At 48.0% G+C, this 115,343-nt stretch carries 96 protein-coding genes (2 of these 96 only partly in view); 43 read left to right on the plus strand and 53 right to left on the minus strand.

All coding sequences use genetic code 11. The features are described from left to right. From P2H89_RS21410 to P2H89_RS21450, 9 genes are all read left to right on the plus strand, one after another. Window positions 1–96, plus strand: partial view of a sterol desaturase family protein gene (locus tag P2H89_RS21410; protein WP_275830702.1) — the 3' end only. The gene continues 723 nt to the left of window position 1, outside the view; only the last 96 of its 819 coding nucleotides appear in the window; the start codon falls outside the window, past its left edge; the stop codon is at window positions 94–96. A gap of 40 nt (window positions 97–136) precedes the next feature. Then, complete coding sequence (locus P2H89_RS21415; RefSeq protein ID WP_275830704.1) at window positions 137–1,216, plus strand: serine hydrolase domain-containing protein; 1,080 nt, start codon at window positions 137–139, stop codon at window positions 1,214–1,216. Between the two features lie 100 nt (window positions 1,217–1,316). Continuing rightward, window positions 1,317–2,036, plus strand: coding sequence for a 3-deoxy-manno-octulosonate cytidylyltransferase (gene kdsB / locus P2H89_RS21420; RefSeq protein ID WP_275830707.1), 720 nt, complete (start codon window positions 1,317–1,319; stop codon window positions 2,034–2,036). A 50-nt stretch (window positions 2,037–2,086) separates the two neighbouring features. Next, entirely contained in the window at window positions 2,087–3,001 is a 915-nt protein-coding gene (locus tag P2H89_RS21425) for an ROK family protein (protein ID WP_275830709.1), read from the plus strand. Window positions 3,002–3,721: 720 nt separating this feature from the next. Continuing rightward, window positions 3,722–4,795 (plus strand): iron-containing alcohol dehydrogenase family protein, encoded by a 1,074-nt coding sequence (locus tag P2H89_RS21430; protein WP_275830711.1) that lies wholly within the window; start codon window positions 3,722–3,724, stop codon window positions 4,793–4,795. Window positions 4,796–4,929: 134 nt separating this feature from the next. Then, window positions 4,930–5,493: a hypothetical protein gene (locus P2H89_RS21435; protein ID WP_275830713.1), complete on the plus strand. Its 564-nt coding sequence runs from the start codon at window positions 4,930–4,932 to the stop codon at window positions 5,491–5,493. A gap of 99 nt (window positions 5,494–5,592) precedes the next feature. Further along, window positions 5,593–6,690: a magnesium/cobalt transporter CorA gene (gene corA, locus P2H89_RS21440; RefSeq protein WP_275830715.1), complete on the plus strand. Its 1,098-nt coding sequence runs from the start codon at window positions 5,593–5,595 to the stop codon at window positions 6,688–6,690. 72 nt (window positions 6,691–6,762) lie between these two features. Then, window positions 6,763–7,965, plus strand: coding sequence for a hypothetical protein (locus P2H89_RS21445; protein WP_275830717.1), 1,203 nt, complete (start codon window positions 6,763–6,765; stop codon window positions 7,963–7,965). An 88-nt stretch (window positions 7,966–8,053) separates the two neighbouring features. Further along, window positions 8,054–9,055, plus strand: coding sequence for a sugar phosphate isomerase/epimerase family protein (locus tag P2H89_RS21450; protein ID WP_275830719.1), 1,002 nt, complete (start codon window positions 8,054–8,056; stop codon window positions 9,053–9,055). 87 nt (window positions 9,056–9,142) lie between these two features. On the opposite strand, the gene cydB is transcribed toward P2H89_RS21450, so the two are convergent. The 4 genes from cydB to P2H89_RS21470 form a co-directional block, all read right to left on the minus strand. Then, entirely contained in the window at window positions 9,143–10,177 is a 1,035-nt protein-coding gene (gene cydB, locus P2H89_RS21455; RefSeq protein ID WP_275830721.1) for a cytochrome d ubiquinol oxidase subunit II, read from the minus strand. 11 nt (window positions 10,178–10,188) lie between these two features. After that, a complete protein-coding gene (locus P2H89_RS21460; protein WP_275830723.1) occupies window positions 10,189–11,568 on the minus strand; it encodes a cytochrome ubiquinol oxidase subunit I in 1,380 nt (459 codons plus the stop codon). Window positions 11,569–11,750: 182 nt separating this feature from the next. Further along, window positions 11,751–12,257 carry a DUF2480 family protein gene (locus P2H89_RS21465; RefSeq protein ID WP_275830725.1) on the minus strand — a complete coding sequence of 169 codons (507 nt, stop codon included), beginning with the start codon at window positions 12,255–12,257 and terminating at the stop codon, window positions 11,751–11,753. A 157-nt stretch (window positions 12,258–12,414) separates the two neighbouring features. After that, window positions 12,415–14,541: a peptidylprolyl isomerase gene (locus P2H89_RS21470; RefSeq protein ID WP_275830726.1), complete on the minus strand. Its 2,127-nt coding sequence runs from the start codon at window positions 14,539–14,541 to the stop codon at window positions 12,415–12,417. 877 nt (window positions 14,542–15,418) lie between these two features. Between P2H89_RS21470 and nadA the strand changes: the two genes are divergently transcribed. Further along, window positions 15,419–16,429 (plus strand): quinolinate synthase NadA, encoded by a 1,011-nt coding sequence (gene nadA, locus P2H89_RS21475; protein ID WP_275830728.1) that lies wholly within the window; start codon window positions 15,419–15,421, stop codon window positions 16,427–16,429. Between the two features lie 101 nt (window positions 16,430–16,530). After that, window positions 16,531–17,004 carry a GAF domain-containing protein gene (locus tag P2H89_RS21480; RefSeq protein WP_275830730.1) on the plus strand — a complete coding sequence of 158 codons (474 nt, stop codon included), beginning with the start codon at window positions 16,531–16,533 and terminating at the stop codon, window positions 17,002–17,004. Window positions 17,005–17,092: 88 nt separating this feature from the next. On the opposite strand, the gene mnmG is transcribed toward P2H89_RS21480, so the two are convergent. Beyond that, window positions 17,093–18,955, minus strand: a complete 1,863-nt coding sequence (mnmG, locus tag P2H89_RS21485; RefSeq protein WP_275830732.1) for a tRNA uridine-5-carboxymethylaminomethyl(34) synthesis enzyme MnmG — start codon at window positions 18,953–18,955, stop codon at window positions 17,093–17,095. A 2,036-nt stretch (window positions 18,956–20,991) separates the two neighbouring features. Further along, complete coding sequence (gene ybeY, locus P2H89_RS21490) at window positions 20,992–21,429, minus strand: rRNA maturation RNase YbeY (RefSeq protein WP_275830734.1); 438 nt, start codon at window positions 21,427–21,429, stop codon at window positions 20,992–20,994. A 143-nt stretch (window positions 21,430–21,572) separates the two neighbouring features. On the opposite strand from ybeY, the gene P2H89_RS21495 reads away from it, so the two are divergent. The 4 genes from P2H89_RS21495 to P2H89_RS21510 all read left to right on the plus strand — a co-directional run bounded on the left by P2H89_RS21495 (window position 21,573) and on the right by P2H89_RS21510 (window position 24,990). Next, complete coding sequence (locus P2H89_RS21495; protein WP_275830736.1) at window positions 21,573–21,800, plus strand: FeoA family protein; 228 nt, start codon at window positions 21,573–21,575, stop codon at window positions 21,798–21,800. Between the two features lie 107 nt (window positions 21,801–21,907). Next, window positions 21,908–22,483, plus strand: a complete 576-nt coding sequence (gene nadD / locus P2H89_RS21500; RefSeq protein WP_275830738.1) for a nicotinate (nicotinamide) nucleotide adenylyltransferase — start codon at window positions 21,908–21,910, stop codon at window positions 22,481–22,483. A gap of 277 nt (window positions 22,484–22,760) precedes the next feature. Then, a complete protein-coding gene (locus P2H89_RS21505) occupies window positions 22,761–23,666 on the plus strand; it encodes a serine hydrolase (RefSeq protein ID WP_275830740.1) in 906 nt (301 codons plus the stop codon). A gap of 52 nt (window positions 23,667–23,718) precedes the next feature. After that, complete coding sequence (locus tag P2H89_RS21510; RefSeq protein WP_275830742.1) at window positions 23,719–24,990, plus strand: chromate transporter; 1,272 nt, start codon at window positions 23,719–23,721, stop codon at window positions 24,988–24,990. Between the two features lie 84 nt (window positions 24,991–25,074). On the opposite strand, the gene P2H89_RS21515 is transcribed toward P2H89_RS21510, so the two are convergent. The 3 genes from P2H89_RS21515 to P2H89_RS21525 form a co-directional block, all read right to left on the minus strand. Next, window positions 25,075–25,329: a hypothetical protein gene (locus P2H89_RS21515; protein WP_275830744.1), complete on the minus strand. Its 255-nt coding sequence runs from the start codon at window positions 25,327–25,329 to the stop codon at window positions 25,075–25,077. A 239-nt stretch (window positions 25,330–25,568) separates the two neighbouring features. Further along, window positions 25,569–26,201 carry a response regulator transcription factor gene (locus tag P2H89_RS21520; RefSeq protein ID WP_275830746.1) on the minus strand — a complete coding sequence of 211 codons (633 nt, stop codon included), beginning with the start codon at window positions 26,199–26,201 and terminating at the stop codon, window positions 25,569–25,571. A 59-nt stretch (window positions 26,202–26,260) separates the two neighbouring features. After that, the gene (locus tag P2H89_RS21525; protein WP_275830748.1) at window positions 26,261–29,338 is read right to left on the minus strand and encodes a two-component regulator propeller domain-containing protein; all 3,078 of its coding nucleotides are present in this window, start codon (window positions 29,336–29,338) and stop codon (window positions 26,261–26,263) included. Window positions 29,339–30,064: 726 nt separating this feature from the next. Here P2H89_RS21525 and P2H89_RS21530 point away from each other — a divergent pair. Further along, the gene (locus tag P2H89_RS21530; RefSeq protein ID WP_275830750.1) at window positions 30,065–32,761 is read left to right on the plus strand and encodes a glucosidase; all 2,697 of its coding nucleotides are present in this window, start codon (window positions 30,065–30,067) and stop codon (window positions 32,759–32,761) included. On the opposite strand, the gene P2H89_RS21535 is transcribed toward P2H89_RS21530, so the two are convergent. Continuing rightward, window positions 32,758–33,213, minus strand: coding sequence for a cupin domain-containing protein (locus P2H89_RS21535; RefSeq protein ID WP_275830752.1), 456 nt, complete (start codon window positions 33,211–33,213; stop codon window positions 32,758–32,760). The genes P2H89_RS21530 and P2H89_RS21535 overlap by 4 nt on opposite strands. A 198-nt stretch (window positions 33,214–33,411) precedes the next feature. Here P2H89_RS21535 and P2H89_RS21540 point away from each other — a divergent pair, with 198 nt between their 5' ends. Further along, window positions 33,412–34,224: an amidohydrolase gene (locus P2H89_RS21540; protein WP_275830753.1), complete on the plus strand. Its 813-nt coding sequence runs from the start codon at window positions 33,412–33,414 to the stop codon at window positions 34,222–34,224. Between the two features lie 53 nt (window positions 34,225–34,277). Beyond that, window positions 34,278–35,375, plus strand: coding sequence for an N-acetylglucosamine-6-phosphate deacetylase (nagA, locus tag P2H89_RS21545; RefSeq protein ID WP_275830755.1), 1,098 nt, complete (start codon window positions 34,278–34,280; stop codon window positions 35,373–35,375). Between the two features lie 117 nt (window positions 35,376–35,492). Here the strand turns inward: nagA and P2H89_RS21550 are convergent, their stop codons facing one another. Genes P2H89_RS21550 through P2H89_RS21560 form a run of 3 tightly spaced genes read right to left on the minus strand, consistent with a single transcriptional unit; the run spans window position 35,493 to window position 38,872 of the window. Then, complete coding sequence (locus tag P2H89_RS21550) at window positions 35,493–37,001, minus strand: S41 family peptidase (RefSeq protein ID WP_275830757.1); 1,509 nt, start codon at window positions 36,999–37,001, stop codon at window positions 35,493–35,495. Window positions 37,002–37,018: 17 nt separating this feature from the next. Continuing rightward, window positions 37,019–38,053 carry a thiamine-phosphate kinase gene (thiL, locus tag P2H89_RS21555; protein WP_275830759.1) on the minus strand — a complete coding sequence of 345 codons (1,035 nt, stop codon included), beginning with the start codon at window positions 38,051–38,053 and terminating at the stop codon, window positions 37,019–37,021. A gap of 42 nt (window positions 38,054–38,095) precedes the next feature. Further along, entirely contained in the window at window positions 38,096–38,872 is a 777-nt protein-coding gene (locus tag P2H89_RS21560) for an inositol monophosphatase family protein (protein WP_275830761.1), read from the minus strand. A gap of 151 nt (window positions 38,873–39,023) precedes the next feature. Between P2H89_RS21560 and P2H89_RS21565 the strand changes: the two genes are divergently transcribed. From P2H89_RS21565 to P2H89_RS21585, 5 genes are all read left to right on the plus strand, one after another. Continuing rightward, window positions 39,024–40,331 (plus strand): hypothetical protein, encoded by a 1,308-nt coding sequence (locus P2H89_RS21565; protein WP_275830764.1) that lies wholly within the window; start codon window positions 39,024–39,026, stop codon window positions 40,329–40,331. 18 nt (window positions 40,332–40,349) lie between these two features. Next, window positions 40,350–41,453 (plus strand): trypsin-like peptidase domain-containing protein, encoded by a 1,104-nt coding sequence (locus P2H89_RS21570; protein ID WP_275830766.1) that lies wholly within the window; start codon window positions 40,350–40,352, stop codon window positions 41,451–41,453. 25 nt (window positions 41,454–41,478) lie between these two features. Further along, window positions 41,479–41,967 carry a regulatory protein RecX gene (locus P2H89_RS21575; RefSeq protein ID WP_275830768.1) on the plus strand — a complete coding sequence of 163 codons (489 nt, stop codon included), beginning with the start codon at window positions 41,479–41,481 and terminating at the stop codon, window positions 41,965–41,967. Window positions 41,968–42,091: 124 nt separating this feature from the next. Further along, the gene (locus P2H89_RS21580) at window positions 42,092–42,604 is read left to right on the plus strand and encodes a hypothetical protein (protein WP_275830770.1); all 513 of its coding nucleotides are present in this window, start codon (window positions 42,092–42,094) and stop codon (window positions 42,602–42,604) included. Window positions 42,605–42,671: 67 nt separating this feature from the next. Then, window positions 42,672–42,947, plus strand: a complete 276-nt coding sequence (locus tag P2H89_RS21585) for a hypothetical protein (RefSeq protein WP_275830772.1) — start codon at window positions 42,672–42,674, stop codon at window positions 42,945–42,947. Between the two features lie 81 nt (window positions 42,948–43,028). Here the strand turns inward: P2H89_RS21585 and P2H89_RS21590 are convergent, their stop codons facing one another. Then, window positions 43,029–44,675, minus strand: coding sequence for a M28 family peptidase (locus P2H89_RS21590; protein WP_275830774.1), 1,647 nt, complete (start codon window positions 44,673–44,675; stop codon window positions 43,029–43,031). Between the two features lie 305 nt (window positions 44,676–44,980). On the opposite strand from P2H89_RS21590, the gene P2H89_RS21595 reads away from it, so the two are divergent. Next, a complete protein-coding gene (locus P2H89_RS21595; protein WP_275830776.1) occupies window positions 44,981–45,235 on the plus strand; it encodes a hypothetical protein in 255 nt (84 codons plus the stop codon). Window positions 45,236–45,302: 67 nt separating this feature from the next. Here P2H89_RS21595 and P2H89_RS21600 read toward each other — a convergent pair whose 3' ends face one another. From P2H89_RS21600 to P2H89_RS21650, 11 genes are all read right to left on the minus strand, one after another. Further along, complete coding sequence (locus P2H89_RS21600) at window positions 45,303–45,845, minus strand: RNA 2'-phosphotransferase (protein WP_275830778.1); 543 nt, start codon at window positions 45,843–45,845, stop codon at window positions 45,303–45,305. A gap of 3 nt (window positions 45,846–45,848) precedes the next feature. Next, entirely contained in the window at window positions 45,849–46,844 is a 996-nt protein-coding gene (locus P2H89_RS21605; protein ID WP_275830780.1) for an AAA family ATPase, read from the minus strand. 9 nt (window positions 46,845–46,853) lie between these two features. Further along, window positions 46,854–48,848: a TonB-dependent receptor gene (locus tag P2H89_RS21610; RefSeq protein ID WP_275830782.1), complete on the minus strand. Its 1,995-nt coding sequence runs from the start codon at window positions 48,846–48,848 to the stop codon at window positions 46,854–46,856. Between the two features lie 18 nt (window positions 48,849–48,866). Continuing rightward, window positions 48,867–49,808, minus strand: coding sequence for an ADP-ribosylglycohydrolase family protein (locus tag P2H89_RS21615; RefSeq protein WP_275830784.1), 942 nt, complete (start codon window positions 49,806–49,808; stop codon window positions 48,867–48,869). Continuing rightward, window positions 49,805–50,632, minus strand: coding sequence for a TIGR02452 family protein (locus tag P2H89_RS21620; protein ID WP_275830786.1), 828 nt, complete (start codon window positions 50,630–50,632; stop codon window positions 49,805–49,807). The genes P2H89_RS21615 and P2H89_RS21620 overlap by 4 nt, the downstream gene beginning before the upstream one ends. Before the next feature lie 26 nt (window positions 50,633–50,658). Continuing rightward, window positions 50,659–51,207, minus strand: coding sequence for an NADAR family protein (locus P2H89_RS21625; RefSeq protein WP_275830788.1), 549 nt, complete (start codon window positions 51,205–51,207; stop codon window positions 50,659–50,661). Between the two features lie 70 nt (window positions 51,208–51,277). Continuing rightward, the gene (locus tag P2H89_RS21630; protein ID WP_275830790.1) at window positions 51,278–52,726 is read right to left on the minus strand and encodes a nicotinate phosphoribosyltransferase; all 1,449 of its coding nucleotides are present in this window, start codon (window positions 52,724–52,726) and stop codon (window positions 51,278–51,280) included. Window positions 52,727–52,763: 37 nt separating this feature from the next. Beyond that, window positions 52,764–53,681 carry an NUDIX domain-containing protein gene (locus P2H89_RS21635; RefSeq protein WP_275830792.1) on the minus strand — a complete coding sequence of 306 codons (918 nt, stop codon included), beginning with the start codon at window positions 53,679–53,681 and terminating at the stop codon, window positions 52,764–52,766. A 494-nt stretch (window positions 53,682–54,175) separates the two neighbouring features. Next, on the minus strand, window positions 54,176–54,868 hold the full coding sequence (locus P2H89_RS21640) for an NUDIX domain-containing protein (protein ID WP_275830795.1): 693 nt from the start codon (window positions 54,866–54,868) through the stop codon (window positions 54,176–54,178). A 40-nt stretch (window positions 54,869–54,908) separates the two neighbouring features. Then, complete coding sequence (locus tag P2H89_RS21645) at window positions 54,909–55,982, minus strand: winged helix DNA-binding domain-containing protein (protein ID WP_275830797.1); 1,074 nt, start codon at window positions 55,980–55,982, stop codon at window positions 54,909–54,911. A 43-nt stretch (window positions 55,983–56,025) separates the two neighbouring features. Continuing rightward, window positions 56,026–56,643: a DinB family protein gene (locus P2H89_RS21650; protein ID WP_275830798.1), complete on the minus strand. Its 618-nt coding sequence runs from the start codon at window positions 56,641–56,643 to the stop codon at window positions 56,026–56,028. 225 nt (window positions 56,644–56,868) lie between these two features. On the opposite strand from P2H89_RS21650, the gene P2H89_RS21655 reads away from it, so the two are divergent. From P2H89_RS21655 to P2H89_RS21675, 5 genes are all read left to right on the plus strand, one after another. Beyond that, on the plus strand, window positions 56,869–57,978 hold the full coding sequence (locus P2H89_RS21655) for a histidine kinase (protein WP_275830800.1): 1,110 nt from the start codon (window positions 56,869–56,871) through the stop codon (window positions 57,976–57,978). Window positions 57,979–58,050: 72 nt separating this feature from the next. Next, window positions 58,051–58,275 carry a CDGSH iron-sulfur domain-containing protein gene (locus tag P2H89_RS21660; RefSeq protein ID WP_275830802.1) on the plus strand — a complete coding sequence of 75 codons (225 nt, stop codon included), beginning with the start codon at window positions 58,051–58,053 and terminating at the stop codon, window positions 58,273–58,275. Between the two features lie 85 nt (window positions 58,276–58,360). Then, entirely contained in the window at window positions 58,361–58,600 is a 240-nt protein-coding gene (locus P2H89_RS21665; protein ID WP_275830805.1) for a hypothetical protein, read from the plus strand. Between the two features lie 15 nt (window positions 58,601–58,615). Continuing rightward, window positions 58,616–59,083 (plus strand): hypothetical protein, encoded by a 468-nt coding sequence (locus P2H89_RS21670; protein ID WP_275830807.1) that lies wholly within the window; start codon window positions 58,616–58,618, stop codon window positions 59,081–59,083. A 29-nt stretch (window positions 59,084–59,112) separates the two neighbouring features. Next, on the plus strand, window positions 59,113–59,382 hold the full coding sequence (locus P2H89_RS21675; RefSeq protein ID WP_275830809.1) for a hypothetical protein: 270 nt from the start codon (window positions 59,113–59,115) through the stop codon (window positions 59,380–59,382). A gap of 12 nt (window positions 59,383–59,394) precedes the next feature. Here the strand turns inward: P2H89_RS21675 and P2H89_RS21680 are convergent, their stop codons facing one another. Then, window positions 59,395–61,047 (minus strand): serine hydrolase domain-containing protein, encoded by a 1,653-nt coding sequence (locus P2H89_RS21680; RefSeq protein ID WP_275830811.1) that lies wholly within the window; start codon window positions 61,045–61,047, stop codon window positions 59,395–59,397. 91 nt (window positions 61,048–61,138) lie between these two features. On the opposite strand from P2H89_RS21680, the gene P2H89_RS21685 reads away from it, so the two are divergent. Further along, on the plus strand, window positions 61,139–62,896 hold the full coding sequence (locus P2H89_RS21685; protein WP_275830812.1) for an ABC transporter ATP-binding protein: 1,758 nt from the start codon (window positions 61,139–61,141) through the stop codon (window positions 62,894–62,896). Between the two features lie 224 nt (window positions 62,897–63,120). Here the strand turns inward: P2H89_RS21685 and P2H89_RS21690 are convergent, their stop codons facing one another. The 6 genes from P2H89_RS21690 to P2H89_RS21715 all read right to left on the minus strand — a co-directional run bounded on the left by P2H89_RS21690 (window position 63,121) and on the right by P2H89_RS21715 (window position 68,757). Then, entirely contained in the window at window positions 63,121–64,440 is a 1,320-nt protein-coding gene (locus P2H89_RS21690; RefSeq protein ID WP_275830814.1) for a DEAD/DEAH box helicase, read from the minus strand. Window positions 64,441–64,490: 50 nt separating this feature from the next. Next, on the minus strand, window positions 64,491–65,915 hold the full coding sequence (locus P2H89_RS21695; RefSeq protein WP_275830816.1) for a PKD domain-containing protein: 1,425 nt from the start codon (window positions 65,913–65,915) through the stop codon (window positions 64,491–64,493). Window positions 65,916–65,918: 3 nt separating this feature from the next. Then, the gene (locus P2H89_RS21700; RefSeq protein ID WP_275830818.1) at window positions 65,919–67,214 is read right to left on the minus strand and encodes a hypothetical protein; all 1,296 of its coding nucleotides are present in this window, start codon (window positions 67,212–67,214) and stop codon (window positions 65,919–65,921) included. A gap of 101 nt (window positions 67,215–67,315) precedes the next feature. Next, complete coding sequence (locus P2H89_RS21705; RefSeq protein WP_275830820.1) at window positions 67,316–67,744, minus strand: hypothetical protein; 429 nt, start codon at window positions 67,742–67,744, stop codon at window positions 67,316–67,318. 103 nt (window positions 67,745–67,847) lie between these two features. Further along, on the minus strand, window positions 67,848–68,126 hold the full coding sequence (locus P2H89_RS21710) for a hypothetical protein (RefSeq protein ID WP_275830822.1): 279 nt from the start codon (window positions 68,124–68,126) through the stop codon (window positions 67,848–67,850). 133 nt (window positions 68,127–68,259) lie between these two features. Beyond that, window positions 68,260–68,757 (minus strand): asparaginase domain-containing protein, encoded by a 498-nt coding sequence (locus P2H89_RS21715; RefSeq protein ID WP_275830824.1) that lies wholly within the window; start codon window positions 68,755–68,757, stop codon window positions 68,260–68,262. A gap of 238 nt (window positions 68,758–68,995) precedes the next feature. Between P2H89_RS21715 and P2H89_RS21720 the strand changes: the two genes are divergently transcribed. Continuing rightward, entirely contained in the window at window positions 68,996–71,431 is a 2,436-nt protein-coding gene (locus P2H89_RS21720; RefSeq protein WP_275830827.1) for a mechanosensitive ion channel domain-containing protein, read from the plus strand. A 354-nt stretch (window positions 71,432–71,785) separates the two neighbouring features. Continuing rightward, window positions 71,786–72,208 carry a hypothetical protein gene (locus P2H89_RS21725; protein ID WP_275830829.1) on the plus strand — a complete coding sequence of 141 codons (423 nt, stop codon included), beginning with the start codon at window positions 71,786–71,788 and terminating at the stop codon, window positions 72,206–72,208. 781 nt (window positions 72,209–72,989) lie between these two features. Here the strand turns inward: P2H89_RS21725 and polA are convergent. From polA to P2H89_RS21740, 3 genes are all read right to left on the minus strand, one after another. Next, window positions 72,990–75,845, minus strand: a complete 2,856-nt coding sequence (polA, locus tag P2H89_RS21730; RefSeq protein ID WP_275830831.1) for a DNA polymerase I — start codon at window positions 75,843–75,845, stop codon at window positions 72,990–72,992. A gap of 185 nt (window positions 75,846–76,030) precedes the next feature. Beyond that, a complete protein-coding gene (gene uvrB, locus P2H89_RS21735; RefSeq protein ID WP_275830833.1) occupies window positions 76,031–78,079 on the minus strand; it encodes an excinuclease ABC subunit UvrB in 2,049 nt (682 codons plus the stop codon). 382 nt (window positions 78,080–78,461) lie between these two features. Further along, entirely contained in the window at window positions 78,462–78,923 is a 462-nt protein-coding gene (locus P2H89_RS21740; protein ID WP_275830835.1) for a methylglyoxal synthase, read from the minus strand. A gap of 144 nt (window positions 78,924–79,067) precedes the next feature. On the opposite strand from P2H89_RS21740, the gene P2H89_RS21745 reads away from it, so the two are divergent. Continuing rightward, a complete protein-coding gene (locus P2H89_RS21745; protein ID WP_275830837.1) occupies window positions 79,068–79,700 on the plus strand; it encodes a T9SS type A sorting domain-containing protein in 633 nt (210 codons plus the stop codon). Between the two features lie 825 nt (window positions 79,701–80,525). Here the strand turns inward: P2H89_RS21745 and recA are convergent. Both recA and P2H89_RS21755 read right to left on the minus strand, forming a co-directional pair. After that, entirely contained in the window at window positions 80,526–81,539 is a 1,014-nt protein-coding gene (recA, locus tag P2H89_RS21750; RefSeq protein WP_275830839.1) for a recombinase RecA, read from the minus strand. A 322-nt stretch (window positions 81,540–81,861) separates the two neighbouring features. Beyond that, on the minus strand, window positions 81,862–83,448 hold the full coding sequence (locus tag P2H89_RS21755) for a M1 family metallopeptidase (protein WP_275830841.1): 1,587 nt from the start codon (window positions 83,446–83,448) through the stop codon (window positions 81,862–81,864). A gap of 344 nt (window positions 83,449–83,792) precedes the next feature. Between P2H89_RS21755 and P2H89_RS21760 the strand changes: the two genes are divergently transcribed. Beyond that, window positions 83,793–84,605, plus strand: coding sequence for an OmpA family protein (locus tag P2H89_RS21760; protein WP_275830843.1), 813 nt, complete (start codon window positions 83,793–83,795; stop codon window positions 84,603–84,605). 69 nt (window positions 84,606–84,674) lie between these two features. On the opposite strand, the gene P2H89_RS21765 is transcribed toward P2H89_RS21760, so the two are convergent. From P2H89_RS21765 to P2H89_RS21790, 6 genes are all read right to left on the minus strand, one after another. After that, entirely contained in the window at window positions 84,675–85,925 is a 1,251-nt protein-coding gene (locus tag P2H89_RS21765) for a DUF6620 family protein (protein WP_275830845.1), read from the minus strand. Between the two features lie 55 nt (window positions 85,926–85,980). After that, window positions 85,981–87,021 carry an SPFH domain-containing protein gene (locus P2H89_RS21770; RefSeq protein WP_275830847.1) on the minus strand — a complete coding sequence of 347 codons (1,041 nt, stop codon included), beginning with the start codon at window positions 87,019–87,021 and terminating at the stop codon, window positions 85,981–85,983. A gap of 119 nt (window positions 87,022–87,140) precedes the next feature. Beyond that, entirely contained in the window at window positions 87,141–87,983 is an 843-nt protein-coding gene (locus P2H89_RS21775) for a hypothetical protein (protein WP_275830849.1), read from the minus strand. A 35-nt stretch (window positions 87,984–88,018) separates the two neighbouring features. Further along, window positions 88,019–88,225: a hypothetical protein gene (locus tag P2H89_RS21780; protein WP_275830851.1), complete on the minus strand. Its 207-nt coding sequence runs from the start codon at window positions 88,223–88,225 to the stop codon at window positions 88,019–88,021. Window positions 88,226–88,524: 299 nt separating this feature from the next. Next, window positions 88,525–89,220 carry an alpha/beta hydrolase gene (locus P2H89_RS21785; RefSeq protein WP_275830852.1) on the minus strand — a complete coding sequence of 232 codons (696 nt, stop codon included), beginning with the start codon at window positions 89,218–89,220 and terminating at the stop codon, window positions 88,525–88,527. 72 nt (window positions 89,221–89,292) lie between these two features. After that, window positions 89,293–89,739 (minus strand): hypothetical protein, encoded by a 447-nt coding sequence (locus tag P2H89_RS21790; RefSeq protein WP_275830854.1) that lies wholly within the window; start codon window positions 89,737–89,739, stop codon window positions 89,293–89,295. Window positions 89,740–90,068: 329 nt separating this feature from the next. Between P2H89_RS21790 and P2H89_RS21795 the strand changes: the two genes are divergently transcribed. Continuing rightward, window positions 90,069–92,504 carry a TonB-dependent receptor gene (locus tag P2H89_RS21795; protein WP_275830856.1) on the plus strand — a complete coding sequence of 812 codons (2,436 nt, stop codon included), beginning with the start codon at window positions 90,069–90,071 and terminating at the stop codon, window positions 92,502–92,504. A 104-nt stretch (window positions 92,505–92,608) separates the two neighbouring features. Here P2H89_RS21795 and P2H89_RS21800 read toward each other — a convergent pair whose 3' ends face one another. The 3 genes from P2H89_RS21800 to P2H89_RS21810 form a co-directional block, all read right to left on the minus strand. Next, the gene (locus tag P2H89_RS21800) at window positions 92,609–92,758 is read right to left on the minus strand and encodes a hypothetical protein (protein ID WP_275830858.1); all 150 of its coding nucleotides are present in this window, start codon (window positions 92,756–92,758) and stop codon (window positions 92,609–92,611) included. Between the two features lie 27 nt (window positions 92,759–92,785). Continuing rightward, window positions 92,786–93,655 (minus strand): hypothetical protein, encoded by an 870-nt coding sequence (locus P2H89_RS21805; protein ID WP_275830860.1) that lies wholly within the window; start codon window positions 93,653–93,655, stop codon window positions 92,786–92,788. Between the two features lie 224 nt (window positions 93,656–93,879). Beyond that, window positions 93,880–95,472: a Na+/H+ antiporter gene (locus P2H89_RS21810; protein ID WP_275830862.1), complete on the minus strand. Its 1,593-nt coding sequence runs from the start codon at window positions 95,470–95,472 to the stop codon at window positions 93,880–93,882. A gap of 272 nt (window positions 95,473–95,744) precedes the next feature. Here P2H89_RS21810 and P2H89_RS21815 point away from each other — a divergent pair, with 272 nt between their 5' ends. The 3 genes from P2H89_RS21815 (at window position 95,745) to P2H89_RS21825 (ending at window position 96,687) form a co-directional block, all read left to right on the plus strand. Further along, window positions 95,745–95,906: a hypothetical protein gene (locus tag P2H89_RS21815; RefSeq protein ID WP_275830864.1), complete on the plus strand. Its 162-nt coding sequence runs from the start codon at window positions 95,745–95,747 to the stop codon at window positions 95,904–95,906. Window positions 95,907–95,922: 16 nt separating this feature from the next. Then, the gene (locus tag P2H89_RS21820; RefSeq protein WP_275830866.1) at window positions 95,923–96,120 is read left to right on the plus strand and encodes a hypothetical protein; all 198 of its coding nucleotides are present in this window, start codon (window positions 95,923–95,925) and stop codon (window positions 96,118–96,120) included. A 102-nt stretch (window positions 96,121–96,222) separates the two neighbouring features. Then, complete coding sequence (locus tag P2H89_RS21825) at window positions 96,223–96,687, plus strand: META domain-containing protein (protein WP_275830868.1); 465 nt, start codon at window positions 96,223–96,225, stop codon at window positions 96,685–96,687. Window positions 96,688–96,691: 4 nt separating this feature from the next. Here the strand turns inward: P2H89_RS21825 and P2H89_RS21830 are convergent, their stop codons facing one another. After that, on the minus strand, window positions 96,692–98,926 hold the full coding sequence (locus P2H89_RS21830; RefSeq protein ID WP_275830870.1) for a helix-turn-helix domain-containing protein: 2,235 nt from the start codon (window positions 98,924–98,926) through the stop codon (window positions 96,692–96,694). Window positions 98,927–99,124: 198 nt separating this feature from the next. Here P2H89_RS21830 and P2H89_RS21835 point away from each other — a divergent pair, with 198 nt between their 5' ends. Both P2H89_RS21835 and P2H89_RS21840 read left to right on the plus strand, forming a co-directional pair. After that, a complete protein-coding gene (locus P2H89_RS21835) occupies window positions 99,125–101,539 on the plus strand; it encodes a UvrD-helicase domain-containing protein (RefSeq protein WP_275830872.1) in 2,415 nt (804 codons plus the stop codon). A 235-nt stretch (window positions 101,540–101,774) separates the two neighbouring features. Further along, window positions 101,775–102,572: a hypothetical protein gene (locus P2H89_RS21840; RefSeq protein ID WP_275830874.1), complete on the plus strand. Its 798-nt coding sequence runs from the start codon at window positions 101,775–101,777 to the stop codon at window positions 102,570–102,572. Between the two features lie 54 nt (window positions 102,573–102,626). On the opposite strand, the gene P2H89_RS21845 is transcribed toward P2H89_RS21840, so the two are convergent. Together P2H89_RS21845 and P2H89_RS21850 are read right to left on the minus strand one after the other, a co-directional pair. Continuing rightward, a complete protein-coding gene (locus P2H89_RS21845; RefSeq protein WP_275830876.1) occupies window positions 102,627–103,355 on the minus strand; it encodes a LytTR family DNA-binding domain-containing protein in 729 nt (242 codons plus the stop codon). Beyond that, the gene (locus P2H89_RS21850; protein WP_275830878.1) at window positions 103,348–104,505 is read right to left on the minus strand and encodes a histidine kinase; all 1,158 of its coding nucleotides are present in this window, start codon (window positions 104,503–104,505) and stop codon (window positions 103,348–103,350) included. Before P2H89_RS21850 ends, P2H89_RS21845 begins: the two co-directional genes overlap by 8 nt. A 229-nt stretch (window positions 104,506–104,734) precedes the next feature. On the opposite strand from P2H89_RS21850, the gene P2H89_RS21855 reads away from it, so the two are divergent. Beyond that, window positions 104,735–105,763: an LLM class flavin-dependent oxidoreductase gene (locus P2H89_RS21855; protein ID WP_275830880.1), complete on the plus strand. Its 1,029-nt coding sequence runs from the start codon at window positions 104,735–104,737 to the stop codon at window positions 105,761–105,763. A 369-nt stretch (window positions 105,764–106,132) separates the two neighbouring features. Continuing rightward, window positions 106,133–106,372, plus strand: a complete 240-nt coding sequence (locus P2H89_RS21860; protein WP_275830882.1) for a DUF3820 family protein — start codon at window positions 106,133–106,135, stop codon at window positions 106,370–106,372. Between the two features lie 140 nt (window positions 106,373–106,512). On the opposite strand, the gene P2H89_RS21865 is transcribed toward P2H89_RS21860, so the two are convergent. Further along, a complete protein-coding gene (locus P2H89_RS21865; RefSeq protein ID WP_275830884.1) occupies window positions 106,513–106,728 on the minus strand; it encodes a general stress protein CsbD in 216 nt (71 codons plus the stop codon). A gap of 201 nt (window positions 106,729–106,929) precedes the next feature. Between P2H89_RS21865 and P2H89_RS21870 the strand changes: the two genes are divergently transcribed. Continuing rightward, window positions 106,930–109,839: a DEAD/DEAH box helicase gene (locus P2H89_RS21870; protein WP_275830886.1), complete on the plus strand. Its 2,910-nt coding sequence runs from the start codon at window positions 106,930–106,932 to the stop codon at window positions 109,837–109,839. Window positions 109,840–110,391: 552 nt separating this feature from the next. On the opposite strand, the gene P2H89_RS21875 is transcribed toward P2H89_RS21870, so the two are convergent. From P2H89_RS21875 to P2H89_RS21885, 3 genes are all read right to left on the minus strand, one after another. After that, complete coding sequence (locus tag P2H89_RS21875) at window positions 110,392–111,225, minus strand: endonuclease/exonuclease/phosphatase family protein (RefSeq protein ID WP_275830888.1); 834 nt, start codon at window positions 111,223–111,225, stop codon at window positions 110,392–110,394. Window positions 111,226–111,273: 48 nt separating this feature from the next. Further along, window positions 111,274–113,079 (minus strand): RagB/SusD family nutrient uptake outer membrane protein, encoded by a 1,806-nt coding sequence (locus tag P2H89_RS21880; RefSeq protein WP_275830890.1) that lies wholly within the window; start codon window positions 113,077–113,079, stop codon window positions 111,274–111,276. Between the two features lie 109 nt (window positions 113,080–113,188). Next, window positions 113,189–115,343, minus strand: the 3' portion of a protein-coding gene (locus tag P2H89_RS21885) for a TonB-dependent receptor (RefSeq protein WP_275830892.1). Its footprint extends 1,106 nt past the window's final position; only the last 2,155 of its 3,261 coding nucleotides appear in the window; its start codon lies off the right edge, out of view; the stop codon is at window positions 113,189–113,191.

Raw genomic sequence — 115,343 nt, forward strand, 5'->3', positions numbered from 1 at the left:
CAGTATGGGCTCGATGTACTGGACAGCAACACCGATGAGAACCTTAAATATCAACTCCGACTTCCTTTTGACAATACCATCAAGACCGACTACTGACCTAAGTTGAAAGACCCCAATTCTCATAGAAAAGGTAATCATGAAAAAGTTGTGCTGTATTGTACTTTGGATGGTATGCTGTGCCCCTGCTTTCTCCCAGGCTTTTTCGCTCATAGCAGATAGTATTCGCAAATACCGTGGCGTGCCTGGTTTAGTATATGCTGTTTTTGATGCTGATCAGGTGCTTGATATCGGCGCTTCTGGTGTCAGGGAGTTTCGCAAAAAAGACAGCATCCGCATTACCGACCGCTTTTATACAGGTTCAAACTCCACTGCCTTTACTGCCTATGTAGGTGCCAAGCTCATTGAAGCTGGTAAATTGTCGTGGAATACATCGATTGTGAAGGCGCTTCCCGAAGTGAATGGGAAGACCATGAAATTATACCATACAGTAACGCTGCGTCAGTTGCTGGCGCAAAGAGCCGGCATTCGACCTTACACCCAGCCCGATGATTTTAAAGAATTGCCCCGGATCGCCGGCTCCAAAACCGAGCAACGCAGAAGTTTCGCGACACTGGTACTGAAAAACCCGCCCTTATTGATCATCGATAGCAGTCAGCCCGTGTATTCAGCAGCCGGTACCGTGATAGCGGCTTCCATGATGGAAAAAACTTCCGGCAAATCGTGGGAAGAACTAATTGGGATATACATCAACAAGCCGCTCAATATCGCTGCCCGTTTTGGCCAGCCAAGGTTATCCGATTCTCTGCAGCCAGCGGGTCACGGCGAGTCGATGGGTATTTTGCAGGCCGGCCTGGCATCAACCACCATGACCTATATAGCTCCTGCTACCGATATCAACATATCGCTCAAGGACTACATCGTTTTCATGCAGGATATGCTGAAGGCGCTTGAGCACAAACGATCCAACATCAGCGCTGCATCCGCTGAGTTATTGCTGAACCCACAACCCGGCCTGTCTATGGGTTGGGAAACAGATAGCTGGAAAAAAATGCGCATCCACTATTACCTGGGCCGCAGCGACCTGTTCAGCAACTACACGACCATCATCCGGGAAAAGAAGATCGGCATTATTGTACTTTGCAATAGCGGCACGGTAAGCGGCAAATCGGCCGTGTTGAACTTTGGCCGCCTGCTGCGTGAATACTATTGCCGGTAGTTTATCGGCCGAACGCTGTTTGCCGGACCTGGTTAACCGCCACCCGGTGCATCCTTAAATTTGCGGGCAACCGTTATCTTTACAGCACGAAATACTACATATGGCAAAAGTGATTGCAATGATCCCTGCACGGTATGCCGCCACAAGGTTTCCGGCGAAACTGATGCAGCAGTTGAAAGGTAAAAGCGTTATCCGGCACACTTATGACAACACCCTCGCTACCGGTTTATTCGATGAAGTTTGGGTGGTAACCGATAGTGATGTAATATACCAGGAGATCGTATCCAATGGCGGAAATGCCAGGATGAGCGTACAGGAACATGAAAGCGGCAGCGACCGCATTGCCGAAGCCGTTGCCGATATGGATGTGGATATTGTACTGAATGTGCAGGGAGATACCCCTTTCATTAAAACAAAACCCCTGCAGCAATTGCTGCAATGTTTCCAGGACGAAACAGTACAGGTAGCCTCTATGATGCAGGTGCTGCATGAACAAGAGCAGATCAACGATCCCAATTTCGTGAAAGTGGCGGTTGACCGGAAGATGAATTCGCTGATGTTCAGCCGGAGCGTAATCCCTTATCCGCGCAGCACCACCGCACCCATCACCTATTATGAACATATTGGTGTATACGCTTTTCGCAAGCAGGCATTGCTAAACTTTACCAATTGGCCCATGACGCCATTGGAAGCTGCCGAGAAAGTGGAGTGCCTGCGATACCTGGAGTACGGAGTTCCCCTGCGCATGATCGTGGTTGATTATATGGGGGTGGAAATCGATACGCCTGAAGATCTGGAACGTGCAGAGAAATTGCTCTGATCATTATAATACGGAAGCTTACCCTTCCTTCATACTAAACTTGCTTTGCCATGAGTAATCCTTTATGGGGCATCGACCTGGGCGGCACCAAAATAGAAGGAGTGATACTGCCTTCGGCCAACGATGCAAATCCTTTGTTGCGTACCCGTATCGATACAGAAGCCTACAAGGGTTACGACCATATCGTTCAGCAGATCAAAAAGCTGGTCGGCATCATGCAAAGCGAGTCGGGATTAACACCAGGCCGCATCGGCTTCGGTACACCGGGAGAGCTCGACCCCCGCTTACAGACCATGAAAAACTGCAACAGCACGGAATTGAACGGGCAGCCGCTGCGCAAAGACCTGGAAGCGGCCTTGCAAGTGCCGGTGGTGCTGGCCAATGATGCAAACTGTTTTGCCCTGGCCGAAACCCACTGGGGAGTGGTTAAACAACAGGTGCCCGACGCGCGGGTGGTATTCGGGATTATCATGGGTACGGGTGTAGGCGGCGGCATTGTGATTAACGGACAGGTTTGGAACGGTCGCCATGGTATCGCCGGCGAATGGGGGCACAATTACCTCGACGAATCGGGTGGTCCTTGTTATTGCGGAAAGGTGGGATGCGTTGAAAAGGTACTGGCGGGGCCTGCTTTACAGCTTTACTATAAATCCCTCACCGGGCGGTCGCAAACGCTGAAAGAGATCGTGGCAGCCTTTTCCAGGGGAGACGACCCGGCAGCGCGAAAAACCATTGACCGGCTGGCATACTACTTTGGAAAGGCCGTTTCGGTAGTCACTAACCTGCTGGATCCGGATGTAATCGTTGTGGGTGGAGGCGTTGGCAATATTGACGTCATTTACAAGGCAGGGGTAGAATCGCTGAAAAATCACATATTTAATAATGGAGTCGAAGTGCCTGTGCTACGGCCGGCCCTGGGTGATAGCGCCGGCGTTTTCGGTGCGGCGGCACTGGTAGCCGGGTAGCTATAGTATTTATATAATATACAATGAATTAGTAATAGATTCAGGATGCGGCATTTTGCCGAATTGATAAGTTACGCAACGGTTTGCGTTGAAAATATTCCGGCAGTTTCTGGCTAAACTGGAAGAGATTATGCACATTTCTCAAAAAAAGACGGAGTTAGTTTGATCACATGCTTTAAAAATAATTAATTTTATTGCACTCCGTTCACCTGTGCTAAAACGTTTGTCTACCGGCCTGCTAAACGGCCTCTGTTTGAACCTTACCTGGCTTTTACAATCCAATACAGTATAGTAAATCCAAATTCAAGATACTTTTCCGGTTTTTGCGTAAGCACCGGAGTAAATGCGGTTATTTATTCACTCGAAACTCAGCATTTTGGTTTAGGCTCTCCAAAAACGCAGCAGTTGGCTGCGTTTTATTTTTCCCTGCTTCCCTGTCTTTTCCTGCTGGTATTATAAGAAATCCGCTCAATGGGTCGCTCTGTTATCTCTTTTTACACCTTGTCACGACAAATCCGGCCTTACTTCGCCCTGTAGCCCGTTTTTGTTACTTTATTTTCTACACTTACCTTCACCTGCCGATTTGATTGGGTTGGTGGATGATTTGCATCGATCAACAGAACATAAAAATGGTTATATGAACTGCCTTGGGCAATAAAGCCCTTGCGGTAATTGTTATCAAGGCGTTTCCTGTTGCACTCATTAAAAAATATCATAGGGATGAAATTCAGAAATTTTAAAATGGTGGACTACGTGGTGTATGGCCGCGGTAGTTTTGATCAGCTTGATGAAATATTAGCGCCGCGCCGCCTGGGCGAAGCACCCATGATCTTCTTTGTGGATCATTACTTTGAAGGTAAAGCCCTGGTAAACCGGATTCCGCTGCGTGGTAAGGATAAAGTGGTATTTGTAGACGTTACTTATGAACCTAAAACAACTTACGTAGATAAGCTGGCTGGCGAGCTCAAAGCCGAATTCGGTACCGTTAGCGGTATCATCGCCATTGGCGGCGGATCGGCCATGGACCTTGGTAAAGCTGTTTCCCTGATGATGAACAACCCCGGCTCTTCGGCCGATTATCAGGGTTGGGATCTGGTAAAGCAACCAGGCGTTTACAAAGCCGGTATACCCACGCTCAGTGGCACCGGTGCAGAAGTATCGCGCACTACTGTATTGACAGGGCCTACCCGCAAATTGGGCATGAATTCCGATTTCACCCCTTTCGACCAGATTGTGCTGGACCCGGCGTTAACGGCCAATGCCCCCGTGAATCAGCGTTTCTATACCGGCATGGATTGCTATATCCATTGTATAGAAAGTCTCGAGGGTACGTTCCTGAATGAATTCAGCAAATCCTACGGCGAAAAGGCCCTCGAATTGTGCCAATATGTGTTCCTGGAAAAGGACCAGTGGGATGAGGAGTGTGATGATAAACTGATGATGGCTTCTTATGCAGGCGGTATGAGTATCGCGTACTCGCAGGTGGGCGTGGCCCATGCGGTGAGCTATGGCCTCAGCTACCTGCTGGGCACCAAGCATGGTATCGGCAACTGTATCGTCATGAACCATCTTGAAGAGTACTACCCGGCCGGTGTGGAAGAATTCAAGCGAATGGTCGATAAAAACAAGATCGATATCCCTGTGGGTATCTGCAAAGGCCTGAGTGAGGAACAGTTCGATACCATGATCAATGTGTCGCTCGGCATGAAGCCTCTTTGGGAAAATGCATTGGGGAAAGATTGGGAAAAGATCATGACCCGCGACAAACTCCGCAATTTATACGGTAAGTTGTAAGGGTGGTGCTGCGTTTAGCAGCTCATCTTATCAAAAAGTTATCTAAGATCAAAAATCGCCTTTCCGGTACAACCCGGTTTGGCGATTTTTTTTGTTTGGGGTACATTCGCTTAAACACCAATTAAACACACACCATGAAAAAGCTCCTCCTGGTCCTTTCTTTCTTCAGCGCCGTTACCGTGCTCGCACAGGATAAATTGAACCCCGTCATCAAAAAGGGTTCCAAGTTCAGTTATACTTTGTTCACAGGTGGTCAGAACATTCCTTTTACCGCAGTGGTAGACTCCCTGGGCAGCGAATACGTAAGGATCGGCTGGACCATCGAGGGTATGGGATCCGGTGGCTGGGTGATGAAGAAAAAAGCCCTGGAATCTGCAAAGCACGGATACTGGAGCCAGCCTACAGCCGGTACCGATGAAGAACTATCCGATGAAACAACAGTACTGCTTTTATCCAAAGCACAGTGGAGCAGCCTGCAGCAGGACAAAAAATTCGTATACAACGATGCCACCTTTACCGTAAAACAAGGTGACCAGGCCGGCTTGAAAGTGGGTGGTAAAAGTTATGATGCTATTCAGGTAGAGGTAGCCGGGAGCAGTGCCCGCCTATGGATCCTGAACAACCCTGCCTTCCCCGCCCTGCTCAAGGTGGAGGGTAACCCACATGGCGTGGATCTCGAATTGGGCAACATAGAATAACCTCACTATAGTCTTTTCGACAATGATGCCTCATAGCAATATGGGGCATTATTTTTTAGGTATGGTTATTATGCTTAATTTTTCAGTGATAAATTAGTTATGAGTCCGCAGAAATATCTCCGTTATCTTGGTTTGCCATCGTTGTTCGGTACACACCGAACCAAAGAGATCTTCCATATCAATCCCACCGCAGTTCCCCAACGGGAAGAAGCGGCGGATATCTCTATTACCGTATACAATTATAACACCGAGAAGGTAGAAGAGCAGAAACTGAGTAAAGTAGAGGATTGTTTCGCTTTTCGCCACAACAGCCTGATCAGTTGGATCAATATTGATGGTATCCGCAAAGCAGATGTGGAATCCATCTGCAACCAGTTTGGCATTCACCCCCTGCTGATCGAAGATATTCTCAGCATGCACCAGCGTCCAAAAATGGATGAAGTAGAAGGGGTGCTGTACTGCCTGCTCAACATGTTGTACTTTAACGATTCTACCCGAACTGTAGAAACCGAACAGATCAGCATTGTATTAGGTAAAGATTTTGTGATCTCTTTCCAGGAAGATGCCGACCGGGATGTGTTTGACCCCATTCGCCTCAGATTGAAAATGGGCAACAGCAAGATCCGCCAGCGCACTGCAGATTATTTGCTGTACGCCATGCTCGATATCATTGTCGACAATTATTTCCTGGTTATGGAAAAACTGGGCGAACAGGTCGAGTTGGTAGAAGAAGAAGTAATACGCCGCAGCAATACACGGTCATTGGCGCGCATCAACCAGCTTCGGAAAGAACTGATCGTGTTAAAAAGAAATATTGCCCCTGTGCGCGACTTACTCAATGGCATTATCCGCAGCGAAAGTGACCTGCTCGACGATCGTACCACCAAATATTTTAAAGACGTTTACGACCATATCATACAGGCATATGATCTCAGCGAGAACTACCGCGATATGATGACCAGCATGCAGGACCTCTATATCAACAACGTAAACCTGAAGTTGAACGAGGTGATGAAAGTGATGGCCATTGTAACCTGTCTACTGGCACCCGCCACGGTAATTGGCGGCATTTTTGGCATGAACTTCGAATTCATTCCCTCTATTCACAACAAGTGGGGATTTTTTATTGCTGTAGGGCTCATGTTGCTGGTACCCATATGGATGTTGTGGATGTTCCGCAAAAAAGGCTGGTTTTAATAAGGGCAGTCCGTATGTACACCCCCTCAGGATTGCTCTCTAGGTTATCCAAAACAATACATTAGCCGCATTATGAAACTACTTCTCTGCATTATCGCTATTGGGGTGTCATCCGCTACACAGGCGCAGCTCGATAAAAACCCGTACCGGTTTAAGGAAGCAATCGACTCAAGTCTGCAACGGGATACAACGCCCTGGAAATACCAGTTTGCCGCAGACGACCTTTCGCGCATGGGCGCTTATTTCGAAATGCTGGCCCTGGCCGATTCTTCCAACGGCGGCCGTGGCCGCAATAGAAGGCTTTCTCCCGAAGACTCGATTTACCTTAGCCGGTTTAAGCCCCAAAGCGCCAGGGAGTACATTCTGGAAAGGGCTAAAAAAGAACAGGTCATCATCATCAACGAAGCGCATCATCAACCACTTCATCGCACATTTACTACTTCTTTACTGAAAGGGTTGTACAACGAAGGTTACCGCTATCTGGGTCTGGAAACCTTCGGTTATATCGACACAACGCTCCATCAACGAAAATATCCCACGTGGTCAACCGGATGGTATATGCGTGAGCCGCAGTTTGGCAACCTCGTGCGTGAAGCTTTACGTGTAGGTTTCACAGTTTTCCCCTATGAAACTGATGAAAAGCGAAACGGTGGATTTCACAATAACAAAGAACGCGAAATTGACCAGGCGAAGAATATTACAGACTTCATGAAAACCCATCCTGGCAAATACCTTCTTCATGTTGGTTATTCACATGTCGTTGAAGGACCCTACCCGGCGTGGGAAAAAGCAATGGCCGGCAGATTGAAAGAGTATACCGGTATCGACCCCTTTACCATTAACCAGGAAGCGCTAACCGAGCATTCGGCACCTAAGTTTGAACTCTCCGATTACCCATACATATCTGCAAGTGTTCCTTCTGTACTAGTGGATGGTGCGGGGTCTTACTATAATGGCCTTGCCCGCGATAGCTCCTATGATATCCGCCTTTACCATCCCCGCACGAGGCTTATTCACGGACGACCCCATTGGCTGTCGCTCGCTGGGCATCGAAAAGCTTACTTTATTCCGGAAAATAAGTTGACAGTAGAATTTCCACTCCTCGCGAAAGCCTATGTGGCGGGCGAAAATACAGGTGATGCGATTCCGTATGATGTAATTGAAATTGAGCAATCCGGACTAAAAAAAGCGTTGTTCCTTGAAAAAGGTAAGTATACATTGTTATTGCAGGACAGGCAGGGACACACGCAGCAAATGAACATCAGCATTCGTTAAGCGGGTACGCGAATTTTCGCTTTTAATGTCGTATTTTCAGTCTCCCTGAGATCATTTCCATTAATTGCTATTCGAAAAAACATTTGCTATGTCAACCAATCGTCGTCGTTTTCTTCAACAGCTGGGTGGCCTTGCCGCCGGCTTTGGTGTCGTATCTACAGGTTTAGCTGCCTGTGGAGGCAACGAACCTTCTTCAGATACTACCAAAGCAGACTCTGTAAGCACTCCTGCTGCCACTGCAGCAGGTAAGCTATTTTTTGAAATTTCGCTGGCTCAATGGTCCCTGCACAAACCACTGTGGGAAAAGAAACTGGATAATCTTGACTTTCCGCTCGTAGCCAAAAGAGATTATGGCATTAGCGTGGTGGAATATGTAAACCAATTTTTCAAAGACAAGGCCAAAGATGAAAAATACCTGGCCGAACTTTTAAAGCGGTGTAACGATAATGGTGTGAAGAACCATCTCATTATGTGCGATGGTGAAGGTTCGCTGGGGTCGCCCAACGATAAGGAAAGATTGCAGGCTGTGGAAAACCATTATAAATGGGTAGATGCTGCCAAATACCTCGGGTGTGTTACCATTCGTGTCAATGCCCACGGTGAAGGAAGCCGCGAAGATGTGCAGAAAGCAGCCATCGATGGTCTCGGCCGCCTGGGCGAATATGGTGCTAAAGCAGGCATCAATGTAATTGTGGAAAACCATGGGGGTTATACTTCCGATGGAGCCTGGCTGGCCGCTGTTATGAAAGGCGTCAACAAACCCAATGTGGGTACCCTGCCCGACTTTGGTAATTTCTGCATCAAGCGCGATGGTAAAGGCATGTTCGACGGCAAGTGTGTGGAAGAATACGATCGATATAAAGGCACGCAGGAACTGATGCCCTACGCCAAAGGAGTAAGTGCAAAAGCATATGATTTCGATGCACAGGGTAATTGCATTGAAACTGACTATAACAAAATGCTGAAGATCGTGAAGGATGCAGGCTTTACCGGCTACATCGGTATCGAGTTTGAAGGCGACAAGTTAAGTCCTGAAGAAGGCATTAAGAAAACCAAGGCCCTTCTTGAAAGAGTGGGTGCTATTGTGTAAATAAAAAACGGTCAGCTCCTGGAGCTGACCGTTTGCTTTATGAATACGCTGTAATATTTCTGATCCGGAATTGTGGCAATAACTGCACTAGTAACTCATTTCATCCAGCTTTACCTTTCCCTTAAAGGTCCAGAATACGAAAGATGTATAAATGGCCACCAGTGGCGTGCCGATCACCGCAATGGTTAATAGTATCTTCATCGTCTTGTATGATGAAGCCCCATTGTGCACAGTGATACTATTCGCAGGATTTACCGTTGAATACAATAAATAAGGGTACACTTCCAAAGCTACCATGATGAGCAGCAATGCAATGGTTATGGCCGAACTGATAAATGCATACCGGTATTTCCCTTTCTTTATCTGACGGGGTATATTGGCGATGCTCAGCACCATCAGACAAGGAATAATAAAAGCTGCCGGATTGGTGCGGAAAAAATCGCTGAGGTGCGGTACATATAGTAATGTGTATAAAGTTGTGATCACAAAACTGAGCACGAAGAAAATAATAAAGTTGCGCGACAGGATCCGCAGCCTTGCATACAATCGTTTCTCTGTCTTCATGGTTAGATAGATAGAACCATGTACCATGAAAAGCGCCAAGGTAGTGATCGACACCATGAAGGCAAATGGGTTGAAAAACGATAGCCAGTTACCTGCAAACTCCTTGTTCTCATCAAGCGGAATACCGAGCGCCACGTTGCCCAACATTAGGCCTAATGATAGGGCAATAATGATACAGGCGCCGCAATAAACGATATCCCAGGTTTTGCGCCACCATAACATTGGTTCCTTACTCCTGAATTCGATGGCGACTGCCCGAAAGATGATCCCAATGAGAAATACCATAAAGGGCATATAAAATGCCGAGAAGATGGCGGCATAGGCCACCGGAAAGCCGGCAAACAGTGCCCCGCCCCCAATCACCAGCCATACTTCATTACCATCCCAAACCGGGCCAATTGCATTGAGCGCGATCCGGCGGCTTTGCTCTTTTCTTAATAAAAGGTGGAGGGCACCCGCGCCAAGGTCAAAGCCATCGAGAATGGCATACCCGCTAATCACACCCCCGAATACGAGGAACCACCAAACATTATAATCCAGGCCAAGAAATGTTTCCATAATCATGCATGTTAGTGTACTAATAAAGGGTTGTCTCGTTTACTGCCTTCTTCAATATCTTCTTTCGTTCCATAGTCTACCGGACCATGAACGATCTTCTTATTAAGCAGGTATAGAAATAGGATGAAAAGCAACAGATAGACCACCATGAACATAATGAGTGAGAATAGTACTTGGTTGGCAGTAACGGCTTTTGAAAGCGCGTCGGAAGTTCTCAGCAGTCCGTACACCACCCAGGGCTGCCGGCCCATTTCGGCAGCAAACCAGCCAGCCTGGTTGGCAATTTGTGGCAAAAGCACTGCCCACACGAAGATCCAAAGCACCCAGCGTTTATCGAACAGTTTATTCCGAAAGTGAAGCCAGGTGCCGAAAAGAGTCAGCGCGATCATCGTCATGCCGATACCTACCATGATATGGTAAAACTGAAAAATGGCATTGACCTGCGTAGGGCGGTTTTCTTTGGGAAAGGCGTTCAATCCTTTTATAGGAGTTTTAAAATCTCCATGGAGTAAAAAGGAAAGGCCGCCGGGAATTCGAATACCGGTAGTTTGCTGGGTTTTGTTATTGACATATCCCAGGAGGTACATATCGCCGGTGGCCAGAGAGTCGTAATGACCTTCAAGGGCGGCAAGTTTGGCGGGTTGGTTTTTAGCTACACCATCAGCGCTCTTATGGCCTGCCGCCAGTTGAAGCAAGGAACAAATGGTGGCAGTGAATAAGGCTATTTTAAAAGAAGGTTTAGCGATGTCGAGGTGTTTGTTCTTTAAAATGTACCAGGCATTTACACTCAACACCAAAAAGGCACCCGCCAGGAAAGCGCCTATCCACACATGGGTGAGCCTTTCAACACTGGAGGGGTTGAATACCATGGCCCAGAAGTCGGTAATTTCCGCTCGTGCGTTCATGCCTTCGCCGACAATCCGAAAGCCGGCAGGCGTTTGTTGCCAGGAGTTGGCCACCACGATCCAAACTGCGGAGAACATGGAGCCCAGGAATACCATGATGGCAGAGAAAAAATGGACTTTAGGTCCTACCCTGTTCCAACCAAAAATGAGGATGCCGAGGAAGCCGGATTCAAGGGCAAATGCGAAGATGCCTTCTGCGGCCAGTGCGCTTCCAAAGATATCTCCAACGTATTTAGAATAAGTGGCCCAGTTGGTGCCAAACTCAAATTCCATGATAATACCCGTGGCTACACCGATACCAAAGATGAGTGCAAAGATCTTGATCCAGAAACGGGTGATCTGTTCGTACCGTTTGTCGCCTGTTTTCAGGTACATGCCCTCGAAGATCACGAGGAGCAGGCCCAGGCCAATACTGAGCGGTGGATAGATGTAATGAAATGCAATGGTAAATGCGAATTGTATACGCGATAATATTTCTACATCCATGAGAAGAAATGTTTGTTTTAGGACCTGTTAGCCGCAGTTCCCCCGATCTGACAATAGCCCGGTGTAGCACGCCTCAATCATGGCCGCACTATGAGGGGCACACAAAGCAATACGGCAAAAACTGGTTGGTGAACTTTGGTATAAAAAAACGTCCCACCGTATATGGCAGGACGTTCATACAATCATTTCTTTTTGAAGATGGGGACCGTGCTACACGGCTCGCCATACATGATGCTTTTGGCTACCGGCCTCAATTTCTTGGTGATCTCGAGGTAGGCAAATTCTCCGATCGGTACATCACCACACCCTTTCACTACCACACGTTGATCGATATATTGGTCGGCAGGGATAGCCTCTATATTTCGTACAAAAAGCTGCTGTCGGGCAGTTTGTTCATTTCCGAAGATGATGTCTTTTGCAACGGGCTGCAGGTAGGTAGCTACCAGCATATAGGCCCACATAGGTATAATGGCTTCGGCGGAACAGGTGACAGCCACAACTTTATCACCGTAAACAGTCCAGTCCAATTGCTGCATCGCCGTACGGAAATCCTTTTCTTTAAGGATCATACCCATGAAGAGATGAGGTTTCAGGTCAAATACCGCTATTTCATCTTTAGGATAGTATTCCTCCAGATCCAGTGTTATGAGCCCACTGGCAGCAACTTTATTGATAATCTCATCACTCATGCAAAACGCCGTTTCCGAATATTAACAAAGTTACATCGTAATTGGTTGATGTAAAAGGAAAAGCAACAGGATTTATCCTAAATGAAGATCCCGTTCTCGCGCCGTTTGGTACAACGGGTAAGAACGGGATCTCCATAATATTATATGTTATAGTCGCTTAGTAGAACTTATAGCGGTTATCGGTAATATCAGCAGCACGCTTCAATGTTTCGATTACCATATAGCTGGCCCTTTGGATCTGCTGGGCAGCCATTTGCTGTTGGGTTTTTATATCCAATCCTGCACTTGGCAGGGCACTAATATTGTTTACCTTGATATAGAACACACCCATTTCACCGAAAATAGGGTCAGATACTTTTGACTGGTAATTTTTGTTGAAAGAAGCACCGATTAGCTTGCTTTCATTTCCCAGGTTCTGTATATATCCGGCAGAGAACTGAATACTGTCGAGTTGCTGAACTGGTTGGTTCATTGCTTTTGTTACGGCGTCGAGAGAAGCAGCTGTTCCTACTTTCTGAGCAATTTGCTCGGCTTTCTTCTGGTTACGCACTCTGTATTCAACCAAAGGTCTTGCCCTTTCTACAGACATAGTACCTTTTTCGTAGCTGTTTACAAGAACAGGTACTATGTATTTGTCGCCGATGAAGAAAGGTTGTGCTGATACATCACCGACCTTGGCGTCGTTGTAGATCCAGCGAACCAGTTCACGGCTGGTACCCAGTCCTGGGATGTTGCTTTCCAGCGGAGAAATATCGTAGGCATTGAACTTGGTAAGGTTCTGCTTTTTGATATTGTCTTCAAACTGTTGCCTGCTGCGGCTTTCGGCTGCAAATGAAGAAGCTTGCTGGTGCGCTGTATTGGTAGTGAGATCACTGGGGTACACAGGTTGAGAGAAATAGGCGATATTATAAGCAGGTGAAGAGCCTTTCTGAGAAAGCACCTCTATATAGTGATAACCAAACTCAGTTTTCACTACTCCCTTTGAACCAGTGGGACGGTCGAAGATAAAATTGTTGAACTCTTCGGTCATGCGGCCTGTTACTAAATTATCATAAACACCGCCCTGGTCTTTATTACCGTCGTCGGAGTATTTGGCGCAGAGGGTATCGAAATTGGCACCATTCCTGATTGCCCCTTCAACACTATCTACAATACGCTTTGCAGTAGAGTCCAAACGAACAGGTACAAATTCACCCGAACGCTGATCGCGGGTATGGGTAGCTACCAGGATGTGGCGAACCTTTACAGTGTCGGGCCATTGCTTTACACTTACCATGCGAGCCAGGGCATAGGAATTTCCATCAAGGTAGGGTCCATAAACTCCACCTACAGGTGTTTTCGCGATCGAATCAATTTTCTCGATCTTAATTTCCTTACGGGTAATATTGCTTGCATAATAAGGAGCCTGACTGTTTTCGCGCAACAGGAAAGATTTGATGTCGCTGATAGTAGCGAAAGAATCTTTCAGTTTTTCCACGCGATCTCTTACTGCCGCAGAGTCGGCAGTGCTGGGTGCAGCATTGAATAACACATATTCTACACCGCGGCTCTTTTCTTGTTTGAATGCTTCCTTGTGTTCGTCAACGAATTTGCGGATATCGTCATCAGAAACTTTGACAGTAGAATCGGCAATGCTCGCGTAAGGAACATTTACATAAGAAATGCTCGCGATCTGGCTATTGTCATTGTTTCTTTTTTCGATAAGCCATTTGGGTACGTAGTAGCTTTTGCCGATCATACCGACAAACTTTTCACGGATACGTTGCTTTGCGAGGGCAGGTACAAACTCACCCCAGAAATTATTGAACTCAGGTGAGCCTTTCTTCAATCCACGAATTGCCTTATGCGCTTCGTTTGCATCATAAACACCGGTTTGCGGATTAGTGAATTGCTGACGCAGTTGTTGGGGAGGATTTACTCCATATAATATATCTCCTTTCTCCTTGTCACTGATCTCGAATCCGAGCTTGTCCATTTCCTTATCAAGTATAGCATTCTCCACATATTCGTTCCAAAGACTTTCACGGATCTGCTGACGGAAGTTTTCATCAACTGGCTGACCATTGGCGGCATAGTTAGCTTCCGCTACACTTAGCCTTTTCTCAAATTCCATATAGTCTACCTTTTTGCCGTTTATCTTCCCTAAGGTAGTTGACGGACCACTGAATAATCCACCACCTCTTCCACTAAAGGCATCCTGAACGATAAAGGCGATCAATGCTAAAGCAATCGCTGCAATAATGATCCACGCGGCTTTGTCGCGAATGGTCTGAATAATAGCCATATAATATTATGTTACTCCCGTTGTTTTAAGCGGATGGCAAAAATAGGGGAAAAAATATTATGAACAAATTGTGGAAAACCGGGTCAAATATGCACCAACACAGCGTTTTATGGTGTTGAGTATATGGCAATTATGATTGAAATGGATTATCTATTTTAGACGCCATTTTACTGGTCCGGAAGGAAGTGGCGCCGGCTCGGCGTCTGGGGCCAGTATTGAAACTGGTATTGGACCAGGAAGTACGGGAATGTATTACTTTCTGGATCATATTGAGAATGGGGGTACACAAGCTTCGTTTTTCGGGAGTTCTTTGGATAAGCTGGCTTTCTACCACCAACCTGGGTGTCGAAGTATTTGGAGTGATGGTGGAATACAGGGGAAGAGGCTGGATATCGATGTAATCCACAGGCAATTTGTGGAAAATGATGGCAGTTTTTCAGGAGTTCCTGGTCGATTTTGGCGTGAAACGTCCATGTGAAAACAGTTTCCCCGGCTTTTCGTGCATAACTGCGAAATGCGGTGGAAAACCCCGGATTTTGCCCTCCGGATTTCGTGGATAGTTGGATCAAAAGTCACGGACTAAGGGTTTTCACTTTGGGTGGTGTACAAAAAGCCTTAGTTATTCCACCTCCATTAACACCCATATTGTGCTGTGGATTGTGTTTATTTATACCGGTGGATTTTAATCCACAGACGTGGAAAAGCGCATTAGATGCACAACCAGCGGGATATTCTGATTGTTAATGGATTGTGGAAAACAGTGGATAAAGCTGTTGTTGTAACTTTACCAAAATTTGTGAGAGACCATTTATCCACGAATCCACAGCCGTAATAGTAATAGGTTATTTATAAAATAATAGAAGTAATAATAAATACTATGGGAGATATACACATAGGAGAAGCAAAAGAGAATATTGCAAGAACAGGTTTTCTTGACGTGGATGTTGACCCGTCGTTGGATTTGTTTGGAGAAATAGAGCGTTTGAAAAAAGAAAAAAATGCGATTGTGCTGGCGCACTATTACCAGGAGCCCGATATCCAGGATGTGGCGGATTATATCGGGGATAGTCTGGGATTGGCGCAAAAGGCGGAAAAGACCGATGCGGACATCATTGTTTTTGCCGGGGTGCATTTCATGGCCGAAACGGCGAAGATCCTTAATCCGAACAAGAAGGTGCTGCTGCCGGATCTTAAAGCAGGATGTTCACTGGCAGATAGTGCGCCGCCGGAGCTGTTCAGGCAGTTTAAGGCAAAGCACCCCGATCATCTGGTGATTTCGTATATCAACTGCACTGCAGATATAAAAGCCCTGAGCGATATAATCTGTACTTCGAGCAACGCGGAGAAGATTGTGGAGAGTATTCCCGTTGACCAACCGATCATCTTCGCACCCGATAAAAACCTGGGGTCTTACCTGATCAAAAAGACGGGACGGAATATGGTATTGTGGAATGGTGCGTGCATGGTGCATGAGATATTTAGTCTCGAGAAGCTCACCAGACTCAAAATAAGGCACCCTAAGGCGAAGATAATAGCGCACCCGGAGTGTGAGGAGCCAATCCTAAGGATCGCCGATTATATAGGCTCTACGACAGGATTATTGAAATACAGTCAGGAAGACGATGCAAAGGAGTATATCGTGGCAACAGAAACGGGCATTTTGCACCAGATGCAGAAGGCAAGACCGGATAAAACCTTTATTCCTGCTCCGCCCGACAATAGCTGCGCTTGCAATGATTGCCCTCACATGAAACTGAATACGCTGGAGAAGTTGTATCTGTGCATGGAATACGAGTTGCCGGAGATAACGATGGATGAGAAGTTGCGGTTAGCTGCGAGGAAGCCCATAGAAAGGATGCTTGAGATCAGTGCGAAATATGGATTATAGTGTTATCCACGGGTTTCAGTGTTATTTGTGATAAATTAGTAGCGGATTGTGGAGAAGTTGGGGTGTTTTATATATTTAATGTTTTTGTAATTTAATTTAGTATGGCAGAAGATTTGGTTGTGTCGAAGGGGTCGAAGGTGGAACAATACGATTCGCTGATTTCACAGATTAAAGGATTGCTGGATGGCGAGACAGATGTGGTAGCAAACCTGGCAAATGTAGTCGCGGCTTTGAAGGAACAGTTTGGGTGGTTTTGGGTAGGGTTTTATTTGGTAAAAAAGAATGAATTGGTTTTAGGGCCTTTTCAGGGACCAGTTGCGTGTACTCGTATTCGTTATGGACGTGGTGTCTGTGGGGCTAGTTGGGAACAAGAGAAAACTTTGATCGTTCCAGATGTTGAGAAGTTTCCGGGGCACATAGCATGTAGTAGTTTATCGAGATCCGAGATAGTGGTTCCGGTTGTGCGTGATGGAAAGGTGATTGGTGTTTTGGATGTTGATAGCAGCGAGTTGGATGAATTCGATACTGTCGATCAGAAATACCTGGAGCAGATCATTTCGTTGATCGTATTTTGAACAGTTGAATTTGAGGTAGAAGTTTTTAAATAGAAAGTCACCGGTTGTAGTGTTGAACTACTTGCCGGTGACTTTTTGTTTGTATTCATTAGCGGCCCATGTAAACCATAAGAATCTGAACGTCGCTTGGGTTTACACCACTGATACGGCTGGCTTGTCCAAGTGTACGTGGTCGAATACGTTTGAATTTCTGGAGTGCTTCGTTCGATAGAGCGGCAACCCTTCCGTAATCGAAGTTCTCCGGAATATTTAGATCCTCCAGTTGGCTCATCCGTTTTACAATCTCTTTTTCTTTCTCGATGTAGACATCGTACTTGACTTGGATTTCCGCTTGTTCTATAGTGTCGCGGTCAAAACCAATCAGTGCGTTTTGAATTGTAGGTAAATGTTGCTGCATTTCAGTGAGTGAAATGTTTGGACGCAGCAACACCTGCACACTCTTTTGTTTGTGAGGTAAGGGTGCTGAATTTCTGGATTGTAAGAAGGTATCTGCCTCGGTCGGGTCGAGGGAAAGTTCTTTTAAAATTGTCTTTATTTTTTCTGCGCCATTCCTCTTTTCAATGACCTTGTCCATTCTATCCTGGTCAGCGAGCCCGAGTTTGTAACTCATTTCGGTGAGCCTGAGATCCGCGTTGTCCTGCCGAAGTAATGTCCTGTATTCTGCCCGGGAGGTAAACATACGGTATGGTTCTTCAGTGCCTTTACTGATCAGGTCATCTATTAATACTCCGATATAGGCATCACTTCTTTTTAGGATTACTGGTTCTTGTTCCTTTACTTTTTGATGAGCGTTGATCCCGGCCATTAGTCCCTGACAAGCTGCTTCTTCATATCCGGTTGTTCCGTTGATTTGTCCGGCAAAGAATAGGTTGCTGATTAATTTAGTTTCAAGTGCGTGAGTTAGCTGAGTTGGTGGAAAGTAATCATATTCGATGGCATAGCCTGGGCGGAACATGCGTACGTTCTCAAAGCCTGGAACAGTTTGAAGGGCCTTGTATTGGACGTCCTCAGGAAGGGATGTTGAGAACCCATTGACGTAGATCTCTACCGTGTTCCATCCTTCAGGTTCTATGAAGAGTTGATGACGGTCGCGTTCTGCAAAGCGATTGATTTTGTCTTCAATGCTTGGGCAATACCTTGGTCCTACCCCTTCGATTCTTCCTGTATACATTGGGCTGCGATCGAACCCAGTTTTAAGGATGTCGTGAACAACCTGGTTTGTGTAGGTAACCCAGCAACTTCTTTGTTCTTTGGGTTTAGCTACATCCTTATAAGAAAAGCCGACAATATCGTCGTCGCCTTTTTGTTCTTCCATTTTAGTGTAGTCTAGGCTCCTTCCATCTACACGGGGAGGTGTACCGGTTTTGAGACGATCACTTTCGAAGCCGAGTTCAACGAGTTGTTCGGTAATGCCGGTAGCTGCCTTTTCTGCTACCCTACCCCCACCGAAGCGTTTCTCTCCGATATGGATTACACCGTTCAGAAAGGTTCCGCTGGTAACGACGACTGCCTTGGCTTTTACTTCATGGCCGAGACCCGTAACAACTCCACAGGCTCGATTATCTTTTATAATGATAGAGCGCACCATGTCCTGGTAGAAGTCTACATTAGGTGTTAGCTCCAGCATTTCTCTCCAGGTTGCTGCAAAGAGCATACGATCATTTTGTGAGCGTGGGCTCCACATGGCAGGACCTTTGGATTTATTAAGCATGCGAAACTGGATCATGCTCTTGTCGGAGACTATGCCGGAGTAACCTCCGATGGCATCGATCTCACGGACGATTTGACCTTTAGCTATTCCTCCCATAGCTGGGTTGCAGCTCATTTGGGCAATGGTCTGCATGTTCATGGTCACTAAGAGTACTTTTGACCCTAGGTTGGCTGCGGCTGCAGCGGCCTCACATCCTGCGTGACCGGCTCCTACTACTATAACATCGTATTCTGGAAACATAGGCTGCAAAATTACAGTAATGCTGGGTGTTTCCGAGTTTTAGTGTTTCACGTGGAACTTATTTAAGGCTTAAGCTTAACCTCCCTTATTGAAATTATTAACCTTTTTTATTAGTAGGATTAGGATTTGACTGATTTGGAGGGTAAGGGTTAAGAGGACTACTGAAGTCTGGTAGAATTATCTTCACTATGATGACGGATAGCTCTGCATTCTGGAGGATGATACTTTTTTTGGCCGGTACTTAGGGAGAGCTATGTCGGTGGAGTTGCTGGAAATACGCAGGATACCATTTTTGGATGTTGGGTGGAAGATGAATTGTTTTATGGAGGGTTAGGATTAATGGTAGGGTTTACGCGGTTCTGGGACTCAGGGGCATTGAGGATGGACGAGTGCTTAAGGGTACTGTAAGTGGGTGGGGAGTTTGTTGGAAGAGTTTACCAGGTTTGTGGGGTCTAAGGTCGTGTGCTAAGGAGTATTGTAGTCAGGAGTATGGTTGGTTCCACGTGGAACGTGTGAAAATGTAATTGTGTCCGATATAAAGCCCCGGTTTTGTGAAAGGTCTCTACAGCTAAAGACTTTAGACTTGAAAACTCTTTGACAGCCTAGAATCACTATTATTTTCCATGAAAAACACCCAATCTTGCCTTATCTCTTTTCTCTTCTTCACTATGTTATCCAGTTTTGACCTTATGAGGTGTAGTCATGTGAGCATTGTAAGCTTGTCTGAATATTCCTTCCGACGATATCCAGTCCAACAAAATGGCTATGATGTAAATAGCTAATAGTTGATTACAGTTATTAGAATGCTTCCGTCTAAAAGTAAATACCCTTTATCTCCTACCGGGTTCCCAGAATCGCTATGTCTTCCTAATCCACCTAGAGGATTTTCAGTATTAATTGGGTTACAAGCACCATGGCGGCTGAACCTGCCACCAGCAGCGGCAGATAAGTAGACCTCCAAACTCCTTTCGGTAAGTTGGTATCATGCAGATTTAGCGTATGCCGAATCTAACCCCATAAGTTGCTTCCGGATCTCGGATTATTCTGATCTCTACCCCCAACTGTCAAGGAGAAAATTGCTTAACAAGTCTCCTTTACCTCCCCTACCTGCACAGGATACCTTATTAGACCCGTCAATGAAGTTAATTGAAGCCGCGATCGGAGGTAAAGAGATTGACACCTTTCATGGAAATACTCAAATAGAATGGCGATATCTTCAACGGTAGGAGTACTCTAATTTCTGCAAGACCCAGTAACCGGACAAATGAGTGATGGTAAACATTAAAACTTGATAGTCAATGCGCTACTTTTTTAAATGCTTTACTGCCCCGCCAATGGGGAAACCATTTTCAAAAGTGCTTTAGGTTCATTTTCATGAAGTAAATGGTATCAACAAACACCCCATTTACATACTTGACCGAATAATCTAAAGGGCTTCTCCTATTCATTTTTTAATAATAGTCACGCCAAATTCAATGAATAGGATTAAGGGCCCAATTTCCCCATGCTTATAGTGGAATGACCATCTGTCCATTGAACGATACATGAACCAACTAACCTGAAGTTGCCAAACTTGACCGGAGCTCGTTTATATCATTGGACATACCCCGAAGCTCCACACCAGTTGATTAAGATGAATCGAGGCCGCTTTTAGGTATTGGACAATCTTTCAGAAGGGAGAACTATAACCTTCCCTGTAAGAAGTAATATTTCACAGTGATCCGAAGTAAGGAGTACACTTTCTAAACAGTAAAAATCAGGAAGCGAAATAGAATAGGCAGAAGCATTCAAAAGTCCCTCCGCATTGTACTTAGGAAAATGGGAAGAAATCAATGAGGTGGGAACAGCGGCTATGTTTTATTAGTTGCCTAATTATTCATTGGTGAGGCAGCTCCCTTTAAACAAAGAGAAACGGATGAAGTAGCTTAATAAAGCGGAGATTAAATAGAAACATGAAGGCGATCATCAAGGGTATTGATAAATCCCTGCGCAAAATGTGATCTCACTTATGCCGTCAAAGGCAGCGTCCTAATAATCTAAAGGGCTTTTTTATACCTATCCAGGTATTTAGTTTCCATACTACGCATCACTTCCTCCTCTTTTTTGGACTTGTCCTTATAGCCGCAGAGATGCAAAGCTCCATGGAGGATTACCCTGTGAAGTTCATCAGTTAATGAACTATCGAACTGAATTGCGTTATCCTTCACTCTGTCAATGCTGATGTAGATCTCTCCGTTAACTGGGCCCTTTTTGTCTGCCAGATTAAAGGTTATGATATCTGTGTAGTAATCGTGTTTGAGATATTGACGATTGATCTCAAGGAGATATTCATCCGAACAGAAGATGTACCGAAGGCCTTCAAGCTTTGTACCTTCTCTTCTAAAAAGGGCTCTCAAAAACTTCTTTAACGCGGTGCGGTTCCTGAGGGTTGCGGGTTCAAGAAAATGAAAATCGACAGATGCTAATGTTGCCATAAGTTTCGAAAATCGTAATCAATATTAGAAGATACAAAGCTACATTTGTTGTTGTGAACCTGTACAATATAGGGCCTGCGAATGATCCATTTCGTACCTCAGGTGTTATTATATCCGGGTTGAGCGATCATAAATACAGCAAAATGAAAAGATTATCTGAGTTAAGGTCCGGAGGAAAAGGAAAGATCATGTCATTCGAGGATAACGATCTCTTTTTAAAGCTCATGGAAATGGGTTGTGTGCCTGGCGAAACGGTTAAGGTTGAACAAATTGCACCACTAGGCGATCCCATTTCTATCAGTGTGGCTGGATACAATCTGAGCCTTCGACTCAATGAAGCAGATAATATTTTCATTGAGGAAATGGCATAACTCAAGAGACTAATCAGGTTTATATAAACTGTCTATTGCCGATAAGCCCTTTTCAATTCAGGGCCGCTTCGCATTTTGCAAAACCAAAAGCACTATTATCACCTGGTATGAAAGTCGGTCTGTATTTTGGTTCCTTCAACCCCATACACCATGGACATCTTATCATTGCACAGCACATGGTGCAAAATACCGACCTTGACCAGGTTTGGTTCGTCGTTTCGCCGCAAAATCCCCTCAAACCTTCTGCAGGATTACTCAATGAGTTTCACCGACTGTTTTTCATCCAGCTGTCAATAGAGCAATCCCACCAGCTTAAAGTAACAGATATAGAGTTTCGCCTTCCCAGACCGTCGTTTACTGTAGATACCCTCACCTACCTCGCTGAAAAATATCCGCAACATCGGTTCGCAGTAATCATGGGAAGTGACAGTTTTGAAAACCTACCCCGTTGGAAAAACTACCAACATATCCTCTCGAACTATCCCATATATGTCTATAGACGCCCTGGCCATGACGTGACAGATTCATATGACGGAAGCCAGGTAGAGGTACAACAGGCCCCCATGCTCGAAATATCTGCCACCCATATCCGCAACACGATCAAGGCTGGTAAATCGATAAGGTATCTTGTACCGGATAAGGTCGCAGAAGAGATCGAACGTAACGGATATTACAAGTCCTAGTACATTCCGCGTTTCGAAATACTTACTAGCTGTTCGGCATTTAAGCGCATAGAAATCCTACAAAGAGCTTCACTCAGATGAGAAGAAGAATAGGAATGCGACTACTAAGTCTTTTATGACTCTAACTGTAGTTTCACTGTATAACGGTTATATATACAGTAGAATTGGTTTAAGGATTATATGGCATTGCACGAAACCCTTACTGGTACTATATTTTGAGCAGAATTGAATATTAGCATTTATATTAGTGAACTCTATTCAAAACAAATAAACTACTATGCAATTCTGCAGGTCTTTATTGGTGTTACTATTTCTTATTGTGTCGTTATTTCAATTAAGTGCACAAACACGCACTGATAAAAAACTGCAGAAAAAAATAAATCAACTCGTCAGTGACCTCAGGTTGCGAGGGGTAGCAGGCATATATGTCAAGAATCTCCGGACAGGCAAGGTGGCCGCTTTTCAACCCGATACTGTGTTCCCCACAGCAAGCATTGTAAAAGTGCCGATCGTGGTAGGCATAATGGATAAGATTGAAAAGGGGGAGCTTTCTTACAACCAGGAATTGATTTACAAGGATTCACTGTTATATGCCGGTGTCGATATACTGGGTTCTTTTAAAAGTGGCGAGAAGATCGAATTGAGCAAGCTCATTATGTTGATGCTCACCATGAGCGATAACACGGCAAGTTTGTGGTTGCAAAGTCTGGCAGGAACAGGCAGTCGGATCAATGAAATTCTTGATAGTCTCGGATTGCAATATACCAGGGTAAATTCCCGAACACCGGGCCGTGATGCCGACAGGAGACTATTTGGCTGGGGACAAACAACACCTCGTGAAATGACCACTCTTCTGGAAAAGATCTACAAGGGTGAAGTAATTAGTAAAAAAGCGAGCGAGCGAATGCTTCGTGTTTTAGGCAGAAACTATCATGATGTAAATGGCATATCTCAAATTCCACCTAATGTGTTCGTAGCTTCAAAAACCGGAGAAGTAAACCAATCCCGGAATGAAACATTGTTGGTAATGGCTCCCAGTGGCCCCTATGTATATACGATTAACACCAAGAATCTGGAGGACCAAAGCTGGGCTTCCAGTAATGAAGGCTGGGTATTGTGCCGTAAGTTGTCAGCTTTGCTATGGGCATATTTTGAGCCTCACTCAAAGTGGAAAGCAGAATAATTCCTGGCTTTGATAAGTTTAGTACCTTTCAGGCATTGCGTGGAATGTATTCATGGTACTGTTACGACATATTTCATTCTTAAAAGCTGTTTTCTTTCATAGCATCTCGGCCTTTGGTGGCCCACAGGGTCATTTCGGCATGGTGATGAAAACCTTTGTGCATCAACGCCGGGATGTAACTGAAAAAGAGGTGCTGGATTACAATTCATTTTGCCAGCTTCTACCAGGCGCCTCTTCTACTCAGGTATTAACACTCATTGGGTATAAACGAGGAGGAGTTTCTCTGGCTGTGTTAACCTTGCTCATCTGGATCTTTCCGGCCTGTTTTCTAATGGGCGCATTTTCATTCCTTTTGCAATATTTTGACACAAGGGCCCAGGGAGCTAGCATGTTCAAGTTCATCCAACCCATGGCAGTAGGCTTTCTCGCTTTTGCCGCCACTAAATCTTTCCGGTTGGCTATTCACAATACCATTACAATAGTCATCCTGATAATAAGTGCTATAGTAACATTCTTTCTCTTTAAAAGCCCTTGGGTATTTCCCATTCTGATCGTTGCCGGCGGATTTGTGACTAATCTCAGTGATAAAAGGATCCCACAAAAAGGAGTGCCACCGAAACAGATCAAATGGGGCAACATCTGGATGTTCGCCATCCTATTCATTTCGGCCGGTGTAGTGAGTGAATTGGCACGTATCCAGGACTGGCCCAACCGTAGGCCCCTCAACCTGTTTGAGAATACTTATCGTTTTGGAAGTTTGGTTTTTGGAGGGGGCCAGGTATTGATTCCCATGATGTATGAGCAGTATGTCGAGAGGCCTAAATCCGAAATGGTTATTCGTAAAAATCAATTTAAGAAGGAAAATGTAATCAGTATCGAGCGAGACGATTTCTACACCGGTGCTGGCATAGTCAGAGCCATTCCAGGTCCGGTCTTTTCCATTGCCTCTTTTATGGGAGGCATGTCTATGAAAGATAAAGGAAGCGCCTGGCAAATACTGGGTTGCATAATAGGATCTGTAGCCATTTTCTTGCCGAGTGCATTATTGGTATTATTCTTTTTCCCCATATGGCACAATCTGCAGCGCTATGCGGTCGTATTCCGGGCATTGGAAGGAATTAATGCTGTGGTCGTGGGGATAATGATTGCTTCGACTTGTTATATGATGAAGGACATTTCACTTACAGAATTCAAAACACTCAGTTTATTGAATATAGGGGTGATCATTGGTACCTGGCTGCTTTTGTCTTTTACACGCATCCCCTCCCCTGTCATAGTGTTCATCTGTTTATTGTTGGGTTGGTTGTCCGGCCTATGGACATAAAAAATCCCGCCTTACGGGACGGGATAGTAAACCACCCTTGAGAAAAAACTGCCTGATAAAAAGTTGTTCTTTATACTAAGCTGCTTAGAGCATTTTGTGTAAAACTTCAACCGGGAAGATCATGTATTCCGGGCTTGACGGTAAGTATTGTGCCACCTCCTTCACTGGTTGCACCTGATCTTTATGGTCTGCTTCCTTCAGTTCAGGAACAACGCCCTTCTTCCATTCCTCATGACAGTCTTCCTGCCACCGCGCTTTTTTACTACCTGCTGCTATTACAAGAATAGCAAAACAACCAAGAAAGGCCACCATCGCCACCGCCTGCATCGACTGTTTCATGATTATTTGATTTGTGTTTGATGTAGCAAAACTACCGCGCACAATCCCGGCTGGCAATAGCATAAAGATGTGAAACGCGTACTGTCCTCAATGCACCAAACAATAGGGGCATCACATATTTGCTGGATGGCAAGTCCATTGGTTTGCCATCGAATCGGTCGTGTCTGGCAATAAAACGGCTCTGGTAGCACCTTTGCGGGCACTACCGATATTAACTACTAACACTAACGAACAACCTGTTAAACGATCTTGTCTTTAAACGCCTTGGCTACGGCTTCACTCTTGGAGTTGACGTGGAGTTTTTCGTATATCTTTTTGATATGTGACCGAACTGTATCAATTGAAATGAACATTTCGGAGGCGATCATTTTGTAGCTATAACCATTGACCAGCCACTGCAATACCTGTTTTTCCCTTTCTGAAAGGTGATAGTCGCTACTGGTCTGGTTGTGCGCCTGTGAAAACATCTTTAATACCTGTGTCGCGATGGATGAACTCATTGGAGCACCACCAGTGTGTGCTTCCTGAATATACTCAAGTAATTTGGCAGGGGGCGTTTTTTTAAGGAGATATCCGTTTGCTCCATTTTTAATAGCGTCAAATACGTTTTTGTTATCGTCAAAAACAGTAAGCATAAGTATCTTGACATCCTGGTTAGTCTGGCGAATCAACTTCAAACCCTCGATGCCATTGGTTCCCGGCATATCAATATCCATTAAAATAACATCGGGCTTTAACGCTTCCACCTCACTCACCACATTGTTGCAGTTCTTGAAAGTGCCGATGACTTCAAATCCCTCGGAACCATTCAACAGCATGGCCAACCCTTCTCTCAGTTGGGGATTGTCCTCATATAATATCACATTGATCATCCAGGGTGATTTTTAGATTACAAAGCTACTTATTTATTCTCCGGACGGCAACCACATAATTATGTCAAAGGCACATCCAGCAAGACTTTCGTTCCTTTTCCCGGACTCGATTCGATGGCAAGCGAGCCATTCAACGATTGAGCTCGTTTCCGCATGTTGTATAGACCGTTGCCGCTATCTGCCTGTTGCACGTCAAATCCGACGCCATCATCCATGATCTTCATAATTAGGCGTTCTTTAATAATCGAAATATCGATGGTGGCATGCTGGCATTGGCTGTACTTAGCGAGGTTGTTGACCGCTTCCTTGAAAAGGAGGAAAAAATCTCGCCTGGCCTCCATGTCAAGTTTTAGGTTTTGAACTTCCTCATCCACCCGGAAGGTGAAGTCGATATTCCTGGCTTCTAAAACGCCGGTCGCAAACTCCCGCATACGGGCAGCAATACGCTGCATATTGTCATTCATGGGGTTGATGCTCCAAACGATATCATCCATGGCTTCCATCATCCGGCTGCTGTTGTCACTGATCTTGGTGAGGTATTCGCTGGTTTTCTCGCTATCCTTATCCACCTTCATTTTGGCCATTTCACTTAAAATGTTGATCGTGCTCAAAGTAGAACCCATGTCGTCATGGAGATCCCTGGCAATCCTCGTCCTTACACGCTCCATACCCAACAACTGGTCAACCCGCAGCCTATGGATAAAATAGATCAACGCGGCAATGGCGATCACGATTAGCATTAGGAACCACCAGGTAAGCCAAAACGGCGGACGTATATAGATTTTTAAAGAAGTAATGTTCTTCGATTCCACCCCATCAGCATTTTCGCACATCACCCGGAAGGTGTAATTACCGGGAGGTAAGGCGGTATAACTGGCAAAAAGCCCCTTGTCAGGTCTAATCCATTCTTTATCAAACCCGTCCAGTTGATAGTAATAAACGATTTTGTCGCGTTGCAAAAAACTAAGGGCAGCAAACTCGATCGTAATGGAGTTTTGGGTATAGTTGAGCACTACCTTATCCAGCTTCATGATAGAATCTGGGGCCAGGTAGTTATTGAATAATTTGAAATCTGTAATGGTAACATCCAGTGGCGGCGCTGAGCTATAAGCCAGTTCAGGCTGGAAGTAGACGAAATTGTGCGAATTGCCGAAGATCAATTGACCGTTATGCAATCGGGTGCTCGCATTGTGTCGGAAATTACCATAAACGATGCCATCCTTTTGATTGAACAACGTGAAAATCTGGCGTTTATAATTATATCGGCAAATACCATCCGATAAACCCAGCCATAGGTTATTCTCCTTATCTTTTTCAATGCTGGTTACACTCATGCTGGGCAATCCGTTATCGGTGGTAATCAACTGGATATTTCCCGTTTTCTGATTGATCAAACTTAACGCACCACTGCTAACGAAGAACAAACTGTCATCATACTGAACAATATCTCCAGCTATATCAGCATATAGAGATTTACCTGGGCCGCCGTTCTTATCATAGTGGGCAATCACTTTACCCGACTCGGCATTGAGGGTAAATACACCTTTCATGTGGGTACACAACCAAATGGAGCCGCTCTTGTCACAGATCATTTTGTAAATGATCGTATTTACATTTTGCAACAGTTTGAACCCCTGTAAAAATCCCGCGCCATAACCTGCAGACGGATTCCATCGAATTATATGACCATACTGAGTTGCAAGTAAGATATTGCCAGCCTTATCTTCAGTGATCTGTCGAATAGTCCGGTCTTCGGCCAGCGGGACTTTGTAAAAGATAGACTTATTGGTTAGCGGATCATAAATAATAATCCGCCCGCCCTGGCATCCAATCCAAATGCGGCCACTCCTTTTCTCTTCATGCAAACTCCACTGTAAAAAATAGTCTCTTTCACCCGCGGGCATTCCCTTTAAAACTGCGTTCTGAATAGGAAGGAAATTACTGTCGCAGGAAAGGGTTCCTAGACCCCAGGAAGCAACCAGCAATTTATTTTCCCTCGTTTGAAGAAATGCATTCGGTTGCAGTGTAAGCCTGGAACTTCCGTTAGTGGGGCCATCCATAACGATACTATGAAACAACTGCCGGGCCGAGTTAATTACAAAAACCCCTTCGTCGGTACCGATCCAGCAGTTCTGCTCACGGTCTTCGTACATACAATAAATTATATCGAACCTGATATCATAGTCGTCGATGTAATCTTGCCGTATATATTGAAAGCGTTTGGTTAATGTATCGTATGCTTCCAGATATTTTGTTCCGTATGTCCATAGTCGACCATTCGACTCCTGCATAAAACCATGCATTTCTTTATAAACACCAGTGTTGGTTTTCAGCCCGGCAGTGTCATTACTAAGTTTATTGGAATCAAGATTGAAGCAATAAAACTTTTCATCCTGAGTAGGACTCCAGGTGGTAAGCCAAAAGCGGTCTTTTTTGTCGATAAACATCACTGTCACGGGATCCCTGAACAAAGGATTATCAAGGATTGGCAAGCCTTCTGTATTGTGACCAAAATAACTCAACGATTTAGACCGGATATTGTATTGGGCCAGTCCCGAATCGGTTGCCATCCAGTAATTACCACTATGTGGATCTTCCAGTATTTTTCGAACGCTCCAACCCTTCGGGGTTTGGATCCGGCTATTGTCCTTCTTGAATGTATTGGTTTTCCAGTCGTATGCCAGTACCCCCAATTGAGTAATGATCAGAAAGATATTACCCTTACTATCCAGCCAAAGAAAATACTCCGCTCTTGGTGCCACAGCACCACCAGGTTCAATGATCGCTTTTTTATACTTGAAGTTTACAGGATCGAAAATACCAACCTCCTGTTCGGTTCGTACCCAGAAATGATGATTGATATCTACTGCCACCTGCTTAATGGGCGCAGCGGGCAAATAACTCTTATCACCTACAGGAGGGCGAAACATAACGGCTTTGCGTCCATCGTATCGTTGCAAACCATTGGCAGTTCCTAGCCACATAAAACCCTTTTGATCCTGCAGGATGCTATAAACGTGGTTGGAAGCAAGGCCGTCTTTGGTTGAAATTCTGTTGAAGACGTATTTCCTGTGCTGCGCTTGCAGCAAGGAAGGCAGCCAGGCCAGCAAAAGGCTGTATACTGATATTTTGAACAAGGGAGTGGGTGTATGTATAATCAAAAATAAAAATCCCCGGATTCTTTTGGGATTTTGTTTCCGCAAACCACACAGATATGTGATACCACTTTGTAGTACCTGCCCGCTAATTAAACGGATAAGTGGGAAAAAGGGAATATGAAATGATGGTCGATCCGCATTCCTGCAAAAAGCGAACAGGTGTTTGTATTGATTCTCACATCTTCATGCTATTGTCGGGTGCCATTACAAATTGCATTTTTGCTGCGTCATAATGATTGAAACAAGCTGTACGGTTTACAGGACAGTACATTGAAAATCGGCCATGAAAACGAACGAAGCAATCACCAGCGATCAATGGGTGAAGGATAATAAGTTGGTGATTGCTTTTAGAGATTTAGCCATTGAACTTTTCTTATAAGAAGCTATAACACAGGCAAGCAAGGTGTGCGTTAGATTATGTGCGTCTGTTAAGGTGTCGGTAGAGGGTGGCCGGCACCTTATTTTTTTGATAACGCCCTCCAGTGCAGTGAAAAGAACAGAATAGCCTCGATCCAAGCATTTTTCGAAGTAGTACATGCAATAGTTACGAATGGGCCATTCCCGCCGGGGAGGGCCCTTTTTGTTTTTTATACCTCCCGAAAGCTGTAAATTCACCATCATAAAACCTTATTCTCCAACGATGTTTGCCAAAAAAGGCCATTTGTATTGCACAAAATTGTGGATTAGTAGACCGAAAACATCATCATGATTACTGCAGAACATCAGCGATTATCCGTCAATTCAACCAAAAAAATACCTCTTGAACAGTGGGGGCCTTACCTCAGCGAACGGCAGTGGGGAACCGTACGGGAAGATTATAGCATGAACAGCGATGCCTGGAACTATTTTCCCTTCGATCATGCCCATTGCCGCGCCTACCGCTGGGGCGAAGATGGACTAGCCGGGATTTCCGACTTTTTCCAGAATCTATGCTTCGGCATTTCCTTATGGAATGGAAAAGACCATATTCTGAAGGAAAGACTCTTTGGGCTCGGCAACTATGAAGGCAACCATGGTGAAGACGTAAAGGAACTTTACTATCACCTCGACAATTTGCCCACCCACTATTACATGCAGTACCTGTATAAATATCCTCAACAGGAATTTCCTTACAATAAGCTGCGGGAGGAAAGTCGAAATAGATCGCGCCAGGAGCCTGAATATGAAATTCTGAATACTGGTGTTTTTGATAACGATGAGTACTTTGATGTACTGGTTACCTATGCCAAGGAGAACTCAAAAGATATCTTCGTCAAAATCGATATTACGAACCGCAACACCAAGGCTGCAGACATAACCCTGGCTCCTACCTTGTGGTTCTACAACCGATGGGCCTACGACCAAAGTGAAAAGAAACCGCATATTACCCGGCGAGACAAAACATCGGTAAAAGCTACACATGGCAGGTTGGGAGCGTATTACCTGTACTATATGCCTCCCCATGATAGCTTAATGACAGAAAACGAGACCAACCTCGAAATTGTATCCGGACAACCCAATGCCACGCCCTTCACTAAAGATGCATTTCACAAAGCGATCATAAAAGGAGAGGAACTAACAGCCCTTCGCCAAAAGAAATCTGGTACCAAGTTCGCCCCGGTTTACAAATACCATATTGAACCCGGTGCTACCAAAACAACCTACCTGCGGTTAAGCAACAAAATATTCGACAATCCATTTGCAGCAGGCTTTACCAACATTTTCACTTCGCGTCGCGAAGAAAGCGATTCGTTCTACAACGCCGTTTTGCATGCAACGACCGATCCTGAATGGAAACGTATCCAACGGCAGGCACTGTCTGGTATATTGTGGAGCAAGCAGTATTACCATTACGATGTAGAACGGTGGCTTACCACCAGTGATGGCATTACAGATGTAAACCCCGGTAAACTCCACGGTAGAAATGCCGATTGGAAACACTTGAAGAATCAGGATATCATCTCCATGCCCGACAAATGGGAATATCCCTGGTATGCCGCCTGGGACCTCGCGTTTCAATGCATTCCCCTGGCCATGGTAGATCCCACATTTGCCAAGCACCAGCTGCTGCTCATCATGCGCGAATGGTATATGAAACCGGATGGTCAGCTGCCAGCCTACGAATGGAACTTCGGCGACGTTAATCCACCCGTGCAAGCCTGGGCTGCGTTGCAGGTGTACCGCATCGAGAAAAATCGCACGGGCAAAGGCGATATCGCATTCCTGAAACGGATATTTCAAAAGCTCATCATCAATTTCACCTGGTGGATCAACCGTAAGGACTCTAATGGCAACAATATGTTCGAAGGAGGCTTCCTTGGCCTCGATAACATAGGTGTATTCAATAGGAGCAGTGTATTACCCGGAACAATGCAGTTGGAGCAGGCTGATGGCACCAGCTGGATGGGGATGTACGCACTGAACATGATGGACATGGCCATGGAGATAGCTATGAAAGACGAAGCATTCGAAGACACGGCCACCAAATTCTTTGAGCACTTTGTACTTATTGCCGAAGCGCTCAACGAGCAGGGAATGTGGAACGCAGAAGACAAGTTCTTTTACGATACATTATCGATAGCCGGCTCTGCCCCATTACATTTGAGGGTATATTCCATAGTAGGTCTCACATCACTGTTCGCCGTTTCGATCATAGAAAAGAAGATCCTCGATAAACTGGGCGATTTTAAGAAGCGAATAACCTGGTTCGAAAACTATCGCCTTAAGAACGGGCGATTCTGGCCTAATGAAGAAAGGGCGGGAGGTGAAGAGATACTGCTTTCGCTCGTTCCCCGCGAAAAACTGATACAGCTTCTCGAGCGGCTGCTCGACGAAGCCCAGTTCCTATCGGATTATGGGATACGAGCCCTATCAAAATACCATGAACAAAACCCCTATGAGGTTACGATCAATGGGGTCGATTACAAAGTTCAATACGATCCGGGAGATTCTACATCAGATTTCTTCGGCGGTAATTCTAATTGGAGGGGCCCCGTTTGGATGCCGATAAATTATATTATTATATCATCTATTCGGCGCTTCGGCGAGTTCTATGGCGATGACCTGCTCGTTGAATGTCCCGTTGGGTCTGGAAATAAGCTTAACCTGATGCAGGTTGCAGATGAACTTACAGTAAGGCTCATAAAACTATTCGATAAAGACAAGGATAGTAAGCGCCCGACCAATGGTCAGGAAAGCTGGTTCTATGAACGGCCAGGTAATGAACACCTCATCCTGTTTTATGAATATTTCCATGGCGATACGGGAAGTGGCCTTGGGGCCAGCCACCAAACCGGTTGGACAGCTCTGGTAGCGAAGCTCGTTCATATCCTTTGCGATAAAGAAGGCGCGGCGGCCAGAAAAGCTGCGGAAGCTATGCAATCGCCACATACGGATGACGCTGTCGACCATCCGGCTCATTAATCAATGTATTTCCTGTAGATGGCTTTATGACCGGTGAGGATGGCGAAAGGTGTTAATAGGCTAAATAGAATACGTTGAACGATATAAGGCGGCTTTGCAAGCCGAAACACGCGCCTAAAGCGGTTTCCGATCAAAGCAATTTGTAACAGGCTGGGTTTGCCGCTGGAAGAGGTTCTGCCAGCAGCCGCAAGCCCGGCCGTTGTTTCTAATAAGTATTCCGTATCTAAAGCAGGTCTTACCTGCCAGTTCATAACAGTACGGCCGTTGGTGGCATTCCACATGCTATGCACTGTTCCTTTAGGTACGTGAAAACCTTCACCCGACCGGTAAACCCTGATAAATCCATTCATCATGACAGTTAATGCGCCTTCAATGACGAAAAAATCCTCGGCCTGCTCAGGGTGATAGTGAGCAATGGGTTCCTGCGACCGGCCGAGATAAGTAGATTCCATTTCCAATAGGTTGCCACCTGTATCCCTGGCCGTTTGGAGAAAAATAATGTCCTGTCCCGTTACAGGATTTTTTAGCAATTTGCCTTTGAAAGCCATGTTAATGGTTGAAGTATAAATATACAGCTACCGTTTGACCACCATGTATGCTACCGGTTGAATTGGTAATTTTACACATCGAACTGATTAAAGAATCCGGTTATGTCTACAATCACCATTACCACTATACAAACAGTCCTGCATTGGGAGAACAAAGCAGCCAACCTGCAAATGTTGGAGGAAAAGATCAACCAAATAGGGCAAAAAACCGAGATAGTGGTGCTTCCCGAAATGTTCAGTACGGGCTTCAGTATGAAACCTGAAATACTCGCAGAAACCATGGAAGGTGATACCATCGCCTGGATGAAAAAGATAGCTCAACAAAAGAGGATCGTACTTACCGGCAGTTTAATAATAGAAGACGAAGGCCACTACTATAACCGGCTCGTATGGATGTTACCCAACGGACAACTTGGTTACTATGATAAACGACACTTATTTGCCTATGCAGGAGAACACGAACATTTTGCTCCTGGGCACAAACGTCTCATAGCCTCGGTAAAGGGATGGAAGATCAACCTGTTAATCTGTTACGACCTCCGCTTTCCCGTTTGGGCGCGGCAAGCCACGCCCCTTACTGAAGAAGATGCGGCGAAAAATGAACCCGAGTACGACCTGATGATCTATGTAGCCAATTGGCCCGAACGTAGAAATCATGCATGGAAAACCCTGCTGCAGGCGAGGGCCATCGAAAACCAAAGTTTTGTGGTAGGCGTCAATCGCGTGGGCAAGGATGGCAATGAAATTAACCATAGCGGAGATAGTATGGTCGTCGATCCATTGGGAGAAGTACTCTACACAAAAGCAAATGAGGAGGATATCCACACCATAACCCTGCACAAAGAAAAACTCGAAGAGGTCCGACACAAGCTACCCTTCCTGGAAGATGCCGATAATTTTATCATCCAATCTTAAGAGTACATCGCAAAGAGACGCTAAGTTCAAAAAGCATAATTAACCCAATACTCATGCCCATCGCATATAGCAATGCCATCCTGTACACTGGTCACTCTATTGAAACCCGGAAAGCGGTCCTGGTAGAAAACGGAACCATAGTAGAAGTTGTAGCGGAGAACGAAGTTCCCAGTCATTATTCAACTCACGACCTATCGGGAAAGTGTCTTGCACCAGCATTGATCGACCTGCAGATATATGGTGGAAACGGCAGACTGTTTTCTCAGGAGATCACACTCGAAGCATTGCAATCGACATATGAATATTGCCTTGCCGGTGGCTGCAGCCACTTCATGATCACCATGGCCACCAATACTATCGAGAAATTTCTGCAGGGTATGGAACTCGTTCGCCAATATCAGCAACAGGGAGGAAAAGGCCTGCTAGGACTGCACCTCGAAGGTCCCTACATGAATCCTGTGAAACGGGGTGCTCACCTGTTGAATTGTATTAAAAAACCTACAACAGATGAAGTAAAGCAATTGATTGACCATGGGCGGGATGTTTTTAAAATGATAACCCTTGCCCCCGAACAATGCGACTCCGCCATAATAAAGCTGCTGCTTGAAAATAACATCATTATCTCCGCTGGCCACAGTAATGCAAATTACCAGCAGGCCATGGCTGGGTTCGACCTGGGAATACAGGCTGCCACCCACCTCTTTAACGCCATGTCTCCCCTACAACATCGCGAGCCAGGAATGGTGGGAGCCATTTTCAATAATCCCTCGGTGATGGCGAGCATCGTGTGCGACGGCATTCACGTGGATTACGCCGCCGTTAAAATTGCCAAAACGGTATTGCAGCAAAGGTTATTTTTCATTACCGATGCTGTGGCCGAAACCACTACCGGCGAATATCAGCATTTATACAAAGGCGACCACTATGCCCTGCCAGATGGAACACTTTCCGGATCGGCACTTACGATGATGCAGTGTGTAAAGAATGGAGTTGAAAAAGTGGGAATACCATTAGAAGAAGCATTGCGCATGGCGTCAACCTACCCTGCTCAGCTCCTGAAAGGACAAAAGAAAGGCCTGATCGCCAAAGGATACCAGGCCAATATGGTAGTGTTTGATGAATCGTTTCAGGTTCACCAGGTGATCGGTTGACCTAAAGCCTTGGTCGCACCAGCTTCATAATTGCAGTACCCCAAACCGAAGCAATTACGATCAATAAAAGTCGGAAGGTTTTCTTTGTCTTATTATCGACATGGAAATTAACAGTCCTTAATGATGGACCATTCCCATTTTTTGCATTATGATCTTGCGCACAGTATCTACTTTGGGATCAATACCCTGGCGTATAGTTTCAACAGTGGGCGCCGCTTCGATGTCGGGCATAATACCGCGGCCTTCTTTCACAAGGTCTTTGTTCATCACCAACCTGAATCGGGGTAGCCTGAAACGAACGCCCGAGTTAGGCAGCGTTACGTCGGGGATCATCCAGGCAGAATTTCCGTACGCTCCGCCACCGGTTTCCTCACCAACGATCTTCACATTTTCCTGTCCTTTCAGTGCGCCGGCAAATAAAGTGGTGGCAGAGAATGAGTTACCACCGGTTATGATATAAATATCCCCGTTGAAATGATTTTTCTCTTTAGGCTTGAAGTAATGCCGCTCAAAATAGCCGAAATGGTATAAACCGTCTTTGTGCTTACGGGTAACAAACTGCATCATCACCCAATATGCTGGCTGCCATTGAATATACTTTGAATAATGGCTTTTCCGGCTGGGCGTATAAAGAGAGTCCGCGAGTTTAAACCGCTTATTGGCAAGGTACCGGGTGAGCTTCGTGGAAATACCAGCATCCCCACCCCCATTCGAACGAACGTCAATCACAAGATGGCGAATATTCCGCTTCTTCAATTCTCTGAACGACCGGCGGAAAAATCCCCTCAACTTGTTGCCCCGCCCAAACGTATTGACCGTCATATAAGCCGACGAGAGCGTGGTGTCGATCTGAATGTTCCGCACCGCATTGAGCATCGGCGGCTGAGGAGCCTGCCGTGGAACCCTGCCAGTTGGCCGGCTGACGGCAGGGCGGTTCAGGGTGTCGGCCAGCGGATCGTAAATTGGAACCACCGTTTCCCTTTCCTCGCCATAGTTATCACGATAAGTAATGGCAAACTGGTTGGTTAAGCCAAGAACATTGCGGTATAAATTGCCAAAACTGCCACGGTTGCTCAAAACCTGGTACTTACCAGTCTCGATATACCCGTCGCCAGATATATAATTAAAGAAAGTATTAGTCAATTGGCTCGTACTCATCCCGTTTACATGGGTAACGATCGTTCCCCTTTTCAGTACCTGGTCTTTTCTGTTGAGGTTGGTGATCACCGACATGCTATCGGGCCACACTTTCAGATGTAGCGGAAATACCGGAAGCCTTACCGTATCGAGGTAGTCGCCGTATTTTTTGGAGAAACGTACCGTGGTGTGCCCGCACCTGATCTTGGTCGTGACATAAGCCAACAGGTTCCGGAACTGTGGTTCAGTCATGGAATCCTGGATGCATTGGTAGGCAGCATCAAAATAGTGATTCATGCTGTCCTTGGAGGTAAACCAATACAGGCTGGGGTGCGATTCTTCAAGGATGTTTCTGAAGTAAGTATAGTCCTGCTGAAGCTGGACAGCCGAAAACTTTCTATCCGGATTGAAGGACTTCCTGGAAGAAGCGCATCCTATAAATAACATCGATGAAAGGATCACCGTAGTGCCGGAAAACCATTGCCTCATGCAAAATCCATTTAAACTCAGGTGTTCTTAAAAGCGTTCCAGCCCTGTGCAGTTATATTGTGTAATCCGCCGCCTTTGGTAATGATCTTGGTCCCTTCTTCTGCATCTGTCATATAACCGATCACGCTGATCTGCTCATTAAGAACGAGTTTTTCGTAATCAGATTGTGGCAGCGTAAACAGCAGCTCGTAGTCCTCTCCTCCGCTCAGGGCACAGGCGGTAGGGTCGATCTCGAATTTAAAGGCTGCCCGCTTCATTTCCTCGGCAATGGGGATCTTGTCTTCGTACAGCCGGCAGCCCAGGTTGCTATCCTGGCAAATATGCAGGATCTCCGAGCTAAGCCCGTCGCTGATGTCCATCATCGAGGTTGGGCGAATATCGCTTTCCGCAAAAAACTCGATAATATCCTTCCTGGCCTCAGGCTTCAACAGTTTGCCGATCACATACGACTCCCCTTCCAGGTCGGGCTGTATCTTGGGGTTCTCTAAGTAAATGCGCTTTTCACGCTCCAAAAACAACAATCCAACATAGGCAGCGCCCAGGTAGCCGGTACAGCAAAGCAGATCGCCTTTTTGAGCGGTACTTCTCTTTACAAAAGTATCGGGCGTTATTTCGCCGATGGCAGTCACCGAAATAATAAATCCTTTCTGTGAGGTGCAGGTATCACCCCCCACCAGGTCCACACCATATTTTTCACAGGCGGCGTAAACACCCTCATAAAACTCATCCAACGCATCGAGGCCAAACCGGTTGCTGAAACCAACGCTCATCGTTAGCTGGGTAGGCGTCGCATTCATTGCGTAAATATCGCTTAGGTTCACCACCACGCTTTTATAGCCCAAATGCTTCAATGGCGTGTAGCTCAGGTCAAAATGCACGCCCTCGATCAGCATGTCTGTCGATACAACCGTTTGCTTGCCAAAATGGTCAATTACAGCCGCATCGTCGCCAACGCCAAGGATAGAGGAAACATTCTGGAGTTCAATATTTTTAGTCAGATGATCGATCAGTCCGAATTCACCCAGGTCATTAATTTCTGTTCTTTCGCTCATACACAAATAGGCTTTAAGATGAATGCAATAGAAATCAGCTATTTATACTTTATCGTTGATCCACAGTAGTAAGTCGTCATGAATTTTACCATTGGTGGCAACAATGCGGGGTTGGTAAGGCGAATAGAGAGCCCCTGTAAAGTCCGTTACTTTGCCACCGGCTTCTTCCACCATCAGGAAACCCGCAGCACTATCCCAGGCTTGCAACTTATGTTCATAAAAGCCATCAAAACGACCTGCCGCAACCCAGCAAAGGTCAATGGCAGCCGAGCCTAACCGCCTCACAGGAATGCCCTGGCGAATAAGCCTGCTGAAAACATCCAGCGGCCCATTGGGCTCATTGATATAAGTATAAGGAAACCCCGTCACAAGGCACGACTTTCTAACATCGGTTTCGCCGCTCACTTCAATAGGCTGACCATTCAGGGTGGCACCCAATCCACGCTCGGCAAAATAAAACTCCTTCAGGAATGGATTGTACACGGCACCCATGATCATAGAGCCAGCCTTTTCCAGTCCGATCGAAATGCAGCATAAGGGAATACCATGCGCATAATTGATCGTTCCATCGATGGGGTCGATGATCCACTTATATTCGCTGTCCATGGCGATCTCACCTACTTCCTCACTCAGGATAAAGTGGTCCGGAAACGCCTTTTTGATGATTTCCAGGATGGCTTTTTCAGAAGCATGGTCCGCCTCCGTCACCAGGTTGTTGATACCTTCTTTATTGCTGATTTGCAGGTTTTTATTATTAAAGTAGTGCTGAATAACCTGCGCGCCGGCTTCGGTAGCGTTGATAAGCGTTTCTTTTAGCATTACGCAAAGATAAGGTGGTTCATACAACGAAATTTCTTCCAGTAAAGCACAATAAACTAATTATTGTCAGTGGATTGTGAATATGCCACGAAATTAAATACCTTCAATAGCTCAACGGCCCACCAGGTGGCCCGGGTTCAAATTCTAATATATGTTCGATAAACTCTTTAGCTGGGGTAAAAAGAAAGCAGAAGACCCTGCTATCCCATTTGGCCGGTATTCCGACAACAACAAAACAGTCGCCAAAGTAGATCGCTGGACCGAAGCCGACAACCTTTTCAAAAAACAACAATACCCCGAAAGCCTCGAAGCCTTTTTTGATTACCTGCGCGACGAAGCCGAGCAAAATGTGATGCTGGAGCGCAACGGAACAGAAGGACGATTCCATTTATACCAGGGTTCCAAGATCGTACGGGGTGAGTTCAACAATGAGCGAGTCGTGGCCGAAGTAACACTGGCCCGTATGGGACAACCCAGCGTACCTGTAATGCGCCGGCTGCTCGAAATGAACTTCAACCTGTATTACAGCCGTTATGCGCTCGATAGCGATCGGCTTTGTATGCGCTTTGACAGCAACATCAAATCCGCCAATCCCAATAAACTGTATTACGGATTGAAAGAACTGGCCATTAAAGCCGACAAGCTCGACGATCTCCTCGTGCAGGAATTCACCTCCCTGCAATCCATCGATAGCGACCACGTGGCCGAAATACCCGATTCGGAAAAGGAGATCAGGTATGATTATTTCACTAAATGGGTACAGGAAACCATCGATTATGCCGCCAGCCTCGATGCAGATAAATTTTCCGGAGCCATCTCCTACCTGCTGCTCACACTGGCCTTCCGTATTGACTATATGATTGGCCCCGAAGGAAAACTCCAGCTCGACCTGGAGAAGGTCATCGACATATACTTCAAAAAAGACGAAAAGCAAACGACCGAGCGAAACCAGGCCATGATCGAAGCCTACCGTAAGCTGATCACAAGGCCAAAAGAAGAAGTGTTTCCTTGTCTGTTCAGGTCCAAACATACTTTCTCCATCGTCGCACCGCAAAACCATAAGGCAGTCATCGACGCCATCAATGCGGCAGCCGGCAATATGATATGGTACCGCGACAACCAGTATCCCATGATCGCAAATACGATCATCGAGTATGGATTCTCTTTTTGCCAGTATTCCTATAGTTTGCCCAAGCCGCTGACCGATCTGTTCCGCCTTTTTATGCAGATCAACCATGCCGATTATTTTGCAGCCATGGGATTTGCATCGCAATACTATGATAAGGCATCCAACGAATTTGAGGTCGACGCCATCCGTGAACGTATAGAAGACATCGTTGCCGTGTGGAAGAACAAATTCACCAAACTTGAATTCAAAGTGTCTAACCTTCGGTACGATAACCTGGTTAATTTTAACACGACCTTTACCGCCGAGGTCACAGCACTTAATTTTGACTAATACAGCAATACATTTCACATGCCTACCCAGGAAGTAATAGAAAAGTTTCATCCTGCCATCATACAGATCGCTACACAAACCGGTACTGGTACTGGCTTTTACCTACGCGAATACGACCTTATTGTAACTAACGATCATGTCGTACAAGACAATCCGGAAGTAACCATCGCCGGTAAAACATTCGAAAAGGCTTTGTCGAGAGTATGGTACACCGACCGCAAGCATGACCTGGCCTTCCTGCAGCCGCCCGCCGGTATTGAACTGCCCGCACTTTCACTGGGCCGCTATGACGCGTTAAAGGATGGTGATGAAGTAATTGCCATTGGTCACCCTTACGGACTCAACTATACGGCTACACAAGGGGTAATCTCTAAAGTAGACCGGATCCGCGACGGACTTAAATTTATACAGATCGATGCGGCCATCAATCCAGGCAATAGCGGAGGCCCCCTCGTCAATGAGCAAGGCGAAGTGATTGGTGTCAATTCGTTTATCATTCGGGGTGGCGATAACCTTGGCTTTGCCCTGCCCGTAACTTATTTGCAGGCAGCCCTGCAACTATATGCGCCGCACAAGGGAACACCATCCACCCGTTGCCCAAGTTGCGATTCGCTGGTATTGCCCGATACTATAGACTCCAGCAAATATTGCCCCGCCTGCGGAACAGAGGTTAAGTTGCCCGAAATGCCGGAGAAAGAAGTGGAAGCAGTGGGAGTAGCAAAAACGATCGAAGAGATCCTGAAAGAGTTGGGCAAGGATGTTAAACTGGCCCGTTCAGGAACCAACCGCTGGGAAGTAAAAGAAGGAAGTGCGAAGATCAAGATCACCTATAGTCCCGAAAACTACTTTATAGCAGGCGATGCTTACCTCTGTCAGTTACCGCCCGACGGAACAAAGATCAAACCACTTTATCAGTTCCTCTTGCAGGAAAATTACAGGATGAACGGCCTCGTATTGAGTTGCGCCAGCCAGAATGTGATCTTATCCTGCGTGATATACGATCTCGATATCTCCAAGGAATTAGGAGCCGACATGTTTAATACGCTCTTCAAAAATGCCGACCACTACGATGATCTGCTGAAGACGCAATATGGCTGTGTAGACAGGCTCGAAGAAGTTTAAGCCAGGAACCATAACTTTGGCGCCCATGTTTCAACGTAAACAGCTTACCAAAGAACAAGCATTGCAAAAGGCCAGACACTACTGTGGCTACCAGGAGCGCAGCCACCAGGAAGTGAAGGAGAAATTGTACACCTTCGGTTTATACAAACAACAGGTGGAAGAATTATTGTCTCAACTCATTGAAGAAAACTACCTCAATGAAGAGCGGTATGCCATTCAGTTTGCGGGAGGACGGTTTCGGATGAAACACTGGGGGCGGGTGAAGATCAAATACGAATTGAAGCAGAATCGGGTAAGTGAATACAACATCAAAAAGGCCATGAAGGAGATTGATGAAGAAGATTACAGCAAAACGCTTCATCAATTGGCTGCTAAAAAGTGGACCTCCATTCGCGGTGAAGGAGTAAACCACTATGTAAAACTTAGCAAAACGACCGATTACCTGCTACAAAAAGGATATGAACCAGAATTGATCAAGCAAGCCATTGCCGCTATCCGCAAAAAGGAAGATTAAAGTTCCATGAAATAGAACCCTGAATATGCCGGCTACTAACAACCGGTAGCTTTAAGCACGACCAATCCAGGCACAGCCCACCAGTCCTGGCATCATTCTTTTGTCTCCTTTAGAAAAAGCAGTTATGAAAGTACTTACCTCGCTGGTAGGTGGACTGGCAGGTGCCATAAGTGTTACCATTTTACACGAAATCGCACGTAAACTTGCCCCATCTGCTCCACGCCTAGATAAGCTGGGCGAACACGCAACAGCCCGCCTGATCGAAAAAACAGGCCACGATGCGCCCCGCGGTCAGGCGCTGCGATCTACCGCATTAGCGGGCGACCTTATTGGCAATACGTTGTATTATAGTCTGGCCGGTACGCGTATCAATAAGGCCTTAACTACAGGCAGCCTCCTTGGTCTCGGTGCTGGCATAGGAGCACTCAAACTTCCCCAGGTGCTGGGCTTCAATGAACACCATACCAACAACACACCTAAAAAGCGTTGGTTGACAATGGGGCTTTACATAGCAGGTGGGCTTATCGCAGCCGGCGTAACCAAATGGCTCGAAAACCGCGCAAATAAAAAACCTTTAGTAGCCCGCACCAAAGCACCCGACGAAGCCTATAAACCAGTATTGGATATAACAGTATAAGCCCCGTAACCGAATCCGTAGATAAGTTGAAATCCGAATCTATCAAATCCTAATAAATTCAATTACTATGGATCTCGGCGAACAAATCTTAAAGATCTTGAATAAGAAATATGAGCCACTTTCGCTCATAGAAACAAGGTTTAATCAGTTTGATCTGGCATTTAAAACTGACCGTGATGGACTACCGCTGGTTGCCTTTGTCGGTCACAAGGACGACGCTGGCAAACTTTTGGGCGAACGTTTTGCCCGTCGTCTCAGGCAACTCGTCAATGGCAGGATCATTAAGGAAAGCTGGGAATACAAAGGCGAAGCCTGTATGGAATGCAGTGCCAGCCGCAATTGAATGTTAAGTAAAGAAAAACCCGGTACATGTCGCACCGGGCTTGGCTTTGTAAGGGTCACCCCCTTCTATATGAATATTTAGTTATCGTTTGGATTTAAATTCCGATCCGTCTTTCCATGCAGGCACCTGATCGCCATACGCAATGCGTTTACCAACTTCAAACAACAATTTCAAATCGTCCAGGCCACCGGCCAAAGTCCAGGTGGCAGCGTCATACTGGTCTGATGGGCGATGATAATGTTTATCCTGGTATTCTTCATGGATCTTCTCCCCGTATTCTTTGCCCTTACCAACAACATCGATACCCCGCTCAGTGTACAGTGCGGGAATACCCACTTTCGCAAAATTGAAATGGTCCGAGCGGTAATAATACCCTGCTTCGGGATGGTTCTCGTAGGCGATATAGCGACCTGCTTTTTCAGCAGCTTCCTTGAGATAGTCTTCCAGGTCCGACTGACCCTGACCTACCACAATAATATCTTTTGTCGACTCAAAGGGGCTTAACCCATCCATGTTGATATTGGCAATGGTTTTCGCAGCTGGATAAACCGGGTTTTGGGCATACCAGGCCGATCCCCACAGTCCCTGCTCTTCTGCAGTTACGGAAAGAAAAATAATAGTCCGCTCTGGTTTTTCAGAAAGGCTTTTGAAGCCGCGTGCAAGTTCGATCAGCCCCGCTGTGGCACTGGCATTATCAAAAGCACCATTGTATATCGAATCCCCTTTCTCGTCGGCCTTACCGATACCGAGGTGATCCCAGTGTGCCGTGTAGATGATATATTCATCCGGGCGCTTGCTACCAGTGATCTTCCCGATAACGTTGTGCGATTTATTATAGACGGGCGTCACCTTCATGGTGGTGGATAGTTTTATGCCCAGCGGGGTTCCTTTGAAACCGCGAACATCAGCTTTGGCCAATAAGCTACTGTCAAGACCAGCCGCACCTAACAACTTAGTTGCGGTGGGGCCAGATACCCAACCGATCACGTCGCAAAGTTGCTCTGTTTTGCCCCTGTTGTCAAGGCGCAGGCGCGATCCGTTCCAGTTGTTTTGCACAACTGAAAAAGGATAACTGGCAGCCTGGGTATTGTGCACGATCAGGCAACCTTTTGCTCCCTGGCGTGCAGCCTCTTCAAACTTGTAAGTCCAGCGGCCATAATAGGTCATGGTTTTGCCCTTGAATAAAGTACTGTCACCACTGTTGTAGCCCGGATCATTCACCAATACCAGCACTACCTTACCCTTAACATCAAGACCGGCATAATCATTCCAGTTGTATTCGGGCGCCACAACACCATACCCTGCAAATACCAGCTCGTTTTTGTCAAGTGTTATCAGTGAATCGGTCTTGTCGGTCCAGATCACGTAATCATCAAACCCTTTCAAATTGAAATTACCCTTGCCACTTTCAACAGCCATAGACGAAGCAGCAGCAGTAGTAATATTGACCATAGGAACATCCTGAAAATAGCTGTCGCCATTGCCAGGTTCCAGACCAGCCAATGCAAACTGCTCTTTAAGATAATTGATCGTTTTGGTCTCACCTTCTGTAAAAGGCTTACGGCCCTGGAAATCATCTGAGGCCAGTACTGCTATGTGTTTGGCCAAACTGTCGGCCCTCATAACAGCAGCGCCCTCGTCATTGCTGGCGGATGCAGATTTATTTTCACCGCAGGCAGCAATCACTGAGGCAGCTGCCAGCGAAAAAGGAATAAGATACGAACGCATAATAATTGTAGTTTTTAAAGAAGACTAAAAGGTAAGACAAAACAGCAATAAATCACCCGGATCAGAGCATCTCTCGATCAATCTTCAACAGGCTCGGTTGCAGTAGGTTATTTAAAACATGCAGTAACATCTTCCTGAAAAGCAATGCGGTGGCCAATATAGGCTATGCGAAACCCTATTGCAGCCAATAAACACATTATATTAAATGCGCATTAAAACACCCGCTTAGCCGGAGGTTTTTGGCACATAGCGGCACGCTTATTGAAATACGTAATTCGTATTACATCACATAAAAAGGAGGTGTTATGAAAATCAGGACAGAGATCTTCGAATTAACGGTAGATGGAAAACCAGTAGTGGTTAAAGCTACCCCTTACCAAACGCTCTCGACAGAAACGAGGTTTAGAGTAAGTGTGAATGAGAGCCCTGTGCACATATTTGCATGGGACAAAGACCTGAATCGCCTTACCGCGATCGATAGCAGCAACGCTGCAGGTCATATGCCAGAAAAGATCGATGAAGCTATAGGTCGCCAACTCTATCAACGGGTGGCAGCTTAAAAATAATATAATATCCAATTTCAGAAAAACTGAACGCAGGGCGCAAACCCTGCGTTTTTTATTGGTACTATTCTGCTTTGATGTACGCCGCCGGCACTTCATCGGCCAGCCAAACCCCATTCGCGGAAACGTAAAAAACATAACCAGCCGCCTGCATGGCCCTGGCATCGATATGAAGCAATACCGGTTTACCATGGCGGCCTCCCACTGCAACAGCGGTTTGGGGATCGGCCGTCAAATGCACATGGTGCCGTTGGCGCCGCTTCAATCCTTCCTTCAATACAATGGCCAGCGAATGAGCTGCCGTGCCATGATACAATATATCCGGGGCCACCGCAACGGGCAGTTGCAGGTCAACCTCAACACTATGGCCCTGGTTGGCGCGTATCATGGTGCCATCGTCATTAAAAGCAAAACGCTTCTTGTCGTTGGTATCGACAATTACCTGCAAAAGCGAACGGTCAAGGGTCGTTCCGTGCAAATTGATCTTACTGATCAACTCGTCCACAAAAGCCCACCCGCCTTCCTGCAGGGTAAGGCCAATAGCTTCCGGCCTATGCCGCAAAACCAGGCTCAGGAATTTACTGGTCCTGGCCAATTCTTTATTCATACATTAAATAATTCTGTTGTTAAAAAATACCTGTTCAATCTCCGCCTTTGCCCGTTCAAACCGTTCCTCCCAATTACCACCGACCATCACATAGGGAATACCCGCGTCCATCAACTGCTGCTCATGAAACCGGCTCAGCGCATTTCTTTCGGACTCCTGTAAGCGCGTCCCATCCTGCACATGCGGACAATCGGTATCCAGGAAAATATGCAGGTCAAACCGGTTGGCCGCTTCAATCCAATCAGGTACAACCAGCTCCCGCCCAAATAAATACTTCGAGTATGATTTGGTAATATTCACGTCGGTATCGCATACCAGGATCCTGTTGGCCTCCCGAACCTTTTCGTTGATCGTAGCGGCATGTAGGGTGGCAATCTTCAGCAAGTCCTCAAATACAACTTCGTCAGTGGTTTCTATCACCTCCCGGGCCATTTCAGGCACAAAAGACGTTGTAAAGTAATTGCCAAGTCTTTCCGCCAGGGTAGATTTTCCTGTCGATTCGGAGCCGCTGAGGCAGATTTTCTTCACAAACCACGGCCTGGCAGCAGGAGCAATCAAATCCCAATGTTCAAATGGATTGCGCAAAATGCTGCTCGCGGCCACCGGCACCTGCTTACGCGCCTGGTCAAAACAAACATGCTCAATACCGAGAAACTCGGCAACATAATCACCATAGGGCTCCGACGAAACAAAAACCTCGATACCGGCAAAATGATTACGAATGTAATTCGCCCACAAGGCAGAAATGCTGCGTGAAGAGACCGAGCTATTAGGCAACACCGCTTCATCATACTCCACCAGCGCAACCGATACCCGCTCGTTATCCCCAAAGCTTTCCTCCAACCAACCTTTACGCACCTGTCCACCGATCTGCTCCTTCTCCGATGCACACAACATCACCACCAGGTGCTCGCAGTACAACAACGCAAAATCGATCATCGCCAGGTGACCCGCATGCAGCGGCATGAACTTTCCCAAAACCAATCCCTTTTTCTTCATACGTTAAACTTACCATCTTACACGCACGCCGGCATAAAAATTAACCGGAGGCTGAATAAAATAACCCGGCACGCCGGCTGCCGTGATTAAACCGTTGGTGAAATAAACCCGGTTTGTAATATTATTTATTACACCAAAGAAGGTCAGTTTACGCCATTGCCAGCTACCATCTGCATTGACAATAAAATAATCCTTCAGCTTGTATTGGTTTGCATAATCAATATACGACTCGCCCTGGTATCGCACCCCCACACCAGCCTGCCAACGTTGCTTCACCAATCTGCATTCCTGATTGCTGATGAAGGCCGGGGTCAAAACCGGACGAAGATCTATCTTGTCCTCTTTGATCCTGTTCATCGAAGCCGACGACTGGTTCCTCCACTCAATCCCATTCTCCCATCTCCACCAGGCGTCAACCTCAACACCACTCCGGTAACTCCTGGCTGCACTGCTGTGTAACGGAACACCCGTGGGGCCAATCTGACCATTAAGCGTTATTTCATCCCGGAAACGCATGTAATACAGGTTTGCATTGATGAACACATTTCGGGCACCATACTTTACCCCAAGCTCTTGGTCAACCACCCTTTCAGGCTTTACAGAGTTGAATAATAATTCGCCATTATCATCCCTGGCCAGGTCGTCGCTGCCCATAAAAAGATCATTACGGGTAGGTTCACGATGTGTCTGGCCAATAGAGTAATAAAGCCTCAACCCTTCCTGCAGCCGATAAGCGATCCCCAGCGTGCTGTTAAAGAAGTTCCAGTATTGTCCGGGCGTCACTTCATTTCCTGTATAGGTAAAACTGCTATAGCGGAATTGAGCATCACCCAAAAACTCCCATCGGCCAACGTTGTAGATTGCTTTCGTGAATACGCTGGCTTCATTCCTGTAACCGGTATTGGAATACAGCTCCCCGGCGCTTTTCTCGCTGCCAAGGTGCCTGCGCTGGTACCACTGAGCCTGTACACCATTGTACCACCGGAAATGCCGGCCTGCATACGTGTGATAAGAGAAGGCACCGGCAAAATTCGATCGGAATGCATAATTATACAGCTCGGCAGTTGACGGATAACCCAGAAAATAATTCAGGTCAAAGTCGTAATTGCCGTCCAGGTAATTGTAAAAAACCCCCGAATGCAATTGATGCCGGCTACTGATCTGCCATTCATGGTGCAGCTGGGCATGCGCTTGCAGAAAACGGTCAAACTCAATCGAACTATTTGCATTGAATCTTTTATTCTTATGAATGCTGTCCATCGGAGCACCCACCCAGGCGAGTTCATTTTTCTGCTCACCTAAAAAAGCTACCAGGTACACTTTATGCTTGTCGCCCCAATAACCAGGGTTGAGGAAAACAGAACTCGAGGTATTGGCAGAGTGATCACGATAACCGTCAGAATGCAGGTGCGAAGCCCGGGCATACAAACCGAAATCATTCTTCAGTCCCGTGTTCATACTGCCGTTCAAACGATAGGTATTAAACGAACCGAATCCAGCAGAAGACTGACCTCCCGCACTGTCCTTAAAGCGAACCGACTCGAAATACAAACTGCCACCATACGCCGCCACGCCATGCCGCGAATAGCCTGCGCCCCGTTGGATCTGCACACCCGAAACCGATTCCAGAAAATCCGGGTAGTTGGAAAAATATACGCCCTGATCTTCCGGCTCATTCAGCGGCACCCCGTTCAGGCTCATATTGATCCTGGTTTGATCGATACCACGTATCCGGAAGTAAGAGTAGCCCGATGCACTGCCGGCATCTGTATAGAAAGTAACCGACGGGGTTTGGGAAAGCAAAGCCGAAGGCTCTTGCCCGTAATATTTCCTGTCAAGTTCTTTACGTGACAAATGGCTCAATGTAACCGGAGATTGAGTTGGCAACGAAAAAGGAGAAGTAACGACCACCTCTTCCAGCGTTTTTGCAGAATCACTTTTTTCCTGACTCCGGGCAATTTGGCTACACAAAGCAAGCCCGGCTACTAAAGTCAACTTTCTCATGGGCGCAAGGTTTCAATATCATGAACTAAACGAAACATACATCAATTCACAGAGATCGGTAATATCGGCGCTGCGGCGAATTCCCTTAAGCCACTTCGATGGAATGGCTGAATGGCCATAATACAAACCAGCAAGCCCGCCCGTCACCGCGGCCGTGGTGTCCGCGTCGCTGCCAAGGTTAACGGCCATCAATACAGCATCCTGGTAGTTGTCGGTCGTCATAAAACAATACATCGAAGCCTCGATGGTGTGCATGACATATCCGTGCGAATGAATGCTGTCGATCGAACGTTGAGTGATTTCATTAACCAACAAAGGCGCAAACAGGTCAATCTCTGTTTGAACGATCTCTTCACTTACCAGGAAGTCACTTACCGACTTCGCCGTTTCAGCATAAGCCTCCGTTTTACTTTTACCATTCAGTAACCTCAAAGCAAACTCCAGGTAGTAGAAGCAGGCAATGACCGATCTCACGTGACCGTGTGTAATAGAAGAAACTTTCATGATAGTCCTGTACCGCTCGCCGATCTCCATACCTTTAATATGGAACAATAGGGGCAGAATACGCATCAACGAACCATTACCATTAGCGTCTTCATCAAAATCTCCTGCAAGGTCCGCACGGGCACCTGTCTTAAGGCGGTTTATAGCCCTGCTCGTCGTCATCCCAATGTCAAAAACATTTCCCCCGGCCGTCCAGTAGCCCTTAGATTGCCAATCCACAAACCGCTTACCGATATCCTCCAGATCGAAGCCCCGGCAAAGCGAAGCTGCCAGGCAAAAGGTTAGCGAACTATCATCCGAAAAAGTGCCCGGTGGCTGATTATGGCTCCTATATCCAACAAAATCTTTGATAGGGTTCAGCTTTAGAGAAGCACGGCTCATAAACTCGGCGGGCACGCCCAGGGCATCACCGATCGCCACACCAAACAAAGCCCCGTAAACATGTTCTCTCGTCATAAAAAATGCTTTCTGAAAGGTTCAATAATGCTTTCCTTATTGGTCTTAACGGCAAAAACGATCTTCTTAAAGTGTCCTGCAAACTCACCTTGCAATGCTTCTTTGAACAAAGCTGCAATATCTTCCGGGTTGTTTCGGAAAACACCGCAACCCCAGGCGCCTAAAACCAGTGTGTCATGTCCATAAAGCCGGCACAGCGCCAGCAGCTTTTTGACCCGCACACGCATCACCGGAATGATCCGGTCAACACTCCCTTTCTCGCGCTCAACAACAACACCGGCATTCACGGCAGGTGAAGTCACGATAGCCGTCAAAACGGGGTGATCCTGCAATTGCCCTTCTTCATACTTGAAGACCGGCACACCCGGCGAATAGATCATATGATCCGAGTACAGGCAGCTCGATTGCTTCCGGTGAAAGGAGTAATAAGCAGGAGCTTTCAGCAGGCAAGGATACAGACCCGAAGCCCGCGCAATACATTCCTCCTGCGCAATGGCGCCACCCAGAAAACCACCGCCGGGGTTTTTGGCAGAAGCAAAATTCAGACACATGATGTTACTAAAACCATCACCCGGCAGCCTTCTTACCGCATCGAGTGTAGTTTCATTCATTACTTCATAACTGGTTTCCAGTAAACCCGTGCTACCTACTGCTTTTTCTAAAATGTCCGACAACTCATCGGGCGAAAACAGCCTTGTATTTTTAATAGCCTGTTCCATCGCTGCGGCAAGGTCAACCCTGTCGCTTGTGGAATTGACATAAAATCCCTGTTCGAGGAGTTGCAACGTGTCATTCGCGATCGCAACCCGCGCTTTTTGATTCATAACCTAAATGTATAATGTTAACTTTTCTACGATAATAGCCTGTCCCGCGCTTCCATAAGGGCAAACCCAAGTAGGTTACCGCCCCGCCATTTAAAAGGGTTCATGGCATCTGGATTATTCTGACCCATGCCAATACCCCAAATACGATCACGCGGACTGGCTTCTACAATTATTTTTTGACCGGTGTACAATAAGAATTGACGCAGCTCTTCATGTTGAGAGAATTTATGGTAAGATCCTTCGACTACAATAGCATATCGTTTTTCCTTCCAGGTGGCATCATCGAAGTTCCTCACCTTTCTGCCAATCTCTTTGGCCACGGCAGGCTTGATGCAGCTGATGACCTCTTCGAACGCTTCCCGATCGCCAAACAGTAAAGCCTTATGGGCCATCATCCAGTGCTCGGCTGTAAGGTAGGTCACGCCATCCACCTCGAAGGAAGCAGGAAACCACTGGCTCAGGCACGACTTATCGACCGTTCCCGCTTGCTTCGGCGTATGACCCCAGAAGTAAAAATATTCCACCGCCTGCCCAGCCTCTACCTGCCTTCTTAATATTTCGAGTGAATATTTCATAGCTCTTAAACAGATTAAAATAATGCTCATTAAAATGGGAGCAAGGCAGAGGCTGGAAACGCAGCACCAATTATTTATTTTCAAATGCTTCTTTCATCTCCCCCAGCGCAGCACGCTCCCGGGCTTCTTCAAACTTCACTTCACCCACCAGTTCACCATTCTCAAAAACCGTCACTAGTTGGTCTTCCGCATCAGCCTCCTGCTCTTTCCGCACTGTTTGGAAGAATCCGTCCGTTTGGATCAGCTTCAGCTGACCTGCCTTCGATTTCTTGAAAGAAGAAACCAGGCGGCCGTGAGAATCGATCTCTATAGGGTTCTTTTGCACATCTACCGCTTCACCATTCACCTCCGCATACGAACATTTGAAAGCAAACTTTTGCGTGTCCCGATCCACTTTTTGCAGCAACGCGCCACCCATACCAAGCACCAGGTTTTCCGCACTGATACCATTTATTTTAAGCGCATTGTATATATGCCTGATCGAGTCAACGTTGATACCATCGCCCTGGATCACCCGCACCTGCGAAGGCAGCACCCTGAATCCTTTCTCATTGATCGTAAAGCCAAACTTCTCAAACAGGATGTCAAATACTTTCAAGAGGGTAAATACAGGATCACCACTATCAGGACGTATTACCAGCACACCATCACGGCTCAGCACCAGTTCCTTCAAATCGGCGCCCCAATACTTGCTGCAGGCCCTGAAAATGTCGTACGAGTCAGAAACACAGGCCACCGTTCCTGTGGGGAATGTCTTAAGAATATGTTTGAACACTTCCAGTTCTCCTTCTTCACCCAACAACGTGCAAATACTGTGTTCAGTAGCGGGGATCGACAAACCATACACTTTCTCCGCGCCATAATATCTTTCGGCCAGCACACTACCCATAATGTTATCACTGCCACGGAAGCTAAGCAGGTGAGCAGCACCACCCAATCCGGCGCTTTCAACGGAGCTCACGCCACGGAAACCAAAGTCATTCAACACAAAATCAAGCCCGGCAATAGCTGCGGCAGAAGCCGTTTCATGAAAGTATTCAGCGGTGATCTTTCTGACCTCTCTCGAAACAGTAGCCACCGTGCAGGGATACCACACTTGCATAAGCAGTGTCTCGAGGAAATTGGTAAGCCAGAAACACTCAGGATCAGTATTTTCAATCGTCACCAACACATTGTTTACGGGAACCGAAGTGCCCTCAGGAACTGCTTTGATGCGCACGGGCAATTTGCCGCCATGTTTTTTTACGATATACTCAAATTTGCTGCGATCAAAAACATCATTGCGGCCAAAAACCTGCTCCAGGAATCCACTGGCAGCATCAATCTTTTCAGTCGTGATCACCTCACCCTGCAAATAGTATTTCAGGAAATATTGTAAGCCGAAAAATACGGTCTCGTCGAATTGACCACCCCGGCTTTCGAGATAAGAATAGATCTTGGTAGTGCCGGGATAATATAATTTATGATGAGAATATTTATAAGCGTCGGCCAGCAGCAATATGTTCTCTTGCGTTTTCATTGCAAACATTTTTAAAATAAAAGTATAAGGGTTTAATTTATTGGTTGGCAACCTTTGCGGCTACCTGTAAATTCTTAACGAGTAGATCCACCAGTACAAAATGCTCGGCGGTGATCTCCTTGCGTTCCAGCATCCCACTCAGCTCCGAAACACTAAACCAGGCCAGTTCTGCCAGGTCATCATTCGCGGCAGCATCACCGGCGATCAGGCTGGTCTTGAAAAACACCGTCGTGATCTTGTCAGCCTCTTTTCTATAACGCCAGTCGTCTATTCTGGCTGATCCTACATATTGCATGGGCCCGGTAACCAGATCGCCACATTCTTCCTGCAATTCCCGCGCAGCAGAAGTTTCAAAGTTTTCATCCACAGGATCCACAAACCCACCAGGAAAACGCCAGCCGGCAGCACCAGGCTTCTTACCCAGCAACACTTCCCGGTCTCCGTTTCGCAATACAGCAATGTCAACCGTGGGGTGTACGGAATCATACTTATTATGATAAGCGTAGTTGATGCCCATCCGGAAATCGACACTGTCTAAAACCTTATCAGCATTTTCATCGCGAATTACAGTAGCCGATTGATCACCGAACTCCGGCAAAGCCACTGTTGCGATATGACCGCTGTAATAGGGGATGAAACTATCACGGCTACCGTATAAAACAAAGGATTCCTGTGGAAAAGTATTCCTTAACAGATTGTCCAGCCGATCGCTCCAAACCCGGTCATCCGGATGGTCGCCCAGCGGCAACACCACCAATTCAGGCGCATATTGCTTGATGAGGCGCTCGCGGGTATAGAAATCAAAAGGATTTCGGCTACTGCCTTTCACCGGCGATACCCCCAGCACCACGATGATCTTATTATGCTTGGGTTTGATCTCGTTGAGCAGGTATTTATGCCCCTCGTGGAGGTAAGGGGTTTGAAAGCGTGCGATGATGACTCCTGTATTCTTCATTTTGCGTCATTATTACGCAAATATAAGAAGCCTTTTTTGATTACGCAAGTTATTTGCGTAAAATAAACGCAAAATGCTCAAAAATTCTGCAGGCTACCCATTTGCTGGATTTGGTAAGTTGCTCCGCGTCGTGCCAGTTTGTCAAAAAAACGACAACCGGATAAAGGTCCGATAAGGAAAATTCGGGAAACAGACCCTCCGGGGATACTCCGTGCCAACTCCCCATATGGTGTATGGGTGCTGACAGGTTCGCGTAAACCTGAAGTAAGCCAGAGGTAAACCAAAAGTAAACCTAGAGTAAACCGCAATAGTGGAAAAGTGGATATTTATGACCCGCAGGCAGGGGAAAACGAGCCGTAGTGAGGCTGCATTGAAACGTTCTGCTGGAGGTAGTAACACGGGTCATTGTAAAAATGATTTGTAATGGAAAGCTACTGCAAATATGGCAGAAAATCAAATGTAAGATCGGCCTCCAAAGCCACCACCAGCCCATTTTAGATCTCGAAATTCATACCTTCTTTCTCGAGTTGCTGATAGCGTTGCTCATTAAACCGGTACATTTTGCTGGGCCTTCCTTTGCCTTCCGGCTTCGCATATTCCTTGGTCTCGTCAAGGATGCCCAGGGCGAGCATTTTCCGCGAAAAATTACGCCGGTCAATATCCCGGTCTAATAAAGTAGTGTATAAGTGCTCCAGGTCGGCGAAAGGAAAAACCCTGTCCAGCAACTCGAACCCGATCGGTTGATACCTGATCTTGGCCCGTATCCGTTCGATCGCTTTATTAAGGATAATATGGTGGTCAAAAGCCAGTTCGGGCAGTTCTTTGATCCTGAACCACTGTGCATGCTCAGCATCAGTACTGGCCTTCAGTTGTTGAAACTGGGCCGATTTTACCAGTGCGAAATAAGCGATAGAAATGATCCGCTGGCGCGGATCCCGACCAGGCTCACCAAAAGTATATAGTTGTTCAAGGTAGTCGACGCTGATGCCGGTTTCTTCCTGCAACTCCCGCCGCACCGCTTCTTCCAGCGATTCGTGCTCCAGCACAAACCCACCAGGTATAGCCCAGCTGTTTTGGAAAGGAGGATACTTCCGTTGTATCAACAACACAGAAACCCCTTCCTGCTTGGAATAGCCAAAAACTACCGCATCAACGGCCACTTTCATATGCTGGTCAGAACTACTCATTGAGGCTGCAAGATAAAAATTGCCAGTCGTATTGCACATCTCATCCCAAAACAGGCTTCAACCCGAGGAATTTGCCATATGCCCTGGCTGCTTTATCAACCGCGCCAACCAGCTTTTTGCTCGTCTTCTCAAAATAATCCCGCTCTATCTTCACGGCTGCGGTCCCCAATGTCCTTTTCCAAACACCCTCCACCTGGCCACCCGCTACGATCGTAGCACTGAACTGCCCATTAGCCGTCATCGCCAGCCGGTGCGCGTGCGCCTGATTGATGATGACACTCCGGTCGCTATAGCCTAATAGGAACTCATCAAAGCCCGGCAGCATACATACGGTCGATTTACCCGCCGGCTCCGGCAGTTCCGCTGCATGCCAGTAAGTTTCGCCATTCACTGCCACACTCAGCAGTTTGTCCTGCACCATATCCACGCCTCTGCGGGCTTCCGTTAAAGTAATGCCCGCCCACCACATAAAGTCACGCACCGTCGCCGGACCATGACTCTTAAAATACCTCCCTGCCAACTCTGCCAACGGCTCCGCCGGATTGGTCCGCACGGTTTCCGGTACCCATTCATCCAGGAGTACGTGCGTAAACTGCTTGCCCTTTCGCGGGCCCATGCAGATCAATCCCTCCATACTGGCCTGTAGCAGCAAATGGCCCACACCGTAGTTAGAGGTCTTGATGCCCTTCTTGCCGAATTGTTCCGCCAATTCTTCCCGCGTCAGGCACTGGCCGCCTTGCAGCGATTTTACTAGAATATTATTTGCCTTCTTGATATGCGATTTCTCCAGGCCTTCATCGCGCAGGTTCTTCGCATACTTCTGTTGAATACGAGCACAAACGAATCCCACCATCCAGTGCACATCCGCCGGAGCCACCCAGTGCCAGGTTCCCCGCAACGCCCAGGTCCGGATGATCTCACCCTTCACCACAGCCTCATCTACGCCCGAATCCGTTATACCATTCAATCGTGCACCAACGCTCCATTTCGCACCGGCATAATCCTGCGCCTGCATCGCTCCCATCCAATACACCAGCTCTCCCGCTGTTTTCAGGGAGGGCGATGTCAATTGCTGATTCACCAGCCGGTATTGCGCGAGCGTTTTCAAGTTCATGAAGGAGTACTTTATAAAGTAAGATAAGATGAAACCAGGTAGTTTATTTGCTGAAGAAGTTGATCGCCAGAAAAGGGTCCCGCCTTTCACGGCCGCTTTCGGGTTTACGGGTCGTAGAACCGCGTCCGGCTTGACCGTTACCCTTCTTCACCTTATGGCAATAAAACAGGTAATCCGTCATGGGGGCATCTTTTAACCCAAGCTGATGACCGATCGTTACCACTTGACCACGATGATAAATGCCATGGCTTAGGCAATGCTGAAGGATATCCTTGCGGGGAACGGCAATTTCTCCGGCCAGCATCAGGTTACAATAGCATATCTCGGCAAAAGCTTCTTCTTGTAAGGAAGTCACGTAGTCTTGCAGCGCAGTCGCCTGTTCAACCAATGCATCCAGCACCGAATCCAGGTCATCGTTCAATCCTTGCTGAAACAGATCGGGAGCAAGCTCCAAATGTCCCATCCACTCGCGCTCAACCTCCACCATGTGCAGCAAAGTTGCCTTGATACCAGGAAAACTAGAAGCGGCTTTGGCCTCCATCACCTGAACAGGTTTCTGCCGCAGCCACTCGGTCAGCCGCGTGATCGCCCATACATGATAGGCCGTTAAGTCCTGAAAATGAGCGCTTAAGCTTCGTTGGTCAATGGTAGTGTAGAACATAGGTTGGCTATTTACACTACAAAGGAACAACCGGGTAGTGACAGCAGTATGTCAGTAGCAAAAACGACGATTCAGGATTATTTTCTGAGGGTTTATCGGCAAGGGAAACACAATTCATCCACTTAAAATGGCAATTCATGCAACATGTTAAGGCCGCTCGCGGGCCGTCCTTTTTCTTTGCAAATTGGAAAAACAGAGTCCACCCGGCTTAAAATCCTTGCTGCATTGATAAAGGTTCGTGATAAGTGGTTTCGTGTACTTATTGTAGTGCTTCCCTTCATATTGGTATTGTATTCCAATGAAGTGTGCCTGCGCGCCGATACGTCAAAACTGCTTCGCACCTTAATTTCCTTCGGCTGCATTATTTCAATTACCGAAGGCGCACGCTTTCTTACTTACAGAAGCCGCAAATGGAAATCTCCCTGGAACAAATCACTCATCAGGTTTCTGCTGGTTATAGCTGTCGGCATAACTTTTACGGCCCTCGCGCTGGCAGCCAGCACGGTGCTGCAGGATTTTGTCACCTCGGGCAAATTGGCCAAAGGCAACTATACCGGATTCGTAAAGATCAACAACAGCCAGCTCGCATCGGGCTTCTGGGGCTACACCATTTTCAATGCCTTGTTCATCTTCCTGTTTTTGTACACGGGTTATGAGACCATCTACCACTTTGCCAAACTACGGTACACCGAAAAGGAGAAAGAGCGGTTGGAAAAAGAAAAGCTCCGGGCCGAGTTGAACCAGTTGAAAGGTATCGTTAACCCGCACTTCCTGTTCAATAACCTGAACTCCCTTTCGTCCCTCATCAGCGAAAACCCGGCGAGTGCCGAATACTTCCTGGATGAGCTCACAAAAGTGTTCCGCTATCTCTTGCGCAACAACCAGTCCGAGGTAACGACGCTGGGGCAGGAGATGCTGTTCATCCAATCATATTATCATTTGTTGCAAACGCGCTACGGCGCCGGCATCCGCCTCGAAGTACAGGTTGATAGGCAATATGAGGCTTGGTTATTACCACCCCTCACACTCCAGTTGCTGATCGAAAATGCCGTCAAGCACAACCGCCTCCAAAAAGACCAGCCGCTACACATAGAAATTGTATCCTTACCCGGCAATTTGCTCATGGTGCGCAATACGCTTTCTAAACGGGAAGGAGCGGTAGAGTCGACTGGCCAGGGATTGCACAATATCAATGCACGGTACAAGATGCTCCAGTTGCCCGGGGTAAAGGTGGAAAAAGACGATGCTTACTTTAAGGTCACCATTCCCCTCATCGAGCCACAGGCAGAAGGACAGCAGGTATTGGGGCCCGGCGCCACCGCCCTCGCCCAATAGATTGTCCACAATCACGCTAAAGATTTTCAAATCCAGAATCTTCCCCTACATTCGCGCCCTTAATTGAAGAATATGGCAACCACTAAAGTTACAGTCAACAGCAACGGTTCTTTAAAGCTGGAAGGCGATTTCGAGCTCGTAGACAAGAACGGCAACAAATATGACCTCAATGGCCGCGAGGTTATTTCCATCTGCCGTTGCGGGCTTTCCCAAAACAAACCCTTCTGCGACGGATCGCACAAAGGACATTTTGAGCATGAAGCGGTAGCATTTGCACTGCCTCCCAAGAAGCAATAACAATTCGGGGCCGACAAAACAGGGAGCCCCGTACTTCCCTTCTGCCCTGGCACAGGATTTTAATCCTACTGTTCAAATCACAGCCATGACAGAAAAGCTCACCATCAACGGAAAGGAGGTTTGGGTTGTCGTAGAACCGCATATAGTACCACGCGAAAATCCCCATATCATACCCACCGAGTACTTTACGGCCATGTATTATTACCAGGAGCCTGGAGATGGCGCCCACGGCGAGATCTTCATCGAAGGCGCCGAACCCCGGCTCTTTGAGTCGCCGGTAGCCGCACTTGAATATGCCCGCGAAACCCTATCCGAACTGATCTGAGCCGTAAATTGCGGCATGACCCGCGAAGAAAAGATCCTCTATAAACAAACATTGAAGCAGGCGGCCCTCCACCTCATTGGCGAGCGGATCACCAATACCCGTCTGCAAATGGACGATGCACAGCAGGCCGCCAACCAGGAAGAAAAAAGCTCTGCCGGCGATAAATACGAAACCGGAAGGGCCATGGGGCATCTGCAGAAGGAAATGTATGCCCGCCAGCTATCGGAACAATCAAAAGAACAGGCAGCCCTCCATGCTGTTAATGCCGACCGCCTCTATGATACACCCGTAGCGGGCGCGGTGGTTCAGTGCGATAAGATCACCTTTTTCATTGCTGCCGGACTGGGCAAACAACTTGTCGATGGCAAGCCCATCGTTTTCCTGTCTCCACAAGCGCCGCTCGCACGCCAACTACAGCACAAAAAGCCAGGGGATAATTTTGTTTTTAATGGCTTACCTACTATTATTGCCGACCTTTATTAGCGTTTACGCCACCTAGTAAAAATCGTAATATGTTACTCGTATTAAGGATTATTACCATTATCGTCAATACCGCCTCGTTGATAGCAAGTGCGGTGCTCATCATCGCAGCAGCCATCGAAAAACCGAAGCCAGATACGGAAGGTGTGTGGCTTGGCGTAGCCCTTGCTTTATTCTTCCTGGCCAACTTTTACCTGCTGTACCGCAGTTACAAAAAGAAACACACCCCCACCACCTGGGTCGCATTCCTCTTTGCCGTACTGCCCGGCCTAACGATCCTGCTTATAACTCTGCTTGCCTAAATCAGGGGCGCTTTAAAAACCCGCATCATATACCTTCCTGAAAGTGATATTGCGCGCACGCGACACGGAAACCTTCAATTCCACAATCCCCTTCTTTATATCGCGGATAAAATGGATCGGACCAAAGGGACAATCAAATCCATCGTAGTAAGTAGGTGTCAATGAAAACACCGTACCCGGCCTGAGCTCCAGGAAAAGCTTACCCTGTTTCAATACGATATAGTAAAAAGCTTCCGCTTCGCGGGAATAATAAGTGCCCACATACTTTTGCAGATTCTTCTCGCTCGTATCGGCTGGCTCAACCCGGTCAAAGTAGATGCTGTCGGCGCCTGGAGAGATCCATAAAAGTCCTTTCTTTTTATCCACTTCCAGCCGGTTGTTACCCACCACAAATATGTTCTCAGCAACGGTATTCAGGTTAGCTGCGGGGAACAGACTGCTCATCTTACCGTCTTTAATATACAATTTGGTTCCTCCACCCGTGCGTGGATTACGGTACCAGCCAGCATAAGCAGCCAGTTTCTCCTCAGGCACGGTAATAAAAGCCGGCCGTGGCGGTGGATTTTCCGGCCTGCGCACAGGTAGAAATAACCTGCGCACAGCATTCGCTACATTCAAGGTGTCAGTATCAAAGGCCGATGTATTACTTAACCAGGCGATCGATAGACCGGCCTCGGGAAAATATTCCAGATTGGCGCGATAACCGGCAGTAGCGCCGCTGTGAGCGATCGCTTTCCAGCCGCCTACCGGGTCTGTCATCAGGCCGGCGCCATAATTATTCTTACCACCGTTATTGAGTGGCCGCGTGGCAGTTTGCTGAGCAAACAAGGATGGATTGCCCAGACGGCCGCCCAGGTAATAGTTGTTCCAAATCAGCAAGTCCTCAGCCGTTGTCAATAAACCGCCATTGCCATAAGCGCTCTCGTTGGGCATATTGGTTTGAAAACCCGCTCCGTTGCGGCTGTAGGCAAAAGCCCGGTTGGGAACGATCTTCCTGTAATAAGAGCGCCATTCGGTGTTCTTCATGCCAGCTGGCTCGAAAATATACTTCTTCGTAAAGTCGGCGAGCGACAGGCCGCTTACCCGCTGCACAATAATGGCCAGCAGGTTGTAATTGGAGTTGCTATAGATGTATTCATCACCGGGCAGGTTGTTCAGCGATTGCTGCAGGGAGATCACATACAGCGCATAGTCATTGGTATAAGCCCGTGAGCCTCTTGGCCACCCGGCCACATCCATGATGCTGCCCCAATCCTTTAGGCCGCTGGTGTGCTGTATCAGGTGGCGTAGGGTAATCTTAACCTTGTAATCACGCAACTCACCAATATGCTTGCGCACATCATCATCGAGCGATAGTTTGCCCTGCTGCTCCAGTAACAGGATGGCTGCAGCTGTAAATTGTTTGGAAACAGAACCTGCTTCAGTAATCGATTGTGGGGTGAGGGGCACCTGGTGTTCCAGGTCGGCCATACCCCAGGCTTTCGAAAAGATCACGGAGCCGTTACGGCTGATCGCCAATTGTGCCCCGGGCGTTTTATCATTGTTGTACCGGCTGAAGATCTGTTCGATCCGGGCTACCGTATCCTGCCAGCTTTGCGCAGCAGCAGAAAAGCTGGCACTCGAAACGAGCGCCGAAAGCAGAAGGGATTTGCTGGAAATGGTCATAGCTGAAAGTGATTAGATATCAGGTGTAAAATTTGCATCACATTAAACAATTCACGAACCTAACCTTTATTCGTTCGTATATTAAGATCATATGCGCATCCTCTGGAAATATCTGCATCCTCAACGCTGGTTGGTACTCATATCCCTGCTCCTGGCAGCCGTTGCCCAGGTATTGTCACTCATTGACCCTATCATCTTTGGCAAGATCATCGACGACTATGCCGGGCAGATCAACCTGCGCCCCCGCAATGAGTTGGTGAAAGGGGTACTCTGGTGGCTCGGTATTGCCATTGGTATCGCATTGCTGGCTCGCGTCGCCAAAGCTTTCCAGGATTATACCACCCGCCTGGCCGTACAAAAATTCGGTATGCAGATCTTCAACGATGGCCTGCGCCAGACCCTCCGCCTCTCCTTCAACGAGTTTGAAGAACAGCGCAGCGGCGAAACCATGGCCGTGCTCCAAAAGGTACGTACCGATACGGAAAGGTTCATCAACTCCTTTATCAATATACTCTTTTCTTCGATCGTCGGTATGGGTTTTCTGATATGGTATGCCATCACCAAGCACTGGGCCCTCATTCCGGTATTCATTATCGGCGTGTTGGTACTGGGCACACTTACCGGTATGCTGAGCCGTAAAATGAAAGCTACCCAGCGCTCCATCAACCGCGAAACCAACCGTATGGCTGGCATCATCACCGAGTCGCTGCGCAATATCGAGCTCGTGCGCAGCCTGGGCCTCACCTTTCCAGAAATAAGGCGACTGCGCGAATACACACTCCGCATCTTTCAGCTCGAAATGGAGAAGACCCGCCAGGTGCGTACACTTAGTTTCCTGCAGGGCACCGTACTCAATGTGCTCAAGCAATCCATACTCTTCATACTGCTCTGGCTCATTTTTGGACATGTGCTCACCACCGGCGAGCTCATCAGCATGCAGTTTATATCCAATATCATCTTTGGGCCGCTGCAGGATGTAGGCAATATCATCATCTTTTACCGGGAAGCCGAAGCCTCTATCCAAACCTTCGATACGCTCATGAACAAGCCGATCGAACAACGTCCTCCCGAACCGGTGGCCATCAATCAGCTGAATGCCCTGCGCTTCGAAAATGTCGTCTTCCGGCACAGTACCGCCAACCAGAATGCCATGGACGGGATATCCTTTTCGGTAGAAACCGGCGACACCATCGCCTTCGTGGGGCCTTCCGGCTCCGGCAAATCAACACTGGTTAAATTATTGGTAGGCTTGTACCGCCCCATCGAAGGAATGATCTATTTCAATGACATACCTGCTACGCAGATACGCTATAACGAATTGCGGCGGCAAATAGGGTTTGTAACGCAGGATACCCAGCTCTTTGCAGGCTCCATCCGCGAAAACCTGCTCTTTGTAAAGCCCGATGCTACTGATGACGAAATGCTGGAAGCCATGGAGAAAGCCGCCGCCGGCAAACTGGTTACACGAACCGGACAGGGACTCAATACTATATTGGGAGAGGGCGGACTAAAACTATCCGGCGGAGAAAAGCAACGACTGTCGATTGCGCGGGCCTTGCTGCGCCACCCGCGGTTGCTGATCTTTGATGAGGCCACGTCAGCGCTCGATTCCCTTACGGAAGAAGCCATCACAGAAACCGTGCGTAGCATATCGGCCGAGCGGCAGCAGATCACGATCCTGATCGCACACCGCCTTAGCACCATTATGCACGCCGATACCATTTATGTGCTGGAGAAAGGACGTATTACAGAAGCAGGCTCTCACGATGCCCTGCTCGAACAAAAAGGATTGTACTATGCCATGTGGCGCCAGCAGATCGGTGAACGGAGAATGGAGATTACAGAATAAGGGTAAGAGCTTACCACAACCTAACCCAAGTTCCAATACGTTCCGGTGTCAAACTGCCCCAGCCAACACTTACCACACCCCGGCCCCGCGAAACCTAACCGCACGAGCGCACCCAGGCCATGCTAGCCGACGGTCTTACTACGCGCCTGCCCCGCGCAACCAAACAAAGCTCACTCCGTGAGCCTTGCTTCCTGCACCTCAGTCAAAGCCCGGCCCAACGCTATTTACTTCGCAACGTCGATCTTCACTTTCTTTCCCTTGATCTTTTCGCCCTTGATCAGGTGTAGAGTGGTGCTGGCCTTCGATTTACGCACAGCCACGAACGAAAAGAAGTCCTTCACCTCGATCAGTCCCACGTCTTCTTTCTTCAGCTCACCTACATTCGTCAAAAAACCGACAATATCCACTTTGTTTATCTTGTCCTTCTTGCCGGCGGCAATGAAAAGGGTGGTCCAAACTGGCTTCTGTGGAACTTCTGCCGTTTCTGGCAGGGTGATCATTTCAGGATCTGGGGTAATGTAAGGGGGTACATATTCTTTGGGCCCAACCATCAGGATGACAGTACCACTGGCATCCATACGGGCCGTGCGGCCATTGCGGTGTGTATAAGAATCTTCTGTATTGGGTAATTGGTAGTGAACGATGTAGCGGATATTGGGGATATCCAATCCGCGGGCAGCGAGGTCAGTCGTGACCAGCACATTCGAACTGCCGTTGCGGAACTTGCACAACGCAGCATCACGCTCCTGTTGTTCCATGGCGCCGTGATAGAAAACACTCACGATGCCTTTGTCTTTAAGATAAGCATTAACCTCATCCACAAATTCCCGCTGGTTGCAGAACACGATCGTAGAGCGGTTCCCCAAAGCACAGATCAGGCGGAATAACGTTTCCTTTTTATCCGGGTCTTCGCTCTTCACTTGCTTGATCGCGAGCATCTCTTTCTTTTCTCCGGAAAGGAAATTGACCCGCACGGCATCTTTTAAACCAACAAACCTTGGAATTTCAACAGCCTCTGTGGCCGATGTGAGGATGCGTTTCTTCAAGGCAGGCAATGAGCCAACGATAAAAGACATCTCTTCTTCAAAACCTTCTTCCAGCGATTTATCGAACTCGTCCAGCACCAGTGTTTCAATGTCGGCCACGGTGATATTACCGCGGCGGATATGGTCGGCCAGGCGGCCGGGAGTACCCACGATCAAAGCGGGTGCCTGTTTGAGGTTATTTTCTTCAATTTCACGGGCATGGCCCCCATAGCAGCAGGAGATCTTGAACCCTGTGCCCATCTTCTTGAACACCTGGTCTATCTGCAAAGCCAGCTCGCGCGAAGGCGTAATGATCATAGCCTGCGTCACTTTCGATCCTTTCTGCAGTAATTCCGCTATGGGCAACAAAAAGGCGATCGTTTTGCCCGAACCCGTGTCCGACAGCAACACCACGCTATTAGAGTTTTTATTGGCTTCCAGTGCCGCCAGCTGCATGTCGTTCAACGCCTCGATCTTCAGGTTGCGCAGCGAATGTTCAATCAGTTGAGTAGATTCCATCCCGCAAAAGTACGTTATCGCGTACAAACGGGCTCCGGCACCTTCAACGGTCAATAATCTGTCCCGTCGCTGTTCACGATCTGAATGGTCAGTTTGCTGGGCGCATATTGTCCATTGTTAATTTGGTTTACACGCGCCCCCAACACAGCAATCCCTCCTTTGGGTAACGCCCTGCCGCTTACCGGATTGTGAATTTCTACATACCAGGCAGTTTTACTTTGTCCCGAAACCTTAAAGATCTTGCTTGCGTACCGGGGCGAACTGCCTTTTAGGAAAAAGTAGGTATTCCCTTTAACATCGGCCAGATGATAACTGAGGCTATCTGGGTAGCTCCAAAAGACCTGCCTGTTAAGGAAAGCTCCACTTGCAGAAAAGGTAAATATTCCATAATTAGCCTTATTGACAACCTGGTATTCGTTGCCCGCCCGGATCAGCCTGGTAGCTTGAAGAGGCACTTGATAATCCCACCTCATTGAATTCTTCCACAGTACGTCACCATCTGAACTGCCAGCCTTTAAAATGACCACAGAGTCGCAGTTGCCGCTAGCACATCCGCTTCCAGCCAACGTTCCGGCAACCACAAAACCATCCTCTTCAACAACCAGGTTTTCGGCGTTTTGAATGGCCTGCATAGCAGCAAAATCCTGCTCCCAAATTACATCCCCCTGCAGATTTGTCTTCAACAACATAGTTCGTTGTTCCGCACTTCCGGATAAAGACTTTTGCCCGATCGTGATGATGGCATTATCGTTTGTTACACTGGCGTAGGTATTAAAGCTATTGGTATTGTCATATGTTTTACTCCAAACCACCTCACCCTGCAGATTAATAGCAGTAAGTCCGAATTTGTTATTAACCCCTTTCGTATTGCCGGCTATAATATGGTTTCCATCGGCCGAAGGTTGAAGCGATAACAAATTCACTGACTCTGCAGGCAGATCTTTTACCCATTGCTGCTTCAACAAGCTGTCGACTTTGAGCAGAAAATACTGCCGGGGATTGACAGTGCCGGTGTCCTGGCGGTATCCGAGGATCAGAAAGCCTTCGTCGCTGGTTTGGGAAAGATCAACACCATACGTGTGTTGGTTGCGGGCAAACGAGAAATTCTTTTGGCCCAGGTAAACCCTCATTTGCTGCACGAAGGAATCTACAGGATGCCCGTCTCTCAAAGCGGTAAGTTTTACATTATAAACACCCCGCTTAGAGTATGCGTGTTGAGCCGATTTGCCCTCAGCCTGCGACCCATCGCCAAAATCCCAGCGATACATAAAGCGGTCTTCCAACCGGTTACATAGCTCAAAATAAAAATTCGAGTCTACCTGTGCTTCGTTAGCAATAACCTCATTGCCTCCGTTGGAGGGCTTAATCCTTGCTTCGAAGCAAGAGGCCGGATTTTCCAGGTAAATCGTCTCTTTTTCCGTACAAGCTACGGCAAGCGTTAGGCCAGCTGCTATATATAGTTTGTGGAACCGCATGATTTAGAGGTTGAATTGTTCAAAAAAGAAGTAAGAACCACCCACAGTGCCAGGATGATTGGGAAAATCTGTAGAGACGACAATCAATTTATTGCCATCTACCAGAATACCCCCCCATGGGTACAGCCTTGTTTGAATTTTGTGAAGAAGCTGCCCGCCAGATTGTAATACTTCAATCTCACTTCTATATTGTAAAGCGCAGTACACTTTGTTACCGGTGGCATTGAATGCAAAACCATTGTAAAAAGTTTGTTCTGTACGGGCAAGTAACCTAATTATTGATAAGTTGGTGTCGTAAATAGCTCCGCCACTATTTACAACAATGGTTTTGCCGTCGGGCGAAACCATCGAAAGTTCCGGCTGCTTGGTTTGATAATCTCCCGGAGCAACCTCCCGCTCCGAAAGGAGGTTGCCAGCATCGTCAAACTTATAGTGTAGCAGCTGATGAGGTGAATTCGAAACGTCGTAAAGCTCCGTGATCGTTCCCGGTATGGATAGCAACCGGCTGTTAATGTATTTTCCCAACCTGCTCACTAAGTTTTTGCCATTACGGGAATATACCTTCACTGGCCGGATAACTCCATTTATCAGTGTATTATCGGTAGTGGCCACAAAAAGAAGTCCGTTCTGATAGATTACAGAAGCAACTCGTTGCCCTCCTACATACAACCTGTCTTTAAGCACCAAAGAGGTTGCATCATAGATCTCCACCCACCCATCGCTACGGGGCACAAATAGTTCAGATTTGCCATCAAATTCGGCCAGCGAGCAAAACCCCAGGTTGTAGGAAAGTGTTATCCTTTTTATGAACTCATTCTTTTCATAGTTGAATTGGCTGATGTGGCCATATTCTTTGTCAACCACATAGGCATATTTACGTTTTGCATCAAAAAGCGTATAGTCAACCAGGCCAAAATGCAGGCCCTGGCGACGCTCGTGCACTATCTCTTTTGATTTCAACAGCGTCGGCCCGGCTGAAGCTTCCAGCCAGTAGGTGACGTTACCACTAAGCGGAATGGCATCAAGATAAGCCGATACTTCGCCAACATTCCGAATAGAAAAGGTATCCTTATGATCTTCCGGCAAGCTGTATTTGCCAAAGCGCTTCATCGAGCGAATCAGCCGGTATTCTTTTACATCTTTTGGTGGCAGTACATCCCAGGCCAGGCGGACCGTAGAGTCGTTGATGACCTCGTGAATACGAAAGTTGAGATCAGTAAAGGTATAGGTGGTTTCCTTTTTGCAACTAATGAGAAATAATAATAATGCAGTAGGTAGGGCGCGTAGAGTTCGGGTCATAACGGTAGATATAAGCGCCAAGATAATACCCTGGTCCCAATAATCGAAGCAGCTGTAAGGTAGTTAACACCATTTTAAGGCCTTACCCGGTCAGCTAACCGCTACTTTAACATCCTGTTGAATTTCTCCAGCTCGGTAATCTCGGCCGGAGCAAGCGTTTCATTGTTATTGTACTTGTTTTGAAAGAAGATCACTCTCTTGTGCAGGGGATATTTGGCGAGGATACCTTCGATCATTTGCCCCACACGCTCGTCTTTTTCGTAGAGCGGCTTGGGCGGCGGCGGAGCCGATTTATACTTCGTAGGTTTTTTGCGGATCACAGCTTCCAGCGTGGCGAGCTTATTTTCGGGCACACTTTCCACCTTCAGGGCTTTTTGGTAAAGGCCTTCCAGCTGCTTCTTGCTGAGGCCGCCCCTTTCTTCATATTGAAAGGCCAGGCTCTTCACAAAAGTAGAATCGGGCCGGGCTGCCAGCATGGCGTCCAGCACATCCTTGATCACATCTACATCTACCTTCTTTTTCTGTATCATACTTCAGCCCCGAAAGTAAGGAAAATATCAGCGTGTCGCGCCGGGGAGGCTGCCCGCCCAATGCAAAGGGCAGTGCCGTTCACCGCAGAAGTCATTTGTCTCCTCACGCCATAACATTGAACAGCAATAGCGCCAGTCCCTGGCCAGCCATCCCGCCGATGGCCGAAAAAACGGCATCCATAAAATCATAGATGCCCATGCCGGTCACTTTTGAAAATAACTCAAATCCGTAACTGATGATCAGCACCAGTGCAAATACGCAGATCACCCCCAACCCTTGCCAGTCGGGAAATGCCAACCAGCCAATCGTCTGCAGGACAAATCCCAGGAGGATGCCGGCGTAGAAGTGGCGTTTTTTATCGGGAGCAAAGAAGCCAGACAAATTGTAAGATTTAGGAATGTTATGACCAGGCAGCGAACAGTACAGCCCGCCATCCTGCCCTTCCCCGAAAGGTAAGCTAAAAATAAATGCAGGCATAAGCCTGCATCAAAATCACGTATATACCTATGCTCTCTTATTCGATCTCTTCGAAAATACCTGTTTGGCGGTTCTTGCGCACATTGTCCCAGGTGAAGTAGCGACCATTCATGGCTACATATACACCGGGGGGTAGTGATTGTACAAAAGCCATGGCGCAGCCCATATTGAACAGTCCGTCCGAGCTACCAAACTTGATAGGGATCATGGCGCCGGTGAGCACGATGGTTTTGTTCTTGATATGACCCGCCAGCACCTCAGCCGTAATGGCCATAGTATCGGTACCATGCGTAATGATGATCTTGTTCTCTTCGCATTGAATGCATTGATGAACGATCAGATCGCGGTCTTGCGAGGTCATGTCCAGACTGTCGATCATCATCAGCGTACGGATCACCACCGGCACCTTATTGCGTCCCATCTCCAGCAGGTCATGCATCTGCGTGTCCTTGAAGAATAATTGACCATTGAGTTCATTGTATTCCTTGTCGAAAGTTCCTCCGGTAATGAAAATGCGTATGGGCTGAATTGGCATATCGGGCGATTTGTGCGGGTGAAATTAAGTCAATCTACAATGGACATTTACAGATTTCGAAATTGTCAACCTTCTCTTTCAAATGGTTCGTCAGTGTTTAAGAAGCGGCCAAATATGTTAAATGCTTTAATAGATCCATGTCAATAACGAACTGGTTGATTCCTTTACCTGCTTCGCAGAAATTTTCCCCCCGCCAATCAGTTTCTTTTATAGTTTAGCACCAGCAAAAAACCGACACATGAAAAACCACTTGCGCCACCTGGTCACAGGTTATATCCTTTTGTTGTTAGCGATCACCACGCATGCACAGGACACCACCCGATCCCGACAGGATAGATTTTTTGGCCGCAACGATTCTACCAGGCGATTCTCCGACTCTACCCGAAATCCAAACGATACCAGCCGCCGCCGCGGTGGCATGAGCTCCCTCTTTGCCGATTCGGCCAAGCTCACCACCAGCGATTACCAGCTGCAAATAGAGAAGACGTACGTAATACTGGATAATATCGAGAACAAAAGTGAACTCGGCCTGGGTATTCAAAATGTAAAAGAACACCTGGGTGATACGGATTCTGTGCTGGCCGTGCTGAAAGACAATATCGTCAACAATAGCCGCGCCCTTAATCTTCGGAATCTACAGGTATTCCGCAGCCTGTTGCTCAACATGCAACGGGAACTCAAAGATCACCGGGAAATACTGGATAGCACGGAACGAAGGCTCGAAGGACTTCGAAGCACCATGAAAACCCTGGTCACCGACACGGTATTGCGACAGCTTATGCGCGATACGGCATTACGCCAGCAATTCGGACCCCAATTGAAGGATATGCGGGAGAACTGGCGCTCCAGTACCCGGCACCTGCGTGAAAGCATTGCTGCCATCAATCTGCTGCAAACACACAACTCTTCCAATGCAATAACTACTGCACAATTACTGGAGAAAGTGAACACCCTGCTCAACACGTCGGCCACCCGTATATTTGGCAAGGAGTATAATTACTTGTGGGAAAAGGATACGTCCGACCTTACTGCCAGCGCACGTTCGTCGTTTGGCAAAGCCTACGAAGGAGAGAAGAAAGCCCTGCGTTACTATTTTAAAGACAGTGGTAATAAGCGCCTTTTCCTCTTGCTCATAGGTTTCCTCTTCTTCATATGGATCTACCGCAACATCCGCACCCTGAAGCGGCTCCACGCAATGCCGGTTATTCAGGATCTCGGCTTCGAATACCTGCCTTCGGGCTATATCGTGTCGAGTTTTGTCATCATGTTCTCGATAGCCCCCCTCTTCGACCTTCACGCACCTGCTGCTTACATTGAGTCCATGCAGTTCCTGTTGCTGATCATTCTCACCATCATCTGCTGGAAAAAATGGCCACGCAACCTGTTCTGGTACTGGATCGCCATGGCGATCTTGTATATCTGTTTCTCATTCACACACCATATAGTAGATCCAGGCTTTCTGCAGCGTAGCTGGCTCATTCTCCTGAACATTTTGTCTGTAGTGTTTGGGCTGCTCTTCCTGTCTAAAATGAAAGAGCACCTGCACCTGAAAGGGTTTCTTCGTTTTGTGATCATGCTGCACAATGTGATGAACATCCTGTCGATCCTCTTCAACATCTTTGGCCGGTTTTCCCTGGCCCAGATTTTCGGCAACGCAGCCATCTTTGCCTTTACCCAAGCCATTGGCCTGGCAGTATTCAGCAAGATCGTGATGGAGGCCATCCTATTGCAGATCACCGTAGGCAGGGTGAAGCGCGGCGTGCACACAAAGATGGATTATCAGCCGGTGCTTACCGGTTTTCGCAGGCCTCTGCTTTTCCTGGTCGTAGTGTTATGGTTGATCGTATTTACCACCAACCTGAATATCTATACAACGGTTCTTGGCGGACTCACCACCTTCCTGAGTACTCCACGCTTCATTGGCGATGCTTCATTTACCGTGGGTGGGGTACTGTTGTTCTTCCTCATCATCTGGATTGCCCACCTGCTGCAGAAGTATGTAGGTTATTTCTTTGGCGATACGGGTCAGGACGATGAAGTGCGGGATAAAGGGCAGCGTTCGCGCCTGCTCATTACGCGCTTGATATTGCTGTGCCTGGGTTACCTGCTGGCGGTCGCCGCCTCCGGCGTACCGGTCGATAAGATCACGATCGTGCTTGGTGCCCTGGGTGTTGGTATCGGTTTGGGCCTGCAGAATATCGTGAACAACTTCGTATCTGGCATCATTCTTATTTTCGACAGGCCCCTTCAGATCGGTGATTCGGTAGAGGTAGGCGATAAAACGGGCCGCGTGCGGGAGATCGGACTGCGTTCCAGCACACTCCTTACCGCCGATGGCGCCGAAGTGATCATCCCCAATGGAGATATCCTTTCGCACCAGATCGTTAACTGGACGCACTCCAATTCACATATCCGTCTCGAAATGGAGCTAACTGTATCGGGCAACAACGACATGGAAGTAGTTTCGACAGCGGTTAAAAATGCGATCCTGGCTTCCGATCACGTATTCGAAAATCGGGAACCTCAGATCCTGTTCACAAAAGTGAACGAAAATGGATTCGACCTCAAAGCCTATTTCTGGTGCGAAGACGTGTTGAAAGCCGATGAGGCGAGAAGTGCCGTGCTGTTGCAGCTGCACGATAAGTTGAAGTCGGCCAGTTTGCAAATCAATTAGAACTTGGAACGTGAAGCCGATGTTTTAGCCTGATCACTGCATGACCCATGTTAAGATAGTTGAAGCTCAAAAGAGTTTACGGTCCTCCAACGATCTGTAATAAAAGGTAAACAAGGATACACACTCCATAAGCGGTTACACACGGTTAGTCCGTAGGTAACCGCTTTTTGCTGATATTGTTCCACAGTATACTCCAGCAACAAAATACCAAACTCTTTATTGAGCGGAGATAACGGAATCAACCAACAGCCAAGCGGGGGCATCCTTTAATTTCGACTATTCTTTACAGTAGTAGTCAATCGAATTAGAAAAATTCGTACCTTTTTAAATAGGGAATAATATTTTTGTTTCGATTTGCTTACCATGGATCCGGTTACGATCATCTTAATAGTCATTCTTGTAGGGGGATATTTTCTCTTCTACCGCCCTCAGTTTATTGTAAAGCCGGCGAGGAAACGAAAGGAGCTGGTGGCTAAATTTGAACAGGCTGCTGCACTTAACCTGAACCTGCTGACAGGACTGCGGCAGTTTGCCAGCAATCATCAACTACTCGATGAGCCATTTATGGAGAATGAAAGCTTTCGAAAGAAAATTGCTGAATTGGAGGCAGCACGCGGCGAAGTGCTGTCCGACGAAAATCTGCTGCTGATCAAAGCGAGAAATCCACAAAATCTGGATATTCAACTGCTCGATAAATCCCTCGACGACCAATTGGCCTATCACCAACGCATACAGAAATACTTCGACCGCTATCGGTCAGCTCACCGGTTCAATTAAATCCTGCAGACACTTCACCAATTGGTAATACCAAACTTCCTCGTCCATTCGGGCCTTTGATGCCGCACTTTACCCGCAATAATTTTTCATAATGAACAGCTTGCCCGCGATTTGCAGCAGCCTGGAGCTATTCGCGCGCCCAGACTATTAATGGCCGGTGAACAGGCCAGTGAGCCCCTTATTCGGGTTTAATTCGATCCTCCATCGACGACTTCATGGCGGCCGGTAGGCATGCTTCACGCCGTTTCTAAACATTAGTCAGATGTATGCTTCCAACTATTTAGATAACCGCGCGATATCCCGCCCCTTTAAATAAGGGGATATATAGGGGTCATCATGGGAATATCTACGGGGTATCATGGGGAAATCTGCCAAATACTGAAATCAACCCAGCTTCCTTGAATGGCAGGAATGTAGCGTTCCCTTTCCGCCCGTAAATGGTCGAGGATGAGTGCCTGGTCCTGAATCGACAACCTCCCCCGCGGCGCTGGGCCCTTGGCGCTGGACTGGGGAATATGTATGAATTACTCAAAAGGCCGACGGGTTTTAGCCCAAAACTGTCAAAAGAAAAAGCCCGCAGCGGCTGCTGCGGGCTATATGATATGAAATCTGATTCGGGGAGGGTCTGTACTCAGGCTGAATCTTATGCCTCATTATTTGACCCCTTAGTCAGGATCTGAATTCCTATACGGTGTGTTTTGCACTCAGGCAGAATCTAAGCTCCGATCCGGGCCACCTGGTCAGGGCGCATTCCCCTGCCGACCCCTGATAATGCCCCTTTTTAGTGCGCCACCAACCAGTTTTCGCCGCCACCGATCTCGGCTTCTACGGGTACCTCGTTTGGCAAAGGCAATGCACTGCGCATACAGTCCAGGATGATTGGCTTGATTGTTTCGGCCTCATCAATCGTGGCATCGAAGATCAATTCATCATGCACCTGCAGGATCATCTTCGATTTGAACTGGTGCTTCTTGAACGTTTCATGGATCTTAGTCATCGCCAGTTTGATCATGTCGGCGGCTGTGCCCTGTATAGGAGAGTTGATGGCGTTGCGCTCGGCAAAGCCACGCACCGTGAAGTTAGATGAGTTGATGTCCCTCAACCAGCGCTTACGTCCCATCAGGGTTTGCACATAACCCGTTTCACGCGCAAAATTGATGGTATCATCCATGTATTTCTGAATATTGGCGAACTGCTTCTTGTAATTGTCGATGATCTCCTTAGCTTCCGTACGGCTGATGCCCAGGTTGTCGGCCAGGCCAAATGCCCCCTGACCATAGATGATGCCGAAGTTCACACTCTTGGCCTTGTAGCGCATTTCCTTCGTTACATCCTTTTCATCTATCCCATATACTTTGGCGGCTGTAGCCGTGTGAATGTCCTTCGCATTCTTGAAAGCCTCGCACATGGCTGGGTCGCCAGAGATGGCCGCCACAATGCGTAGCTCAATTTGTGAATAGTCGGCCGAAAGCAGGATGTGATTACTGTCGCGGGGAATAAAGGCCTTCCGGATCTCCTTACCCCGGTCCGTACGCACCGGTATATTCTGCAGGTTGGGATTGTTGCTCGATAAACGACCGGTAACCGCTACTGCCTGTGCATAGGAAGTATGCACGCGGCCCGTTTTACGGTTGATCATCGTGGGCAATGCATCTACATAAGTCGACTTCAGCTTGGTAAGCTCGCGGAAGGCAAGAATGTCTTCCACGATCTTGTTTTCATTCGACAGCTTCAACAACACATCTTCTCCCGTAGCATATTGACCTGTTTTCGTTTTCTTGGCCTTGGGGTCCAGCTTCAGTTTTTCGAACAGCACTTCTCCCAATTGTTTGGGCGAGGCGAGGTTGAATTTCAATCCGGCCTGTTGATAAACATTCTCTTCAGCCTGGCGTGCTTCTTTATCCAGTTGCTTTGAATAGTCCTTCAAAAAGTCCACATCGATCCTTACGCCTTCAAATTCCATATCGGTGAGCACTTTCACCAAAGGGTTCTCTACTTCCGCAAATACTTTCTCTACTTCTTTCTTCTTGAGCAGCGGTGCGAAGATCTGTTTTAACTGCAGGGTAATGTCAGCGTCTTCAGCTGCGTATTCGGTGATCTTATCGAGCGCCACATCGCGCATATTGCCCTGGCTTTTTCCCTTCTTGCCAATCAGCTCATCGATGTGTACGGGCTCATAGCCGAGGTACTGGGCACTCATAATGTCCATGCTGCGCTTGCCATCAGGTTCTATCACATAATGCGCCAGCATGGTATCGAATGTATTGCCCTTGAGCTCGTAGCCATACCATTTCAACACGAGCATATCGTATTTCAGGTTCTGGCCCACCCAGGTAATATCTTCTTTGGCAAATAATTGCTCAAAATGCTTTAAAATGGCTTTGGTGCCCGCTTCGTCACCAGGAGGAACAGGAACATAATAGCCTTCACCGGGCGTGTAAGAGAAACTCATACCCACCATGTCGGCGTCGTTGGCATCGATATTCGTGGTCTCCGTATCGAAACATACTTCAGGTTGATCCATCAACTCTTTAACCAGGGTCTTGATGGCATCATCGCCCTGAATGGCGATGTATTTATGCGGTGTGTTGTGAATGGTCTTTCCGGCAACAATGGCTTCTTCGCTTTCTACGCGGTCATCGTCGCTTGCCTCGGCAGCGGCTTCAACTTTGGGCGCGGTTCCTTTTTTGTTTTCGACTACATTGCCAAACAGGTCGGTTTGCACGCCTTCGGGTGCGGGTGCTTTACCGGCGATGATGGCAATATCTTCATTGAGGATGCGCTTGGCAACGGTCTTGAACTCGAGGTCGGTGAACACTTCGCGCAACAGCTCTTTATTCAGTTCTTTTATCCTGAAATCTTCCGCATGGAAGGTTACCGGTACATCGGTGATGATGGTGGCTAGTTTTTTAGAAAGGATGGCTGCATTTTTTCCGTTACGCACTTTTTCTCCCAGGGCCCCTTTTATTTTATCGGCATTGTTGAGCACGTTTTCCAGGTTGCCATATTCTCCGAGCAGTTTGGCGGCCGTTTTCTCCCCTACACCTGCAATGCCGGGAATATTATCCACTGCATCACCCATCAGGCCCAGCATATCGATTACCTGGTGTACTTCTTTGATATTCCATTTCGCGCAAACTTCTTCGGCGCCCAGGATCTCGGCATCGCCTCCCTGATAGCCGGGCTTGTAGATCTTGATGTTGCCATCTACAAGCTGACCATAATCCTTATCGGGCGTTACCATGTATACTTCAAATCCTTCTTTGGCTGCCTGTTTGGCAAGTGTGCCGATCACATCGTCGGCCTCGTAACCATCCAGTTCCACAATGGGGATGTTGAAGCCGCGAATAATGCGTTTGATATCTGGAATGGCGGCCAGCAGGTCTTCCGGCGCTTCCTGGCGATTGGCTTTGTAATCGGCAAATTCGGTGTGACGCTCGGTGGGTGCATGCGTATCGAAGGCCACGGCCATATGCGATGGCTTTTGGTTGTTGAGCAGGTCAAGCAACGTATTGGTGAAACCGAACTGCGCGTTCGTGTTCTTTCCTTTCGAGGTAATACGAGGATTGCGTATCAGCGCATAATAGGCGCGAAATACGAGTGCAAAGGCGTCGAGAAGAAATACTTTTTGACTCATGCTGCTAAGTTAACAACTATGGGTAAAACAGGGCAGGGAGTTTCCGAGTTTCTGCGGGTGTTTTGCGACAAGGAAACGGTCATTATGTGCTGTGGATGGTAGCTACTCTATAATTAAAATGCCCCACCAGTTAATGACTGATGGGGCGAATTTTGGGTGGATCTGTTAACCACCAGCAGGTATTATTATTTGGCGGCTTTCATACCATCCAGCTTTTTCTGCATATCGAACATGGCGTCACGCAACTTAGCCGCTTCCATGAAATCGAGGTCGCGGGCTGCTTTTTCCATTTCCTTCTTCGTTTTGCCAATGGCTTTTTCTAGTTGGGGAATGGTTTGGTATTCCGCTGCGCTTTCGGCTGCCATATGCTGTACAAGATCCTGATCGGGTTGCAGGGCAAGTGGATCTTTGGGATCGTACCCTTTAATATCCAATACGGACGTTTGGGCAAACACCTGCTCTTTCGATTTGATAACCGTGCGTGGTGTAATATTATTGGCAATATTGTGGGCGACCTGCTTTTCACGGCGACGGGTCGTTTCATCAATGGTGCGCTGCATACTTTCCGTCATCGTATCTGCATAAAAGATCACCAATCCGTCAACGTTACGGGCAGCGCGGCCTGCTGTTTGGGTCAGCGATTTTTCATTCCGTAAAAAACCTTCTTTATCAGCATCCAGGATAGCGACCAGTGAAACCTCGGGGAGGTCGAGGCCTTCCCGCAGCAGGTTTACACCTACAAGTACGTCAATCTCTCCCAGGCGAAGCTGGCGCAAAATTTCCACGCGTTCCAGGGTATCTACTTCACTATGGATGTATTTGGATTTGATATTGATGCGATGCAGGTATTTGTCCATTTCTTCGGCCATACGCTTGGTGAGCGTGGTTACGAGTACGCGGTCGCCCTTGGTGATGCGTTTATCGATCTCGTCGAGCAGGTCATCGATCTGATTAACGCTGGGTCTGATCTCGATAGGAGGATCGAGCAAGCCGGTAGGGCGTACTACTTGTTCTACGACTACACCTTCACTTCTGTCGAGTTCATAATCGCCGGGCGTAGCCGATACATAAATGGTTTGATCTACCATTTGCTCAAACTCGTGGAAGTTGAGCGGCCGGTTGTCAAGTGCTGATGGCAAACGGAAGCCATAATCCACCAGGATGAGTTTCCGGCTACGGTCGCCGCCATACATACCACTGATCTGGGGAATGGTTTGGTGGCTCTCATCGATTACCGTGAGAAAGTCTTTCGGGAAATAATCGATGAGGCAGAAAGGGCGGGTACCGGGATAGCGCCGGTCGAAAAACCGGGAGTAGTTCTCTACGCCATTGCAATACCCCAGCTCGCGGATCATTTCCACATCGTAATTGACCCGCTCGCTCAGTCGTTGAGCCTCTATGTATTTGCCGTTCCTTTTGAAGTAATCTACCTGGGCGCCGCATTCGTCCTGTATCTCGGCCAGTATCTCCTGGATCATGTCTTTCGGTGCCAGGTAAAGGTTGGCTGGAAAGATTGCTGCGTCACCCACCGTTCCGATGCGTTTGCCGGTTTTGATCTCCAGGGTATCGATGCTTTCAATCTCATCGCCGAAGAAAGTAACGCGGTAGCCCCAGTCCATATAGGGCAGGTTGATATCCACCGTATCGCCCTTTACGCGGAACGAGCCTCTCGTGAAGTCGAGCTGACTTCTTGTATACAGGGCGTTGACGAGGGCGTGCAGAAATCCCTGGCGGGAGATCGTTTGGCCCTGGTGGATGCGTATGATCCCGTTTTCAAACTCCGCCGGGTTACCGATACCGTAAATGCAGCTCACGCTGGCTACCACGATAATGTCGCGGCGGCCGCTGAGTAGCTCGGTAGTGGCGTGCAGGCGCAATTTGTCGAGCTCTTCATTAATACTAAGATCTTTCTCGATATAAGTATCGCTTACCGGCAGGTAGGCCTCGGGCTGATAGTAGTCGTAATAACTTACGAAATAGCCCACCGCATTTTCGGGGAAGAATTGCTTGAACTCTCCGTAAAGCTGGGCCACCAGGGTTTTGTTGTGGGTTAACACCAGGGTAGGGCGTTGTACCTGCTGGATGACATTGGCGATAGTGAAGGTTTTACCACTGCCTGTTACCCCGAGCAGGGTCTGGTGTTTTTCGTCGTTCATGAGGCCTTCCGTCAGTTGGCGGATGGCTTCCGGCTGATCTCCGGCCGGCAGAAAAGGTGCGTGTAATTTAAACGGCATATAGTTGTAAAAGAAGCCTGCAAATTTAGGAATATGGCTGTTGCTGGTAAGTTATCCATAAATACGGTAGCGGCCATATTTTGGTTGAAGGCAGACTGATACTATAACAATTGTTATGCCTTTAAGTTGTGACTGGGAGCAGTATATAAGTGTTAGAAAATGAAGGAGATGTGGTTCAAGATAAAAAGGAGCGTGCCGGGGTATGGATAGAAAGGAGGCTTTATCGTTTGGTGCCTCAAATAGTCTGGGCCATACAGGAAAAAGTGGGAGGCGAATTATAAGACCCCCAGGTGGGTGATCGCGGAATTGAAGCCAGAAAGCTGGTGGCAGTCTGGCTTCAGTTGTTATTTATGCTGACTTCGACAGGTGTTAAAAGTGGCTCTTATTTTCCGTCGATGCGGCGTTTCAGGTATTCAGAATAATCCGTGAGGGCTAATGTATAAGAAGACTGCATAAGCGGGGAGGTGAGCACGAAATCGGCCGTGGCGCGATCATTGGCTACCACAATATTCCAGGCAATGGCCACCCTCAGCAGGGCCTTTACATCACTATCGTGTGGTTGGGCTTCCATGGGGTCCCAGAAAAAGATCATAATATCGATCTCGCCAACGGCGATCAGGGCGCCAATTTGCTGGTCGCCGCCCAGGGGGCCGCTTAATAGCTTCTTGACGGGGCGATCCAGTTTTTCCTCGAGCAGCTTACCGGTGGTACCGGTGGCGATCAGTTCGTGCTTGGCCAATACAACCTTGTTGAACTCTGCCCATTCTATCAGGTCTTTCTTTTTATTATCGTGCGCTACCAGTGCAATTCTTTTACGGGCATCGATCTTCCGTGTTGTCGACATAGCTGTTGTGTTATTGTTTTTAGGGCTGAAAAGGTAATTTGATTTTGAAGAAACTTTAACGCAATAGAAATAATTTTCAGCAAGATATCACGTTTTCCACATTCAGGCACAGTAATTGTTAATAACTCTCTCCCATTAAATTCTATGTTGAAAGGTTTGCTACTTGGCTTGGTAAGCCTGTGCACCCAATTGTGTGTTGCACAGGATAGTTCGGCCGGCGCTCCGCCGGAGCCGGAGATTACCAGCGTTCCAGATTCAGCTTTATACCTTTCCGATCTCAGCGCTGCCGTTCGCGACAACTCGAAAGTGATCCTTAACTGGCGGATGATCAACAACAATACCACTGATTTTATAGCCGTGGAGCGCAGCTCCAACAACCGGGATTTCGAAACCGTCGCGGTGATCAAGCAATCGCCTACTGGTGTATGGTACGAGTGGATTGATGAAGCGCCGGCAAAAGGCCGCAACGTATATCGGGTGCGCTTTGCTGGTAAGCAGGGGGCCATGCAGTTCTCTAAAACCATCCCGGCCATCATTGCCGGCGACATCTCCTTCCGTTTTTATCCCAACCCGGTCGATAATATCCTGATCATTCGCTCCGAGTTCCTGCTCGATGTGCAGGTGATCGATGGCAATGGCAAAGTGCGCCTTACCCAGAATAAGGTACAGGGCTTACAAACGCTCAATGTCTCTTCGCTCGAAAAAGGGCTTTACCTCCTCCGGATCAACAATCTCACCACCGGCCTGGTTAGCCAGGAAAGATTACTCAAGAATTAAGCTAAAGTATACGGGGCTTGAATTTGCCGGCGACTGATTGACGCTGTAGATTCCGTTTGAAAAGCGATAACCCTGGGGGTTAACACGCAACATCGCACGCTTTAGAGGGCGCCTGTTCGGGTGAGCGGACGCTCACTTTAACCAGCTGACACCCTTTTTCATTTTCCGGTAGGCGTACCCCTATATCCAAGAGGCTCCGCACGCCTCGCTACCCCGCGTGAACCTAAGGCGGCTTTAACAAGCCCCGGCTTTTGTTGGTTATTTCCTGTCCAATATTGGGTAAAAGGGTCTGCCATGGCGGACTTCGGGCTGCCGCTCGGTTATCCTAGCAGGTTTCACCCTGCCGTATGGTAAAAAGTTTAAAAGTGTTAAGTTCTCATTCGGTCGCAATGGCTGTTTCAATTGCCATAAACTACGCTTGAGCGAGTATTTTTACTATAACCACAAAATGGTATTGCACATGTCAAAAATCACCCTTATTTTTACCTCGGTTTTTCATAGGATATTGGATTTTAAAGCGGGGTTGAATGTCTATTCAGGCCCCTTTTTTTTGCCCTTACCCGTCCGGCATGCCGCTCTCCTTACTACCGTTGTTGCTTTATCCGGTAATCTTTCACTCCAGCTGTTGCAGTCTGCAACTAACACACATCACAAGTTCGCCTATTACGCTAAGCATACTCTTTCGGCTTTTCGACGCTGTTACTGTATCTAATGTCAGCACTAATTGATCATTGCGCACCATCCATATACCGCAAAAGAAAAGGTCCTGAAGAATCAGGACCTTTCATTTACTAACCCCTTAGTATTCACTTACTATAACAATCTTTATGCTGATGGAGCATTTTGCATTTCTTTGATCTTCTCGCGGATCTTTACTTCGATCTCGTTGGAGAGCTCAGGATTATCCATTAAAAGTTTCTTCACGGCATCACGACCCTGGCCGAGTTTATCGCCATTGTAGCTGAACCAGCTGCCGCTCTTCTGTACCACACTCAACTCAACACCCATATCGAGGATCTCACCGGTTTTGGAGATACCTTCTCCAAACACGATATCGAACTCTGCTGCACGGAAAGGAGGCGCCACCTTATTCTTCACCACTTTTACTTTTACGCGGTTACCGATCGCTTCGTCGCCGTCCTTGATCTGCGCCATACGACGGATATCGAGGCGGATCGTTGCATAGAACTTCAGGGCGTTACCACCAGTGGTCGTTTCGGGGTTACCGAACATCACACCGATCTTTTCACGCAGCTGGTTGATGAATATACAGATGGTATTTGTCTTATTGATCGTGGCGGTCAGCTTACGCAGGGCCTGAGACATCAGGCGGGCCTGCAAGCCCATTTTGCTATCACCCATTTCACCTTCCAGTTCGCCTTTAGGTACCAGGGCTGCTACTGAGTCGATCACCACTACATCGAGGGCGCCGGATAAGATCAGGCGGTCGGCAATTTCAAGGGCCTGCTCACCATAATCGGGCTGAGAGATCAGCAGGTTGTCTACATCTACACCCAGCTTTTGAGCATAACCACTGTCGAATGCGTGTTCCGCATCGATGATGGCGCACATACCACCTTTCTTCTGGGCTTCTGCGATAGCATGGATTGCGATGGTTGTTTTACCGGAAGATTCAGGTCCATAGATCTCTACAATACGGCCTTTGGGAAAGCCGCCAACACCCAGGGCTGAGTCCAATCCAATAGAGCCGGAGGATACCACTTCTGTTGGCTCGGTCGACTTTTCGTTCATCATCATCACACTTCCTTTTCCGAAGTCCTTTTCTATCTTGTCGATAGTCAGCTTAAGCGCCTTGAGTTTTTCGTTGTTTGTAGACATAATGGGTATGTTTTATTGTATTATTCAAAATTACCGAATGTCAAATGTAGGGGAAAATATCTTATCAACACTAATTTTATTAGCATTATTTAGCTAACTATTTTGGGCTGGAGGAAAAGTCAAGGGGTTAGCAACAAAAACCCCGCTACCGATGTGCTCGTAGCGGGGGAACTACAGTAGAAAATTACCGTAGGGGAATTTTTTAGAACTAATTCAGGAAAAGGCGATGGCTAAAAACCATGGGCCAAAGGGACTACAAAAACCAATTGCACACAATACCACTTTGTGGTAATTTCCAGCAGCGGTATCTCAGGGTTTCCTCTTATTCATATATAACACGCTTCAGGTAATAAGTGCGCTCATCGATCAAAGGCAGTGACCTGCTCGCCACCGTAATGCCTTTCTGGTCTATCATTTTTCGTGTTTTGCCCTCACTGGTGCCAATTTCCAGCGGTAAGGTTCCCGCATAGTTCTGCAGTTTTACGAGGTAGGTGGTATCCCCGGTACGGGTAACCCCGATTTCCAGTTTCTGAACCGTGCGGAGGTAGAAATCAAACAGCGGCTTCAGCTCCCTGCCCGACTCACGGCTGAAGAACTGCTCCACATCATCGGTCGTCACCAGGTTGCTGTAAGTATAGCGCTCATTGGTTGCAAACTTTTTCAACGCAGGGAAAAACACATCGTCGCCCAGCACATACCGCAGGGTATGCATGAAAAAGGCCCCCTTTCCATAAATATCACCGTGGTAGGCTTCATCAGAATTGATATTTGTACCCAGCACCACAGGCTTTTTATTCTGCGTACCCCGGGCAATATCCTGCATTCTTTTAATATAGGCGTCTTCACCTTCGGCCTCCCGTACATACAACACATCGCCAAAAGTGCAAATACCTTCCTGTACCCACATATCGCCCCAATCTTTGCCCGTTACTTTATTACCCCACCACTCATGACCAAACTCATGGTGCATCAGCCAGTCGAAATCCTGTCCGCCCACTTTCACATATTTGAACTTATTGCCATAGGCATTCAGGGTTTGATGTTCCATGCCGAGGTGCGGCGTTTCAGCAATGCCGATCTTTTCCTTTACCCAGGGATACTCGCCAAAATACTTCTCCTGCATTTTGATCGTGCGTTCGAAGATCTCCAGGTGGTGCGCGGCTTTATCGGCATGTTCTTCCAGCACATAAAATACAATGGGTACCTGATTGCCATTGACAGTGGTGTAGGGCTTGCTCACCACTTTGTACCGGCCAATATTGAAAAGGATACTGTAATTATTGATGGTGTAATTGGTTTTCCAGTGATAGGTGCTGCTGTTCTTTTTCGTCGTCGTCTTTTGCAAAAGTCCCGGCCCTGCTACCACTAATCCCTTCGGGACGGTAATGATCAGATCGGCGCCTTCATTGGGTTCATCAGAAGGATGATCCTTACAGGGAAAAAATATCTTCGCCCCTTCTCCCTGGCAGGTGATGGAAATGAAATCGTGCCCGGTGGAGTCCTTCGCCCACTGAAATCCACCATCCCAGGGCGCCCGAACCGCTACCCGGGGCTTGCCGCCAAACTGTATCTTAACGGCTACTTTGCCGGCAAGGGCTACAGGTAGTGTAATTTTGATGAGATCGTTTTCATGGGTAAATGATTGCTCTTTATTATTCACCCACACCTTGCTTACAGTAAGATTATTTAGCAGGTCGAATAAAATGGTGGTGGTTGGCTGCGCCAATACAACGTCAATGAGGGTGTATCCGTCAATAGATTGTTGTGCCGGATCGACCGTGAATGCCACGGTATAGTGCCTTACATCCATATTGGCTTGTTCGGGCTTCAGCACGCCTCCCGAAAGAACAGGTTGTGCCGCGGCGCTAAGAGATATGAGAAATGTCAAAACATAAGTAAAGGCACGCATATGAATGGTTTTTCCGGAAGTTACTCAATTTCTGTGCGCATCTATGACCACTTGAGTAAGACACAGCGTCTGTTGATTGAATACATATTATAGAAATACCTATAGAGTGCTGGGAAAATCTTAAAATCACCTTAAAATGAATCTTGCCTTTCTTCGTTCATAGGTATTTTATCTTGATGCTATACCTTTGAACGCCTGTTATCAGGCACGCAACTTGCAGAGAGGAGGGTCGATGTGAAAGGATAAGTTGTATGGATTTAGTCTCATCAATTAAAAACCCAATTAATATGAAGTTCAGACACGTTCTGTTAGTAGCATTAACCCCTGTAACACTTTTCTCGTGCGTGAGCACAAAAAAATTCAAAGCAGAACAAGCGAAGTACAATCAGCTTAACGATTCTTACGCCAAACTGCAAGGCGATCTGAAAAACTGTGAAGATGCTAAAGCCGAAGAGGCCCGCAAGAAAGCTGCATTACAAGCAGAGATCGACGCCCTCAACAAACAAATCGGTTACCTGAAAGAAAACAATACGCAGGCCCTGAAACAACTGCAGGACCTCTCTGTGATCTCCAGCTCACAAGCCGAGAGCATCAAGAAATCGATGGAGAACATCGGCGCCAAGGATTCTTATATCCAAACGCTCCAGCAGCAAATGGCACGTAAGGACTCTTTGAACATGGCCCTGGTGATGAACCTGAAAGGTGCTATCGGTAACCTGGACGACAAGGACATCAACATCAAAGTTGACAAAGGAGTCGTTTACATCGATATCTCTGACAAATTGTTGTTCAAGAGCGGTAAGTATGACGTAACCGAAGAAGCTAAAGTTGTGCTCGGAAAAGTTGCTACTGTGCTGAAAAACCAACCCGATATCGAGTTCATGGTAGAAGGCCATACCGATAACGTAGCTTATAAAGGTGGTGGTCAGCTGCTCGACAACTGGGATCTTTCTGTTAAGCGCGCAACTTCTGTAATCAGGATCCTGCAAAACCAATATGGTCTCGATCCGATGAAGATGTCTGCTGCCGGCCGTGGCGAATACCTGCCCATCGCCGCCAACGATACTCCCGAGAACAAAGCTGCCAACCGTCGCACCAGGATCGTTATCCTGCCTCAGTTGGATCAGTTCTTCAAGCTCCTCGAAACAAAGAAATAAGTTAATCTTCTTTGATATGAACAAGGGCCGGCTGTTAAGCTGGCCCTTGTTTATTCAGTGACGTTCAATTTAGAAATTGATATCGCTGCCACCGCCTGCCGTAGCAAACTCGGCATTGTATTTTTCCATCAATGGTGACATCTTCATCGCCAGTGTAAGATCGCTACCCATCTTTGGCGCCCAGTGTGCACTTACTGTACTCCAGTCTACGACCGACAAGCCATATTTCTTCAAAACAGAAGCAGCATCCACACCCTGTGTGCTCGCCATGTTCTGGTGACACATGATCTTGATGTATAATTCGAAATCATTCTTGATCTTCTCTACGTCGCCTGATGCCTGAGGAGCTGCACCTCCACCCGCTTTGGCAAACTTGCCAATATTAGGATTGGTGAACGCATCGCCATACACTTTCGAAATAGCGAAGGTGGTATCCTGCGACATACGCGCCATCCACTCGGCCGATACGGCATCCCAGATGGGTTTCTCGGTACCCAGCACTTTCAGCACTTCATCCAGCGGACGGCCATTGGAGATCTGAACATTGGCTGCCGCCCAATCTTCCATACTAATACCTTTGATGGGGTCCAGTAAACCACCGGCTTTGGCTGCTGCGATGTTCTGGTTCATCGCTTCCGCCTGCTGCTTGGTTTGCTCATCGATCAATGCCTGAGCCTCAGCGATACCCATCGTGATATTCTTCTGGGCACGGGAAATGGCGTAATTGAGGTGGTGTAAATTGTCGAATCCTGCCGCCTTGATCTTCGCTTCATTGTTCTCTTCGGCCAAAGCCTCAAATTCCTTCACCAACTCAAAGGCATCCCGGCCGATGTACTGATCGGGGATGGTATAGGGAATGATGGCGCAGTTGCGGAGCGAGTTGCCGTAGTAGTGACCTGCCCAGCCATCGCTGCTATCGTCGCTGTAGGTTCTTATCCAGGGGGATGGCGTATCGAGTATTTCCGCGAGGAGCAGCGATTCCTTCCCTTCATCGTTCATCCGATAGCCAAAAGGTACATAGTCGCTGGTAAACGCCGATTTCGAAAACCGCTTGATAATGTCTTCACTCCTTTTTTTAGCTTCGTTCCAATCGATCACTTCGATGGTCATGCGGTTGAAGTCGCCTTTTTTGTCGGCCACGGTAATGAACTCTACTTTCTTACCCTTGTACTTCGACACCATTTGTTTCAATACTTCCACTTCCGAAGCATCGCGGCTGATGGTTTGATCTATGAGGGGTAATACCGATTCTTCGAACTGACCAATGCCTTTTGATTTAAAACTGGCCGGGTGGTCGACGAGTGAGTACCTTTCTTCCATAAAATGTTGGCTTTTTAGTTTGTATTAGATGATGAAATGGTGGTTCTGTATCTGATCACAACTGGGCGAGGATCTCCTGCTTTTTGGTGGCGTATTCCTGCTCGTTGATGAGGCCCATGTCAAACAGCTTTTTGAGCTTCGCCAGTTTTTCCATGGGGTCGTCGGCCGGTGGGGCCGCGTTTGCGGGCGTTGCTGCATTAGCCGGCGCCGGCTGTGCTGCAGCCTGCGTTTGCTGGTTCATCATTTGCCCGAACATCCTGCCCATTTCCATGCCCATACCCATCTGCATACCTGGATTGGCCTGCCCTTCATTACGCGCCATATCGCGCATGGCCTGTAATTGCTGGTGCTGCACATAGTCGATGCCCAGCGCTTTCAGTGCCTGTGCCTCGGCCGTCATGTCGGAGATGCGGCCAATACGCTCCTGGGTGGCTTCATCAAAGCGGGTACCCTCGATGTTGAGGTCCAGCAGTTGAAAGCCCAGGGTTTGAAAGATGGGAGATACGGCGTCTTTACTGAAAGCCGCAATCGCATTGCGGTGCTTGTCTATTTCGGTATAGCCGAAAGATGCGTTGGCGAGGTAATCGCTCATCGGCTGCGTAATGCGCGACAGCAACACTTTCTGAATATCACGCACCGGATATACCGGAGCGCCGGCCACTACCTGTCTGAAGAACTCTACAGGCTGGGCAATGCGGAAAGAGAAGTTTCCGAAAGCGCCAAGGCCTACGGGAAACTTGTAATGCGGATCAACATAAGTGATGGGTGATGGGGTGCCCCAGCGCTGGTTGAGCAGATCGGCCTTGCGGAAGAAGAACAACCCTACCTTATGATACGACTCGAAATTGTACAGCGCATTTTTGATATTGGTCCAAAAAGGAACGTTGCCTGTTTCGAGGTTGTACAATCCTTCTTCGGTAAACACCCCTTCAACCTTTCCTTCATATACGAATAGACATCCCTGTCCGGGACCGACGATCAGTTTGGAAGCATTCTTGATCTCGTCGCCCGAGTCGGTCCAGCGCTCAAATAAGATATCGGGACCGGGCGCGGCCCATTCAATAACAGAACGTAACTGGCCAGAAAGAAGTGACATGGATTGTATGATTAAACTGGTTAATAATCGGAGTAGTGGTCAGCGCTTGCCGCCAGCCAATGAAAAGTTTTTCTACAACACAGGCAGCGGGGTGAATACTGCCAGTGGGTACCCGGGCATCAAGCCATATTCAGGGTGTATTTGCGCAAGCGCTCTAATTTCGCCTTCCGGTCTCCTTCATACTGTTCCTGGTAAACCGGGATCATAGCGATGCGTGCCTTCAAATAAACGTCTACGTATACTGTATAGGATTGTAATACCTGGTCGGCAGTAACCGTAACGGGGTCATCTTCTCCCTGGTCTTTGAACTGGTATAGCAACGCTTCATACTGCCAGTATTCTTCGAGCGCTTTTTCTTCTGCTATGGGATGTACCGCAAAATGCTCCACCATCCGGGCAATGGAGCCCGGTTCGAAGGTGTTGGTGGTTTGACAGTATTGGCAAACCTGGTAATACGACCGGTAGAAATTGTCCTGCACCGTTAAAGGGGCCTGACATTGCGAGCAGGCGAAGCCACCCGATAAGATCTCACGGGCTTTGGCGGCCAGTTTTCTACCGGCCTCCGCGAATGTTTTTACTTCATGCTGATGCAGGTCCTTTTCAAGCTGCCGCATGAGCTTCCTGCCTTTCTCCCGCTCTGCATAATAGACCTGGTAGAATTTTTCCTGGAAAGGTTCCAGTTCTTCGCCGGCCTCGCTCAGTCTGTCCTCTTCTTCGTCGCGCAATGTCTCCCAGTTTTCGGATACCGTATTTTGCCAGGTGTTGTCGATCCTGGCGATCAGGTCTTTCGCCTGACTATTAATACCCATCCAGGCATTGGCGAAAGGTACTGTGTCGAACTGCTGATAGTCGAGCAGTTGCGGCAACACTTCGGCCGCCTGTGTCAGTGTTTCCTGAAACCGTTCATTGATCTTCGAAAGAAAACTGGCCCATCTTTCCAGTAGGTCCGTTGATGCATTCATGAGGTGTTGGGTAATTGAGTTGACTGTTGAATAGGTTATGGCTTCTTATAAAATTCAAATCCGCAGAAATCGCAGGTGCTGAGATCTGTTCCATCTGGTCGCGCTGCGCCGCATCCGCCGCAGGTACGTGTTTCGAGCCCGGCTTTTTGTTGATCGTATTTGGTTGAGCTAGTCAGTGAGTTGTTGAGGATGTTTGCCAACAGATTGAGTGGCGGTTTGGCCTGTTTTTTTTCCTGATCCATATGGTGGTCGTTAAATGCGTGGCAACCGGCATTCGTACTATGCCAATAGTCGTGCGAGGAGTGATTAATAGGGTTTATTTTCCGGGCGGGAAAGCATGACAGGGAGGGTCAGGCTCCCGGATATGCGGGAGGGTGAGTTGGTTTTTCATATATCGTGGCAGGCCGGCTTTAGTGCCGGCAGTAAGCTACCACGATAAAGATGTTCTGAATTTTTCTGATTCTATAGCGAATCCGGTCCAAGTGCCGGAATTACAATCCGGGTTGCTAATTATAATGGCTTAACGGAAAGCCAATGTGCATCAGGAGTGGATAAATTTACGAACGAGTGCACTGAGCTGGTAGGTGTCGGTTTGTTCCAGGGCGTGCGGGGTGCCTGGCAGGATGCCCAGTTGCCCGGCAGGTAACTGTTTGTATACCTGGATGGTTTCGTCGAGCGTAACCATTTTGTCGCGGTCGCCCAGGAGAACTAAGCTGGGCGTATTGATCAGGGCGTAATCTTCCGGTTTGAGCGGGTTGTCTTTGCCGAGGTCAAGCAGCAAGGTAACGGTCTTTTGCAATACTTCTTTCCAGTCACGGGGCGAATGGCGCTTCTCCAGTTGAGCGGCGAAGGCAGGCACTTTCTGTACAATGGTGTCTGCATCCAGCATTTTTACTTCGCGGGCTGCTCCTGTCTCATCCCAGTGAAATTTAGTCGCCAGGGTAATGGTCTTCTTAAACTTGTCCGGATAATGGCGGTTGATGTACATACCTACATAACCACCCATGCTATAGCCAAAGCAACTTACGGGTTCTCCGGCAGGAATATATTGTTCAATATATGCCAGTACCTGCTGTGCAAAGAAGGCGATAGACCAGGACTCGTCTGTCAAAGGCTCGCCACCATGACCGGCAAAATTGAGCCGGTGCACATAAAATTCATTGGCAAGGCGATCGCCCAATGGTAACAGTTGTTCCCGGGCGCCCAGGGCGCCATGCAATAATAATAAGTGCTGCATAATACTAAAGATACAAAAAGGACCGCGTTGCCGGGAACAGGACTGTAGAGAAAGGGTACGGATCAAAAACAATTATTTAAGGAGGTTGAGTGCATTGAGCCAGCCGCTGCGTTGGCCGGACCAGGCACTCGTAAAGGCTTCAGGCTTAAGCCCGCCCTCGAGGTTCTTTAACAAACCCGCTGCACTCGATAAAGTCTTGACGGTATTGGCGGTTTTAACAAGGCTGGCTACATTGAAACCTCCTTTAAAAAGACTTGGCTTGATAAAGCCGGCCAGCGACGAAATGCTTTTGCCAAGGCCCGCTCCATCGGTTACTTTGGCAGCGGCACTCAGCCAATCGGTTTTACCGCCACCCGTCCAGCTGTCCAGAAAGGAGGTTGGTTTTAATCCGTCGGTAAACTGCGTGAGCAGGTTGCCGACATTCACCGGCGAGGTCGCTTTGGGTAATTTTAATTGCGCCTGTGTGGTGATGGTTCCCAGAAGGGTTACGACGAGTAACAATAAAAAACTCCTTTTCATAAAAAATTGTTTGTCCCGCTCCGTGAAGGGTAGCCGGGATTGGTTTAATGATAGTAGAATAAAAAGCACAACCATATTAATATATAGTCATTGTCCGGCCTAAATCTGTTTAACTTTTCTCCTTTTGACAGGCAATTACTTGCTACTAAAGCCTTTCGATGCTCTATTTTCCTGTTTAAAGCGCCTGATTCCGGTTGTGAAATGTAAAAATGGGACAATCAATTTTTCCCGTTTCTCCACTTAACGCACCCGACCGACTGCCTGTATAGAACTGCTACGAAGGGATTCGTTTTATCGGAATATTTGCTCTTCAATAATAGGAGTATTCTATGCGTACGATGATCGTGGTGGTGTTTAGTCTGCTGATAGTGACAATTGGAAAGGCGCAAACAGCGCAACGGGGCAGGGTTTCCGTGAATATTGAGGGTGCAGGCCAGCCCCTGGAGAATGCAACGGTGGAATTGCTTAAAGGCAAAGACTCGTCGTTGGTGAAGGCAGCCATCAGCGGAAAGAACGGACTGACAGAACTGGAGAATATCCCTTTCGAGACCTATTTGTTGCGGGTTACGATGGTAAACTTTACCCGGCAATATTCGCAGCCGTTTACCCTGACTGCCAGCCAGCCGGAACTATCATTGCCCCCGGTCACGCTCAGCGCCAACGCTTCCACACAGATGAAGGAAGTAACCGTAACGGCCCGCAAGCCTTTTATTCAAAAACTCAGCGACCGTATCGTCGTCAATGTAGATAACAGTATCGTCAATGCCGGGAGTTCTGCCCTCGACGTTCTGGAGCGCTCACCGGGTGTGCTCATCGATCCCAACGATATCATCAGCTTACGTGGCCGTCAAGGGGTTATCATCATGATCGATGGAAAGATAACGCCCATGTCGGGTACCGACCTCGCCAATATGCTGCGTAGTTTGCCCTCCAACGCTATCGAAAGGATCGATATCATTACCAACCCATCAGCGAGGCATGATGCAGCCGGTAATTCGGGCATCATCGACATCCGGATGAAAAAAGACCAGCGCCTGGGCGCGAATGGAACGTTTACGGCAGGTTATGGCCAGGGCGTTTTTCCGAAAGCGAATACAGGCGCCACCTTTAACTTCCGCAATAAGAAGGTCAATTTCTTTGGCAGCTACAACTATGCGCACCGCCAAAACCTTAACCACCTTTTCCTGAAGCGGGAGTTCTTTAAGAACGGAAGCTACGATGGGGCTTATGACCAGGACAACTACATGAAGATCCCGGTGAATACGAATAATATTCGCCTGGGCGCCGATTACCTGCTGAGCAAAAAGTCGATCCTTGGCTTTGTTGTCAACAGCACCATCACCAATGTAGACCGCACCAACGAAAACCAATCGCTGGTATTAGATGCCGTGAAGCAACCCGCATCGAAGTTCATCACCAACCAACAGGAAAGCTCGAGGCCAAGGAATATCCTGGCCAACATCAATTATAAATACACGTTTGATAGCACTGGCCGCGAATTGACTGCTGATATCGATTACGGTGTTTTCAACAACCGGTCGCGCTCGCAATTCAATACGGGATTTTACCAACTCGATGGAACGCCCACACAACCGGCCTACAAACTCAACGGCGACCAACAAGGAAAGATCACGATCGCTACGGCAAAAGCCGATTATGTGCATCCTTTAAATAAAACCACCAGGCTGGAGACAGGATTTAAAAGCAGCTTTGTGGAAACAGGTAATGATGTCGTGTTCTATGATGTCAGCAGCACTACGCCGGTGTACGATTCCTCCAAGAGCAACGACTTCAGGTACAAGGAGAACAACAATGCTGTGTATGTAAACCTGAACTCGGAGTTTAAAAAGATTTCGCTCATGGCAGGTCTGCGGGCCGAGCAAACCAATATGGAAGGGCACCAGGTCGTGAACGATATCCGTTTCGATTCTTCCTACCTGCAGTTGTTTCCCAGTGTTTTCCTGAACTACAAATTGGGCGAGGATAAAACGATCGGGATTTCCGTGAGCAGGCGCATCGACCGGCCCAATTACTCGGAGCTGAACCCTTTCCGGTTCTTTCTCGATCCCAGCACTTACAGCTCGGGCAATCCCTACCTCAAACCACAACTTACCTGGTCATACGAGTTGAGCTATACTGTTAAACAGCTCAGCTTCACCCTCGGGTATAGCCACACAAAACAAAACACCACGGTCGTCATTCGACCCAGTGAAACGGAAGACAAAGTGACGGTGCAGATGCCGGTAAACCTGCATACTTACGATTACTTCGGGCTTACGGTAGCTGCACCGATCCGTTTCACGAAATGGTGGAATGCGATCAACAATGCCAACATTTATTATGGACATTACAACGGCAACCTGGCCAACACCACGCTCGACAATGGTACGCCTGCCGCAAACATCAGCACCAACAACACTTTCACCCTGGCGAAGGGATGGACGATCGAGTTGAATGCGAGTGTGAATACAGGCGGTCAGGTTGGCTTTATGAAGCTGGATCCGCAATGGCAGTTATCGCCCGGTGTGCAAAAGACCATTCTCAACAAAAAAGGCACGCTTCGCTTTAGTGTCACTGATATTTTTTGGACCAATCTGCCAAGAGCTGTTGTTGAATTCACTAATTACGTGGAGCATTGGCATGCTCAAAGAGAGTCGAGGGTAGCTAGCCTTTCTTTTACTTATCGCTTTGGTAAGAATACTGTTGCTGCGGCCCGCAGGCGTACCACCGCTTCAGAAGAAGAGCGCAGAAGGGCTGGAAACTGATAAGAACGTCAGGCCGCGAAAGGCTGGCGGCCAGTAGCTGTCGCTGGCTTCTGCCAATATACACAGTTGGGTTAATAACGATCGAACGCAAGTAGCCAAGTCAGCTAGTGCCTTTTGAAATACTGAACTTCCCGTTCATGCTTTTTGGCGGCCTCCAGCGAATCAAAAGTGCCGAGGTTACGCCGCTTATGGGTTTTCGGATCTTTCTTACGGGAATAGAGCCGGTATTCGCCCGATTTTAACTTGCGTATCATAAAGATGTTTCTCGTAAAAGGCACAATTCACATGCCATCAGAGCGACCCTTTTTGTGTAGGCTCTGCAACAATTGAAGGTGTGGTTGCAGGCTCTGGATGGTGCTTTTGGTGAGGAACTGCTTCAGGTGTTTATAGAAGTGACTGTGGTCGTAATAGCCATAAACGGAATAATGAAAGGTTTGCGGCGATTGGGCGATATGGGCTGCAGCCTTTCTGATGCGCATGATCTGCAATGCGTTCTTGCTACTGATGCTGGTAGCACGTTCAAAATAGCGTTGCAGTGTGCGGGTGGAGATCTTGTACTGTTCGGCCATCTTTTCGATGGTCGTCTTAAAATCGTTTTCCCGGTAACACCGGTCAAGGATCTCAGTAACGATGTGAATTTCCTGGAGCGAACCTGCATGTTCCTCGATGATGGGCTCGTAGTAGTTGCTGATGATCCTTACTCTCTCTTCAAAAGTGGCGGCCGCTTTGATTCCATCGATCACAGATTGATCCACCAGGTAGCTGAGCGGGAAGATCTGATCACGGTACTCCGAAAAGTTCACTTTCTTCAGGAAGAGGATAGGTGAAATTTTGAACTTGATGCCGAAAAGCTGGTTTCCAGGCTGATGATAGCATTCTATACTCTGGTGCCGGGGCAGGAACCCATCGGTGCGCATATCGAAACGCTGTTCGCCAACCTGCATCACAAAGGGAGTTCCCAGGTTGATGAGGTAGGTGTACCCTACGTTTGGAAAAAGTGCATCGGAAAACCCCTCAGGATGGTCTTCCCACAAACGTGCGAAATTGGTTTCCCAGATAAAGTCAATGAAGTCGCCCAATTTACCAGTTGGGGATATGCGGTGGTAATTGTTTTCAAAATGGGCCTTATGGAAGAATTCTACATGCTGCACGGTAAATCAATATTGCAATATTACGGCTAACTGCATTTTTAGGACAGGAGGAAAACGATAACCTGCTGTAAAAAAGTATGGCCGGTTTTCGCTGTCATATATTGGACGCCTGTCCTTTTTGTTCCTTGCGGAAAAAAACCATGCCCACTCCTCAAGGGCTTATTCGCGAGGTGTTTTTAAACGGGGCGTCTGATTCTTTTCCGTGGATCTGTTCATCTTCAGTACTATCTCCTCAACCGGGCCTCCTCCAGGTCGAGCTCTGTTTCGCGTTTGCGGATCAGCTCATCGGGAAATTCTTTGCTGCGGCTCATTTTCGCTAGTTCCGCGCGACGCACCTGCACCGATTCCAGCAACATCTGCCGGTATTGAGGTACAAAACTGCCGGCAGTTTGAGCGCCCTCGTCCTGGGTAAGGCGGCTGTTGGCGATTTCAGCCATGCGTTGGTATCTTTCGCGCAGGCGAACAAAGGCTTCGATCGATGCAGATTCTTCACTGTACGATTTCTCCAGCATATTCAATACCGACGTCGCCAGCCTCAATCGGATCGCATGTTCATGGTGCGCCTCCGACTCCGGCGCTTCTACTTTCAACAGCCGGATCAACAAAGGCAGGCTAAGCCCCTGAATTACGAGGGTGAACAGGATCACCACAAACGTGATGAAGAGTATGAGGTTGCGTTGTGGAAAAGCCTGTCCGTCGCTAAGGGTAATGGGAACCGCCAGTGCCGATGCCAGCGACACCACACCCCGCATGCCGCTCCAACCCACAATGAAAACCGAAGCTCCCGTGGGCCGGGGCTCTTTTTCCCGGATCTTTTTGCTGAATAAGCGAGGCAGGTAAGCACCCGGGTATACCCACAGTATGCGGATGACAATCGTAACCAGGCTGATCAGTACGGCATATTTGATGGCGTCCAGCAAAGAGTTTTCTCCCAGTTCCTTAATAATATAGGGAAGCTCCAGACCTATCATGATAAACACCACGCCATTGAGCAGGAACACCAGTGTTTCCCAAACACTCACCGCCTGGAGGCGGGTGTTATACGAAAACACCTCGTGCGAACGGAAAGAAAGAAATAAACCGCCGCTTACAACGGCGAGCACACCCGAATAGTGAAAATGCTCCGCGGCGATGTACATGAGGTAGGGCGAAATAAGTGTGATGGCTGTATCGATGCTCGGCGTCGTTGGCAAAAACCGGTGAATCAGGTATACCACATGGGCGATCGCCAGTCCGATCAAAACACCCATAAATACGACCAGCACAAAGTCGACGCCGGCATCCCACAGCGCAAACTGACCGGTGAAGATGGCCGCCAATGCAAAACGGAATACGATCAAGCTCGACGCATCATTGATGAGGCTTTCCCCCTCAAGTATCGCAGTGATCCGCTTGGGCACTTTCAGGTGTTCGAGTACACTGGTAGCTGCGATTGCATCGGGCGGAGAGACGATGGCTCCCAATAAAAACCCGAGGGGAAGTGTAAAACCCGGTATCATCGCATTGGCTACAAAGGCAATCGCTGTGGCGGTAAAGATAACCAACCCGAATGCCAGCATAAAAACCGGCCGGCGATACCGCCAGAAATCATTCCAAGATGTATACCAGGCCGCTGCATACAAAAGGGGCGGCAAAAATATGATAAATACCAGCTCGGGCTGCAAGGTAATAGAAGGCACACCGGGTATGAAACCAATACCCAAACCAGCTAATACCAATAAGATGGGATAAGAGATCTGCAGTTTATTGCTCAGCATCGTAAGCAGCGAAACCACCAGAAGGAGAGAAATGATCAATAGGAGGTTGTCTTGAAGCATGGCGTATTGGTTATTATAAACGATTGGACGACAATTTAGAATATTTTCACAAATATCATAATGGGGCAGTATGGTCCTTTGGGTTGCCCGGCCTGTAGAGCTAGGACTACAGTTCAGAAACGAGCTAACTATAATATAATCTAAAGCCGCAGGGCTAACAGCCTAAGCACAAGCGTATTTAAGAATGGTTGTCTTTAATTGAAACCCCGTGGCAAAGTAATTGGGTCAATATGGGTGAAACATAGATAGGGAACACCAAAAAATATCATTTTATGAAAAAAATTCTCAGTGCGCTGGCAATAGCCGGTTTATTTACTGTTTTTGCCTGCCAAACGCCGGAGCCGGCTACTAATCCCAATAAGAGCGATACCACGATCAACAAAACTCAACCCGACACTACTGTCGCTAAGCCCGACAGTGCTTCCAGGCAATAATTGAAAATATATCAGCATGAAAAGGATTATCGCGATTATGTTGATCGCAGGAGGGTTATTTGCCTGCGGCGATAACGATGATAAAAATCGTATCGAGAATAAGGCAGACAGCACGAACAACCTGCCTGCCCCCGATACTTCCATGAGTAACACCGACTCGGCTAACGGCCGAAATAATCCAAATCGTAACCAGGATTCCCTAAGGTATAATTAAGGGGGGTAAATAACTGGTTATCGATATTTATAAGGAGGATGGCATATTAATTATGTCATCCTTTTTGGGGTTTGGATGCCCCGTCACGTAAAACTTACCAGTATGGAAAATATACTCGCACGTACATTGGCGGCTATATTGCTGGTTGGCGCCCTGGTTACCTGCCAGTCCGATACCACGATAGCCCAGCCTCAACATAAGCAGGCAACAGATACCCTATTGAACGGACAGTGGTACCTGCGACCTGTGCTGGATTCCGATACGGCCGCCGGCAAATTCCCGACGATCACTTTTGATGTAGCGAAAGGTACCTTTACCGGCAATACCGGTTGTAATCAGATGAGCGGCTCCTTTAAACGCACCGATACGAGCCTGGTGTTTGATGAACGTATACAATTGTCGAAAATGATTTGCCCCGGGTTCAACGAAGCGGCATTCCTGAAAACATTGCTGAACACCAACCGGATCAAGCGGGATAACGACATGTTGATCCTGATGTTCGATCAAACCGAATTATCGAGGTGGACGAGAAAACCTTACCGGGCGCCGGTAAGCAAGCGAACCTGATTGGCTAAGCGTTTTCCTGCTGCAGGCGGCTGGCATACTGCATCACAGCCCTTATTTCTCCAAAGGAGTATTCATCGCCCAGCTTTTCCTTGACAGGCGTGATGCTTTGGCCGCCTGCTTCTTTTATGGCATCGAGAATAGCGACTATTTTAGGCCCCTGCACCAGCTCTTCAATTTGTATCTCGCCGGTTGCGATGAATTGTATCAGATGGCCTTCGATGGTGCTGATGGCCATGCCACGATGAACAGCAATATCTTCGATGTTTTTACCTTCTTTAAACAGCTGCAGGCTTATGCGCTTGGTTTCACCTTTGGCCCCTTTCGTAACGGATTGTGCTGTTTCGCGAATAGCTGTGGCTGCCTTTTTCTGGCTGTCTATCAGCTGCAGCAATTCGTCGGCGGGTACGCCCCGCACCAGCGCGTTTACAGTAAGTGTTGCCTGCTCAAGAAGCTGCTGCTGCCGCTCAAACACCTGCTTCAATTCCTGCAGCTCTTTCACATACTTTTTAACCTTCTGTTTTACTTTGATGTCGTCGAGGTGTTGTTGCAGGCTTGCGAGGTTTTCTTCGAGTTGTAAGCGAAAGTAAGCGATGGCGGCCTGCATGCGCTGTTGTAAAGCTGCATAACCATCGGAAGCTGCAGTGGTGAGTAGTTGTTCCAGCTGCCGCATGAACTTATAAGCGACCGCCTGCTGATCGTTTACCTTATTGAGCAAGGCCTGTGCCCATAATACGGCCACATTCTGCTCTGGCAGTTGCCGGTCTTCATAATTTTCGTAATGTGCTTCCCAGGCCGCTGCAAGTTTGCTCCAGTCGAAGCATTGAATAATACTTCGGCCAATATAAGCTTTCCGCTCCTGCTGCAGTGCTTGCTGCAATTCATCGGCGGCCAGTTCTGCACTGGTAAAAGCGATCACGCGCTCGTCGGTGCTGATGCAATGGGGCTGTATCCGGGAATAGAGGATCAGCCCGTCCATCGACGTGAGGCGGCTCAATGCTACGTACACCTGCCCCGGTGCAAAGGATTCGCCGGCATCCACGATCGCTTTGCGGAAGGTAAGTCCCTGGCTTTTGTGGATAGTAATGGCCCATGCGAGCCGGATGGGGTATTGTTTAAAGCTTCCCAGTTCTTCTTCCTCGATGCTGTCCTTTTCTTTATTATAGGAATAACGGATGTTTTTCCAAACCTCCTGCTCTATCTCGAGCTCGATGTCTTCGCCAGGGAACCCAACGGTGATCTTATTGTCTTTGCTGATCGATTGAATAACGGCCAGCTTGCCATTGAAGAATCTTCTGAATTCGCCCTTGTCGTTTTTGATGAACATCACCTGCGCGCCCACCTTCAACTGCAGTGCCATTTCGGCGGGGAGTGCTTTTTCATTGAAATCGCCGGTGATCTCTCCGCGAAATTCGTACACTTCTCCCTGCAGCCTGGCCAGTTGGTACTGATTGATCTTATCGGCCTTGTAGTTGTGAGAGGTGAGCGTAATATAATGATCGTCTTCGTCGGGCACGAAACCGGGAATATACCGCAGGTGCAATTGCCGCAGGTCTTCCTCGTTGGTCGAATTGTTGCGGAGGTTGTTGAGGATGTCAATAAAATTCGCCTCGTTTTGCCGGTAGATCTTCTTTAACTCGAGGTACAGTGGCGGCGCCTGCCGTACGGCCTGCGAATCGAAAAAGAACGGACTGGCATAGTGGTACTTCAGGATCCCTTCCCACTCTTCGTTCGTAACTACCGGTGGCAGCTGAAAGAGGTCGCCGATGAACAATACCTGCACGCCACCGAATGGCGTATAGGGCTGCCGGCGAAAATGACGCAAAATGAGATCGATGGCGTCGAGCATATCGGCCCGCACCATGCTCACTTCGTCAATCACCAGCAATTCCAGCTCGCGCAGCAGTTCTCTTTTGGCACTGTTGAAGCGCAGGTTCTTGATAAGGGTATGCTGATCGGTCGAGTTGATGGAAGGATCGTGCCACCCTCCCTGCCGGGAAGGCAAAAAAGGACCAAATGGCAGTTGAAAAAAGGAATGCATGGTAACACCACCAGCATTGATGGCAGCTACGCCAGTAGGCGCTACCACGGCCATTTTTTTCGGACAGTGTTCCTGAATATATTTCAGAAAGGTTGTTTTGCCGGTACCGGCACGGCCAGTCAGGAAAAGATGGCGGTTGGTCTGGTTCACAAACCGTACCGCGAGCTGAAAGTATTCGTTGGAAGTATCCGGTGCTGACATGCGCCTGCAATTTAGACAATGCTGCGGCCCGGCAACCGAATACTTTTCCCTACAGCGCGCTGATGTGTGAACAAAAAGCGCTTTCCGCTTTGCTAACTTTCATCAGTACAATAAGTTTTCAACGCCTCCCTCCTAATCGGCCGGTATAACGTAAATTGCAGGCTTGATTATCCCGGTCGGGGTGATTATTAATCAATTATGCAAGACTATTTACAAGGTTTGAATGACCGGCAACGCGAAGCGGTGCTGCATATCAAAGGACCATTGATGATCGTGGCAGGCGCCGGCAGTGGAAAAACAAAAGTATTGACCACCCGCATTGCGCATCTCATGCGCTCGGGCGTCGATGCATTCAACATCCTCGCGCTCACCTTTACCAACAAGGCGGCCAAGGAAATGAAAGAGCGTATTGAAAAGATCCTCGGCAATTCCGAAGCCCGCAACTTGTATGTGGGCACCTTCCACAGCGTATTCGCGCGCATCCTGCGCAGTGAAGCGCACCTGATGGGCTATCCCAACAATTTCACCATCTATGATACGGATGATGCCAAAAGCGTGGTGAAGACCGTCATCAACGAAATGAACCTCGATGACAAAACTTACAAGCCTTCTACCGTATATAACCGTATCTCCAGTGCAAAGAACGCCCTGGTAGGTCCGGTGGAGTATGCCAACGACTATGCCATTCAGCAGGAAGACCTGCGCGGCAACCGTCCGGCAATGGCGCAGATCTATGACGCCTATGTAAAGCGTTGTTTTAAGAACGGCGCCATGGACTTCGACGATCTGTTGCTGAAGTTTTACGAATTGTTGAAGAATTTCCCGGAGTCGCTCAGCAAATACCAGCGCAAGTTCAAATACATCCTCGTGGATGAGTACCAGGATACCAATCCTGCCCAGTATGAGGTGATCAAATTGCTGGGAGCCATGAATGAGAATGTGTGCGTGGTGGGTGACGATGCACAAAGTATCTATAGCTTCCGCGGCGCAACGATCCAGAACATCCTCCAGTTCCAGAAAGATTACGAAGATGCCAAAGTGGTCATGCTGGAGCAGAACTACCGCAGCTCCAAAGCGATCATAGCAGTAGCCAATGAAATAATTGCCAATAACAAAGGTCAGATACCCAAGGCTCTGTGGACCGACAATAATGAAGGCGAAAAGATCAGGCTGGTGCGTACCATGACCGATAACGAGGAAGGGAAATACGTAGCCGATACCATCCAGGAGCAAAAGCTGCGTAACCATTATAACAACAAGGATTTCGCGATCCTGTACCGCACCAACGCACAAAGCCGCGCCTTTGAAGAAGCGCTGCGCCGCATGAACATTCCTTATACGATGTTCGGGGGCACCAGCTTCTATACCCGTAAAGAGATCAAGGACTTTGTGGCTTACCTGCGTATTATCGTCAACCCACGCGATGAAGAGGCGCTGAAGCGCATCATCAACTACCCTGCGCGCGGCATTGGTAAAACAACGGTTGATAAAACCGTCCTGTTTGCCAACCAGAACAATGTTACCATGTGGGAGGTGCTCGAAAGAGCCCGGGAGGCAGGCTTCAAAGCCGGTACCCTCGAAGCGATCGAAGAGTTTGTGACGATGATCAAGAGCTTCGCCAGCATGCTGAAAAGTAAGAATGCTTACGAAGTGGCCGTGCATGTAGGCAAGCAAACCAATATTGTAAAGGAGCTGTTCAACGATAAAAGCACTGAAGGTGTTGCCCGTTACGAGAATATCCAGGAATTGCTGAACTCTATTAAGGAATGGGTCGATACGCAAACCACACTTTCACAGATCGATGAAGAAGGCACCATGCTGGAAACTTCCGAAAACGATGCTGCTGGTTCCGGTGAGATCACCCTGGGTGCTTACCTGCAGCAGATCACCCTCCTTACCGATGCGGACGACAAAGACCCCAATGCCGATACCGTAAAGCTCATGACCATTCACGCGGCCAAGGGACTGGAGTTTGGATGTGTATTCGCTGCCGGATTGGAAGAAATGCTTTTTCCCAATGGCATGGCGGTGAATACCCGCGAAGAACTGGAAGAAGAACGTCGCCTGTTTTATGTTGTGATCACCCGGGCCCGTCAACGGCTCTGGATCACCTATGCCAATACCCGTTACCGCTTTGGACAACTGGTGCAGAATGAGCCTAGCCGGTTCATCGAAGAATTGCCTGGCAACTACCTCGACCGTAGTTATGCGGGTGGCGGTTTCAGGAACCAGGGGCTTTCTACGCGTTCGAACCAGGGTTCATTCGACCGTTCGGGCAATGGTGGCGGCTGGGGCGCCGGTGGCAACAAACAATCTGCCGCCCAGGCCGAGAAGCGTTATGGAGCTCCTCCTTCTAAAAAGCCGGCTGTTCCATCGTATGTAACGCCCAAGCCACAACCCAAAGCTGTCGAGCATGTACCCAGTGCCGACTTTGTGGCCAGTGATACCTCCAACCTGCAGGAAGGACAAAAGGTAGAACACCAGAAATTCGGTTTTGGTGTGGTAAGTAAAGTGGAAGGTTCTGCCCACAACCCGGTGGCTACCGTTAAGTTTGAGCAGAATGGCGAAAAGAAGATCATGCTCAACTATGCCAAGCTGCGCATCATTGAATAAAAAACCAGATCGCACCGGCGCGGGAAGATATTTGACGCTATAAAAACAGGCAGGCAAAATCATCCACCGCCGCGAAAGATCTTCAAATAGCTAAAAGAGGCGGGATCCATACGGGTCCCGCCTCTTTTGCCTATAAGGACTTGTTAAAGTGTCGTCGAAATGGCCCTTACCACATCATTATGCGATTGCCTTCTGCGACGTTCGGGTCTACATTCGTGTCATAATAAAAACGCTTATGATGGTAAAGTCTATGATAGTAGCAGCCTTCGGTGCCATGATGTTGATGACGGCTTGTGCACCGGTTAAAATGGGTGTTAGTGAATCGCTGAAGCAAGACCGGGATGAGTATAAGGTAGCTGGTCGCCAGGGACTGCTGATCAACCAGAAGCTGAGCTTTGGCGAGTTCCATACTACAGAGTTGAAACGTTCCTGGACAAAAGGCGGAGGCTCCAAATTCGGAACCGGTACTGTTGGCGCTACGGCAGAAGACTTTCAAAACATGATATCCATTGAATACATCAAGCGCAAACAAACGGTGCAGTTCGATATGAGCGATGGTAAAAAGACAGCCAATACTTATTGTGTAGCAAAGTTCAATGCCAAAGACCTCGAGATCGGCAGGCACACCAATAGCGTGCTGAATATTGGAATGGACCTTTTCAAACTAGGCGGCTGGTCGGAACACACCTACTATGTTCAGATCTATACACCTGGCGCCAACAGGCCTTGGGAAATGCTGATCGACAACCAGGCTGCCGAAGCAAGGAGAAAGACTTATACCGGGTTGCTGTCGCTGAGCAAAGAACAATACTACACCATCGTACCTGTATCGCAGGTGGAGAAAAAGGATGGAAGCGCCGGCAATGCGCTCGCGGTTTTGGGCTTCGAATTTCGGGATTCTGCTGGTAAAGCAGTTGCTGCCGTATCACTTATCGATAAGGGAATGGTGTTTTTGGGCAAGGTATCCAGCGAAGAACGTTTGCTGCTGGCCAATGCCTGCGCTGCTTTGTTGTTGCAGGAAGAGATAGCATAGTTAATAAACGCGCCACTGTTGTGTAGAACTGTCGTTGTTTGACGTGGCGTAAGGTTAGGTTAATAATTTCAGGACGCCGTTGCGATACAATTTTCCGATTGGTATCTCAGCGGCGTTTATTTCTATCAGGTCGTTGGTAAATGATTTGATCTTATCGATGGCGACAATAAAGGACCGGTGGGTGCGCACAAATTGTTTTTCCGACAACATCGACTCTACAGAAGTGATCGATTGTTTCGTAATAATAGTTCCCTGCGTTGTGACGATCTTCACATAATCTTTCATGCTTTCTATATACAGGATGTCTGGCAACATGACCTTCTGCATTTTCCGGTCGGCCCGGAAGTAAACAAAAGACTCATTGCGTTTTTCTTCCAACGTTGTTTCGGGTGCAGGCATTGGCGCCAGTGGCTGACTTGCCGGCGCGTATGCCTTGTTGACTGCTTTGAGGAACCTGTCAAACCGTACTGGTTTCAATAAATAATCTACCACATCGAGTTCATACCCTTCAAGGGCATATTCGGGATAAGCGGTGGTAAAAATGACGCGGGGTGGGTTCTTCAGGGTTTTCAAAAAGTTGGTGCCGTCGAGCTGAGGCATGCGTATATCCAGGAAAATAAGGTCGATGGTTTGTTGTTGCAGGAAGGTAAGGGCCTGTACGGCGTTGGCGCATTCGCCCACGAGTTGGAGGGTGGGCACTTCCACTACATACCGCCTGATGACTTCGCGCGCCGGCGGTTCATCATCTACTATGAGACAACGTATGGCCTTGAGTTCATGCATGGCTGTTACTCTTTAAAAGGGACTCTTCCTTTTGTCGGGGTGTGTGGATATTCTCCAATTGAAGGGATAGGGTTACCACAAATACTTCTTCCTCATTAAATATCTTAAGCGTGTGTTTTCCCGGATACAACAGCTCCAGCCGCTTGCGTACGTTGTGGATGCCAATCCCAAAGCCGCTTTGCTGTTTTCGTTCTATGGGCTGTCCGTTCATCAGCCGCATGTCCATTATGTTTTCCTTCAGGCTGATCTGCAGGTTAAGCCAGGGTTGTTCCAGCATATTGCTGGCGCCATGCTTAAAGCAGTTCTCTACCAATGGCAATAACAGTAATGGCGCAATATGCAAATGGCCGGTTTCGGCAGGCAGATCGATGTGTATATCGAACTGTTCGTCGTACCGGATCTTTTCGAGCGAAATATAATCCCTGATCATCGCCAGCTCTTTCGACAGAGGTACCAGGGGCTGGTTGCATTCGTAGAGCATGAAACGCAGCATATCCGAAAGTCCCATTACCAGCTGTGAAGCAACGGGCGCTACGTTTTGCGTATGCGAATAAATATTGTTGAGGGTATTGAATAAGAAGTGTGGATGCACCTGTGCTTTCAGTAATTGCAGCTGGGCTTCGGCATTCTCTTTTTGCAACTGGAGGTTGCGCTGCTCTTTAATGTACCAGTGTTTGGTAAGCTTGATGGCAGCGGCCATACCACCGATGGTGATGGCGCCACGCAGGCCGGCCAGCAGTCCCATGTAGAAAGAGCTCGGGCGAAACCGCTTGGGCGCATGCATATGTTGTGGCATGAGGGCATTTCGAACGTCGTCGATAACATACATAGAAAGGAAGGTAGACAAAGCGGCTGTTGCGAAAAACATTACCAGCACCCAAAAGCCCGTCAGAAAGTACTTGTTCTTCAGCAGGTATACGGGTATTACAAAATAGATGAGCGAATAAGCCAGGAACATATGCGCCGTCAGGTATACAGCCGATTCTACTATCGAGATGGGAAGGCGGGCCATGTAATTGACGTTGCTGTCGATAGATGGCGTAAAAGCGTACAAAAATCCCTGGAACAACCACCAGAAAGTCCAGAAAGCGAGGTGCCTCGAAAGGCGATCCCGCGGCTCATTGGAAAATATGAAAGGGAACTTGTTCATGGCCTGTTATAAAGATACAGCGGCTTTTGGCGCAAGCCGGCTCCGCACATCCCAATGTAGCCGGAAAGTGGATTTTCGTCGACAAAAGGATCTTTGGGGTGTATCCTGCCGGGGTGATCCGAAAGGTTGCCCCGGGGCGCCTTGAACCGGTACCTAAAACCCAACTTACTCAGCCTGGGGAAGTACGCTTGCCGGAACCTTTTTCCCCCGAGTTTGTTATTTACCTACTATGTCATTGCAACTAAGTGTATTAGATCAAACTCCCATACGGCGCGGCAGTAATGCCGTTGAATCGCTGCAGGAATCCATCCAGCTGGCCCGCCTGGCCGATCACCTGGGATATACCCGGTACTGGCTGTCGGAACATCACAATTCCGCGACGCTTGCTATGGCCGCACCTGAAATTCTGATAGCCCGGCTAGCCGGAGAAACCAATTATATCCGCTTTGGATCGGGTGGCATTATGCTGCCTAATCACAGTGCTTTCAAGGTGGCCGAAAACTTCCGCCTGCTTGAAGCACTCTATCCCAATCGTATCGACCTGGGTATTGGACGAGCGCCCGGCGGCGACCGTATTTCGGCCAAGTTGCTCAATCCGTCCAACAATTTCGATCCGCAGGAATATATCCAGCAGATCAAAGACCTGCAGGCTTACCTCACCGATACGCCCGGCGAAGCCAACCTGGAAGGAAAGATCAAAGCAATACCCGTCATCGATACCGTTCCTGAAATGTGGATGCTCACTTCCAGCGGCGAAAGCGGATACCTGGCAGCACATGCGGGTATGGCCCTATCGTATGCACAATTCATAAACCCGGTAGGTGGTGCAGATGCCGTAGACAATTACCGCAAACGCTTCCGTCCTTCACAATCACTGACAGCGCCCAAAGCGAATCTGGGCATCTTCGCATTCACCTCCGAAAGCGAGAAGAAAGCGCATGAGGTGCAGGCCGTGATGGATTACCGGTTACTGAGCTTTGAGAAAGGCCAGTACAATGAAATGCCGACCTACGAGATCGCGAAATCCTACAATTATTCGCCCGGCGAATGGCAAAGGGTATTGTTCAACCGGGGCCGCATGGCGATCGGCACACCAGATGTGGTAAAGGAAAAGATCACTGCCCTGACGCGCGAGTTCGATGTGGATGAAGTGGTGATCGCCACATTTGCAGAAAGTGCGGAAGACCGTTTCAGAAGTTATGAGCTCTTTTCGGAAGTATTTGAGCTGGCTGAGCGGCAAACCCGCCAATATGCCTGATTGTCCCTACATTAATAAAAAAAGCGGATGTCTCTTATTATTAAGAGACATCCGCTTACTTTTTTGTGAATATTATCCAGCCTTCCGCGGAGTGGTATGCATAGTGCCACCTTTTCTGCCGGAAGTGGCCGATTTGTTAGGTATCATGGAAGAACCTTTCGACTGAACGGAGGATGATGTACTTTTGACCACCATACCCGAAAGGGGGGCCGCTTTTTTAGGGGCTTTACCTTTTTTGGATTTTGACTTACTCATACAATAAAACTTGTTGTTATTGTAAACTAATAAATTATACATTAACAACGGCTTTTCGGCCCCGATATTTTTACCGCCGCGCGTATGATTAACAATTTTTAATGCCCCGTTTACATGTTTGATGAATCGCTGCAACCCAATCCGGAGCTCCTGCTCGACCTCGTGAGGATGAAAATGCCCTTCGGGAAATATAAGGATACGCGACTTTGCGATCTGCCGGTTTCTTACCTTGAATGGTTTCAGCGGAAGGGATTTCCCAAGGGAAAACTCGGGATGTTATTACAAACCATGTACGAGATCAACCTCAATGGACTGAATTTCCTGCTTGACCCCCTGAAGAAGCAGGTGCGCTAGCCACGCTCTATTTGAAAGGGCGGGTAGAAACAATCTGTCGATCTGGGTACCTGTGCCCTTTCCCATTTCAAACAATCTTCCCCCGCCTGCCCGGACTGCAAGGTCGGGACAGTTGCCGGCAACATTGCCTGGCACCACATCTAAGAGGCCATGTCCTGGTTGAAAGAAACGCTTTCAATAAATCGTTTCACATCGTCCTTGGTCCGGTTCATTTTGGCAGCCAGCCTTTCTAACAGCTCATCCTCGTGTCCGGGTTCATAATCCAGGTCTTCGTCGGTAAGTCCGATATTCCGTTCTTTGATCTTTTCCTTTACTTCATCCCAGGGTGTGTGTAATATCAGTTTGCTAGTGTCCATATCCCTTGCACTGCAATCTGCAGGCCAGCAAAATGGCTGATTACCAGCCTTTGAGCGTAGCGGCATACCTTCATGGGAGAATCTCCGGTCGGGTGATTTTCGTCAGGACCGGTATTTTCACGAGCCGCCCCTTTTCCCACTGGCCAATGTGCATAATACAGCCTTGTGCTTCCAGAAAGTTTTCATCAAATTGCGCCGGATATGGAGAATCAAAAACCGGCGCAGAAGACGATCATCATTACGGAAACACAGAAAAAGCCCCTGGAAATTACCGGATTGCTGCTCAACCTCGATCCCCGCAAACAACACGGGTTCTACATTGAAGCGGTAGTGGTGAAAGATCCCAAACAACCGCAAGGCATCTCCAAACAGCCCCTGCTGGAAAAGGTATCGGTAAAGGGATTGAAGCCCACGCCCTATGTTTTACAGGGTATCCTGAAACAACTTACCGGTATCTCCGCCAAAAACGAGCAGGAGCGCCTGCAAATGCGCTACCGCGAAGACAATATCACCACGCCCGATCCCGATACCTGGGTACGTCATAAGATGTATGCCTATTTCTACAATGCCCTCCAGGCGGTGAAGCCCTTTGCTTCCGTGATGAAATGGTATTACGAAACCACCGACGAACAACTAAGTACCATGCGCGTGGTAAAGCCAGCCAGCATCAGCAATTACAGTCCGGTGGTGAGTATCCAGCTGGTGCGCACCCCGGCCGAAACCCTGCGCATGCTGGTGCATGTTAATATCAACGAGAACCTGTTCCCGCTGTCCGACTTCAAACGGCACGGATTCCTGCTGCGCAATAAGAACGAATTCTTTCTCATGAAGCCCGAGGATGCCATCCTCACCGAGCGCTATCCCGAAGGCTTCTACGACGTGCCCGCCGAAAGCGAGCAGAAATTCCTTCAACATTTTGTGCCCCAGCTCGAACAACATTATGCGGTAGACCGTACCATGCTGCAACAGCTCGAGACTATTGAAGTAACGCCGCAGTGCCGAATTCACCTGAGCGAACTCAATGGCAGCTTCCTCATGATCCGCACCCGCTGGCAATACGGCGAGTTTGAGCTCGACAATGCCACCGCAACAGAAGAAGAGATCAATACGCCCAATGGCCGGTACAAGATCATCAAGGACAAAACCACCGAAAAAGAGACACACGACTTTATTCAGGCCCAGCATAAAAAGTTCAGTCAGCAAAACAACGGCTATTTCTACCTGCCTTTTGCCGACGCCGAAAAGAGCCAGTGGTTCGTGAAGTTCTACCGCAAGCTCAATGACCGTAACATTCCCGTGTACGGTATGGAATCCATGGAGCACTTCCGGTACAATGCCAATCGGCCAGTGATCCAGTTCACCCAAAAGGGAAAAAGCATCGACTGGTTCGATCTTACCGTTCATATTTCCTACGGCGATCAAACTATTACCCTGCTCGAACTGCAAAAAGCCATTCAAAATAAACAGCCTTTCCTGCTGCTGAAAGACGGTACGCTGGGAGAGATCCCCGAAGAGTGGCAACAACAATTCGGCCTGCTGTTGCAAATGGGAGAGATCGATAAGGACAAACTTCGCCTTTCCAAATTGCACTGGACGCTTACCGAAGACCTGGCAAAGAACGGACAACTTATCGTAGCCGATAAAATGGAGACCAGCCGCCAGAAATGGGAACGGCTGCAACTAGCGCCCCAGGCTTTTGCAGTGCCTGGCGCCATTCGTGCTACCCTGCGCGACTACCAGCAGGCTGGCTTCGCCTGGTTCTGTATGCTCGATGAAATGCAATGGGGAGGCTGCCTCGCCGATGATATGGGTCTCGGTAAAACCCTGCAAACGATCTCCTTCCTGCAATACGCGCACAACAAATATCCCGGCGAAACGCACCTCGTTATTTGTCCCACCTCGCTCATGTACAACTGGGAAAATGAGTTGAAGAAGTTTGCGCCCGAATTGAAATACTTTATCTACCACGGCACCGAAAGAAAAACGGCCGATTGGAAGAACTACGATATCATCATCAGCAGTTATGGCAGTGTACGCAACGATATCGATGTCATGAAAGCATTCACTTTTGGTTATATCGTGCTCGATGAAAGCCAGGTGATCAAGAACCCATCCTCGCAGGTAACCATCGCCATGACGCAGCTGCAAAGCCGCAACCGCCTCATCCTGAGTGGTACGCCCATTCAAAACAATACTTTCGATCTCTATGCGCAGATGCAGTTCGCCAACCCCGGATTGCTCGGCAGTCACAACTTCTTCAAATCGAACTTTGCGGTACCGGTGGATAAGTATGGAGACGCGGAGAAAACCAAACAGCTGCGCAAGTTGATCTATCCGTTCCTGCTGCGCCGTACCAAGGAGCAGGTGGCAAAAGACCTGCCGCCCAAAACAGAGATCACCCTTTGGTGTGAGATGGGCGAAGAGCAACGCCGCGTTTACGACGAACTCAAAAACTATTACCGCGATAACCTGCTCGACCGCATACAAAAGGAAGGCATGGGCAGCAATACCATTCTGGTGCTGGAAGGCCTTACCCGCCTGCGCCAGGTTTGTAACTCACCCAAATTGCTCAACGGCGGACAGAATGATCATACCGACGAGTCGGTGAAGCTGGAAGAACTGCTGCGGGAGATCGAGAACAATACCGGCCGCCACAAAGCCCTGGTGTTCTCACAATTCACAGGCATGTTGCAGTTGATCGCCAACGCGATGAAGGAACGCAATATTCCCTTCCTTTACCTCGATGGGTCTACCAAGGCCAGCGATCGCCAGCTGTTGGTGGAGGAATTCCAGTCCAACGAAAACATGCCCGTATTCCTTATCAGCCTCAAAGCGGGTGGAGTGGGATTAACCCTCACGGCTGCCGATTATGTATACCTGGTTGATCCCTGGTGGAACCCGGCTGCCGAGCAGCAGGCCATCGACCGTTCTCACAGGATCGGTCAGCAAAACAAAGTGTTTGCCTATAAAATGATCTGTAAGGATTCGGTGGAAGAAAAGATACTCGCCCTACAACAACGCAAAAAGGCGCTGGCCGAAGAACTAATTACCGAAGATACCGGCTTCGTGAAGAATATGACCGCCGAAGATGTAGACTTCCTGTTTAGTTAACGAAAAAATGCCACACAGCCGGTTTGTTTGAAAGTGAAAGATCAACAAGCTCTATTAACGCAATCCGCGTCCACACTTGGCTTTACCGTTAGCAGCCTGAAAGGGAGTGATAAAACGGTTGCAGGATGTAGCAACAAGCATTGTAATGATGGCAACAGCGAGGATTGACTTTTTCATAACGTCCAGAATTAATTTTTGAACAAGGGTTTAAAGAGTCAGTGTTCCAGAATTGTGTAAGGTGTTTGATAAAACGGTGCCAATTTTTGCCGCGCACCCCGCCGGGCGTGTAATAGGCTGAAGCAGTTTAAGTTCTGATGCCCGTTTTGACAATCCTCAAATGCCAGCTTTCCCGAATTATTTCCCCGCATTGGAAATGGCTGGGAAAATGCCATCGAAAACCGGGCGAAGCTGGTTACCTCAATCGGTCATTCCAGGCAATTAGCAGCAGCGGCCAGCGACTTCTATCAACCAAAAGGCGGGTAATCCATCGATTACCCGCCCATTAGCGCTATAAACTTAAGGACCGCCGGTCGGAACCCGGTGACCTCTCTTTTACTTCAGTGTCACATCAGCCACCACCGGAAAGTGATCCGAAGGGAATTTACCATAATAACTGTCGGTAAGGATACCCCAGCGTTTTACGGAGAACTGTTTGGTCACGAAGATGTGGTCGATGATAGAAGTACTACTTGGTGTTTTGAAGCTGTTGAACGAACCATTGTTCGCATAAGGCTTCGCCACCAGGCGATACGTATCGGACAGTGTACCGGAATTCGCAATCAGCTGATACCATTGGCTGTTGTGATCGCCGTTGAAATCGCCCGTCAACAATACAGGCGCAGTACCCGCGATGGTCTTGATCTTTTCGAGGATCAGCTTGCTGCTCTCCTGTCTTGCCTTTACACCCTGGTGGTCGTAATGCACATTGAATACATAAAACTTCTTCTTGCTCTTCACGTCCTGCAACTGTACATACGAACAGATGCGGTTGAGGCGGGCATCCCAACCGGGGCCTACTTTCTCGGGTGTTTCCGACAACCAGAAATCTCCTTTACCGAGCAGTTTGTATTTAGCCGTTTTGTAGAAGATGGCAGAATGCTCTCCTTTCGCCTGACCGTCATCGCGGCCCTGTCCATACCAGGCATAACCGGGCAGGTTGGCTGCCAGCGTATCGATCTGGTGTCTTAAACCTTCCTGAGTACCAAAGATGTCGAAGTCGTGAAACTGGATGAGGGCGCTTACGATCGGGTAGCGGCTCGTCCATAAATTGCCGCTATCGCCTTTGTTATCATAACGCAGGTTGTAAGAGGCAATCCGGATATCCTGTGCGTTGGCGGCGGCAACGAACAGCAGCAAGGCAATGAAAATACTTTTGATCTGTTTCATAGTCGTAATTAATATTGAATAACCAGTGCGCAACTTAAGCAAGCGCGGTTAATTTTTCCATAATTTATTTTGCTCCAACTTAGGGTTCATCTGCAGGTCAGCTTCCGGAATAGGATAGAGGTAGTGCTTTTCTTCCCAGCCCCTTTCTACATTGGTGAGCCAGGTAAGCTCGCCAAAGGTATCGTTCGAAAGGCGTTGAGGATTTTTGGTACCTCCGGTGAGTGTTTCGGCCACATTGATATAAGTAACACCGGCAATGGTGGTGGCGGGTTTCACTTTGTAGAAGAGTACATCCATTTTACCGTCGCCATTGAGGTCCATAGGAACATCGAGGGCAGGCACGTAAAATCCTTTCCAGGCAACATTCATCAACTCGCCATGGTGCCAGCGCACGATATCATAAAAGCGAAGACCTTCCAGCGATAGCTCGATGCCACGCTCGCGGCGGAGTTCGAGCAATACAGGTTTGCCAGCCAGTTCGGGGTAATAGTTCGCTACCAGATAAGGATCATCTGTAGTGGGCAACGCATCGGCTGCTGCGGCTGTTATACCTGCTCTTTTGCGCAATGCCCCTACGGTCTTCACCCAATCATCGGCGGTAAGGGTTCCCATTTCTGCTTTTGCTTCAGCATAGTTCAACAACACTTCTGCCAGGCGGATATACGAGATCGAGTTGTCGTTGCGGCTGCCACCATCATAATAAGTATCGTCGAGACACCACTTGATGGGCTGGTAGCCGGTGTATGTATAAGAGAATACCGGAGGCGCGGCTTCTACCTTGCCACCGTTCACGCGGGTGTAATCGCCCATGCGGATGCTTTGCTGCAAGCGCAGGTCCCTTCCTTTTACCTCATCCACAAAAAGCATGGTCTTGTAGTTGGGGTTGTCGGTAAATCGGCTGCCATCGATGTTGAGATACGTGTTGACGAACGTGCGGGTGAAGCTAACACGGGCGCCGTAGGTAGCACTGGTCCACCACCAGTTGGCATCGTTGAATACGCTCAAGGCAGGGTCTACAACTGATGCAAGAATGATCTCAGCAGATACAGGCGCTTTGCTGGTGAACAGCTGGCGATACCCTTTCGAGGGGCCGTCGCCGGTGAACAGGGAGTAACCGCCGTCTTTCATCACTTTTGCGGCTGCAGTCTCTGCTTCACTCAACCAGGTGTTGGCGGTGCTGCTGAGGCCCTGCGCCAGGCCGCCGGGATAATCATGGTATTTGCGGAATGTGCCTTCGAACAGGCAGATGCGTGACTTGAGGGCCAGGGCCACATAGCGGTTTACGAGACTGCGCGTTTTGTCGTCGGTGGTGCGCAGATTGGCTACTGCAAAATTGATATCGACGAGAACGGAATCCATCACTTTCGCACGGGCGTCGCGACTGTTGAAGAGGGCGGGGTCATCAACTGTCATGGTTTTGGTGATCCAGGGGACATCGCCAAAGCGTTTTACTTTGTCGAAATAGAACATAGCGCGGAAGAAACGGGCCAGTCCCAGGTAATGGTTCTTTACTTCGGGCGTCACTTTGGGGCTGTTGCAATTCTCGATAAAGTAATTGATGTTGCGCAGGGTTCTCCAATCCCAGCCGCTGCTTTGGCGGGAGGTGAACCCACTGCCCTTGCGATAAAAGTCGGGCGCCTGCGTGCGGGCACCATAGTCGCTCATTTCATCACTGCGGATAATGGCGTTCGCATCGGGCAGGATATCATAAAAAGAATAAGCATAGGTTTCAAGGCCTTTTTCGCTGCTGAATATGGCCTCTTTGGTTGCGGTGGCTTCAGGCACCTGGTCGAGCTTGCTGCAACCAGCGAGCATACTGCCCGATATCAATACCCATATTAATTTTTGTCGCATATAAAGAAGAATATCGTGTTAATCATTCAGGTTTCAAGTCTATTTAGAACTGTTCCCGGTCGATGCCGTTGGCCTTGTGAGCGCCTGTTGGCGGCAACCGGTTTTGTCTTTACAGTGTTACCGACAATCCGAAGGTGATGCTCTTCAACATGGGGTAGTTGTTGCCATTACCATTGGTGCCGTTGGTGAGCACGCGATCAGAACCACCGGTGTTTTCAGGATCGATGTCTTTGGTGATCTTGTAGATCGGAGACCATGACCACAGGTTCTCTCCGGATACGAATACCCGTGCATTGCTCATCTTCAGTTTGCTGATGAGTTGCTGAGGCAGCGTATAACCCAGCTGCAAATTCTTAAGACGGATATAAGCGATGTTCTGGAGATACTTGGTTTGTATGGTGTTCAACTCCGCACCGCCGCTCTGGGCTGAATAACCGCGCAGGCGGGGGAAATAGGTGTTGGGGTTGGCTTCGGACCAGATCTGGTCAACCATCGATTTGGGCACGCGGTTATAAGGCCTGTTGTAAGGACCCCAGAAATAGTCCGCTTCTGCACCGGGCCACCAGTCTTGCTTGCCTACACCCTGGAAGAAAGCGCCCAGGAAGAATCCGTTCCAGTCGAGATCGAGGTTAACGCTGTAGCTATAGCGCGGTGTAGAGTTACCGATCACCTTCATATCGCCGGGGCTGCTCACCTTGTTGTCGCCATTGTTGATCACATTGTCGCCATTGAGATCAAGGAACTTGATATCACCGATCATGGTTTGGCCCGTGGTAGAAGCCTTGTACAACTTCTGCTTGCTGGCTTCGCCAATATTGTCTTTCGTAAAGAAACCATCGGTTACAAAACCCCAGATCTCGCCCAGCTTCATGCCTTCGTAATAAGTGTCGGCCAGTTTTTTATCGGGGTTGTTGAATTTGGTCACTTCGGCCTGGTAGTCGGAGAGCGCTACACGCACCGAATAGCTCAAAGGCGAGCGGGCTGTTTTGATCTGGTCTTTCCAGGTCACAGACAACTCCCAGCCCTTGGTTTGGAGATCGGCATAGTTGCCTTTGGGCACGTCGGTACCAAACACAGCGGGTAAGGGCATACCCTGGGTGAACATGTCGGTGGTTTTGCGGATATAGTAGTCGCCGGTCAGTGTCAGCCTGTTCGATAAAAGGGCCATATCCAATCCAATATCCTGCGTGGTAGAAGTTTCCCAGGTGAGGCCATCGGGTAGTACACCGGGTTGGCTGGTACGTTGCGGACGGATGCCACCCAATACACGGCCAGATTGAGAAATACCAAACTGTTCCTGGAATGAATAGGAAGAAATGTTACCATTACCCAGTGAACCATACGAAGCGCGCACTTTGAGGTCGGAGATCACGGAGCGATCCACGTTCCAGAAATTCTCGTTCGATACTCGCCAGCCGGCACTTACCGAGGGGAAGAACGCATAACGTTCGTTGGAGGGAAACTTCGATGATCCATCGTAGCGGCCATTTACCTCCAGCAGATAGCGATCGTTGAAGGAGTAGTTAAGACGGAAGAAGCCACCCGCAATGGTCCAGCGGTCCCAGCCGCCACCGGTTACAATCGACTGACCGAGCGCCAGGTTGATATCCTGCGCGTCTTCATTGATCAGTACATTACGTTGTGTTTGCAGTCTTTTGTAAGTCGATTGCTCGTAGTTGAAACCGGCCATCGCTTTGAAGTAGTGGCCACCGTTGAATTTCTGTTCCAGCTCGCCATATACATTCGTAGCAATGTATTGGGTTTCCTGGTAAGTATCCTGGAGGTCGTTCGTGTTGGTACCTACATATTCGATCACACCGGGAATGCGGCTGTATGGAACAGGTACGCGGATCTGCTTTTGGTTATTGTCGGTATTCTGGATCGTGAAATCGCCTTTGATGCGCAGCTTGTTCTTGATCACTTCGGCGAGAAAACCCGAGGTGTTGCGGATGATGCGGCGATCCATATCGATTCCATTCTTACCGTACCAGAAGTCGCCGACTGTATAGGCAGCTGAATAGCTCAGCGTTCCATCGGGGTTGAACATGGGCGCCATGTTGTGACCTTCATCGGCGATATTGCGCCAGATGCCGCCACCCTCTCCTACGTTCAGCGGGTTGTGGTAAAGGGAGTTCGAGAAATCGGTATTGTTGTCGATGCGCAACCAGGGATACAACTGGATAGATCCTTTAGCGCGTACGTTGTACATGCGGTAGTCGTCGCTGTTATAGCGGAAAATGCCATCCTGGCCGAAGTAACGGGCC

Origin of the sequence: Paraflavitalea sp. CAU 1676 (genome assembly GCF_029223285.1) — a bacterium.
GTDB lineage: Bacteria > Bacteroidota > Bacteroidia > Chitinophagales > Chitinophagaceae > Paraflavitalea.

Excerpts from the sequence above, each read along its gene's own strand:
- P2H89_RS21435 (WP_275830713.1), top strand. The coding sequence starts at position 4,930 with ATGAAAAAGCTCCTCCTGGTCCTTTCTTTCTTCAGCGCCGTTACCGTG.
- P2H89_RS21705 (WP_275830820.1), bottom strand. The coding sequence starts at position 67,744 with ATGATACAGAAAAAGAAGGTAGATGTAGATGTGATCAAGGATGTGCTG.
- P2H89_RS21780 (WP_275830851.1), bottom strand. The coding sequence starts at position 88,225 with ATGGATCAGGAAAAAAAACAGGCCAAACCGCCACTCAATCTGTTGGCA.
- thiL (WP_275830759.1), bottom strand. The coding sequence starts at position 38,053 with ATGAGCGAAAGAACAGAAATTAATGACCTGGGTGAATTCGGACTGATC.
- P2H89_RS21640 (WP_275830795.1), bottom strand. The coding sequence starts at position 54,868 with ATGAGTAGTTCTGACCAGCATATGAAAGTGGCCGTTGATGCGGTAGTT.
- P2H89_RS21415 (WP_275830704.1), top strand. The coding sequence starts at position 137 with ATGAAAAAGTTGTGCTGTATTGTACTTTGGATGGTATGCTGTGCCCCT.
- P2H89_RS21615 (WP_275830784.1), bottom strand. The coding sequence starts at position 49,808 with ATGACGAGAGAACATGTTTACGGGGCTTTGTTTGGTGTGGCGATCGGT.
- P2H89_RS21625 (WP_275830788.1), bottom strand. The coding sequence starts at position 51,207 with ATGAAATATTCACTCGAAATATTAAGAAGGCAGGTAGAGGCTGGGCAG.
- P2H89_RS21820 (WP_275830866.1), top strand. The coding sequence starts at position 95,923 with ATGAAAAGGATTATCGCGATTATGTTGATCGCAGGAGGGTTATTTGCC.
- P2H89_RS21835 (WP_275830872.1), top strand. The coding sequence starts at position 99,125 with ATGCAAGACTATTTACAAGGTTTGAATGACCGGCAACGCGAAGCGGTG.
- P2H89_RS21850 (WP_275830878.1), bottom strand. The coding sequence starts at position 104,505 with ATGAACAAGTTCCCTTTCATATTTTCCAATGAGCCGCGGGATCGCCTT.
- P2H89_RS21470 (WP_275830726.1), bottom strand. The coding sequence starts at position 14,541 with ATGGCTATTATTCAGACCATTCGCGACAAAGCCGCGTGGATCATTATT.
- P2H89_RS21460 (WP_275830723.1), bottom strand. The coding sequence starts at position 11,568 with ATGGATGTAGAAATATTATCGCGTATACAATTCGCATTTACCATTGCA.
- mnmG (WP_275830732.1), bottom strand. The coding sequence starts at position 18,955 with ATGTTTCCAGAATACGATGTTATAGTAGTAGGAGCCGGTCACGCAGGA.
- P2H89_RS21875 (WP_275830888.1), bottom strand. The coding sequence starts at position 111,225 with ATGAAACAGATCAAAAGTATTTTCATTGCCTTGCTGCTGTTCGTTGCC.
- polA (WP_275830831.1), bottom strand. The coding sequence starts at position 75,845 with ATGAGTCAAAAAGTATTTCTTCTCGACGCCTTTGCACTCGTATTTCGC.
- P2H89_RS21665 (WP_275830805.1), top strand. The coding sequence starts at position 58,361 with ATGACAGAAAAGCTCACCATCAACGGAAAGGAGGTTTGGGTTGTCGTA.
- P2H89_RS21660 (WP_275830802.1), top strand. The coding sequence starts at position 58,051 with ATGGCAACCACTAAAGTTACAGTCAACAGCAACGGTTCTTTAAAGCTG.
- kdsB (WP_275830707.1), top strand. The coding sequence starts at position 1,317 with ATGGCAAAAGTGATTGCAATGATCCCTGCACGGTATGCCGCCACAAGG.
- P2H89_RS21860 (WP_275830882.1), top strand. The coding sequence starts at position 106,133 with ATGTTTGATGAATCGCTGCAACCCAATCCGGAGCTCCTGCTCGACCTC.
- P2H89_RS21605 (WP_275830780.1), bottom strand. The coding sequence starts at position 46,844 with ATGAAGAAAAAGGGATTGGTTTTGGGAAAGTTCATGCCGCTGCATGCG.
- P2H89_RS21685 (WP_275830812.1), top strand. The coding sequence starts at position 61,139 with ATGCGCATCCTCTGGAAATATCTGCATCCTCAACGCTGGTTGGTACTC.
- P2H89_RS21650 (WP_275830798.1), bottom strand. The coding sequence starts at position 56,643 with ATGTTCTACACTACCATTGACCAACGAAGCTTAAGCGCTCATTTTCAG.
- P2H89_RS21815 (WP_275830864.1), top strand. The coding sequence starts at position 95,745 with ATGAAAAAAATTCTCAGTGCGCTGGCAATAGCCGGTTTATTTACTGTT.
- P2H89_RS21430 (WP_275830711.1), top strand. The coding sequence starts at position 3,722 with ATGAAATTCAGAAATTTTAAAATGGTGGACTACGTGGTGTATGGCCGC.
- P2H89_RS21515 (WP_275830744.1), bottom strand. The coding sequence starts at position 25,329 with ATGAAACAGTCGATGCAGGCGGTGGCGATGGTGGCCTTTCTTGGTTGT.
- P2H89_RS21535 (WP_275830752.1), bottom strand. The coding sequence starts at position 33,213 with ATGGAATCTACTTATCTCGGCCGGTCGCAGGAACCCATTGCTCACTAT.
- P2H89_RS21540 (WP_275830753.1), top strand. The coding sequence starts at position 33,412 with ATGTCTACAATCACCATTACCACTATACAAACAGTCCTGCATTGGGAG.
- P2H89_RS21570 (WP_275830766.1), top strand. The coding sequence starts at position 40,350 with ATGCCTACCCAGGAAGTAATAGAAAAGTTTCATCCTGCCATCATACAG.
- P2H89_RS21610 (WP_275830782.1), bottom strand. The coding sequence starts at position 48,848 with ATGAGAAAGTTGACTTTAGTAGCCGGGCTTGCTTTGTGTAGCCAAATT.
- P2H89_RS21755 (WP_275830841.1), bottom strand. The coding sequence starts at position 83,448 with ATGCGTGCCTTTACTTATGTTTTGACATTTCTCATATCTCTTAGCGCC.
- ybeY (WP_275830734.1), bottom strand. The coding sequence starts at position 21,429 with ATGGCAACATTAGCATCTGTCGATTTTCATTTTCTTGAACCCGCAACC.
- P2H89_RS21635 (WP_275830792.1), bottom strand. The coding sequence starts at position 53,681 with ATGAAGAATACAGGAGTCATCATCGCACGCTTTCAAACCCCTTACCTC.
- P2H89_RS21690 (WP_275830814.1), bottom strand. The coding sequence starts at position 64,440 with ATGGAATCTACTCAACTGATTGAACATTCGCTGCGCAACCTGAAGATC.
- nadD (WP_275830738.1), top strand. The coding sequence starts at position 21,908 with ATGAAAGTCGGTCTGTATTTTGGTTCCTTCAACCCCATACACCATGGA.
- nadA (WP_275830728.1), top strand. The coding sequence starts at position 15,419 with ATGGGAGATATACACATAGGAGAAGCAAAAGAGAATATTGCAAGAACA.
- P2H89_RS21575 (WP_275830768.1), top strand. The coding sequence starts at position 41,479 with ATGTTTCAACGTAAACAGCTTACCAAAGAACAAGCATTGCAAAAGGCC.
- P2H89_RS21825 (WP_275830868.1), top strand. The coding sequence starts at position 96,223 with ATGGAAAATATACTCGCACGTACATTGGCGGCTATATTGCTGGTTGGC.
- recA (WP_275830839.1), bottom strand. The coding sequence starts at position 81,539 with ATGTCTACAAACAACGAAAAACTCAAGGCGCTTAAGCTGACTATCGAC.
- P2H89_RS21465 (WP_275830725.1), bottom strand. The coding sequence starts at position 12,257 with ATGAGTGATGAGATTATCAATAAAGTTGCTGCCAGTGGGCTCATAACA.
- P2H89_RS21670 (WP_275830807.1), top strand. The coding sequence starts at position 58,616 with ATGACCCGCGAAGAAAAGATCCTCTATAAACAAACATTGAAGCAGGCG.
- P2H89_RS21870 (WP_275830886.1), top strand. The coding sequence starts at position 106,930 with ATGGAGAATCAAAAACCGGCGCAGAAGACGATCATCATTACGGAAACA.
- P2H89_RS21630 (WP_275830790.1), bottom strand. The coding sequence starts at position 52,726 with ATGAAAACGCAAGAGAACATATTGCTGCTGGCCGACGCTTATAAATAT.
- P2H89_RS21720 (WP_275830827.1), top strand. The coding sequence starts at position 68,996 with ATGAAAAACCACTTGCGCCACCTGGTCACAGGTTATATCCTTTTGTTG.
- P2H89_RS21680 (WP_275830811.1), bottom strand. The coding sequence starts at position 61,047 with ATGACCATTTCCAGCAAATCCCTTCTGCTTTCGGCGCTCGTTTCGAGT.
- P2H89_RS21740 (WP_275830835.1), bottom strand. The coding sequence starts at position 78,923 with ATGTCGACAACACGGAAGATCGATGCCCGTAAAAGAATTGCACTGGTA.
- P2H89_RS21865 (WP_275830884.1), bottom strand. The coding sequence starts at position 106,728 with ATGGACACTAGCAAACTGATATTACACACACCCTGGGATGAAGTAAAG.
- P2H89_RS21445 (WP_275830717.1), top strand. The coding sequence starts at position 6,763 with ATGAAACTACTTCTCTGCATTATCGCTATTGGGGTGTCATCCGCTACA.
- P2H89_RS21775 (WP_275830849.1), bottom strand. The coding sequence starts at position 87,983 with ATGAATGCATCAACGGACCTACTGGAAAGATGGGCCAGTTTTCTTTCG.
- P2H89_RS21675 (WP_275830809.1), top strand. The coding sequence starts at position 59,113 with ATGTTACTCGTATTAAGGATTATTACCATTATCGTCAATACCGCCTCG.
- P2H89_RS21645 (WP_275830797.1), bottom strand. The coding sequence starts at position 55,982 with ATGAACTTGAAAACGCTCGCGCAATACCGGCTGGTGAATCAGCAATTG.
- P2H89_RS21765 (WP_275830845.1), bottom strand. The coding sequence starts at position 85,925 with ATGGAAGAAAGGTACTCACTCGTCGACCACCCGGCCAGTTTTAAATCA.
- P2H89_RS21790 (WP_275830854.1), bottom strand. The coding sequence starts at position 89,739 with ATGAAAAGGAGTTTTTTATTGTTACTCGTCGTAACCCTTCTGGGAACC.
- P2H89_RS21585 (WP_275830772.1), top strand. The coding sequence starts at position 42,672 with ATGGATCTCGGCGAACAAATCTTAAAGATCTTGAATAAGAAATATGAG.
- P2H89_RS21495 (WP_275830736.1), top strand. The coding sequence starts at position 21,573 with ATGAAAAGATTATCTGAGTTAAGGTCCGGAGGAAAAGGAAAGATCATG.
- uvrB (WP_275830833.1), bottom strand. The coding sequence starts at position 78,079 with ATGCCGTTTAAATTACACGCACCTTTTCTGCCGGCCGGAGATCAGCCG.
- P2H89_RS21830 (WP_275830870.1), bottom strand. The coding sequence starts at position 98,926 with ATGTCAGCACCGGATACTTCCAACGAATACTTTCAGCTCGCGGTACGG.
- P2H89_RS21600 (WP_275830778.1), bottom strand. The coding sequence starts at position 45,845 with ATGAATAAAGAATTGGCCAGGACCAGTAAATTCCTGAGCCTGGTTTTG.
- P2H89_RS21530 (WP_275830750.1), top strand. The coding sequence starts at position 30,065 with ATGATTACTGCAGAACATCAGCGATTATCCGTCAATTCAACCAAAAAA.
- P2H89_RS21810 (WP_275830862.1), bottom strand. The coding sequence starts at position 95,472 with ATGCTTCAAGACAACCTCCTATTGATCATTTCTCTCCTTCTGGTGGTT.
- P2H89_RS21480 (WP_275830730.1), top strand. The coding sequence starts at position 16,531 with ATGGCAGAAGATTTGGTTGTGTCGAAGGGGTCGAAGGTGGAACAATAC.
- P2H89_RS21450 (WP_275830719.1), top strand. The coding sequence starts at position 8,054 with ATGTCAACCAATCGTCGTCGTTTTCTTCAACAGCTGGGTGGCCTTGCC.
- nagA (WP_275830755.1), top strand. The coding sequence starts at position 34,278 with ATGCCCATCGCATATAGCAATGCCATCCTGTACACTGGTCACTCTATT.
- P2H89_RS21715 (WP_275830824.1), bottom strand. The coding sequence starts at position 68,757 with ATGCCAATTCAGCCCATACGCATTTTCATTACCGGAGGAACTTTCGAC.
- P2H89_RS21795 (WP_275830856.1), top strand. The coding sequence starts at position 90,069 with ATGCGTACGATGATCGTGGTGGTGTTTAGTCTGCTGATAGTGACAATT.
- corA (WP_275830715.1), top strand. The coding sequence starts at position 5,593 with ATGAGTCCGCAGAAATATCTCCGTTATCTTGGTTTGCCATCGTTGTTC.
- P2H89_RS21880 (WP_275830890.1), bottom strand. The coding sequence starts at position 113,079 with ATGCGACAAAAATTAATATGGGTATTGATATCGGGCAGTATGCTCGCT.
- P2H89_RS21855 (WP_275830880.1), top strand. The coding sequence starts at position 104,735 with ATGTCATTGCAACTAAGTGTATTAGATCAAACTCCCATACGGCGCGGC.
- P2H89_RS21425 (WP_275830709.1), top strand. The coding sequence starts at position 2,087 with ATGAGTAATCCTTTATGGGGCATCGACCTGGGCGGCACCAAAATAGAA.
- P2H89_RS21510 (WP_275830742.1), top strand. The coding sequence starts at position 23,719 with ATGGTACTGTTACGACATATTTCATTCTTAAAAGCTGTTTTCTTTCAT.
- P2H89_RS21770 (WP_275830847.1), bottom strand. The coding sequence starts at position 87,021 with ATGTCACTTCTTTCTGGCCAGTTACGTTCTGTTATTGAATGGGCCGCG.
- cydB (WP_275830721.1), bottom strand. The coding sequence starts at position 10,177 with ATGGAAACATTTCTTGGCCTGGATTATAATGTTTGGTGGTTCCTCGTA.
- P2H89_RS21590 (WP_275830774.1), bottom strand. The coding sequence starts at position 44,675 with ATGCGTTCGTATCTTATTCCTTTTTCGCTGGCAGCTGCCTCAGTGATT.
- P2H89_RS21595 (WP_275830776.1), top strand. The coding sequence starts at position 44,981 with ATGAAAATCAGGACAGAGATCTTCGAATTAACGGTAGATGGAAAACCA.
- P2H89_RS21505 (WP_275830740.1), top strand. The coding sequence starts at position 22,761 with ATGCAATTCTGCAGGTCTTTATTGGTGTTACTATTTCTTATTGTGTCG.
- P2H89_RS21785 (WP_275830852.1), bottom strand. The coding sequence starts at position 89,220 with ATGCAGCACTTATTATTATTGCATGGCGCCCTGGGCGCCCGGGAACAA.
- P2H89_RS21845 (WP_275830876.1), bottom strand. The coding sequence starts at position 103,355 with ATGCATGAACTCAAGGCCATACGTTGTCTCATAGTAGATGATGAACCG.
- P2H89_RS21695 (WP_275830816.1), bottom strand. The coding sequence starts at position 65,915 with ATGCGGTTCCACAAACTATATATAGCAGCTGGCCTAACGCTTGCCGTA.
- P2H89_RS21620 (WP_275830786.1), bottom strand. The coding sequence starts at position 50,632 with ATGAATCAAAAAGCGCGGGTTGCGATCGCGAATGACACGTTGCAACTC.
- P2H89_RS21800 (WP_275830858.1), bottom strand. The coding sequence starts at position 92,758 with ATGATACGCAAGTTAAAATCGGGCGAATACCGGCTCTATTCCCGTAAG.
- P2H89_RS21745 (WP_275830837.1), top strand. The coding sequence starts at position 79,068 with ATGTTGAAAGGTTTGCTACTTGGCTTGGTAAGCCTGTGCACCCAATTG.
- P2H89_RS21565 (WP_275830764.1), top strand. The coding sequence starts at position 39,024 with ATGTTCGATAAACTCTTTAGCTGGGGTAAAAAGAAAGCAGAAGACCCT.
- P2H89_RS21580 (WP_275830770.1), top strand. The coding sequence starts at position 42,092 with ATGAAAGTACTTACCTCGCTGGTAGGTGGACTGGCAGGTGCCATAAGT.
- P2H89_RS21840 (WP_275830874.1), top strand. The coding sequence starts at position 101,775 with ATGATGGTAAAGTCTATGATAGTAGCAGCCTTCGGTGCCATGATGTTG.
- P2H89_RS21560 (WP_275830761.1), bottom strand. The coding sequence starts at position 38,872 with ATGCTAAAAGAAACGCTTATCAACGCTACCGAAGCCGGCGCGCAGGTT.
- P2H89_RS21700 (WP_275830818.1), bottom strand. The coding sequence starts at position 67,214 with ATGACCCGAACTCTACGCGCCCTACCTACTGCATTATTATTATTTCTC.
- P2H89_RS21550 (WP_275830757.1), bottom strand. The coding sequence starts at position 37,001 with ATGAGGCAATGGTTTTCCGGCACTACGGTGATCCTTTCATCGATGTTA.
- P2H89_RS21520 (WP_275830746.1), bottom strand. The coding sequence starts at position 26,201 with ATGATCAATGTGATATTATATGAGGACAATCCCCAACTGAGAGAAGGG.